Origin of the sequence: Methanofervidicoccus abyssi (assembly GCF_004310395.1) — an archaeon.
GTDB classification, from domain to species: domain Archaea; phylum AGJL01; class Methanococci; order Methanococcales; family Methanococcaceae; genus Methanofervidicoccus; species Methanofervidicoccus abyssi.
The window spans coordinates 1-115,343 of record NZ_BFAX01000002.1 but is presented as its reverse complement, the minus strand read 5'-3'; the positions used below and the strand labels follow the sequence as shown (position 1 = coordinate 115,343).

The 115,343-nt window shown below is 34.9% G+C and carries 112 protein-coding genes, 2 tRNA genes, 1 other RNA gene and 1 pseudogene (1 of these 116 running past the window's edge); 52 read left to right on the top strand and 64 right to left on the bottom strand.

All coding sequences use genetic code 11. The features are described 5' to 3' along the window. The 5 genes from pyrI to cutA all read right to left on the bottom strand — a co-directional run. Window positions 1–343 carry the 5' portion of an aspartate carbamoyltransferase regulatory subunit gene (pyrI, locus tag MHHB_RS01990; protein ID WP_131006949.1) on the bottom strand. The gene continues 104 nt to the left of window position 1, outside the view, so the window shows 343 of its 447 coding nt (coding positions 1–343); it begins with the start codon at window positions 341–343; its stop codon lies off the left edge, out of view. A 10-nt stretch (window positions 344–353) separates the two neighbouring features. After that, on the bottom strand, window positions 354–1,028 hold the full coding sequence (gene npdG / locus MHHB_RS01985; RefSeq protein WP_131006948.1) for an NADPH-dependent F420 reductase: 675 nt from the start codon (window positions 1,026–1,028) through the stop codon (window positions 354–356). Window positions 1,029–1,038: 10 nt separating this feature from the next. Next, on the bottom strand, window positions 1,039–1,869 hold the full coding sequence (locus MHHB_RS01980; RefSeq protein ID WP_131006947.1) for a sugar phosphate isomerase/epimerase family protein: 831 nt from the start codon (window positions 1,867–1,869) through the stop codon (window positions 1,039–1,041). A gap of 617 nt (window positions 1,870–2,486) precedes the next feature. Next, on the bottom strand, window positions 2,487–3,962 hold the full coding sequence (locus MHHB_RS01975; RefSeq protein ID WP_131006946.1) for a 2-isopropylmalate synthase: 1,476 nt from the start codon (window positions 3,960–3,962) through the stop codon (window positions 2,487–2,489). A 254-nt stretch (window positions 3,963–4,216) separates the two neighbouring features. Then, a complete protein-coding gene (cutA, locus tag MHHB_RS01970; protein ID WP_131006945.1) occupies window positions 4,217–4,534 on the bottom strand; it encodes a divalent-cation tolerance protein CutA in 318 nt (105 codons plus the stop codon). A 95-nt stretch (window positions 4,535–4,629) separates the two neighbouring features. Here cutA and MHHB_RS01965 point away from each other — a divergent pair, with 95 nt between their 5' ends. Continuing rightward, window positions 4,630–6,021: an aspartate kinase gene (locus MHHB_RS01965; protein WP_131006944.1), complete on the top strand. Its 1,392-nt coding sequence runs from the start codon at window positions 4,630–4,632 to the stop codon at window positions 6,019–6,021. 310 nt (window positions 6,022–6,331) lie between these two features. Here the strand turns inward: MHHB_RS01965 and tmk are convergent, their stop codons facing one another. From tmk to MHHB_RS01950, 3 genes are all read right to left on the bottom strand, one after another. Beyond that, on the bottom strand, window positions 6,332–6,928 hold the full coding sequence (tmk, locus tag MHHB_RS01960) for a dTMP kinase (protein ID WP_131006943.1): 597 nt from the start codon (window positions 6,926–6,928) through the stop codon (window positions 6,332–6,334). Window positions 6,929–6,936: 8 nt separating this feature from the next. Next, complete coding sequence (gene aroC / locus MHHB_RS01955) at window positions 6,937–8,070, bottom strand: chorismate synthase (protein WP_131006942.1); 1,134 nt, start codon at window positions 8,068–8,070, stop codon at window positions 6,937–6,939. Window positions 8,071–8,239: 169 nt separating this feature from the next. Further along, window positions 8,240–9,811 (bottom strand): dihydropteroate synthase-like protein, encoded by a 1,572-nt coding sequence (locus tag MHHB_RS01950; RefSeq protein WP_131006941.1) that lies wholly within the window; start codon window positions 9,809–9,811, stop codon window positions 8,240–8,242. Between the two features lie 198 nt (window positions 9,812–10,009). On the opposite strand from MHHB_RS01950, the gene MHHB_RS01945 reads away from it, so the two are divergent. The 8 genes from MHHB_RS01945 to MHHB_RS01910 all read left to right on the top strand — a co-directional run bounded on the left by MHHB_RS01945 (window position 10,010) and on the right by MHHB_RS01910 (window position 16,223). After that, window positions 10,010–10,480 carry a pyruvoyl-dependent arginine decarboxylase gene (locus tag MHHB_RS01945; protein WP_131007064.1) on the top strand — a complete coding sequence of 157 codons (471 nt, stop codon included), beginning with the start codon at window positions 10,010–10,012 and terminating at the stop codon, window positions 10,478–10,480. Window positions 10,481–10,583: 103 nt separating this feature from the next. Then, entirely contained in the window at window positions 10,584–10,937 is a 354-nt protein-coding gene (gene speD, locus MHHB_RS01940) for an adenosylmethionine decarboxylase (RefSeq protein ID WP_131006940.1), read from the top strand. 41 nt (window positions 10,938–10,978) lie between these two features. After that, entirely contained in the window at window positions 10,979–11,836 is an 858-nt protein-coding gene (gene speE, locus MHHB_RS01935; protein ID WP_131006939.1) for a spermidine synthase, read from the top strand. Window positions 11,837–11,942: 106 nt separating this feature from the next. Continuing rightward, window positions 11,943–12,256, top strand: an RNA gene (gene ffs, locus MHHB_RS01930) — signal recognition particle sRNA. 182 nt (window positions 12,257–12,438) lie between these two features. Next, complete coding sequence (locus MHHB_RS01925; RefSeq protein WP_131006938.1) at window positions 12,439–12,936, top strand: YfcE family phosphodiesterase; 498 nt, start codon at window positions 12,439–12,441, stop codon at window positions 12,934–12,936. Window positions 12,937–12,952: 16 nt separating this feature from the next. Next, window positions 12,953–13,954: a sn-glycerol-1-phosphate dehydrogenase gene (locus MHHB_RS01920; protein ID WP_131006937.1), complete on the top strand. Its 1,002-nt coding sequence runs from the start codon at window positions 12,953–12,955 to the stop codon at window positions 13,952–13,954. A gap of 415 nt (window positions 13,955–14,369) precedes the next feature. Next, window positions 14,370–15,602, top strand: coding sequence for a DUF2226 domain-containing protein (locus tag MHHB_RS01915; RefSeq protein ID WP_131006936.1), 1,233 nt, complete (start codon window positions 14,370–14,372; stop codon window positions 15,600–15,602). Between the two features lie 9 nt (window positions 15,603–15,611). Continuing rightward, window positions 15,612–16,223, top strand: a complete 612-nt coding sequence (locus MHHB_RS01910) for a fumarylacetoacetate hydrolase family protein (protein WP_131006935.1) — start codon at window positions 15,612–15,614, stop codon at window positions 16,221–16,223. 314 nt (window positions 16,224–16,537) lie between these two features. Here MHHB_RS01910 and MHHB_RS01905 read toward each other — a convergent pair whose 3' ends face one another. The 11 genes from MHHB_RS01905 to MHHB_RS01855 all read right to left on the bottom strand — a co-directional run bounded on the left by MHHB_RS01905 (window position 16,538) and on the right by MHHB_RS01855 (window position 24,416). Beyond that, window positions 16,538–17,104: an XTP/dITP diphosphatase gene (locus MHHB_RS01905; RefSeq protein ID WP_131006934.1), complete on the bottom strand. Its 567-nt coding sequence runs from the start codon at window positions 17,102–17,104 to the stop codon at window positions 16,538–16,540. Between the two features lie 173 nt (window positions 17,105–17,277). Then, window positions 17,278–18,033, bottom strand: coding sequence for a precorrin-3B C(17)-methyltransferase (cobJ, locus tag MHHB_RS01900; protein WP_131006933.1), 756 nt, complete (start codon window positions 18,031–18,033; stop codon window positions 17,278–17,280). Between the two features lie 8 nt (window positions 18,034–18,041). Continuing rightward, complete coding sequence (locus tag MHHB_RS01895) at window positions 18,042–18,701, bottom strand: DUF2100 domain-containing protein (protein ID WP_131006932.1); 660 nt, start codon at window positions 18,699–18,701, stop codon at window positions 18,042–18,044. Window positions 18,702–19,072: 371 nt separating this feature from the next. Next, entirely contained in the window at window positions 19,073–19,669 is a 597-nt protein-coding gene (locus MHHB_RS01890; RefSeq protein WP_131006931.1) for a class I SAM-dependent methyltransferase, read from the bottom strand. A gap of 10 nt (window positions 19,670–19,679) precedes the next feature. Beyond that, a complete protein-coding gene (locus MHHB_RS01885; RefSeq protein WP_131006930.1) occupies window positions 19,680–20,372 on the bottom strand; it encodes a glycosyltransferase family 2 protein in 693 nt (230 codons plus the stop codon). A gap of 19 nt (window positions 20,373–20,391) precedes the next feature. Further along, on the bottom strand, window positions 20,392–20,595 hold the full coding sequence (locus MHHB_RS01880; protein ID WP_131006929.1) for a FeoA family protein: 204 nt from the start codon (window positions 20,593–20,595) through the stop codon (window positions 20,392–20,394). 207 nt (window positions 20,596–20,802) lie between these two features. Beyond that, entirely contained in the window at window positions 20,803–21,282 is a 480-nt protein-coding gene (locus MHHB_RS01875) for a DUF2115 domain-containing protein (protein ID WP_131006928.1), read from the bottom strand. 7 nt (window positions 21,283–21,289) lie between these two features. Next, complete coding sequence (locus MHHB_RS01870; RefSeq protein WP_131006927.1) at window positions 21,290–21,847, bottom strand: TIGR00267 family protein; 558 nt, start codon at window positions 21,845–21,847, stop codon at window positions 21,290–21,292. Continuing rightward, window positions 21,844–22,095, bottom strand: a complete 252-nt coding sequence (locus MHHB_RS01865; RefSeq protein ID WP_229701899.1) for a KEOPS complex subunit Pcc1 — start codon at window positions 22,093–22,095, stop codon at window positions 21,844–21,846. Before MHHB_RS01865 ends, MHHB_RS01870 begins: the two co-directional genes overlap by 4 nt. After that, the gene (aksF, locus tag MHHB_RS01860) at window positions 22,092–23,114 is read right to left on the bottom strand and encodes a homoisocitrate dehydrogenase (RefSeq protein WP_131006926.1); all 1,023 of its coding nucleotides are present in this window, start codon (window positions 23,112–23,114) and stop codon (window positions 22,092–22,094) included. Before aksF ends, MHHB_RS01865 begins: the two co-directional genes overlap by 4 nt. 600 nt (window positions 23,115–23,714) lie before the next feature. Further along, window positions 23,715–24,416 carry a metal-dependent hydrolase gene (locus MHHB_RS01855; RefSeq protein ID WP_131006925.1) on the bottom strand — a complete coding sequence of 234 codons (702 nt, stop codon included), beginning with the start codon at window positions 24,414–24,416 and terminating at the stop codon, window positions 23,715–23,717. Between the two features lie 121 nt (window positions 24,417–24,537). Here MHHB_RS01855 and sucC point away from each other — a divergent pair, with 121 nt between their 5' ends. After that, window positions 24,538–25,623: an ADP-forming succinate--CoA ligase subunit beta gene (sucC, locus tag MHHB_RS01850; RefSeq protein WP_131006924.1), complete on the top strand. Its 1,086-nt coding sequence runs from the start codon at window positions 24,538–24,540 to the stop codon at window positions 25,621–25,623. Window positions 25,624–25,997: 374 nt separating this feature from the next. After that, window positions 25,998–29,309: pseudogene (carB, locus tag MHHB_RS01845) on the top strand (carbamoyl-phosphate synthase large subunit). Between the two features lie 446 nt (window positions 29,310–29,755). Here carB and MHHB_RS01840 read toward each other — a convergent pair. The 3 genes from MHHB_RS01840 to MHHB_RS01830 form a co-directional block, all read right to left on the bottom strand. Next, window positions 29,756–31,411 carry an outer membrane protein assembly factor BamB family protein gene (locus MHHB_RS01840; RefSeq protein WP_131006923.1) on the bottom strand — a complete coding sequence of 552 codons (1,656 nt, stop codon included), beginning with the start codon at window positions 31,409–31,411 and terminating at the stop codon, window positions 29,756–29,758. 259 nt (window positions 31,412–31,670) lie between these two features. Next, window positions 31,671–34,760 carry a protein kinase domain-containing protein gene (locus MHHB_RS01835; protein ID WP_131006922.1) on the bottom strand — a complete coding sequence of 1,030 codons (3,090 nt, stop codon included), beginning with the start codon at window positions 34,758–34,760 and terminating at the stop codon, window positions 31,671–31,673. 581 nt (window positions 34,761–35,341) lie between these two features. Beyond that, entirely contained in the window at window positions 35,342–35,725 is a 384-nt protein-coding gene (locus MHHB_RS01830) for a 30S ribosomal protein S8e (RefSeq protein ID WP_131006921.1), read from the bottom strand. A gap of 502 nt (window positions 35,726–36,227) precedes the next feature. On the opposite strand from MHHB_RS01830, the gene MHHB_RS01825 reads away from it, so the two are divergent. Then, window positions 36,228–37,217: a M24 family metallopeptidase gene (locus MHHB_RS01825; protein WP_131006920.1), complete on the top strand. Its 990-nt coding sequence runs from the start codon at window positions 36,228–36,230 to the stop codon at window positions 37,215–37,217. A 444-nt stretch (window positions 37,218–37,661) separates the two neighbouring features. Here MHHB_RS01825 and carA read toward each other — a convergent pair whose 3' ends face one another. After that, window positions 37,662–38,735: a glutamine-hydrolyzing carbamoyl-phosphate synthase small subunit gene (carA, locus tag MHHB_RS01820; protein WP_131006919.1), complete on the bottom strand. Its 1,074-nt coding sequence runs from the start codon at window positions 38,733–38,735 to the stop codon at window positions 37,662–37,664. Window positions 38,736–39,167: 432 nt separating this feature from the next. Here carA and MHHB_RS01815 point away from each other — a divergent pair, with 432 nt between their 5' ends. Then, window positions 39,168–39,482 (top strand): hypothetical protein, encoded by a 315-nt coding sequence (locus MHHB_RS01815; RefSeq protein WP_131006918.1) that lies wholly within the window; start codon window positions 39,168–39,170, stop codon window positions 39,480–39,482. A gap of 395 nt (window positions 39,483–39,877) precedes the next feature. Here the strand turns inward: MHHB_RS01815 and MHHB_RS01810 are convergent, their stop codons facing one another. The 12 genes from MHHB_RS01810 to MHHB_RS01755 all read right to left on the bottom strand — a co-directional run bounded on the left by MHHB_RS01810 (window position 39,878) and on the right by MHHB_RS01755 (window position 44,814). Then, entirely contained in the window at window positions 39,878–40,837 is a 960-nt protein-coding gene (locus tag MHHB_RS01810; protein WP_131006917.1) for a phosphopyruvate hydratase family protein, read from the bottom strand. Window positions 40,838–40,874: 37 nt separating this feature from the next. Next, a complete protein-coding gene (locus tag MHHB_RS01805; RefSeq protein ID WP_131006916.1) occupies window positions 40,875–41,048 on the bottom strand; it encodes a DNA-directed RNA polymerase subunit K in 174 nt (57 codons plus the stop codon). A 45-nt stretch (window positions 41,049–41,093) separates the two neighbouring features. Continuing rightward, window positions 41,094–41,171: transfer RNA gene (locus MHHB_RS01800), tRNA-Pro, on the bottom strand. Window positions 41,172–41,182: 11 nt separating this feature from the next. After that, entirely contained in the window at window positions 41,183–41,398 is a 216-nt protein-coding gene (locus MHHB_RS01795) for a DNA-directed RNA polymerase subunit N (RefSeq protein WP_131007062.1), read from the bottom strand. Between the two features lie 29 nt (window positions 41,399–41,427). Beyond that, window positions 41,428–41,832, bottom strand: a complete 405-nt coding sequence (locus MHHB_RS01790) for a 30S ribosomal protein S9 (protein WP_131006915.1) — start codon at window positions 41,830–41,832, stop codon at window positions 41,428–41,430. Between the two features lie 12 nt (window positions 41,833–41,844). Next, window positions 41,845–42,258 carry a 50S ribosomal protein L13 gene (locus tag MHHB_RS01785; RefSeq protein WP_131006914.1) on the bottom strand — a complete coding sequence of 138 codons (414 nt, stop codon included), beginning with the start codon at window positions 42,256–42,258 and terminating at the stop codon, window positions 41,845–41,847. Between the two features lie 23 nt (window positions 42,259–42,281). Continuing rightward, complete coding sequence (locus MHHB_RS01780; RefSeq protein WP_131006913.1) at window positions 42,282–42,644, bottom strand: 50S ribosomal protein L18e; 363 nt, start codon at window positions 42,642–42,644, stop codon at window positions 42,282–42,284. Window positions 42,645–42,654: 10 nt separating this feature from the next. After that, window positions 42,655–43,230, bottom strand: a complete 576-nt coding sequence (locus MHHB_RS01775) for a DNA-directed RNA polymerase subunit D (protein ID WP_131007061.1) — start codon at window positions 43,228–43,230, stop codon at window positions 42,655–42,657. A 34-nt stretch (window positions 43,231–43,264) separates the two neighbouring features. Next, entirely contained in the window at window positions 43,265–43,639 is a 375-nt protein-coding gene (locus MHHB_RS01770; RefSeq protein WP_131006912.1) for a 30S ribosomal protein S11, read from the bottom strand. A gap of 20 nt (window positions 43,640–43,659) precedes the next feature. Continuing rightward, the gene (locus MHHB_RS01765; protein ID WP_131006911.1) at window positions 43,660–44,199 is read right to left on the bottom strand and encodes a 30S ribosomal protein S4; all 540 of its coding nucleotides are present in this window, start codon (window positions 44,197–44,199) and stop codon (window positions 43,660–43,662) included. Between the two features lie 14 nt (window positions 44,200–44,213). Beyond that, entirely contained in the window at window positions 44,214–44,669 is a 456-nt protein-coding gene (locus MHHB_RS01760; RefSeq protein ID WP_192893794.1) for a 30S ribosomal protein S13, read from the bottom strand. Window positions 44,670–44,726: 57 nt separating this feature from the next. Further along, a tRNA-Ser gene (locus tag MHHB_RS01755) sits at window positions 44,727–44,814 on the bottom strand. A 318-nt stretch (window positions 44,815–45,132) separates the two neighbouring features. On the opposite strand from MHHB_RS01755, the gene mtnA reads away from it, so the two are divergent. The 4 genes from mtnA (at window position 45,133) to MHHB_RS01735 (ending at window position 50,352) form a co-directional block, all read left to right on the top strand. Beyond that, window positions 45,133–46,119, top strand: coding sequence for an S-methyl-5-thioribose-1-phosphate isomerase (gene mtnA / locus MHHB_RS01750; protein ID WP_131006909.1), 987 nt, complete (start codon window positions 45,133–45,135; stop codon window positions 46,117–46,119). Between the two features lie 236 nt (window positions 46,120–46,355). After that, the gene (locus MHHB_RS01745; protein WP_131006908.1) at window positions 46,356–47,273 is read left to right on the top strand and encodes a TIGR00269 family protein; all 918 of its coding nucleotides are present in this window, start codon (window positions 46,356–46,358) and stop codon (window positions 47,271–47,273) included. Between the two features lie 96 nt (window positions 47,274–47,369). Then, entirely contained in the window at window positions 47,370–48,608 is a 1,239-nt protein-coding gene (locus MHHB_RS01740; RefSeq protein WP_192893793.1) for an FIST signal transduction protein, read from the top strand. Window positions 48,609–48,735: 127 nt separating this feature from the next. Then, the gene (locus MHHB_RS01735; protein ID WP_131006907.1) at window positions 48,736–50,352 is read left to right on the top strand and encodes a DUF128 domain-containing protein; all 1,617 of its coding nucleotides are present in this window, start codon (window positions 48,736–48,738) and stop codon (window positions 50,350–50,352) included. A gap of 534 nt (window positions 50,353–50,886) precedes the next feature. Here MHHB_RS01735 and cbiD read toward each other — a convergent pair. Beyond that, complete coding sequence (gene cbiD / locus MHHB_RS01730) at window positions 50,887–52,002, bottom strand: cobalt-precorrin-5B (C(1))-methyltransferase CbiD (RefSeq protein ID WP_131006906.1); 1,116 nt, start codon at window positions 52,000–52,002, stop codon at window positions 50,887–50,889. Window positions 52,003–52,201: 199 nt separating this feature from the next. Here cbiD and MHHB_RS01725 point away from each other — a divergent pair, with 199 nt between their 5' ends. Next, window positions 52,202–53,545, top strand: a complete 1,344-nt coding sequence (locus MHHB_RS01725) for an AIR synthase-related protein (RefSeq protein WP_131006905.1) — start codon at window positions 52,202–52,204, stop codon at window positions 53,543–53,545. Window positions 53,546–53,893: 348 nt separating this feature from the next. Here the strand turns inward: MHHB_RS01725 and MHHB_RS01720 are convergent, their stop codons facing one another. Further along, the gene (locus MHHB_RS01720) at window positions 53,894–54,298 is read right to left on the bottom strand and encodes a nucleoside-diphosphate kinase (protein ID WP_131006904.1); all 405 of its coding nucleotides are present in this window, start codon (window positions 54,296–54,298) and stop codon (window positions 53,894–53,896) included. A gap of 295 nt (window positions 54,299–54,593) precedes the next feature. Here MHHB_RS01720 and MHHB_RS01715 point away from each other — a divergent pair, with 295 nt between their 5' ends. The 3 genes from MHHB_RS01715 to MHHB_RS01705 all read left to right on the top strand — a co-directional run bounded on the left by MHHB_RS01715 (window position 54,594) and on the right by MHHB_RS01705 (window position 60,838). After that, on the top strand, window positions 54,594–58,916 hold the full coding sequence (locus tag MHHB_RS01715; protein ID WP_131006903.1) for a DNA-directed DNA polymerase II large subunit: 4,323 nt from the start codon (window positions 54,594–54,596) through the stop codon (window positions 58,914–58,916). A gap of 267 nt (window positions 58,917–59,183) precedes the next feature. Beyond that, window positions 59,184–59,582: a CBS domain-containing protein gene (locus MHHB_RS01710; protein WP_131006902.1), complete on the top strand. Its 399-nt coding sequence runs from the start codon at window positions 59,184–59,186 to the stop codon at window positions 59,580–59,582. A gap of 8 nt (window positions 59,583–59,590) precedes the next feature. Beyond that, entirely contained in the window at window positions 59,591–60,838 is a 1,248-nt protein-coding gene (locus MHHB_RS01705; RefSeq protein WP_131006901.1) for an adenosylhomocysteinase, read from the top strand. 336 nt (window positions 60,839–61,174) lie between these two features. On the opposite strand, the gene mptN is transcribed toward MHHB_RS01705, so the two are convergent. The 8 genes from mptN to MHHB_RS01665 form a co-directional block, all read right to left on the bottom strand. Continuing rightward, window positions 61,175–62,044 (bottom strand): tetrahydromethanopterin:alpha-L-glutamate ligase, encoded by an 870-nt coding sequence (mptN, locus tag MHHB_RS01700; protein ID WP_131006900.1) that lies wholly within the window; start codon window positions 62,042–62,044, stop codon window positions 61,175–61,177. 347 nt (window positions 62,045–62,391) lie between these two features. Beyond that, a complete protein-coding gene (locus MHHB_RS01695) occupies window positions 62,392–63,351 on the bottom strand; it encodes a DUF1611 domain-containing protein (protein WP_131006899.1) in 960 nt (319 codons plus the stop codon). Window positions 63,352–63,358: 7 nt separating this feature from the next. After that, window positions 63,359–64,060: a precorrin-2 C(20)-methyltransferase gene (gene cobI, locus MHHB_RS01690; RefSeq protein ID WP_192893792.1), complete on the bottom strand. Its 702-nt coding sequence runs from the start codon at window positions 64,058–64,060 to the stop codon at window positions 63,359–63,361. A 4-nt stretch (window positions 64,061–64,064) separates the two neighbouring features. Further along, window positions 64,065–64,352 (bottom strand): EMC6-like membrane protein, encoded by a 288-nt coding sequence (locus MHHB_RS01685; protein WP_131006897.1) that lies wholly within the window; start codon window positions 64,350–64,352, stop codon window positions 64,065–64,067. Between the two features lie 22 nt (window positions 64,353–64,374). Beyond that, window positions 64,375–64,620, bottom strand: coding sequence for a hypothetical protein (locus MHHB_RS01680; protein ID WP_131006896.1), 246 nt, complete (start codon window positions 64,618–64,620; stop codon window positions 64,375–64,377). Window positions 64,621–64,628: 8 nt separating this feature from the next. Next, entirely contained in the window at window positions 64,629–65,039 is a 411-nt protein-coding gene (locus tag MHHB_RS01675) for a hypothetical protein (protein WP_131006895.1), read from the bottom strand. A 206-nt stretch (window positions 65,040–65,245) separates the two neighbouring features. Then, window positions 65,246–66,145, bottom strand: a complete 900-nt coding sequence (locus MHHB_RS01670) for a methanogenesis marker 7 protein (RefSeq protein WP_131006894.1) — start codon at window positions 66,143–66,145, stop codon at window positions 65,246–65,248. A gap of 20 nt (window positions 66,146–66,165) precedes the next feature. Next, window positions 66,166–67,122, bottom strand: a complete 957-nt coding sequence (locus MHHB_RS01665) for a CBS domain-containing protein (protein ID WP_131006893.1) — start codon at window positions 67,120–67,122, stop codon at window positions 66,166–66,168. A gap of 193 nt (window positions 67,123–67,315) precedes the next feature. Between MHHB_RS01665 and MHHB_RS01660 the strand changes: the two genes are divergently transcribed. Next, a complete protein-coding gene (locus MHHB_RS01660; RefSeq protein WP_229701898.1) occupies window positions 67,316–68,413 on the top strand; it encodes a 2-oxoacid:acceptor oxidoreductase subunit alpha in 1,098 nt (365 codons plus the stop codon). 531 nt (window positions 68,414–68,944) lie between these two features. Here MHHB_RS01660 and MHHB_RS01655 read toward each other — a convergent pair. Next, window positions 68,945–70,120: an RNA ligase gene (locus tag MHHB_RS01655; protein ID WP_131006892.1), complete on the bottom strand. Its 1,176-nt coding sequence runs from the start codon at window positions 70,118–70,120 to the stop codon at window positions 68,945–68,947. A gap of 82 nt (window positions 70,121–70,202) precedes the next feature. Between MHHB_RS01655 and MHHB_RS01650 the strand changes: the two genes are divergently transcribed. After that, window positions 70,203–70,604 (top strand): DUF126 domain-containing protein, encoded by a 402-nt coding sequence (locus tag MHHB_RS01650; protein ID WP_131006891.1) that lies wholly within the window; start codon window positions 70,203–70,205, stop codon window positions 70,602–70,604. On the opposite strand, the gene MHHB_RS01645 is transcribed toward MHHB_RS01650, so the two are convergent. The 3 genes from MHHB_RS01645 to MHHB_RS01635 are packed head-to-tail and all read right to left on the bottom strand — an operon-like array spanning window position 70,601 to window position 72,930. After that, a complete protein-coding gene (locus MHHB_RS01645) occupies window positions 70,601–71,533 on the bottom strand; it encodes a carbohydrate kinase family protein (RefSeq protein ID WP_131006890.1) in 933 nt (310 codons plus the stop codon). The two genes, MHHB_RS01650 and MHHB_RS01645, sit on opposite strands and share 4 nt — an antisense overlap. Then, the gene (hisA, locus tag MHHB_RS01640; RefSeq protein WP_131006889.1) at window positions 71,534–72,256 is read right to left on the bottom strand and encodes a 1-(5-phosphoribosyl)-5-[(5-phosphoribosylamino)methylideneamino]imidazole-4-carboxamide isomerase; all 723 of its coding nucleotides are present in this window, start codon (window positions 72,254–72,256) and stop codon (window positions 71,534–71,536) included. It lies immediately after the preceding gene. A 35-nt stretch (window positions 72,257–72,291) separates the two neighbouring features. Beyond that, entirely contained in the window at window positions 72,292–72,930 is a 639-nt protein-coding gene (locus tag MHHB_RS01635) for a MarC family protein (protein WP_131006888.1), read from the bottom strand. A gap of 321 nt (window positions 72,931–73,251) precedes the next feature. Between MHHB_RS01635 and ilvD the strand changes: the two genes are divergently transcribed. After that, window positions 73,252–74,907 carry a dihydroxy-acid dehydratase gene (gene ilvD, locus MHHB_RS01630; RefSeq protein ID WP_131006887.1) on the top strand — a complete coding sequence of 552 codons (1,656 nt, stop codon included), beginning with the start codon at window positions 73,252–73,254 and terminating at the stop codon, window positions 74,905–74,907. A gap of 205 nt (window positions 74,908–75,112) precedes the next feature. Here the strand turns inward: ilvD and MHHB_RS01625 are convergent, their stop codons facing one another. Both MHHB_RS01625 and MHHB_RS01620 read right to left on the bottom strand, forming a co-directional pair. Beyond that, a complete protein-coding gene (locus tag MHHB_RS01625) occupies window positions 75,113–75,601 on the bottom strand; it encodes a MogA/MoaB family molybdenum cofactor biosynthesis protein (RefSeq protein WP_131006886.1) in 489 nt (162 codons plus the stop codon). Between the two features lie 8 nt (window positions 75,602–75,609). After that, window positions 75,610–77,256, bottom strand: a complete 1,647-nt coding sequence (locus MHHB_RS01620; RefSeq protein ID WP_131006885.1) for a HEAT repeat domain-containing protein — start codon at window positions 77,254–77,256, stop codon at window positions 75,610–75,612. A gap of 210 nt (window positions 77,257–77,466) precedes the next feature. Here MHHB_RS01620 and MHHB_RS06670 point away from each other — a divergent pair, with 210 nt between their 5' ends. The 16 genes from MHHB_RS06670 to MHHB_RS01540 all read left to right on the top strand — a co-directional run bounded on the left by MHHB_RS06670 (window position 77,467) and on the right by MHHB_RS01540 (window position 90,038). Further along, complete coding sequence (locus MHHB_RS06670) at window positions 77,467–78,435, top strand: archaellin/type IV pilin N-terminal domain-containing protein (protein ID WP_449405556.1); 969 nt, start codon at window positions 77,467–77,469, stop codon at window positions 78,433–78,435. Between the two features lie 85 nt (window positions 78,436–78,520). Beyond that, on the top strand, window positions 78,521–79,165 hold the full coding sequence (locus MHHB_RS01610) for a flagellin (RefSeq protein ID WP_131007057.1): 645 nt from the start codon (window positions 78,521–78,523) through the stop codon (window positions 79,163–79,165). A gap of 65 nt (window positions 79,166–79,230) precedes the next feature. After that, window positions 79,231–79,869 carry a flagellin gene (locus tag MHHB_RS01605; RefSeq protein WP_131006884.1) on the top strand — a complete coding sequence of 213 codons (639 nt, stop codon included), beginning with the start codon at window positions 79,231–79,233 and terminating at the stop codon, window positions 79,867–79,869. A 65-nt stretch (window positions 79,870–79,934) separates the two neighbouring features. Continuing rightward, complete coding sequence (locus MHHB_RS01600) at window positions 79,935–80,573, top strand: flagellin (protein WP_131006884.1); 639 nt, start codon at window positions 79,935–79,937, stop codon at window positions 80,571–80,573. A 65-nt stretch (window positions 80,574–80,638) separates the two neighbouring features. Continuing rightward, window positions 80,639–81,289 carry a flagellin gene (locus MHHB_RS01595; protein ID WP_131006883.1) on the top strand — a complete coding sequence of 217 codons (651 nt, stop codon included), beginning with the start codon at window positions 80,639–80,641 and terminating at the stop codon, window positions 81,287–81,289. Window positions 81,290–81,411: 122 nt separating this feature from the next. Then, the gene (locus MHHB_RS01590; protein ID WP_131006882.1) at window positions 81,412–81,855 is read left to right on the top strand and encodes a flagella accessory protein C; all 444 of its coding nucleotides are present in this window, start codon (window positions 81,412–81,414) and stop codon (window positions 81,853–81,855) included. Next, a complete protein-coding gene (locus MHHB_RS01585) occupies window positions 81,848–82,789 on the top strand; it encodes a FlaD/FlaE family flagellar protein (protein ID WP_131006881.1) in 942 nt (313 codons plus the stop codon). The genes MHHB_RS01590 and MHHB_RS01585 overlap by 8 nt, the downstream gene beginning before the upstream one ends. Window positions 82,790–82,812: 23 nt before the next feature. Further along, complete coding sequence (locus MHHB_RS01580; RefSeq protein WP_131006880.1) at window positions 82,813–83,220, top strand: FlaD/FlaE family flagellar protein; 408 nt, start codon at window positions 82,813–82,815, stop codon at window positions 83,218–83,220. Beyond that, the gene (locus MHHB_RS01575; protein WP_131006879.1) at window positions 83,210–83,617 is read left to right on the top strand and encodes a flagellar protein F; all 408 of its coding nucleotides are present in this window, start codon (window positions 83,210–83,212) and stop codon (window positions 83,615–83,617) included. Before MHHB_RS01580 ends, MHHB_RS01575 begins: the two co-directional genes overlap by 11 nt. A 94-nt stretch (window positions 83,618–83,711) precedes the next feature. After that, window positions 83,712–84,167 (top strand): flagellar protein G, encoded by a 456-nt coding sequence (locus MHHB_RS01570; RefSeq protein ID WP_131006878.1) that lies wholly within the window; start codon window positions 83,712–83,714, stop codon window positions 84,165–84,167. A 10-nt stretch (window positions 84,168–84,177) separates the two neighbouring features. Next, on the top strand, window positions 84,178–84,870 hold the full coding sequence (locus MHHB_RS01565; protein WP_131006877.1) for an ATPase domain-containing protein: 693 nt from the start codon (window positions 84,178–84,180) through the stop codon (window positions 84,868–84,870). A gap of 16 nt (window positions 84,871–84,886) precedes the next feature. Beyond that, a complete protein-coding gene (locus MHHB_RS01560; protein WP_131006876.1) occupies window positions 84,887–86,521 on the top strand; it encodes a type II/IV secretion system ATPase subunit in 1,635 nt (544 codons plus the stop codon). Window positions 86,522–86,531: 10 nt separating this feature from the next. Then, window positions 86,532–88,211: an archaellar assembly protein FlaJ gene (gene flaJ / locus MHHB_RS01555; protein WP_131006875.1), complete on the top strand. Its 1,680-nt coding sequence runs from the start codon at window positions 86,532–86,534 to the stop codon at window positions 88,209–88,211. Between the two features lie 507 nt (window positions 88,212–88,718). Continuing rightward, the gene (locus MHHB_RS01550) at window positions 88,719–89,015 is read left to right on the top strand and encodes a 50S ribosomal protein L21e (RefSeq protein ID WP_131006874.1); all 297 of its coding nucleotides are present in this window, start codon (window positions 88,719–88,721) and stop codon (window positions 89,013–89,015) included. A 24-nt stretch (window positions 89,016–89,039) separates the two neighbouring features. Then, window positions 89,040–89,369 carry an RNA polymerase Rpb4 family protein gene (locus MHHB_RS01545; protein ID WP_131006873.1) on the top strand — a complete coding sequence of 110 codons (330 nt, stop codon included), beginning with the start codon at window positions 89,040–89,042 and terminating at the stop codon, window positions 89,367–89,369. 87 nt (window positions 89,370–89,456) lie between these two features. Beyond that, entirely contained in the window at window positions 89,457–90,038 is a 582-nt protein-coding gene (locus tag MHHB_RS01540) for a DUF655 domain-containing protein (RefSeq protein ID WP_131006872.1), read from the top strand. A 17-nt stretch (window positions 90,039–90,055) separates the two neighbouring features. Here MHHB_RS01540 and MHHB_RS01535 read toward each other — a convergent pair whose 3' ends face one another. After that, window positions 90,056–91,273, bottom strand: coding sequence for an acetylornithine transaminase (locus MHHB_RS01535; protein ID WP_131006871.1), 1,218 nt, complete (start codon window positions 91,271–91,273; stop codon window positions 90,056–90,058). Between the two features lie 537 nt (window positions 91,274–91,810). After that, complete coding sequence (locus MHHB_RS01530) at window positions 91,811–93,139, bottom strand: tRNA pseudouridine(54/55) synthase Pus10 (protein WP_131006870.1); 1,329 nt, start codon at window positions 93,137–93,139, stop codon at window positions 91,811–91,813. A 209-nt stretch (window positions 93,140–93,348) separates the two neighbouring features. Here MHHB_RS01530 and MHHB_RS01525 point away from each other — a divergent pair, with 209 nt between their 5' ends. Beyond that, window positions 93,349–93,735, top strand: coding sequence for an HTH domain-containing protein (locus MHHB_RS01525; protein ID WP_131006869.1), 387 nt, complete (start codon window positions 93,349–93,351; stop codon window positions 93,733–93,735). Here MHHB_RS01525 and MHHB_RS01520 read toward each other — a convergent pair. Continuing rightward, window positions 93,732–94,079 carry a monovalent cation/H+ antiporter subunit E gene (locus tag MHHB_RS01520; protein WP_131007056.1) on the bottom strand — a complete coding sequence of 116 codons (348 nt, stop codon included), beginning with the start codon at window positions 94,077–94,079 and terminating at the stop codon, window positions 93,732–93,734. The two genes, MHHB_RS01525 and MHHB_RS01520, sit on opposite strands and share 4 nt — an antisense overlap. Window positions 94,080–94,156: 77 nt before the next feature. On the opposite strand from MHHB_RS01520, the gene pfdA reads away from it, so the two are divergent. Then, window positions 94,157–94,585: a prefoldin subunit alpha gene (gene pfdA, locus MHHB_RS01515; protein WP_131006868.1), complete on the top strand. Its 429-nt coding sequence runs from the start codon at window positions 94,157–94,159 to the stop codon at window positions 94,583–94,585. Window positions 94,586–94,853: 268 nt separating this feature from the next. Beyond that, on the top strand, window positions 94,854–95,897 hold the full coding sequence (locus MHHB_RS01510; RefSeq protein ID WP_131006867.1) for an mRNA surveillance protein pelota: 1,044 nt from the start codon (window positions 94,854–94,856) through the stop codon (window positions 95,895–95,897). 36 nt (window positions 95,898–95,933) lie between these two features. On the opposite strand, the gene ttuA is transcribed toward MHHB_RS01510, so the two are convergent. Continuing rightward, complete coding sequence (ttuA, locus tag MHHB_RS01505; protein WP_131006866.1) at window positions 95,934–96,839, bottom strand: tRNA-5-methyluridine(54) 2-sulfurtransferase; 906 nt, start codon at window positions 96,837–96,839, stop codon at window positions 95,934–95,936. Window positions 96,840–97,278: 439 nt separating this feature from the next. Further along, window positions 97,279–99,063, bottom strand: a complete 1,785-nt coding sequence (locus MHHB_RS01500) for a bifunctional NADP phosphatase/NAD kinase (protein ID WP_229701896.1) — start codon at window positions 99,061–99,063, stop codon at window positions 97,279–97,281. Window positions 99,064–99,205: 142 nt separating this feature from the next. On the opposite strand from MHHB_RS01500, the gene MHHB_RS01495 reads away from it, so the two are divergent. The 3 genes from MHHB_RS01495 to MHHB_RS01485 all read left to right on the top strand — a co-directional run bounded on the left by MHHB_RS01495 (window position 99,206) and on the right by MHHB_RS01485 (window position 103,476). Next, the gene (locus MHHB_RS01495) at window positions 99,206–101,059 is read left to right on the top strand and encodes a S16 family serine protease (RefSeq protein ID WP_131006865.1); all 1,854 of its coding nucleotides are present in this window, start codon (window positions 99,206–99,208) and stop codon (window positions 101,057–101,059) included. A gap of 15 nt (window positions 101,060–101,074) precedes the next feature. After that, on the top strand, window positions 101,075–102,007 hold the full coding sequence (gene mptA, locus MHHB_RS01490) for a GTP cyclohydrolase MptA (RefSeq protein ID WP_131006864.1): 933 nt from the start codon (window positions 101,075–101,077) through the stop codon (window positions 102,005–102,007). Window positions 102,008–102,450: 443 nt separating this feature from the next. Further along, the gene (locus MHHB_RS01485) at window positions 102,451–103,476 is read left to right on the top strand and encodes a H(2)-dependent methylenetetrahydromethanopterin dehydrogenase-related protein (protein ID WP_131006863.1); all 1,026 of its coding nucleotides are present in this window, start codon (window positions 102,451–102,453) and stop codon (window positions 103,474–103,476) included. Window positions 103,477–103,563: 87 nt separating this feature from the next. On the opposite strand, the gene MHHB_RS01480 is transcribed toward MHHB_RS01485, so the two are convergent. Genes MHHB_RS01480 through MHHB_RS01470 form a run of 3 tightly spaced genes read right to left on the bottom strand, consistent with a single transcriptional unit; the run spans window position 103,564 to window position 104,732 of the window. Beyond that, window positions 103,564–104,010, bottom strand: coding sequence for a DUF1890 domain-containing protein (locus tag MHHB_RS01480; protein WP_131006862.1), 447 nt, complete (start codon window positions 104,008–104,010; stop codon window positions 103,564–103,566). Between the two features lie 9 nt (window positions 104,011–104,019). Then, window positions 104,020–104,331 carry a DUF1894 domain-containing protein gene (locus MHHB_RS01475; RefSeq protein ID WP_131006861.1) on the bottom strand — a complete coding sequence of 104 codons (312 nt, stop codon included), beginning with the start codon at window positions 104,329–104,331 and terminating at the stop codon, window positions 104,020–104,022. Between the two features lie 11 nt (window positions 104,332–104,342). Continuing rightward, window positions 104,343–104,732 carry a class III signal peptide-containing protein gene (locus MHHB_RS01470; RefSeq protein ID WP_131006860.1) on the bottom strand — a complete coding sequence of 130 codons (390 nt, stop codon included), beginning with the start codon at window positions 104,730–104,732 and terminating at the stop codon, window positions 104,343–104,345. Between the two features lie 333 nt (window positions 104,733–105,065). On the opposite strand from MHHB_RS01470, the gene MHHB_RS01465 reads away from it, so the two are divergent. Then, complete coding sequence (locus MHHB_RS01465; protein WP_131006859.1) at window positions 105,066–106,106, top strand: potassium channel family protein; 1,041 nt, start codon at window positions 105,066–105,068, stop codon at window positions 106,104–106,106. A gap of 120 nt (window positions 106,107–106,226) precedes the next feature. Here the strand turns inward: MHHB_RS01465 and MHHB_RS01460 are convergent, their stop codons facing one another. Then, window positions 106,227–107,225 (bottom strand): tRNA lysidine(34) synthetase, encoded by a 999-nt coding sequence (locus MHHB_RS01460; RefSeq protein ID WP_131006858.1) that lies wholly within the window; start codon window positions 107,223–107,225, stop codon window positions 106,227–106,229. A 159-nt stretch (window positions 107,226–107,384) separates the two neighbouring features. Here MHHB_RS01460 and MHHB_RS01455 point away from each other — a divergent pair, with 159 nt between their 5' ends. The 4 genes from MHHB_RS01455 (at window position 107,385) to MHHB_RS01440 (ending at window position 109,687) form a co-directional block, all read left to right on the top strand. Further along, window positions 107,385–107,660, top strand: coding sequence for a 50S ribosomal protein L34e (locus MHHB_RS01455; RefSeq protein ID WP_131006857.1), 276 nt, complete (start codon window positions 107,385–107,387; stop codon window positions 107,658–107,660). A gap of 15 nt (window positions 107,661–107,675) precedes the next feature. Further along, a complete protein-coding gene (cmk, locus tag MHHB_RS01450) occupies window positions 107,676–108,221 on the top strand; it encodes a (d)CMP kinase (protein WP_131006856.1) in 546 nt (181 codons plus the stop codon). 4 nt (window positions 108,222–108,225) lie between these two features. After that, a complete protein-coding gene (locus tag MHHB_RS01445; RefSeq protein ID WP_131006855.1) occupies window positions 108,226–108,462 on the top strand; it encodes a 50S ribosomal protein L14e in 237 nt (78 codons plus the stop codon). 343 nt (window positions 108,463–108,805) lie between these two features. Then, window positions 108,806–109,687 (top strand): radical SAM protein, encoded by an 882-nt coding sequence (locus tag MHHB_RS01440; RefSeq protein WP_131006854.1) that lies wholly within the window; start codon window positions 108,806–108,808, stop codon window positions 109,685–109,687. Here MHHB_RS01440 and MHHB_RS01435 read toward each other — a convergent pair. The 3 genes from MHHB_RS01435 to fni form a co-directional block, all read right to left on the bottom strand. Then, complete coding sequence (locus MHHB_RS01435) at window positions 109,684–110,643, bottom strand: polyprenyl synthetase family protein (protein ID WP_131006853.1); 960 nt, start codon at window positions 110,641–110,643, stop codon at window positions 109,684–109,686. The two genes, MHHB_RS01440 and MHHB_RS01435, sit on opposite strands and share 4 nt — an antisense overlap. A gap of 75 nt (window positions 110,644–110,718) precedes the next feature. After that, window positions 110,719–112,065, bottom strand: coding sequence for an RNase J family beta-CASP ribonuclease (locus tag MHHB_RS01430; protein ID WP_131006852.1), 1,347 nt, complete (start codon window positions 112,063–112,065; stop codon window positions 110,719–110,721). A gap of 339 nt (window positions 112,066–112,404) precedes the next feature. Further along, a complete protein-coding gene (fni, locus tag MHHB_RS01425; RefSeq protein ID WP_131006851.1) occupies window positions 112,405–113,475 on the bottom strand; it encodes a type 2 isopentenyl-diphosphate Delta-isomerase in 1,071 nt (356 codons plus the stop codon). An 84-nt stretch (window positions 113,476–113,559) separates the two neighbouring features. Between fni and MHHB_RS01420 the strand changes: the two genes are divergently transcribed. Then, window positions 113,560–114,219: a metallophosphoesterase gene (locus MHHB_RS01420; RefSeq protein WP_131006850.1), complete on the top strand. Its 660-nt coding sequence runs from the start codon at window positions 113,560–113,562 to the stop codon at window positions 114,217–114,219. Between the two features lie 183 nt (window positions 114,220–114,402). Here MHHB_RS01420 and MHHB_RS01415 read toward each other — a convergent pair whose 3' ends face one another. Further along, window positions 114,403–115,230, bottom strand: coding sequence for a CheR family methyltransferase (locus tag MHHB_RS01415; protein WP_229701895.1), 828 nt, complete (start codon window positions 115,228–115,230; stop codon window positions 114,403–114,405). Between the last annotated feature and the right edge of the window lie 113 nt (window positions 115,231–115,343).

The window sequence follows — 115,343 nt, the reverse complement described above, 5'->3', positions numbered from 1 at the left end:
TGTTAGTTATACAGTTTGGGTTTGTACATTTTAAAATTCCAGTTATAAAATCAGGGATCTTTACTTTAAACTTCTTTACAACATTCCTATTTTTTATTATATTGATTGTGGCATTTGGGGATATAAGTGCTATTTTATTCACATCCTCTTCTGAGAGCTCTACTCCTTCTATCTTCAGTATATCTTTCTTCCCATACTTCTTAGAGGGCACATACATGGCTATAGTTACTGTAGTCTCCTTTCCTATGTTGAGTACCCTGTAGACATTCAATGCCTTACCTTTTGTTATATGATCTATCACAGTCCCATTTTCAATAGGCCTAACTTTCAAACTCCTTTCCATACTATCCCAACTACATCCTTAATCCTGTTATCCTTATTCCACTACCCTTTAACTTATACTTTATATTCAAACCTATTAGAATAGGTGTTATCTGTTCCACATATCTGGACATCTCCAGTTCCCCGCAGTCTATTCCTTTACATCCTTCTATACTGTTTACAACCTCTATTACCTTCCTCTTCGCTTCTTCATTATCTCCACATATCAATATATCACAGTCTACAGGTTCATCTATACACTCCAACACCTTTGCAGATACATTCTGAAATGCACTGACAACCTTAGAATCCTTTAAATACTGTTGTACCATCTCAGCAACTGAGCCCTCTGGAGGTAGTATTACCCTTGTAGGTTTATCCCCAATTATACCTGCAAGCGGTACTCCTATAGATACGACGATTTTACCCTTTAACTCCTCTCTTAGATTCTTTATGGTAGAGATTGTATGCTGATAAGGTATGGAGAGTATAACTATATCCCCCTCCCGAGAAGCCTCCCTATTCTCCATACCAATAACATTCCTGTAGGAAATCTTCTTTGAGGATAGTATCTTTTTTATACGCTCTGCAGATTCCTCTGCCTTCTCTCTACTCCTTGAACCAATAATTATCTCGTAATTCTTTGCCAGTCTAAGGGCCAGTCCAAAACCTTGCTCTCCAGTACCTCCAAGTATTGCTATCTTCATATTCACCCACCTAAAGGATATTTGAAATGATCTCATTGGCTATTTCTCTACTTTTAATAGCATCCCTTAGATTCTTGGATTCGAAGGTTATAATATTACTATATCCTATATCCTTTAAAGCTTTAAATACTCTAAAGAAGTCTATACTTCCATCTCCTAATTTGAGATGTTCATCAGCCTTCCCTCTGTTGTCGTGGCAGTGGACATGTACAATACCCCTACCTACCTTATCCAAGTTGTATATGAAATCTTCCAAGGTTTTACACATAGAGACATTATTATATACTACAGTGTGAGCATGGCCTATATCAAAGGTTATACCTAGATACTTAGAGTCTATACCTTCCACCATCCCCTTTATATCTTCTAAGGTAGTCCCCAGAATCCCCATCCCTGGGTAGTGAGGCATATTCTCTAAACCTATCACAATCCTACAATCCTCTGCCACTTCCAGGATCTCCATCAGTGTGGAGTAGTTGTTATCTCTTACCTCCTCGAGATAATTTGCCCAAAGTGGGGGAACATAACCAGGATGTACTACTACAACCTTCCCATTAAGTTCAGAGGCGCCTTCTATAGCCTCCACAATACACTGGACTGTCAGCTTTCTTACCCTACTGTTCATAGAGGCAGGATTGAGATCTGAAAAGGGGGCATGTACTATAATATCCACGTCGTAACTATCTTTCAACTCCCTAAGATATGCAATATTTTCAGGTGTCAGTTGATGATGTCCCTCACATACAATCTCCCAGGCTTCAAAGTGAGCTTCTACGATCTTCTCCATGGAACTCTGAAGAGGTTCAGGTAGGAATACTAAGGAGGATACTCCAAATTTCATCTTATCTCTCGTCATTTTGTTATTGGTGATAATTATTTTATTTTTTTATTGATAATAAATATTATTCGATTGTTTTATATAATCGTTAAAATAATTATTATAAAAATGATAATAAAAAATAAAGGAGTTAAAAATAATTTTCCCATATAAGATTTTAACTTTTTAAATAATAATAATGGTGAAATCGTGAGAGTAGGTACTCCTCTATTCTCAAATGCAACCAATTATCAGGATAGTAGCTATAAAAACCATAGTTCTCATCGAGATAGTGATAAAAAAATATAAATAAAAATTATTCGAAGTTATACTCTAGGAATATAAGAATCCTATTTCTCAAGATCATAAAATGTTCTTTTTCAGATTCTACAGTCTTTAATTTTTAATAATATATTATAAAATTGATACAATAACCATAAAATTACTTTTACTCTTGACTAAATATTAAAAAATAAAAAATATTAAACTGGTAAAACATGATAAGTTCTTATTTTCTAACTACATTAATACTGAAGAAGTAGAATGGAAGTTCTATTAATCTTTCTTCTTAGGAATTTTATCTCTTTTTTATTTAATATTTTTGATCATAAATTTAAAACGTTATATCCTTGACTATTTTTTTAAATAAGAAGATTTATTCCTTCCATCACTGCATCCACTGAAGCCCTTATTATATCTTCCTGCTGGCTCTTTACTTCAACTACTTCATGCCCCCTCCTAAGTTTAACTGTTACCTCTACAAAGGCATCTGTTCCACTACCTATAGATCTAACGTGGTACTCCTCAAGGGTTATATCTGCAACGCTACTTAGAGCCTTCCTAATAGCATTTATTGCCGCATCCACCGGACCTACTCCAAATGATGTCTCTATAAGTTGTTCCTCTTTTCTATCTCCAGAGAACTTCAATCTAATGGATGCAACAGGTGTTATCTTGTTACCTGATACCACTGTAAGTTCATCTAACTGTATCTTCCTTTCAGGAGACTCCCCTCTGACCTCGTTTATTATAGTCTTAAGATCTACATCAGATATATACTTACCAAGATCTCCAAGGTTCTTTATCCTCTCATACACCTTCTCAAACTCCTCCTTACTTAAAGACACTCCCATAAGATCCAATTTATACTTAAGTGCCGCCTTACCACTGTGCTTCCCAAGTATGATTCTCCTTCTATTTCCAACCATCTCAGGAGGTATAGGTTCATAAGTCTGATTGTTCTTTATAAGTCCATCTACATGTATTCCTGCCTCATGAGCAAAGGCATTGTCTCCTACTATAGCCTTATTTGGAGGTACAGGTATTTTCATAAGTCTAGATACCACTCTTGATACCTCGTATAGTTTCTCAGTTTTTATATTGGTTTTTATATTATAAAGTATATGGAGTGCCATTACAACCTCCTCTAAGGAGGCATTTCCGGCCCTCTCCCCTATACCGTTGATAGTTAAATGACACTCTTGAGCACCTCCTCGTATTGCAGATAGAGTATTTGCAGTTGCCATACCGAAGTCGTTATGACAGTGGACAGATACAGGTACGGATATCTCCCCACATATTCTTTTAAAGAGATCGTAGGATCTCTCTGGAGTAAGTACTCCTACAGTATCACATACACAGACCCTATCTGCACCTACCTCTACACCTTTCTTGAACAACTCTATTAGAAAATCAATATCACTTCTAGTAGCGTCTTCCCCTGAGAGTTCCACAATTAGACCGTGATCCTTCGCATACTCTACAGCATCTAATGCGCATTTAAGGGTTTCCTCTCTCGTTTTTCTCAGTTTGTGCTTTATATGTATATCTGACACAGGAACTACGAGATGGACACCATCTACATTACACTCCAAGGCATAATCTATGTCCACAGTCATGGCCCTGGTAAAGGAACATATCTCAGCCTTCAATCCCTGAGAAGTTATCGCTTTTATTCCTTCCCTCTCTCCTTTAGAGGTTATAGCACTTCCAGCCTCTATTATATCTACTCCTAAGTCGTCGAGTTTTATGGCTATCTCTAACTTCTCATGGGGGTTTAGGGATACACCTGGAGTTTGCTCTCCATCTCTCAAAGTTGTATCTAAGATCTTCACCATAGAGATCACTTTTTAATAGGTTTTATAAATCACTGTTTAAGGATAACTGTAGATTGTTATATATAGTTTATCCAAAAAAATGGATTTTATAAGAATAATATTAATAATTATCTTAAACGTTAAAATAAAATAATATAAAATATTATAAAATAATGAAAAATAAAAAACAGTGTTTATGTTTTTATGTACTTACAGTTTTAAGAATTTTTTATTTTTTATAGTTATTATTATTGCATATTTAAAGTACGAAACTCTTACTCTTCTAGAGTCTCATCTATCCAGTTTAAATAGTCCGTAGAACCTAAGACAATAGGTATAGCGACGATTTCTGGTACTTCATAGGGGTGGATTTCCTTTATCTTCTTTTCCAAACTTTTGAATTTATCCTTTCTTGTTTTAATAATAAGTAGATGCTCGTTGTCGTTTTCTACATTTCCCTTCCAAAAATACACAGATTTAATCTCAGGGATTATATTTACACAGGCGGCAAGTTTCTCCTCAACAAGTGTATTTCCTATCTTCTCTCCAACTTCCAAGTTTGGGACAGTTATAAAGACAATGATATATTCCATACTATCCCTCTTTTATCAATATGGTAAAGTTTTTAAATATTTTCATAATTTTATTTTCTTACTTGACTATTTTATAATATTTTCTAGGTGATGGGATGGTTACTGTAATGAAATTTGGGGGAACATCCATAGGAGATGGTAAAAGGATGAGACACGTGGCGAAGATAGTGACTGATAAAAAAAAGAAGGATAAAGACGTAGTTGTTGTAACATCTGCAATGACCCAGATAACAAACTCCCTTATAGATATATCCAAGGAGGCATTAGATGTAAGAGATATTAAAAGGATAAACAACTTTGTAGAGGATATAAAGAAAAAACATGAAGAAGCTATTGAAGATGCCATTAAAAGTGAAAATATAAAGAGGGATGTAAGAAAAACGATATACAACCTAATAGACGAGTTGGAAAAGGTGCTCATTGGAGTTGCCTATCTTGGAGAACTTACACCAAAATCTAGGGACTATATTCTATCCTTTGGAGAGAGGTTATCTGCACCTATACTCAGTGGAGCTATAAAGGATCTTGGATACTCCTCTACCTATCTTACAGGGGGAGAGGCAGGTATAATAACTGATGAAAACTATGGCTGTGCCAGGCCTATCAGATTAGAGGTTAAAGAAAAAGTAGGACCTCTGTTGAGAGAAGGTATTATTCCAGTGATAACAGGGTTTATAGGTAGTACTGAAAAGGGAAATATTACAACCTTAGGAAGGGGAGGTAGTGATTACTCTGCAGCGTTAGTTGGTGCAGATTTAGATGCAGATATAGTAGAGATATGGACAGATGTGAGTGGAATATTGACCTCTGATCCAAGGATAGTTAAAAATGTTAAGAGGATACCGAGAATGTCCTACATAGAGGCGATGGAACTAGCATACTTTGGAGCCAAGGTTCTACATCCAAGGACTATAGAACCTCTTATGGAGAAGAATATACCCTTAAGGATCAAAAATACATTTGATCCAGAAAACGAAGGGACACTAATTACAAATAGCAAGGAGGAGAGTAACAACATAATAAAGGCTATAACTGCAATAAAGGACGTATTTCTGATAAACATATTTGGGGCAGGGATGGTAGGAGTAAGTGGGACTGCTGCTAGGATATTCTCTGCACTGGGCAGGGCAGATGCCAACGTAATACTTATAAGTCAGGGATCTTCTGAGACAAATATATCTATAGTGGTATATGGAGATGGAGAAGAAGCTGAGAGATGTTTAAAGGAGCTTAGGGGAGAGTTTAAAAATAGTAACCTTATAAGGGATATATCCATAGATATGGATATTGCTGTAGTCTCTGCAGTTGGAGCGGGGATGAAGGGATCTCGGGGAATTGCGGGGAGACTATTTACAGCAGTTGCAGAAAGTGGAGCAAATATAAAGATGATAGCCCAAGGGTCTTCAGAGGTGAATATCTCCTTTGTAATAGGGGAGAACGAGTTGCAGAGATGTCTTCAAACATTGCATGATACCTTTATAAAGTAATAGAAGATAAAAAATCTAAATTTAATAAAAATCAAGGACTAGTAAAATATAAAAAATAACAACCATATAAGGTAATTAATAAAAATTGAATAAAACTATAACAGAGAAAGGAACAGAAAAACCTCTAAGAAGAAGGATTTAACAGAAATATATTCTTTATTTATAACAGTTTAATATTTTTATTTATAATATTTTTATTTATTAATTTTTCTTTTTTATTATTTTTATCCAAGATCTTAGATAATTGTTGTTAATTTATTTTGTTACTGTAAATAATTTTTTATTATCCTTTTAAATGTTTAATACTTGTTTATCCTATCACTCCTTTCTCCTTCAGAGCTCTTACTATCTCCCTATGGGTTTCCTCAATAGACTTTTTAGTAGTATCTATAACAACGTAGCCATGTCTTGGTTTAAATATTTCATTCTCTATGATATCCCAATACCTCTTCTTTACTAATTTCAACATCTCTCTATTCTCAAATATATCCTTTCTATTTTTTCCTATTCTTCTAAGAGCCTCTTCAACATCTACATCTAAATATACAAGAACATCAGGTTTTATAGCAAATCTGTTAATACTTAGTATAAAATCTAAATCAACCCCTTGGATGGTCTGATAAACTATGGAGGAATAGATGTATCTATCTGAGACTACATACCTACACTTTAATTCCCTACTTATAGTTGATATATGTTCCCTTCTATCTGCGGCAAAGAGTAAAGCTAGTGTTTCATCACTGTAGTTCACTTCACCTCTAAGGATCTTCCTTATAAGTTTTCCAACATCCCCCTCTGTTGGCTCGTAGGTGTAGTATCCATGGATACTCTCTGAGAGTTTCTTAGACTGCACCGTCTTACCACAGCCATCTATACCTTCAAATACTATAAATTTATATTTTCCCACCTTTCCACCTACTGCAGATTAAACTCTAAGTTACAGGGATGTATAAAGCCTCCTCTTATCATAAGATCTGCCAAAACTATAGCAACTACAGACTCCAATACAGGTATTACTCTAGGTAGAATGGTAGGATCATGCCTCCCTTCTATCTTAATATCCACCTCTTCCCCAGTCTTTAAATTTACGGTCCTCTGGGGTATAGAGATAGATGGAGTAGGTTTAACTGCGACTCTTAGAACTAAGGGAGTGCCACAACTGATACCTGCAAGTACTCCTCCACAGTTGTTAGTCTTGAGATATACTTCGTTGTTGTAGAAAATATACTCGTCGTTCATCTCACTGCCGTAGAGTTCGGAAGACTGAAATCCCTTTCCTATCTCCACGCCTTTAATAGCATTCACGCTCATAATCCCTCCTGCTAACTCCCCACTTAACTTAGAAAATAGTGGATTTCCCACACCTACAGGAATATTCAATGCTACCAACTCCACCACACCTCCTACACTATCTCCTCTTTTCATAGCCTCCTTAACATACTCTACCATCTCCTGGGAATTTGAGGATGGGCATCTCAGAGGATCATTCTCTATCCTCTCAATAATTTTCTCTATCTCCTTGATATTAAACTCCTCTGGATTTGAGTAGTACGTAAAATCCCCCTCGATCTTCCCAACTTTTACAGTGTATCCAACTATCTTGATATTGTAGGTGTACTCTAAAAGTCTCTTTGCAATACTTCCCCCAATTACAAGACCCACTGTAGTTCTGCCACTTGCCCTTCCTCCTCCCCTGTAGTCGTAGTTGCCGTACTTCTTATAGTAGGTATAATCTCCATGTCCAGGCCTAGGTGTATACCTCAACTTAGTGTAATCTTTGGACCTCTGATTTCTATTGTATACTAGGGCAGATATAGGAGTGCCTGTGGTTCTACCTTCAAAAACTCCTGAGAGTATCTCTACCTTATCGGGCTCCCTTCGAAGTGTGGAGAAAATACCATAACCAGGCCTTCTCCTGTTCAGCTCCTTCTGAATATCCTCTTCTGAGAGGGGGAGGTTCGCTGGACAGCCATCTATTACAGCCCCAAGCGCCTTCCCATGACTCTCCCCCCAAGTTGTAACCCTAAAAACCTTCCCTAAGGTATTCATAATTACCACATAATCTTACGCTTTATTTTTCTAAAGAAAATATAAATAATAATTATTTAAGTTTTATAGCATATAGCATTTAGTTTTATTTTCAATATTGTAGTTAGAAGACACTCTAGAACCTTCGTCTCTTTAAAAGTCCCATTAGTTGTTATATAAATTATTTTTTTCAACTTTCCCAAAACTCATTATAAAAGAGTTCAAAATCTTGAATATACTTCTTGCCTATCCTCAAGGCTATTTCAGCTTTCTGAAGTTCTCTGCCTATATAAGCGGCATGGTCCATCATACCAATGAGATTCTTCCTTATGAGGGTATCGTATATTTCCTTAGCCTTCTTCCCTTTAACTATACATATAGGTTTTTTTCTCTTATCAAAAACAATCACTACTATATATTTATTCTCCCTGTCTAACTCTATCTTAAAACTTACTCTATCTAATACTACTTTTGGATTCTCCTTCGCAGTTATGATAGGTACATCGTAGTTTTTATATGTTACAATTTCATCGAACTTCTTATCCTTGTAGTTTATCAGGTGGAATCCTACATCCTTTGGTATTGAGTTTCTTATCTTTGCTAAGAACATCATCTTGGAGGCGATCTTCAACTCCTTTATCGAAAACCTACACTTAGAAGATGCCTCCGGAGTAAATAGTATATTGGCACCAACTTCAGATCCTATAGCTGCAAGGAGGGCATTGACCCCATTACTGTCTGCATCTAACAACTCACTTACATTGCCTACACCGAAGAACGTTGGTATCCTGTTTCTCTCCTTAAAGACTTTATAGGCTATTACACTCTCCACGAAGTTGTTGTTTATAGGCTCTAATATAAGATCTCCAACAACTTTTACACCTTCTTCTATCAATTTGCTTATATTCTTCTCCAACATCTCTACCCTCTCTGTTGCACTCCTTGGCACTATATTCAACTTGTAGTTTGTGGGGAGTATTACTGGGACGGTATTTCCATCCTTCAAATAAGGTAGTAATTCCTCTAGATTTCCTCCATCTACACTGAGTATCATGTCCACATCTAACTTTATACCCTGGATTAATTCCTTAGTGTTCATAGTGTCTATACTAACAGGTTTATCTGTAACATCCCTGACTATCTTCAGGATTCTTTCTAGATCCTTGGAGTGATCTTCGTTGGATACCATTCCCAGATCTATCATATCTGCTCCACTCTCTACATAATATATAACCCTCTTTTCCAACTCCTTATCTTTCAGCCATGGGACATGGACTATTTCCCCAAGTATCCTCATAGGGTAGTTATCTCCTACCTTTAAGGAACCTATTTTAATATCTCCTAAAGACAGAGATCTCTCTTCGTACTCCCTTATTAGATTTTCAGCTTCTTCACTTAGATACTTTAATATCTGGGTATCTGCATAGTCCTTTGTAGATAACTCTATACTCTCCAAATTATCCAAAAGTAGTGGAATATCCGAAGCCTCTCTCGTTGATTTGTAACACCTTATTCCAGTCTCTTCCTCAACTACTTTTAGATCGTGTCTAATTAATCCAGTGACCAGTACAAAATCATATATCTCTGAGAGAGACTTGTTGAAACTCCTCTCCAAGGATTTTATTTCTCTTATTATCATCCTCGGCGTTAAAAATGCAGCTATAGAGATGTTGGCCATATGCACATCTACGTAGTTGTACTTTTTTACAGCCTCCTTTACCTTTTGATAGGCCTGTTTCCCAGTAATTATAAGTATTCTCATAGTTTAAACCGTTTAAATCATTTTTTACTTTAACCGAATATTTTATATATTAGTAGGTTTTATTATTGTAGAGATATTTTAACAAAAACTATTTTTATTTATTATAAAAATATCTATTTTCATAAATAATATTTTTTATTCGTTTTTATAGCCTTAGGAGGTGTCTCTGTGGAAAAAGGGGAAGTAAATAGTGGTTTTATATTTCCTTCCTTACCAAATACTCTCTCCTTAGTTGCAGGGAATGGAGAAGGGAGTAATTCACTAAATGCCTTCGATAGAGCCCTTCTTAATGCAGGAGTAGGTAATTTAAATTTAATCAGGATCAGTAGTATTGTACCACCTAAGGTAGATGTCATTCCACTACCTAGGATACCTATGGGTTCCTTAGTGCCAATAGCCTACGGGTACTACACAAGTGATGTAAAAGGGGAGACAATAGCGGCAGCAGTGAGTGTTGCTCTTCCAAGGGACAAGGAGTTGTGTGGTCTTATAATGGAATACGAAGGTATCTGTAGTAAAAGAGAGGCTGAAAATAAAGTTGTGGAGATGGCGAAAGAAGGATTTGAGATGAGAGGGTGGGAAATTGACAAAATAATCTCTATATCTTCAGAACACACTGTAGAGAAAGTAGGATGTGCCTTTGCAGGAGCAGTTCTATGGTATAAATAAAATAAGATAAATCTTAAAAATAATAATAAAAATATTTAGTTAAAGAAATAACATAAAATTATTGATGATAAAATTTATAAAAATTTAAAAGGGGGTGGGACTATTGAAACACTTGGGAAAGCACCTGATACTGGAACTTTGGGGCTGTGATAGTAAGGCTCTCGACGATCAGAAGGGTATTGAGAAGATGTTAATAGATGCTGTAAAAGCCTGTGGAGCAACTTTGATATGTGTAAAAACCCATAAATTCTCCCCTCAAGGAGTTACGGGGGTTGCAGTTCTGGCGGAGAGTCATATATCCATTCATACTTGGCCTGAGTTGGGATACGCTGCAATAGATGTATTTACCTGTGGTGAGCATGTAAATCCAGAAGATGCCCTCCCTACAATAAAGTCCTTTCTAAAACCAAGTAACTTCGAAGTGATAGATATAAAGAGAGGTAATATAGTGGATTGACTATCAGTTATTCACAGGAATAATAATCTTGGAGGGATATCTTGCCCTGTGAATTGTGGTTTTCAGAATATCAGACAAAAGATCTCAAGATATCCGTTAAGGTAAAGGACGTTCTATTTACAGGAAGATCTAAGTATCAGGAGATACAAATCTTAGATACCGTTACATTCGGTAGAGCGCTTGTACTGGATAACACCTTTCAAACTACAGAGAAGGACGAGTTTATATACCATGAACTTATAACTCACCCTGCCATGTTTACCCATCCAGATCCTAAGAAGATACTAGTTATCGGAGGGGGGGATGGAGGTACCATAAGGGAGGTACTTAAACATGACACTGTGGAGAGGGTGGATTTTGTAGAGTTGGACGAAATGGTTGTAGAGGTATGTAAGAAGTATCTACCTACTCTTAGTTGCCAGATAGACAACGAAAAGGTAACTACCATATTCACAGACGGGATAGAGTACGTTGCTCAATGTAAGGAGAAGTATGACGTTATCATCGTAGATTGTCCAGATCCTGTAGGGCCTGCAAAGGGTCTTTTTGAGAAGGATTTCTACAAGAATGTATACAAGTGTTTAGAGGAAGATGGAGTGATGGTACAGCAAACAGAGAGTCCTATATTCAACAGAGACCTCATTCTCAATATTAAAAGATACCTGGAAGATGCAGGGTTTAACATCGTAAAACTTATGGTGTATGCCATACCAACATATCCAAGTGGGTTCTGGAGCTTCACCCTAGCTTCGAAAAAATATGATCCTTTAGAAGTATCTCCTGAGAAGATCAGAGAGAGACTTAAAAATATAGAGACTAAGTACTACGATGAAGATGTCCATAGAGGTGTATTCTTAGCAGTGCCTAAGTTTTTGAAAGAAAATATACCTGTGTTTTAAAAAAGAGTAATAAATTACACTCCTTTTTTTCTCTCATCTCTACCAGTATCCCATCTTTTTCTATATAAAAGAGTAAAATATATATACTACCTTATATTAATAACTATCTGTGGCTAGGCCGGGGGGTTAGGCGTCCCCTGTAACCCGAAATCGCCTTATGCGGGGGCCGAAAACTTGGGGGCGGCATGGATCTTTTCTATCCATCCCCAAGTCCTATAATGATATTTCGTCCTGTGGGGTAAGACGGTGGAGGGGCCTACTTCGGAGGAAGTAGGTAACCTCCTTTACCTACCGAACCCCGTCAGGCCCGGAAGGGAGCAGCGGTAGGTAGGACGTCGACGCTCACAGGGGAGCGGAATGGAGTAGGACTTGGGGGCAATGGGTAGAAGAGATCCATGTCCACCCCAAGGAAGCCACACCTTTTTTTATTGTTTTAATAAAAATTTATGTATTTATTAATAAAGAAAAAATTTATACATTTAAATGAATAGTTTTCGTTTTATTTTTAATAATTTTTTTTAATAATTTTAATAATATTTTAAATTTTAATAATAACTTTAAAAAATGATTATAACATAAAATAATAAATATAGGTGATGAAATTGATCTTAGGGGTTATCTCGGATACTCACGTATACGACAGGGCAGATAAGGTTCCTAAAAAGATATTTCAACATTTTTCAGATGTAGATCTAATCATACATTGTGGTGATATAACATCGGAGTGTGTATTAGAAGATTTAAGAGACATCAGTAAAACTGTCGCTGTAAGAGGTAATATGGATTATCTAGACCTTCCAAGGGAAATAGTGTTGAATATTGAAGGTTTTAATATTGGAATTATACATGGAGATATTATATACCCAAGGGGAAATGTATTAATGATGAAATATTACTCCCTAGAAAAAAATTTAGACGCACTGATTTCAGGACATACCCATATACCACTTATTAAAGAAATCTATATTGAGAAGTTAAATAAAAAGATCCTCCTACTAAATCCAGGGAGTCCTACAGTGCCAAGAGTATTTGAGAAGAGTATAATGAAAGTTGAAATTGAAGATAACCGTATAAATCCAACTTTAATATCTTTAAAATAACGACGATGTGGAAAAAATGATTACAATACCGAGATATATAGTGGTAGATGAGGATAGAAATGCCATATATGAAATTCTTTCAAAACTTAACCTGAAAAATCCCTTAGTTGTAGTGGGTAAAAGTACCAAAAAATATGCTCCAGATTTTGAATATATATACTACAGTGATATAAATCTCGAAGATAGTGATATTAAAAATATTACAAAAGGATACGACTCTGTGATAGGGGTAGGGGGTGGGAGATCTATAGATATAGGTAAATATATCGCATATCAAACAGGAATCCCATTTATATCCATGCCTACCACGGCATCAAACGACGGTATAGCATCACCTGTCGTATCTCTAAGACAGCCTTCTATTTTGGTAGATCCCCCAATAGCTGTAGTAGTGGATTTAAATATCATAAGAAAATCTCCTAAGAGACTACTAAGTGCAGGTTTTGGGGATATGGTATCTAACATAACAGCTGTGTTGGATTGGAAACTCGCCCATAGAGAGATAGGAGAAGGTTACAGTGAGAGTTCTGCTATCTTCTCAAAAACCATTGCAGAGGAGTTGATGGATTACGTATTAAGAGATATCCATCTATCCCACTACCCTGAAAAGCTTGTAAAGGCTCTTATAGGTAGTGGAATCACTATATCTATAGCAGGTTCTACCAGGCCTGCCTCTGGAAGTGAACATCTCTTTTCCCATGCCTTAGATTACTTAAAGAAAAAGTACGAGTTAGATGTAGATAGTCTCCATGGGGAGCAGTGTGGAGTGGGTACTATTATCTCTTCCTATCTGCACTATAAAGAAGATAATCTCAGCTATGAAGATATGGAAAATATCAGATTATCCTTGAAAAGAGTTGGAGCACCTACTACAGGGAAGAAATTAGGTTTTGAAGAGGAGATTCTCATCGAGGCACTGACAATAGCCCATGCTATTAGGAAAAGGTATACAATATTGAGGAAAGGTATCTCTAAGGAGAGAGCTGAAGAGATATTAAAGGAGTGTGAAGTTATATAATCTCATTTTTATTTAATTTTATTTTAATATCTCCCAGCACTTACCAAACTTAGTGATTAAAAAGAGATATTATTAAAAAAAATTCCAACCTTATAATAAATAAAAAATATTTAGTAAAAAAAATAAAACCATTAACTATACTGGGATAGGATAAGAAAATTCTACCATTGTATAAAGAATACCCAAAGGAATCGGTAATACCCAATACTTTCAAAAATTTATATTCGAAGTAATAAGGTTTTTTATTTTAAAATCTTTTCTTTTTCTTTATTTTTTTATTTCATAACTTTTTTAACTAATTTTACTGTTTTTTGATAGGATTGAAAAAGTTCAAAATATATAAATATTAATTACCTAAATATGAAATAATAATATATTGAATAGAACAGTCTTTCCCTTTAAATTTGGTGTTAATATGACAAAAATTGTAAGTAATATCGCTGATATTAATTTAAAAGATGTTTTAAAAGAGTTGGATAAAGGATGTATTTATTTTGTCTTCATGAATAAGAATGATGTTGATGAAGTCCATATATTTACTGTTAAGGATGGAGAGATTGTAAGTAACATATACACAGATGGAGAATTGTGGAACATCTATGGAGATACTGAGATAGCTTATGAGATACTTCAAGATATTAATAAGAAAGTACTTCTCTATATTTTAGAAGATGAGAGAATTATGGGACAGTTATTTATAAGTAGGAGTTCTATAAGGATAAAAGGTGATACTAAAGAGATTGATAAATTTCTTAATAAAAATAGAAATATACTGATAGGGTGCTGTAACGATATCTATCTTAACACTTCCCATATCAAATATATCCAAAGTGTAGATAAAAACAAAGTAAGGAATTTTGAAAGTTATTTAAAAGAAGATAAATACTATCTCGTACATATTAATATTTCTGTTCTGAATATCTATAGAAATGGATATTTGGTATATAAGGGTAGGGAACCTTTAATGGCTGCCTATGAAGATAACTATGGTATCTTATATGGAAGTATAGCATACAGGAAAATAAAAAAGTTACTAGAGAAGTACATATCTACCGTTCATATCTATGAATATAGGGAAGATTATGTAAAATCTCTATTAAACAGTTATCCAGGTATGAGGATACTTCATGAAGAAAAAACCATAGATAGAAATAATGACGACACTGCCGCTGAAGAGGATATGGAAGAGAGCATCTTTGATATTAATGATATCGATATCGATATAGAAAGTGCCACCGTAGAAGAAATACTGTCAGAAGAAGATCTCACATATTCCAGGGAGGAATTACTGAAAAAATTAGGATTAAAAGACCCGGATGAAGAGTGGGTTGAAAATATATTGAAAGAATATTATGCTCCTTCTTTTGATGAATTGTTCAGTCTAAAAAGGAGAATAGAAGAGGAGATTGTTAAAATATGTAGTAATATGAAGAGAGTTAAAAAAGTTAATGTATCACTGGAGATAAGTTGGGAGGATGGAATTTATTGGATAAGAGGATACGTAACAGTAGAGACAAAAAAACTCTTTGGTTTGAATTTAATGAATATAATCATAAACCCAGAATCAATAAAGAGGAATATAGATAACATTATAAAGAAGTATATACCTACAGAATACTCTTTAAATATATCTATAAGTATTCTATAAAGGGAAAACATGTTAAATATAAATCCAACGAAGGTTGTCTGTGTAGGTTTAAACTATAGGGATCATGCAGAGGAACTTAACATGGAAATACCAGAAGAGCCTGTTATATTTCTAAAACCTACATCTTCTATCATCTACCATGAAGAGAAGATTGTATTACCTAAGCAGTCTAAAAGGGTGGATCACGAAGTGGAATTGGCTATTGTGATAGGCAAGAAATGCAAGGATGTGAAAAAAGAGGATGCTCTCGACTACATTATGGGATACACTATACTAAACGACGTTACCGCCCGGGATATTCAAAAGAGAGACGGCCAGTGGACAAGGGCCAAATCCTTCGACACCTTCTGTCCTATAGGTCCAAAGATAGTAAAAGATATAGACCCAGGGAACTTGGATATCCAGTTGAGGGTTAACAAAGAGATTAGACAAAAATCTAACACCAAGAATATGATATTTAGTGTAGAAGAGTTGATAGAGTTTATATCAGAAGTTATGACTCTTTATCCTCATGATATCATTTCCACTGGGACTCCACCAGGGGTTGGTAGGTTGAAGAGGGGGGATGTTGTAGAGTGTGAAATCGAGGGAATAGGAATCTTGAGAAATTATGTAGTGTAATTTTATTCCTGTTTTATAAAAAATATAAAAGTTTATAGAACTTCTATTAACGACTGGATATAATTTATAACTTGTAATTTAATTATTCAATAAATTATTATAAAAAAATAAAAAAGATAAAAAATTAAAAATGAGTGCTAGGATAAATAATATAACTATGTCATATCTCAGATGTTTTTCTGGACATTAGAATACTGTGAAAAAATTTTTACTGTATGATATAGGATTATTCTATAGATAATATAGAGAAGTGGAATCTCTATCTCCTCCAATCTTCAGAAGTTAAAAGGAAGGTATCTATCTCTATAATGAGACTAAGGTAACTTTTTCTCTATGTATTCTTTAAATTTTTCTAGAGCTTTTCTCCTATGGGATATTCTACTTTTTTCCTCTCTTGTCATCTCCGCAAAGGTCCTGTTCTCCCCTTCTGGAATAAATATACTGTCGTATGCAAAACCATGCCCTTTATCCCTTATTTCATGGGATACATTTCCTCTTACAATACCTTTAAACAACTTTATGCCGTCTTCGTCACAGTAACCTACTACACTCTTAAAGTAAGCCCTCCTCTCCTCCCCTTTAAAACCCTCCATGAGTTTCAATATACCTTCATTTCCTATGGTTTCCTGGACGTACCTTGAATAGGTACCTGGAAAGCCCTTTAACACCTCTATAAAAAATCCACTGTCTTCTACAAATACAGGTTTCTTTATCTTACTGTAGAGATACTTTACACCAAATTCTGAAACCTCTTCTAAGGTACCTTGGATTTCAGGGTAAGGGAGATTTATTGCCTTTATCTTTATACCTTTCAAGTCTTTTAAGATGATCTCTGCTTCTTTTACCTTGTTGGAATTTCCAGTGGCGAAGTATATTTCCATCATATTCATCCTTTTTTAATTTTTTGGACAAATATTAACTATATTCTACTTCTTACCAACTATTACAACCTTAAACACAACGTCTTCCTATTCAAAGCTCTTATAAATTTCAGTCGTATGTCTTGTAATACTGTTAGAATATTAAATGTACAGTAGTGGAGTAATTTTTTAGATTATATTTTATATTTATCTAAATATCCCCTAGGTGTAACCATCTTATTACAGATTATTTTAGTGTTGGAATTTCCTACTATCAAAGTGGTATTCATATCTATGAATTTCATATACTCTCCTAAGTTGTCGCATATATCCCTTATGGTTGTAATTCTACACTCTTCACCTTCTCTTCCAGCATTTTTAACGATCCCTACTATATAATCCAAACCTCTCTTTTCTCTATACTCTTTTATAATATCTATAGTCCTTAAGAAAGGCTCTTTCCTAGATCTACTTAGAGGATTGTACAACACTAAAACAAAATCTCCCTCTAAGGCACACCTTACCCTTTTTAGTATCACCTCTATAGGTGTAAGTAGATCACTTAGACTAACAACTGCAAAGTCGTGATTTAGAGGGGCTCCTAAGAGCCCAGAAGATATACTGGCGGCAGTAATACCACTTACTACCTTTATAGGTACCCTACAGCCATCCTTCACTGCTAACTCATAAACCAAAGAAGCCATCCCGTATATGGTAGCATCCCCACTGGATACCAGTGCAACATCCCTTCTTTCCGCCTCCTTCAGGGCATATCTTACACGCTCTATCTCCTTTTTCATCCCAGTTGTATAGACTTCCTTCTTGAATCTTTCTATATACTTCCTATACCCCCTGTAACATACTATAAGATCTACACTCTTCAACACTTCCTCAGCCTCTCTTGTAAAGTATCTTTCCCCACCTGGGCCAATTCCTACTACATAGAGCATAATTACCCCTACAGATCGAGATCTTCTATATTTATTTTCTTGGCACCATACAACTCCTTGGCCCTTAGATACACCAACTGATCTCCTTTGTTGTTTTCATCCACTATAACTACTACCTCACGAGGTTTCAACGTATCTATCAATTTATTTATCTGATTTTTTACAATCTCACATTTTTTAGAAATTCCCTTAAGAGCCTTTTCATTTATATCAGGTCTTATCACTTTAATATCCTCTGGATGTAAGACACCATCTGTAGACACTACGTTTATCTCTGGCATCTTACTTTTTAAACTTCTCAGTAGTTTCTTGCTACTAACAATGTACAATACATCTCCCCTTAACTTAACCTCTTCCTGGAATTTAAAACCAAACTCTTCAAGTACCTTATCTAAGTGTCTTTTACACTTGAATATCAACTTACAGAACTCCTTAGCCTCACTTTCATCCAGTTTATGGTGAGGAGCTTTCCTGTAGAGGAAGTCGTCAGCTTCTATAAGGGAGTACATTGCATTTTTGAATTCCTTTACATTTATTTTACCTGATTTTGCATCTTTGTAGGATACTAAAGATTCTACTACTGGGACACTTCTACCCCCGGTATTTAGAGTGTGTATGGTAGATATAGCTTTTTTTATCAGTAACTTTGAATCTTCCATTCTATCCATAGTCTCACTAAATAGTTTTATTCAGTATTTTTCAATCTTAATATAAATTTAGTTTCTAATCATAATAATATAAGTATATGGAGAATCTCGATAAAACAATGAAAAACCAGTTACCATCAATAAGATAATAATAATTATATAAAGATAAATAAAATAAAATGTTTTTTAAAATAAAAAAAACCTCTATTCACTTCAATATATACCTCTCCTCTACTTCTGAAGATTGAAAAAAGGATTCTTATAATATCTTCTAACTACCCCACTGGAAGATTACTCTTTATACCATGACATACAGAATTTTTTTTTCATCTATCACTGTTCAGAAAACATCCTCGAGATAGAAACATAGTTAAATGGTTTTATTTTTTATTTTAATCCTCCCTCCTAGAAGTAAGTACTCTGTACCCCCCCTTCACAGTAACAGTTCTAACGTTGTCAAATGTATCTTCCATATACTTTGCAAGGGATTTTGCCCCATGCTTTCTCTGGACTACAAGCCATATACTACCTCCCTTCTCCAATAATTCTTTACCTTCTCTAACTATTCTATGAACAACTTCCTTTCCCGCCTTTATTGGGGGATTTGATACGATCTTTGTAAATCTTCTATCCTTCACCTTCTCATATAAATCGCTGTGGAGTACCTCTATGTTCCTATCTTCTAAGTTATTTATTTTTATATTCTCCTTTGCAAGTTTCACAGCTCTCCTGTTTATATCCGTCATAACTACAGTATCTACCTCATCACATACACTTATACCTATAACTCCATATCCACAACCAACATCTAACAATTTATCCTTCTTATCTAACTCCAAAGTTTCTACAAGTATCTTAGTGCCCTTATCTACTTTTTTAGGTGAAAATACACCACTGTCTGTTTTAAATATAAACTTTCTACCCCTTAAGATAGCTTCAATTAATCTCTCCTTATGGGCAGATGTTGGTTTTTCAGAGAAGTAGTGCATGATATCACTTTTATATCAACCTCTGGATTATCAACTTAATAAATATCTTGATACCTGTAACTACATTTGTACCCCTTGATATGGAGTACTCTGTATATATCGTCTTTATAGGCACTTCCTTAAATTTCAACTTCTCCCTTTTGGCTATTATTATAAACTCCGAAGAAATCTCGTATCTATTACTCTTTAAGTTAGATAATATTACCTCTGCAGCCCTCTTGGAGAACGCCCTCAAACCACTTTGACTGTCTGTAACGAGATAACCTCCAAGGAAGTATGTTATAAAATTTAGTAATATGTTTCCTATCCTCTTTACCATGGGCATGTTTTTTAACTCCTCCTTATCCATCAGCCTACTACCTACTACCATATCGTAACCTTCGTAAAGTATAGGTTTCACCACCTTCTCTATATCTTTGGGATCGTGTTGTCCATCTGCATCGAAGGTTACTATTACCTTTGGGTTATACTCCAAAGCACATCTTATACCTGTACCTAAGGCTCCTCCTAGACCCCTGTTAATAATATGCCTACAGAGAATAACTTCTTCTTCCTTAGCTATATTGTATGTGTTATCTTTACTACCGTCATCAACTACAATGATATTATGGTATCCTTCATTCTTCAACTTCCTTAAGGTATCCCTAATTACCTTCTCCTCGTTGTACGCAGGCACGACTACATAGATATCTCTTTTGTCCATAATAATCCCATTGTATCTTTTACTCCACAATTATAAATCTTGCCAAACCTCGCCCTAAGGCTATCTTACAGTTCCCAACCCTTGCTATAATTGGACCTCTGTCATTTGAGATCACAGTTATTTTTGAGCCTGGCACTATTCCCAGGTGGTAGAACTTACTACAGGGCCTGGTTATTTTTACAACAGTGTAGGTACCTGGACCTTTATCTGCGAGACTTTCCACGTTATCACCCATAGTAAAAATTTTATTTTAATAGTTATGTATAACTTCCTAAACCTAGCTAATAGCAATAGAAAATTTAAAATATAATTAAATCTCCATATTTTGTAATTTTAGTTTTTAATTCTCTTATTTTTTATTACCTTTATAAATAATTTTTATACCTATTATTTTTACAGATAAGGATAAAAATTAAGAAATAAATTTTGTTCATAATCCCTCACATACACAGAACTCACATAAAGAATATTCATTATTCTGCCTGTTTTTAATCGGGCAGTAGTATTTATCCTCTCTCTTAACTATATACAACCCCCCTGGAAACTTTGTTCCCACTGGATGTAGTGGTTTTTTGTCTATAAATACCAAATATGGTACTACGATCTTGGAGAGTTTAATAAATGAATCTTCTCCCTTAACCCCTCTTTTAAAACCCTCTATCCTCCCAAGGAGAGTCCTTAATTTTCCCTCATTTATGGGATAATCTTTGATATTACTTTCCTTCTTCTCCTTTATTTCTTTCAACGTATTTATAAAGTACATAATCTGATTTCTAAGATATTGTTCCTTATAACCTTCTGGTAGATACTTCATATCCTCTTCTAAGAATACCCTTACATTCATAAGATCCTGGATACTGAAATCCTTAGCCATCCTCTTAAGTCTCTTAAATAACTCCCTACTTCTCATACTTCCACTATAGCATATGTTCAATTACAAAACTTATCAGGGCAACTAACAAACCAGCTACAGCCATTTTAAACCCTGAGTATACAAGGTTTTCCTTGGATATTTTTCCTATAAAGACACCCAAGACAAAGAGAATAGCCGTAGTTATTCCAACTGCAAAGATAAGGGCAACTTCTTTTGGAAAGATGAAAAAGGGAGTTATAGGTATTATGGAACCGAAAGTGGTAGATAGGCCGTCCCATATGCCACTTATAGTTGTCCTGTTCAGTGCCTCTCTATAGGCTAGGGAAGATTTTAAATAACCATCCTCCTTTAGAAGTACCTTCTCCTGGGATATCCTAACGCTCTCCACTATAGCCCTCTCCGCAGTCAACGCCCCTAAGATATTGGAGATACCATTTGCCACTCCTCCACCTATACCTGCTGTAATTATAAGGGAGATATCACCTCCACTGGCTCCTATTATAACCCCAAGAGAAGAAAGAGATCCATCGATAATTCCTCTTATTATATATCTTATATCGAAGTTTTCAGTGAAATATCTACTAATATCCTTCAAATTCACTGGCTATCCCCCTTGTATCTTTCTCTAACTAACTTTAAGATCTTAAGGGACATCTCGTAGTTTTTAAAGTAATCGTTTAATACGTTCTTCAGGGAGCCTATTGAGTCGGTCTCTACGTAGAGTTCCAACATATTATATTTTTTCTGATAGGATGTCTCTATTACAAGTCCTTCATCAACATCATCTACCTTTAAACTCCTATATACTACCTCATCCCCAGGTATTCTCATTCTGTATTTAACTCTCACAGTAGCACCTCGGAGTACTTCTTTACCTCCTCTATAACCTTATCTGTAACCTCCCTGGTTTTTAAATTACCTCCTAAATCAGGTGTTGTATATCCCTTCTCAACTACAGATTTAACTGCCATCCTCAAGATCTTACTCTCCTTTTTCATCCCAAGATAGTAGAGCATCATGGCTCCACTTAGTATTGTCGCTAAGGGATTCGCTATGCCTTTCCCTGCTATATCTGGTGCAGAGCCATGTACAGGTTCAAATAGTCCATATCTATCTCCAATATTTGCAGAAGGTGCTAAGCCAAGACCCCCTATCAATCCTGACGCTTCATCGGAGAGTATATCACCAAATAGGTTAGTAGTAACTATAACGTCAAAGATCTTAGGATTTTTTACAATATACATGGCTGTAGTATCTACCAGATAATCATTAACTTCTATGTTATACTCTTTATATTCTTCACTTACCTGGTAAAATATCTTTAAAAACAGCCCGTCTGTTACCCTCAGGACATTAGCCTTATGGACGCATGTTACCTTTTTCCTATGATGTTTCAGTGCATACTCAAATGCAAATTTCACTACCCTGTAGCACCCCTTCTTGGATATAACCCTCTCTGCAACAGCTTCTTCAGTGCATGGGTTGTAGTACTCCCTACCTACATAGAGCCCCTCGGTATTCTCCCTTATTATTACAAAATCAATATCCCTAAAGTTGGATATAGGCCGAATATTTGCATAGAGATCTAACTCCCTCCTTAAGGTAAGAATAGGGCTCCTGTATACCTTACCCTCTAACTCATGAGGTTTCGGAGTAGTTACTGCCCCAAAGAGTATAGCATCACACTCCTTTGCAGTTTCTACTGTCTTACTGGGTATAGCATCACCGTATTTCTTAAAACATTCGTATCCTGCATATTCCTTTATAAATTGGAAATCTCCAAGGTTCTTAAGCACTCTAACAGTTTCAGGTATTACTTCCTTACCTACTCCATCTCCCTCTATAACGCATATCTTGTACTTCTTCATTTACTCACCAGGCAAAAAATCTATGTTATACAGTCTTTTTTACTTATATGGAGTTTTTGATAGATAAAATAATTGAAAAATAATTGCAATAAACAAAATAATATAATTAAAATTTTAAATATATTTTACTCTTAGTCCTTAATCAAACGTATCTTTGTTTAATCCCCTTTTTAATCTTCTTTCATTAAAAATCCTGATATACATAGTAATTACTATATAAGAATAAAGAATATTAAATATTAAAAATAATTTAAAAATAAATCTCCTTTAGTCTCGAATACAGCCATATATCCTGGACACTAATGGAAGCAGAGGTGAATCTTCTCCAATTTTCTGTTTAAAGATATTATATTAATCAGTAAGAAATTTCATATTTTTCAGATAAGGGTAATTTCAGGAAAGTAATAATATATGAATTTTTTTACCATTACTTTAATGAAACTGAGATTTTATTTACTATTTTTACTCCAATCATTTTTTAAATTAGTTACTTTAATTACTTTAATATTACTTTAATATTTTATAAGATTTCTGATGGAAGTTAGATAATTTTTTAACTTGTAATTTTTGAAATTTTTATGGAAATAGATACTGTCTCCCTTAATATACTCTACTTACAAAGTTATAAATAACCAGCAGTAACAGAAAGATCCATACTCCCATAAGTATTATCCCTTCTCTTCTGTAAAGTTTATAATTTAGAGGATACAGGGCGTTGCATCCAGCAGGTGTTAAAGAGTCCCCTAAAATATGGGAGAAGTAACCTATACCTACAGGCACTATATAGTGGTACACCCCGGGAAAATCTATTAGAGGATATTCCACACCTGAAAAGATTAGATAGATCACAATCCACACGAAGATACATATTGGAATTACCTTACCTAAGATCTTCTCACTACTCACTATACTCAGGGCGATTATTCCTGCAATTGTTGGAGAGAATACTGAAAGTTTATAGGTTAAAAATCCCAAGATAGTAGAGACTACAAACATACATAGGAAGGTGTGGGTTATACCCCTATGGTTGGCAAAGTACGGTATTAGGTAAAGTATTAGTACTGCAGTAGATACTATAAAGAAACCTATATTGAAGTAGGAAGGTTTAAAAAGATAGAGTAATATATTAATTAGTACTAAACTTCCTGAAAGGTATATTCCTCTATTTACAATCTCCGTCTTTACGTCATGATCTAAATCTGGATAAAGGGCACCTGCAACTAAGAGAAATACCTGTTCTGGAGAGGATATAAAAGGTAATCCCATAGCCAGTCCAAGAATTGTATGTCCCTTCCACATCATGATATTACCTTTTACTATCTCTACCTGTTTCTAAAGGTTAAAATTAATAAAAAAATAATGATTTCATAACTCTTATTATTTTTAACTAATATTTTTAACTAATTAATAATTAGGTGAAGGTATGAAGTTACACGAGTACGAGGCTAAGGAGATTTTTAAAGAGTATGGAATACCAGTTCCGAAGGGTTTTATAACTTCAGAAAAGGTTAAAGAAATAGATGGTCCAGTTGTGATTAAAGCCCAGGTTTTAGTGGGAGGTAGAGGTAAGGCTGGAGGAGTATTATTTGCCGACACCTTGGAGGAGGCAAATAAGAAAATTCAGAAGTTGCTGAATAGTAGTATAAAGGGAGAGAAGGTGGAGAAAGTACTTGTAGAGGAAAAACTGCCTATTAAGAAGGAGTGCTATCTAAGTGTAGTTATAGATAGGGAGGAGAAAAAACCCCTTATACTATTTTCCACAGAGGGAGGAGTAGATATAGAGGAAGTTGCTCAGAAAAACCCTGAAAAGATATTAAGATACTACGTAGATCCACAGGGAGAATTTCTACCCTATATGATCAGAGGGACGTTGAAGGATCTTGGTTTATCTTCTCAGGAGATACCTAAGGTCGCAGATGTTATATATAGAGTATATAAGATATTCGAGGAGAAAGATGCCACTCTTGTGGAGATAAATCCATTAGTAATCACAGAAGATGGAAAAGTTATAGCCGCAGATGGAGTGATACACCTAGACGATGATGCCTACTTCAGACAGGATTACAGTAGATTTGAGGAGTACAGAAAGAGGAAAAACCTGCCTTTTGCCTATGTGGAACTCGAAGGTGATATTGGAGTTATAGGGAACGGAGCAGGTCTAACTTTGGCAAGCATGGATATAATAAAGGAATACGGTGGCAATCCCGCATGTTTTCTAGATATTGGAGGGGGAGCCAGTGAAGATATCGTCAAAAAGGCTCTTGAGAAGGTTCTTGAGAGGGAGGATATCAGAGGGGTGTTTATAAATATAATGGCTGGGATTACTAGGTGTGATGAAGTTGCAAGAGGTATAGTGGATGTACTGAAAAAACATCCTAATGTAAAACTCTCAGTTAGGATGACAGGTACCAACGAAGAGGAAGGTAGAAAAATACTTATAGAAAATGGTATATCTATTGAAGATTCTATGGAGGAGGCTGCTAGGAAGTTGATAGAGATGTTAGATTAGGATAAAATTTAGAGAGATTAAAAGTTAATAATAAATATAATAATAAAAATCTTGGGAGAATTAAAATAAAACAGACAAAAATTCTGGACACTAAAGAGACAGAAATTTATTGTGATATTATGAAAGATTATCAGAAAATCGTCCTAAAATAGTAAAATAGTTCTTATATTTTAACCTACAATAGTTTTATGGAGAAACATAAACTTTTCTTTAATTATATTTTAAAAATCTTTTTCATCTTTTCCTAATTTTATCATTATTTATATGCCCTTATTTATTATTTTAAACTATTACTTCGGTAGAAACTAAGATTTATAAATATATTAACTATAGTGATAAATAACTTAATTACTCTATTTTTTAGAGGTGAAATTTTGAAAAGGGAGGATATTAAGCGTGTGATGATATTAGGATCTGGCCCTATTGTAATCGGTCAGGCTGCAGAGTTTGACTATTCAGGTTCTCAGGCCTGTAAATCTCTAAGAGAAGAGGGAATATATACTATTTTAGTAAATTCTAACCCTGCCTCTATTCAGACAGATAAAAGTATTGCCGATAAAGTTTATCTGGAACCCCTAGATGTGAATATTGTAGAGAAGATCATAGAGAAAGAGAGACCTGATGCAATACTTCCAACTATGGGAGGACAAACTGCCTTAAACTTGGCGATGGAACTACACAGTAGAGGTATTCTGGAGAAGTACGATGTAGAACTTCTAGGCTCAGGGATTAAAACCATAGAAACCTGTGAAGACAGGGATTTATTTAAGAAAGCGATGGATGAAATAGAAGAACCCACAACTAAATGTTATGCTATAAATTCCCTAGAGGAAGCATTGGAAGTAGTCTCTGAGTTAGGTTATCCTGTGATTGTAAGGCCTGCCTTTACCTTAGGAGGTACTGGAGGAGGAATTGCTTATAACGAAGAAGAGTTGAAGGAGATAGTGAAGAGAGGTTTGACGTACTCCCTGATAAATCAGGTGTTAATAGACGAGAGTGTTCTCGGGTGGAGGGAGTACGAGTACGAGGTTATGAGAGACAGTAAAGACAACTGTATTGTTGTATGTAATATGGAGAATATAGATCCTATGGGGATACACACAGGAGAGAGTATAGTTACTGCACCTTCCCAGACACTTAGTGATGAGATGCACCAAATACTGAGAAATGCCTCCTTGAATGTTATCAGGCATCTCTCCATAGAAGGAGGTTGTAATATACAGTTTGCAGTTAATGAAGATATGACAGAGTATAGAATTATAGAAGTTAATCCCAGGGTAAGTAGGAGTTCTGCACTGGCAAGTAAGGCAACAGGGTATCCCATTGCAAAGATAGCAGCCAAGATAGCAATAGGTATGACATTAGACGAGATTATGAACGATATAACTAAGGAGACACCTGCAGTCTTTGAGCCTACAATAGACTATGTAGTTGTAAAGATCCCAAGGTGGCCCTTTGACAAATTTAGGACCGTAGATAGAACCTTAGGAACTTCTATGAAATCTACTGGAGAAGTTATGGCGATAGGTAGGACCTTCGAGGAGGCCCTCCAGAAAGCTATCAGGAGTTTAGATATTGGAAGGGATGGTATTATTGGAGATGGGAAGGAGAAAAGATACAGCAACGAGGAGATAGAGTATCTACTAAAGAATCCAACAGATGAGAGGATTTTCGTAATTGCAGAGGCATTAGATAGAGGCTGGACAGTCTCAGAGATATCTGAATTAACCTCTATACATCCATTCTTTATAGAGAGAATAAAAAAGATCGTTGATATGAAGAAGAAGTTGGAATATCTAGCGAATCTGATATAGGTTCATTCAGGTGATATTATGGGTATAGATAAAGATTCACTTAAGGAGATACTTTTAGAGTGTAAAATGTTAGGTTTTTCAGATAAACAGATAGCCCATCTCCTGAAGAAAGATGAAATGGAGATCAGAGAATTAAGAAAGGAACTAAACATTCTCCCTGTATATAAGATGGTAGATACCTGTGCAGCAGAGTTTGAGGCTAAAACTCCTTACTTCTACTCCTGTTATGAACAGTTATTCTACGAGGAACAGAACGAAAGTATTCCATCAAAGAAGGAGAAGGTAATAATCTTAGGTTCAGGGCCTATCAGAATAGGACAGGGAGTAGAGTTTGACTACTCCACAGTTCATGCAGTATGGGCACTGAAGGAGATGGGGATTGAGGCTATAATAATAAACAACAACCCTGAGACAGTCTCCACAGATTACGATACCTCAGATAAACTCTACTTTGAACCCTTAACATTTGAAGAGGTAATGAACGTTATTGAAAATGAGAATAGGGATGGAAACCTCTTAGGTATTATAGTGCAATTTGGAGGGCAGACTGCCATAAACCTCGCTATGGAGTTGTACCGTAAAACAGATGTGAAGATACTGGGTACATCTCCTGAATCCATCCATCTAGCTGAGGACAGGGAGGAGTTCTCGAAATTTTTAAAGAGATTGGGAATACCACAACCAGAGGGTGCTACAGTATATAACGAGAAGGAGGCTATAGAAGTTGCAAGAAGGATAGGTTACCCCGTCCTTGTCAGACCTTCCTATGTATTGGGAGGTAGAGCTATGGAGATTGTGTATAGTGAGGAGGGATTGAGAGACTACATAAGAGAAGCGGTTAAGGTATCTCCTGAACATCCCATACTGATAGACAAGTTCTTAGAGGATGCTATAGAGGTAGATGTGGATGCTGTATGTGATGGGGAAGATGTATTTATAGGAGGTATAATGGAACATATAGAAGAGGCAGGGGTGCACAGTGGAGACAGTGCCTGTGTTCTACCACCTCAGAACCTCTCAGAGGATATTATAAAGAAGATAGTAAAGTATACTGTAAAGATAAGTAAGGGGTTGGGAGTAATTGGACTGATAAATATCCAATTTGCTATTAAGGATGATACCGTCTATGTGTTGGAGGCCAACCCGAGGGCAAGTAGAACTATACCTTATGTAAGTAAATCCATAGGAATACCTCTGGCTAAAATCGCCACAAGAGTTATAATGGGAGAGAAATTAAGGAGTATGGGATATGTAGGCTTTGTAAGGAGTAAGTATGTAAGTGTAAAGGAAGCGGTCTTTCCCTTCCAGAAGTTACCTGGAGTGGATCCTGTCTTAGGCCCAGAGATGAAATCCACTGGAGAGGCAATAGGAATAGATGTAGATTTTGGTAAAGCGTATTACAAAGCACAACTCTCAGCAAATATGAAACTCCCAATTTCTGGCACTGTGTTCATCAGTTTAAAGGATAAGGATAAAAAGTATGCACCACATATTGCCAGGAAATTTAAGGAGTTAGGCTTCAACATAGCGGCTACTAGAGGCACTGCAGAGGTAATTAGAAGGGAAGGGATAGAGGTAAAGGTGGTTAAGAAAATATCTGAGGGTTCTACAGCTAATATACTTCAGTTGATCCAGAAAAGAGAGATAGATCTAATTATAAATACAGCTTCTGGAGGCAAGGCTAAATCTGAGGGATACTACATAAGGAGAGCTGCAGTAGAATTCAATATACCATATATAACCACTATAAGAGGAGCACTTTCAGCTATTGAGGCTATAAAATCTGTTAAGGATGGAAGTATTGGAGTTTATTCCTTAGATGAGATAGAATGTAGTATAGAAAAAATAGAGGTTGAAGAAGATAGAGAATAGGAGTCTGTTCTCTCCATCTTCGCTAATTAGATGAATCCACAGGAAAATCCTTCCTTAAAGAAATAGAGAATTGGATTAAGTTAAACCATAAATATTTCCTTAACTTCAAGTATTATTGTTTCCTTGAATTCGTACTCTCTGTTTAAGTGGTCTTTACATTTTACTTTAATCTCGAGAGGAACCTCTCCCAGAACATTGGGCTTGAGATAGAATTCTACTATCTTTTTATTCTTTAGTTTAACTTCAATTTCTGGCAGATTTCTTACGGTAACATCCTCTGAGAATTCAAATATTATGTTCTTTGCTATGGCATTTCCTTCATTTATTTTTTGCGTTATTAATTAATTCCTTACATTTATTTAAGTACTGTGAAACATTCTCGTAGTTTCCTTCTTTGAATTCTTTTTTTGCAGATTCCAGTAGTTTATCTAAGTCAGAGATTAGTTCTACTTTTGGATTAAGTTTTCTAATTCTTCAACCTGCTTATTTATTTCTATTGCTCTTTCTTTAGCCTCTAAAGCAAGTTTCTTTGCTTTGAGGTAATCTCCCTTATTAAATGCCTCCTCAGCCTGAGATAGTAGGGAAAGTAGAGATTCAGCCTCTTTAATGTTATACTTTGATTTTATCTGTGAGATTATTTTCTTGGTATTTTCTATTATTTTTTGTATTCCTTGTAATGAAGCAAAGAGATAAACATTACCACTCCAAATATAATCACTCCCCGCAACTATATAATTCCCATCAGGAGTTATTGATACTGATTCAACATCACTACCTGTATAATACTTCCACAATAACCTCCCTTCTTTGTTGAAGAGATAAACATTCTTATCCCAACTACCTGCAACTATATAATTCCCATCAGGAGTTATTGATACTGAATAAACCCGACCACCTGTCTTATACTTCCACAATAACTTCCCTTCTCTGTTGAAGAGGTAAACATTACCACCCCAACGACCTGCAACTATATAATTCCCATCAGGAGTTATTGATACTGAAGGAACAACACTACCTGTATTATACTTCCACAATAACCTCCCTTCTTTGTTGAAGAGGTAAACACAATACCCACTCCCCGCAACTACATAATTCCCATCAGGAGTTATTGATACTGATTCAACAGCACCACGTGTCTTATACTTCCACAATAACTTCCCTTCTCTGTTGAAGAAGTAAATATTATACCCCCACCCCGCAACTACATAATTCCCATCAGGAGTTATTGATACTGATTCAACATCACTATCTGTATAATACTTCCACAATAACCTCCCTTTTCTGTTGAAGAGGTAAACATTCTTATTCTTACTACCTGCTATATTCATACTACCTACAACTATATAATTCCCATCAGGAGTTATTAATACTGAATGAACAACATTATCCTTACTCCCCGCAACTATATAATTCCCATCAGAAGTTATTGATACTGAATAAACATTACCACCTGTCTTATACTTCCACAATAACCTCCCTTCTCTGTTGAAGAGGTAAACATTATTATCCTTACTCCCCGCAACTACATAATTCCCATCAGGAGTTATTGATACTGAATAAACATGATCTCCTGTCTCATATTTCCACAATAACCTCCCTTCTCTGTTGAAGAGGTAAACATTATTATCCTTACTCCCCGCAACTATATAATTCCCATCAGGAGTTATTGATACTGAAAGAACATCATCACTTGTCTTATACTTCCACAATGTGAAATAATCTATTACACTAATGGCTTTCTCCTTAGCCTCTAAAGCAAGTTTCTTTGCTTTGAGGTAATCTCCCTTATTAAATGCCTCCTCAGCCTGAGATAGAATATCCTTAGCATCTTTAATGATATACTTTGATTTTATCTGTGAGATTATTGATTTAGCACTTTCTATAGATCTCTCAGCCTCCTCAGCCTGCTTATTTATTTCTATAGCCTTCTCCCTAATCTTTCTTACCTTAGGATCTTCCTTTATAGCCAGAGATTTATCAAAGCATTCTATTGCCTCTTTATATCTTCCCTGATTGTAGAGGGCAACTCCTTCATTGAACCATTCTTCATCTGTTTTACCATCAATTTTCTTTTTAGAGGTCCTGAGTATATTGGAAGACATATATTCATCACCCTTTAATTATATTTTTTATTCTTTTATTTTAAAATTATTTTCTATTTTATTTAAATTTATCTTTACTTAGTTATATTCTTTAATTTATCCATTTAAATCTCCATTAATAATTCTTTGATAATTCCTCATCTAAAATTTACAAAGAAAGACCCAAATAATAAAAGAGTAATACCATCTAAAGGTTAAAGCAAGATATAGGATTTTACCTCCCCTTTGAATGTAAAAGATACTCCATACATCCACTCCCTCAGAATCCCATCCTTATTTTATGGACCATGACCTCAGCCTTTTTGATAAGCTCCTCTGGGACAGTATTTATTCCATTTTCTATTCTGAACTTTAAACCCCCGCATAATTCTTGAACTTCCTGTTTAACTTCACCACTGGTATAATTCAGTAGATCTGAGGCATATTTGTAGGCTTCTATCATGTTGTTAATCTTCATATTTAATAGAAGAAGTTCGCAACAGTAGTAGACTGATCTCTTGAAGTCCTTTCTACTTACACTTAACTTTAAGGATTCTTTGTATTTAATTCCAAGATATTCAGCTAAATCCCTTTGTAGATCTATAACAGATTGATAACGCTCTTTTTTATCTTTTTCTAAACATTTCATTATTATTTTTTCAACTTCCTTTGCCTCTGGATTGATTTTTGAAGGTGGAGTTGGGTCCTTTGTGACTATAGCCATTCCTATTTCAACAAGGGTATCGCCCTTAAATGGGAGTTCTCCAGTAACAAGTTCATAGAATATTACTCCTAATTGCCATATATCTGTTCTATTGTCTGTACTTTTACCATTTATCTGTTCTGGAGAGGCATAGTAGGGTGTGAATGCCTTAGTTGTAGTTGCCGAGGAGGAATCTGCCACAACCTTACTCAATCCCCAATCACTGATCTTTGGAACTCCCTCCTTAAGTAGGATGTTTTGAGGCTTTAAATCTCGATGTATGATTTTTTGAGAATGGGCGTATTTTAATCCCTCTGCTGTATTGAATATAATCCATGCTGCCCTCTCTGGATCTAAGGGTTTCTTTAGATCTGCCAATGATTTATCACATAACTCCATTTCAAAGTAGGGAATTGGGAGGATGTTGTAGTCGTAGATCTTTACAATGTTGTTGTGGTTTAACTTAGTCCAATTCTCTATTTCTTTGAGGAAGGATTTTCCAGTGGATTCGTCTAATGAGATTGGTATTTTAACTGCAACTTCTTTTCCATCTTTACGTTTTGCCTTGAATACCCTTGCAAATCCTCCCTTTCCTATGAACTCTACTTCTATATATCTATCTGAAAGTTCTGGGGGGAATGTTTTTGGAGTTGTTGGCTTTGGAGTGAATTCTGCTGGAGATATTCCTTTTTCTGGGGTTTCTGGAGTTGGAGTTATTTCTCCAGTTATTTCCTTAACTTCAAGTGTTATTGTTTCCTTGAATTCGTACTCTCTGTTTAAGTGATCTTTACATTTTACTTTAATCTCGAGAGGAACCTCTCCCAAAACATTGGGCTTGAGATGGAATTCTACTATCTTTTTATTCTTTAGTTTAACTTCAATTTCTGGCAGATTTCTTACGGTAACATCCTCTGAGAATTCAAATATTATGTTCTTTGCTATGGCATTTCCTTCATTTATTATTTCCATCTTAACTTTATCCCATTTATTGTAAGTGAATGAAGTATTTAGAAGTTTGATTTTTAATTTTGGTTTTGCGTTATTAATTAATTCATCACATTTATTTAAGTACTGTGAAACATTCTCGTAGTTTCCTTCTTTGAATTCTTTTTTTGCAGATTCCAGTAGTTTATCTAAGTCGGAGATTAGTTCTACTTTTGAGTTAAGTTTTTTTATTATTTTTTCTAATTCTTCAGCCTGCTTATTTATTTCTATTGCTCTTTCTTTAGCATTTAAAGCAAGTTCCTTTGCTTTAAGGTAATCTCCCTTATTAAATGCCTCCTCAGCCTGAGATAGAATATCCTCAGCCTCTTTAATGTTATACTTTGATTTTATCTGTGAGATTATTGATTTAGCATCCTCTATAGATCTTTCAGCCTCAGCATGATTATTTATTTCTATTGCTCTTTCTTTAGCATTTAAAGCAAGTTCCTTTGCTTTAAGGTAATCTCCCTTATTAAATGCCTCCTCAGCCTGAGATAGTAGGGAAAGTAGGGATTCAGCCTCTTTAATGTTATACTTTGATTTTATCTGTGAGATTATTTTCTTGGTATTTTCTATTATTTTTTCTATTATTTTCGGTATTACTTCTAATGAAGCAAAGAGATAGACATTATCATCCTTACTCCCTGCAACTATATAATTCCCATCAGGAGTTATTGATACTGAAGTAACAGGGCCACCTGTCTCATACTTCCACAATAACCTCCCTTCTTTGTTGAGGAGATAAACATTACCACCACCCAAAATAAAACCATTCCCTGCAACTATATAATTCCCATCAGGAGTTATTGATACTGACCAAACAATACTACCTGTCTCATATTTCCACAATAACCTCCCTTCTTTGTTGAAGAGATAGACATTCTCATCCCAACTACCTGCCACTATATACTCTCCATCAGGAGTTATTGATACTGATTTAACATCACGACCTGTCGTATACATCCACAATAACCATCCTTCTCTGTTGAGGAGATAGACATTATCATCCTCACTCCCTGCAACTATATAATTCCCATCAGGAGTTATTGATACTGAATGAACAGCACCACGTGTCGCATACATCCACAATAACCTCCCTTCTTTGTTGAGGAGATAGACATAATACCCACTCCCTGCAACTATATAATTCCCATCAGGAGTTATTGATACTGATTTAACATCACGACCTGTCGTATACATCCACAATAACCTCCCTTCTTTGTTGAGGAGATAAACATAATGCCCACTCCCTGCAACTATATAATTCCCATCAGGAGTTATTGATACTGAAGTAACAGGGCCACCTGTCTCATACTTCCACAATAACCTCCCTTCTTTGTTGAGGAGATAAACATAATGCCCACTCCCTGCAACTATATAATTCCCATCAGAAGTTATTGATACTGAAGTAACAGGGCCACCTGTCTCATACTTCCACAATGTGAAATAATCTATCACACTAATGGCTTTCTCCTTAGCCTCTAAAGCAAGTTCCTTTGCTTTAAGGTAATCTCCCTTATTAAATGCCTCCTCAGCCTGAGATAGTAGGGAAAGTAGGGATTCAGCCTCTTTAATGTTATACTTTGATTTTATCTGTGAGATTATTGATTTAGCATCCTCTATAGATCTTTCAGCCTCAGCCTGCTTATTCTTTTTAAAGATCCTAAGGATATTGGAAAACATATATTCAACACCCTTTGATTTTATTTAACGATTTTTATTATTTTTTATTTTAAAATAATTTTAATTATATTTTTTATTTATTTTTATTTTTTAATATTATTTTATCTTGCCCTGGCAATCTCTCTAACAAATAATAATCTCCCCTATTTTTATTAAACCAGCGAAAAATTTCTCCTATCACCACAGGCTCATAGACCCTGACCAAATGTTGTATTCATTATTCTCTTTTCATACTCGCTTTATCATAGTATTTTATTGCTTCTTCATACTTTTCCAAATTATTAAGAGTATACGTTGGAGGAAGGTATTCTCTAGCTATTATTGCTAATTTAGAACTACAATATGTATAATAAATAATAAAATTCTAAACAGGGAAAATACCCTTAATTATTATTTAATTTTATGGTTATAATCTACTTTGATGGGAACTAGAGTTACAACAATTAATCAAAATTTCATGGTTAAACCTAAAATAGACTCAATATTTCTTAGTAAGAAGAAAAAAAGAGATTTTTAAAGGATTTCCAATCCCTTCATTTTAAAATAGTAGAATCTTAGTTATCTCATAAAAAAGAGATAAATTACTCTATTAGAACTGCATTAACTACACCATCCTGCCCAGGTCTTGAAGTAACCTTTGCTTTACCAATTTCAGTTTCAATAATTGCTCCCTTTGTAATGATATTTCTTCTGATATAGTGTCTGTTGGCCTCGTTTTCCACTACATTCAATATTGCTACCTTCTTACAGATACCTTTTTTAGGGTCCATTACATTGGCGTAGTTTGTTCTCAGTAGTCTTACTTTTCTATTCCCTCCTCTCGTTCTTATCATTTTTATTCTAACTTCATCTGTTAAGAGAGTTTCTGTAGGTTCTCTTCCCATTTCTCTTTTACGTTTCTTAACAACTAACTTGTACTTACCTCCTGAAGGTTTTCTTCTGCTTCTACCCTGCCATACTCCCATCGTATCACCAATTCAATACTCTCTGTGTTATTGTTTTGGACAATAATCTTAATTTTATTTATGAATACCTTACTCTAAAACAGTTAGTAAAGTTCCCTCCGTTCAGCCGACTTTTTTACGATTTCGGCCTCATGGATAGGAGTAGGGGATTCACAACTCCCTTATCCCAATTAACATACAAACCTTATCTCTATTAGGGAACGTCCCTTAAATATTGTTTAAGTAGTCGGTATTTAAATCTTTCCATTCTTAAGTTTATCTAACAAATGTAGGATAGAATAATCAATCCTTATTCCGAGAATTAACTTATCCATATTTCAGCAGATCTTAGAGATATTGAGCCAAAATATCTAAGAATTAAATTTACCGTATATATTTTTTAATATTTGCATCTTTAGCATTTATTGTTAGCAATCATTTTAAATATAAAATTTTTATTTATTGATGAATATTGAAGTTTGTAATGTTAAATACACTTATTAATAGGTTTTTTGGTGAGACTGTGGATAAGATAAAAACTTTTCTAGAGTATTTAGAGGAGAAGGGTATAAAGAGATGCATACTGTTAAGTAGGGAAAATATAAACTACTTCTTAGAGAGGTATCCACCTCACAACTCCCTTCTAACCTTCGATGTAGAAAATGAACGCACTGTACTTCATCTTTCAAAGTTAGAATATAGAAGTTTCCAGGGATTACATGGAAAGATAGAAATTTCCTTAATGAAAAGTGTAAAGGATGTAATTAAAGGATGTGATGGTGTTGAGGAGACATTTCCACTAAGGTACATCAAGTATCTCCCTGAAGACTACAAGATAGTATCTAGGAAGTTGATGGAGATGAGGAGTATAAAAACAGAGAGAGAGATAGAGTTTATCAAAAGAGCATCTAAGATTAGTAAAAGGGCGCTAGAATATGGAATAGACTGTCTAAGTAAGGAAGGTATTACAGAGATGGAGTTGGCAGGAGAGATAGAGTATATGATGAAGAAGATGGGTAGTATAAAACCTGCCTTTGACTCTATAGTACTATCAGATAGAAAAACAACACTCCCTCATGGTATGCCTTCTGAAGACGTTGTTAAAAATATAGTGTTGATAGATATTGGAGCAGTTTATAGGGGGTACTGTTCAGATATTACAAGGACGATACTACTGAAGGAAGATAGAAGATACAGGGAGATCCATCAGTTAGTCAGTGATGTAAAGGAAGAGGTGGAGGACCACCTTAGAGAGGGCACTTCAGTAAGGGAGTTGGACAGGTTGGCAAGAGAATCTATGGGGGAGTATAAGAAATACTTTATACACTCATTGGGACATGGTGTAGGTGTAAATGTCCACGAAGAGCCTTCTATAAGTTCAAAAGCAGAGAAGAACTTAATCTTGAAGAAAAATATGGTGATAACTGTTGAACCAGGTATATACCTGGAAGATTTTGGAGTTAGAATAGAGGATATGTATCTTATAAAGAAGGATGGATTTAAAAGATTATAATATCTTAGACTCTATCAGCAACCTTTAAGAAAAAAGTTCATTTCCGTTAAAGATTAAGAATTATAGTAACTTTTTTAAACTAATAACTGTAATTAATTTAAAAATAACAAAAATAACAATAAAAAGTAAAATAAAAAAAAATTAAGAAAAAGGATTTACCAGAATTTCCGTTATAGTTTTCCAGTATTAATGTAGCCTAGAGGAGGGATTATATTTGCTTTTATCTGTATATTAAATTACTGTTAAGTATTGATATTTTTAATTTCATAGACACAATTTTTAAACTAAAAGTAAAGATAAATCGGAGTTTATCAATGTTCAGAAAATCCCCTCTTCTCAAATGCACTAAAGGAAGTACTGCAGGATTTTTGCTAATCTTTTTTAAGAGTTTCTATTTTTTTATTTTATTCATTTTTTATCTACCGTTTTCATTATCATAATATATTACAAACTCTTCTCCAATCCTAACTTTATCATTTCATCAAAGAGACCCTTTGCATCATGAGGTCCTGGACCTCCTTCTGGATGGTACTGGACACAGAGGATATTCTTATCTTTGGATATCAACCCCTCTACGGTGTTGTCGTTCAGATTGATATTCCACACTGTAATATCTTTAGGTAGTGTTCCACTCCTTGTTGCATAACCATGGTTTTGAGATGTAATATATACCATATCCCTATTTAGATCCTTCACAGGTTGGTTTCCTCCCCTATGTCCAAACTTCATCTTGTAGGTCTCCCCTCCTAGAGCTAAGGTTATTATCTGATGGCCTAGGCAAATACCTGTAATAGGAACTTTTCCTATAAGAGATTTCACGGTCTTCACGGTTTCTTTAACTGCTACAGGATCCCCAGGACCGTTGGAGACCAGTACAAAGTCTGGATTGTATTTCAGTACTTTTTCTATAGGTGTGTTGTAAGGCACCTGGATAACTGTACAATCTCTCTCAAGGAGACATCTGATAATACTTTTCTTGACTCCACAGTCTATGAGAACACACCTGGCAACTTCATTCTCAGCCCTGTGGACAACAACCTTCTTTGTGGACACTATAGGTACGAGATCTATCTCCGAAAGATCCTTATGTTCTTTTGCCAGCTCTATATATCTCTTAATCTCTTTATCATCTATAGGCTCAGAGGAGGTTTTTAAGAAGGCCTTTACAACTCCCTTAGATCTGATTTTCCTAGTTATAAATCTGGTATCTACATAGTAAATACCTGGGATATCGTACTCTTTTAAAAAATCATCTAACTCTTTCCCAGTTAGATTCTTTATAACAAAACCTTCCACTTTAATACCATCTGACTCGTACCACCTTTCTTCTACTCCATAGTTTCCAATAAGGGGGTAGGTCATAGTAACAATCTGCCCCTTGTAAGAGGGATCTGTAAGTACTTCAACGTATCCTGTCATACTTGTGTTAAACACAAGTTCTCCTAAAACCTCCTTTTCAGCACCAAATCCTTTACCTTTCAATACAGTCCCATCTTCTAATACCAGCACTCCATACAAGATATCACCAAGTTAATCCGTTATTTTTTACCTGTTATTTTTTATTATATTTAATCTTAATTATAATTAAAATAATTACTCCTTCATTTTTACTATAATTATAGTTTATATTGATAATAATCTTTATTAGTAGAATATTGTCCATTTAAAAAACATTGTGATGCTTATAAAAAATGAATGGTATTGAGTATAATATTCTTGAAAGTGATGGTAATTGTAGTGATAAATAATTATTATTTTAAAATTATTTTTGTTTAGGATCATAAAGAGTGAAAATAAAAGGAGTAAAAAATGAAGTATTTTTTAAAAAAATAGTATATAATTTGATTTGAAATATTATAGGTTATGAGTGGTAATAGTAATGAAAAACATATATATAATTAGTTTTATGTAATACAAAATGAAAATTTAATAAATTTGATGATGATAAATATGGGATTTATAAAGTATACAGTGATATTCTTTGTGATTGCATGTTTGTTAGTATGGTTGATATTACATTTGCATAATCAGGTATTGATAATAATTTTGTCGATATTATTGGGTATATTAGAAATAGCATATTTGTTGTATGTATTTTATAAAATATTAGTAAGCAAATATTGTTGGATTATTATGTTTCCATTTATATTAGCAGGATTTTTAAATGATATTATTCCAGGAATAATTATGGTAATAGTCATATACGTTGCAAGAATAATAACATTAGCATCCAAAAGAGAGTTAGAAAAAAATGGTCATACATAAGGTTTTGATTTAATTAAATATTGTTTCAAAAAAGATCTGGCGATGATAAAAAGTAATGGTTATATGATGGATTTTATTAAAAGGATAATACCATTTTCAGGAAGTAATATTGATTAAAGGTGTAATGATATAAATATTTCTGAAGGATTGTGTGAAAAAGTCTATATATATTACAGTGATAAATTAATGACATATTAATGATTTAATGATTAGCAACAGTAATGTATTTAATAGTGGGATTATTGATGTGTCATTATTAAGTGATTTTAATGATTATTTAAAAAACCCCGTCCATAAAGATAGAAATCAAAAAACTAACAACTCATTCCTTCTTGCTATAGTTTAAAACCATTTAAAAGAGAACATCTGATTTTTGTCTATGAGAAGTTATTCATTTAAAATTTGTTTATATAAGGGTTATTTAGTACTCTTTCTATATCCCACAGTTCATTTAAAATATTAGAGTTTATATTACACCTTATCAGAGGTATTCTTAAACCTACTGCGATATGTGAGAATGTAGGATTGTTACCTGATATTAGAGGATCCAACCCTCTTTCAAGTATGTACTCTACATAGTAGTACAATTCACTTAATGTACTTACTGTATAGGGTTCTACCTTTGAGAAGTCTGCCACCTCATCTATACCCTCCGTAGTTAAAATACCGTCAAATTCTACAATTTTAGGACTTTCAAAATAATCTAAGTCGGATATTCTTTCGTATATCTTATCATCTTCTATATTTTCCTTTACTGAGGCACCTACCAGTATCTTAACATCTTCTTCTTCAGATACCTCAGACACTATCTCTTTAAATCTATCTATCTCCTCAAAAATATTTTTACACCTATACCTCCCTTCTATATCTATAACTGTATTTTTATATGTAAAGGAGAGGTGTTCTAATATTCTCTTGTAAATATATACCATCTCTTCTATGGATTCAGTCATAGGTATTACTATAAGGTCCCTCTCGCCGTCCGAGAGTAGAGGACAGCCTACAGGAGGTAACTGGGTAGATAGAGCACCTCCAATATATTTAAACAGTGGTAATTCGAGGGCGTTGGCTGCTGCCTGGGAGACACTTAGAGAAACTCCCATAGTTGTAGCCGTATCTTCTATTGGAGTACTACATATTATAGAGTCCACAAGATCTTGATCCGATGCAGAGTGTCCAACAAGTTCTGGTGCTATTATATTCTCGATATCAGATATGACGTAGTCAGGATTTTCCACTGGAAGTATGTGATATCCTATACCAACTGGTGTTAATGTCGTTATCTTAATTCCTATTTTGGAGTTTTTAAAAACTTTCTTTGTAGTGATCCTCTCTATTAGAATCTCTCCATCCACAGAAATCTACCTCTAAGTAGTTATATTAAAAAAAGAATTAGTTTCTCTTTTTAGGTTTTGCTACTAAGGGTATCTTTCCCTTTTCAAATTCCTCCTTTGCGATATCTAAGGAAGACTCTCTCTCTGTATCTACGGTTAAATAAGCCCCATCTGAGATCTGTAGAGATCTAGCCCCAATGAGTCTAGCTTTTTCAAACCTGGTATATCTCATAAAAAACACCAAAGATACTGCTAAACATGATAAAAAATAAAAAAATGGTGGGACTGCCGAGATTTGAACTCGGGTCGCGCGCCCCCCAGACGCGCAGGATGGACCAGGCTACCCCACAGTCCCACGTGAAAAACTTAGTAGGATTCATGTTCCATCATGTCATCAAATAATTCTCTTCCATCTTCCTCTATCCTATGGGATATAAACATCCTCCTACAACAGTACTTCTTAATCCCTAAGTCATCGAGGATGTCTTTGGGGTTCTCTCCCTTTAACAACCGTGAGCGATACTCTTCATATACCTCAGATATTACAGAACCACAGGAAAAGCATCTAATGGGAAACATCACCACAATATCACCGAAAAAATAATAGAAATTTATCTGTAAGATTTCTGTCTCTTAGCTCTTGGTCCCTTAGTAGATCTACTTGGTTTGTGTGGTTCAGTTCTCCTTGCATCACTGACTAACAACGTTCTGTCGTACTCTAAGAACTTCTTCTTTATCTCCATATCTCCTGTAAATTCTACGATAGCCTTACCTAAGGCCGTTCTTGCTGCATCTATCTGCCCAGCAACCCCTCCTCCTTTAACTGTAATGTCTATGTCCATGGTTTTGATTACATCACCTGCCAATATAACAGGTTCCATCAACTTCATATTTAAATATTTCGGTCCAAAGAGTTCGATAGGTATTTTGTTTATCCTAATTCTACCCTTTCCCTCCCTTACAGTAGCCCTTGCAATGGCAGTTTTTCTTTTACCTACAGTATGTACTATCTTCACAGGATCACCTCTTTAAAATTTAGCACCTAAGAATCTACTAATTTCTCCAATAGTTACAAACTTATGAGTATTTGGCATCTTTGTATAGGTGATATCTGGTGTTATACCTTCTGGGGTTCCTACTGTAACCTTAACCCTCTTAAATGCCTGCCTTCCTTTGGCTTTCTTGTATGGTAGCATCCCTCTTATCATTCTCCTAAGAATTTCATCAGGTCTCCTTGGATACTTTGGACCCATCCTCCTTGGATTGCTTATACTTTTCCTATGTCTTCTTTGGAGAAATTTTTTAAAAATGTAATCTCTATTTCCAGTTATTATTGCTTTCTCTGCGTTTATAATCAATACTTCTTCTCCAGAAAGAGCCAATTTTGCAGCGTAAGATGCCAACCTTCCAGCCACTGCATTTTTAGCGTCTATAACTACCATACCTTCCACCTGTGTTTCAATCTTTATGACATAATCCTTATCTGGACACCTTTAGGATTTTCTTTAACCAACTCCTCGATAGTTATACATCTCCCTCCTACTTCTTCAATAGCCCTTTTAGCACCTTCTGAGAAGGAGAGTGCAGCAACAACTACCTTATGGTCCAATCTTCCAGCACCTAACACCTTTCCTGGAACAACTACAATCTCACCCTCTTTTGTATATCTATTTATCTTACTTATATTAACTTCTGCTCTCCTCCTCGCAGGTTTTGATAGTCTCCTTGCCAAATCTTTCCAGATCTTCCTATTAGTCCTATAGGATTCAAATTTAAGTGTCTCTATCAATTTTAAGATCTTTGGGTTAGTTGCCTTAGGTTCTCTCATAGACCCCACCTTATCTTTCAAGTGTTTCCAACTCCTTTAAAAGTTTTTCAGCTTTGTTCTTTAATATCTCAATAGATGAAATTAGTATTTCCTCTGGTTCCATATTACCATGAGATTCCACTAAGAACTCGACTTCCTCTTCATCTATCTGTTTGTATATGCTGTTACAAGGTTGCCATTTTGCATGTACCTTTCCTATACCTACCACAGCTTCACATTCCAACTTTAATTTTTGCCCTTCCTTTAATTTAACAATAGGTATATTTTTAAATGCAACTTCTCCTGTTTCAGATTTTAAATCCCCCGAGTATACTGTACAGGGACCTTCCTTATTGAGGGTAAAGGTAATAACTTCATCCTCACTAAGAGGTTTTCCTTTTATTGGAATCAGTCCCAACCTATGGGCTATCAATTCGTCGTACATAGAGGATGTGTTTTCATAGACATATACGTACTCGATAGCATATGTAGGTACCTCAGATATCATTATTCTCCTTAGGGCGTTGGAGAAGGAGATAGGCCCCTTTAATTTAAATCTGAGGATATCCCCTATTCGTGTTTTTTCCTTTTGGATATCATCTATCAAGATTACCACCAAGCCACCAAGTTAAAAAAGTGTTTTACCTGTATTTCTTCTTTGGTGTGGTTCCATCGTGAGGTATTGGTGTTACATCCTCTATCCTACCGATCTGTATCCCTGCTCTTGCTAAAGCCCTAATTGCTGCCTGGGCACCAGGTCCAGGGTTCTTTGGACCACTGCCTCCAGGAGCCCTTACCTTTATATGGACCTTATCAATGCCTTTCTCCCTTATCATCTCTGCTATTTTAAATGCCGCCTGCATAGCTGCATATGGAGAAGCTTCATCCTTCTGGTTCTTTACAATCATACCTCCAGAGATCCTAGCTATTGTCTCTGCTCCTGTTATATCTGTAACGTGTATTATAGTGTTGTTGTAGGAGGCATAGATATGGACAACCCCCCATCTTCCACCCATCTTACCACCTTATCGATTTTTTAATTACTCTCCTCAGTAGTTACCACTTTCACCCTCTCAGGGTGATCCTTGGAAGCTAATGGAGAAGTTGGAGCATAGGTAATGTGATCTTCTTCGTCAACTGGTACTAAATAACTAGGTGCAGTAACCCTTCTACCTTTAATGGCGATATGTCTATGGACTATAAATTGTCTGGCTTGCTTTATAGTCCTAGCCAGTCCCTTTCTAAATACTATAGTCTGTAACCTTCTCTCCAGTATATCTTCTACGGTCAGTGAGAGGACATCATCTAACGTTGGATTTTCCTTAACTAATATTCCGTATCTTCTTAGGATGTTAAACAACTGCTTAGCTTCCTTCTCTCCCTGTTTAGAAGTATCACTTATTAACTTCCTAGCCTGTCTTCTGAACTTCCTCAACATCGTCTCCATCTTCCAAAGTTCCCTCTTATTTACAAGACCGTATTTGTTTAAAAGTTCTTTCTCCCTTTTAATCCTCTCTCCAATCCAGGGATGATTAGGGGTATCGTACTTCTTTTTCAACCTTCTAGGATCTCCCATCTTTTCACCTTACATTACTTTTTCTTCTTCCTACTAACACCAACTGTAGGACCTCTTCTAAATGTACTTCTAGTTCTCTGCCCTCTACATGGTAAACCTAACTCGTGTCTTATTCCTCTATAACATTTGATTTTCTTCATAGTAGTTATATCCTGTTGGACTGCAAGTATCCAATCACTCTCTATAAGGTGTTTATCCTCTCCTGAATAAGGGTCTCTCTTTCTGTTGAACATCCAGGATGGGATTCCGTGTTTTGCAGGATCTTTTAAAATTTCTTCTATTCTTTTAACATCTTCATCAGTTAGATAACCTGCACGCATCTGTCCATCCAATTTTGCAACTCTAACTATAGCCTTAGCCATGGCTTTACCTATACCTTTAATATCCTGTAAAGCATACTCTAAGGGAGCATTTCCATCTATGTCTGTTTTAGAGATTCTCAATCTATACCTAAATTCCCCCTGAGTCAATATAAGCACCTCCAAAAAATAGTCGTGTTTATAAAAAAGAAAAAATAAACAAAAAAATGGCGCAGAGGGGGGGATTTGAACCCCCGCGGGGCAAAGCCCCATGGGATCTCCAGTCCCACGCCTTACCGGGCTAGACTACCTCTGCACCGCAACCTACTCAATTTAGCAGTATCTATAATACACAGTATGTAGTATATATAACTTTCGATTCTGAATATCAATAAATATGAATATTCCAATGAATTGTTCCTATTGCTATTATCAACGTCTTTTTATTATGTAAAATTAAATAAATATTATTTTAATTATTAATTATTTCAAACTAAATTACATAAGTTATTAATCTTACTTTCCACCTATATATTGTATTTTTAAATCTTATCGAAGTTGTTTATTCTTTTTTCTAACAGATTTGATAGTATTTTTATATTTCTCCTTATTATAACATCAACAAAGGGATAGAATGGAAAGAGACACCTTAAAACCTATAATATGGGATGATAAAAACAGTCAATTGATATTGATAGATCAGAGAAAACTCCCCCATAAGTTGGAGTACTTTATATGCAATAACTACGAAGATGTGGCCTTTGCTATTGAAGATATGGTTGTAAGGGGTGCTCCTGCGATAGGGATAAGTGCAGCCTACGGGATGGCACTTGCAGAAATAAAAGGAGATGATATTGAAAAAGCTTATCATAGGTTAAAAAATACGAGACCTACTGCTGTAAATCTATTCTGGGCCTTAGATAGGTGTATGAAGGCTTACAATAATAATAGATCTATCCTCAGTGAAGCTAAACTTATCCATGAAGAAGATAGAGAAGCGTGTAAGAAGATAGGTGAAATAGGGGAGAGAGTTATTGAAGATGGAGATACTATATTGACTCACTGTAATGCTGGAGCCCTTGCAACTTCTATTTATGGTACTGCCCTAAGTGTTATAAGATTTGCACACTACAGGGGGAAAAATATAAAGGTTATAGTGGATGAAACAAGGCCAAGATTACAGGGGGCAAAATTAACAAGCTTTGAGTTAAAATACGAAGGCATCCCTGTAAAAATAATAACTGACAGCACAGCAGGTTTTTTGATGAAGAGAGGGATGATAGATAAGGTTATAGTTGGAGCAGATAGGGTTTTAAGGGATTATACAGTTTTCAATAAAATAGGTACCTACTCTTTAGCTGTACTCGCCAAGTATCACAATATACCTTTCTATGTAGCTTCTCCAACTTCCACCTTTGATTTCGAGAGCTCCATAGAGGATGTTATAATTGAGGAAAGGGATGAGAAGGAGGTGCTCTATATAGATGGAAGGAGGATAGCACCTGAAGGTGTGAAAGCCTACAACTACGCATTTGATATAACGCCTTTTGAGTTGATTACTGGAATTATTACAGAAAAGGGAATAATATACAACGAAAAAGATAAGAGAATAAGAACTTAATTTCCAAATAAATACTAAAAATATTCATCTTTTATTATTTTTACTTTATTTTAAAAAGAATAATAAGGATTATAAAAATAATAAAGATCCCAATTAAAGACAATCATACAAATAATGAAACTATATCCATACCTTTAGATTATTACTACTTTTATAGAAATTTCAGAGATCGTCATTATAGCATAAATAGTATTCATGACCGTTACTCTGGATAACGGAAACATTTAGGGATAAACATGGAAGTATGTAGTATCTGTAAAGAAGAGGAACCTATCTACTACCAGCGTCACTCAGGTTTAAAGTTCTGTAGGGAATGTTTTATAAAGTATATAAAAAAGAAGGTTAGGAAAACGCTAGGTAAAAAGATAATAAAGCAGAATGTTAAAATTGGTATGGGGCTAAGTGGAGGAAAAGACAGTTTAGTAATGGCCTATTTACTGAGGGAATACTACGATCCAATACCTAACTCAGAGATTATTGGGTTGATAGTAGACGAAGGTATAGAGGGGTTTAGAAAAAGAGGAATAAAAATAGCAGTAGAATTCTGTAAGAAGTATGATATACCTTACTATATCGATACCTTCGAAGACCATATAGGATATACCTTGGACCGTATAGTAGAAAGGGCTAAGGAGAAAAATATTACAGCAAATCCCTGTACTTTCTGTGGTATTATCAGAAGAAGAATATTAAACAGTATGGCTTTAGAGAGAAGTTGTAATTACTTGGCAATAGGACATAACTTAGATGATGTTGCCCAGGCAGTAATGATGAATTATATAGAAGGAGATATTAAAAAATTGGTTATACTGGGGAAGAGTATTGAGCATCCTAAATTTGTCAGAAGGATCAAACCTTTAAAGTATATTCCAGAAATTGAGGTAAAACTCTTTGCAGATCTCGTAGGTATTAAATACCACAGTGAACCCTGTCCATATTCCTCTCTATCCTATAGGAATGAGATCTCCGAGATACTAAATCTCTTAGAGAAGAAACATCCGGGGAAGAAGTACTCCATTGTTGCAGGTTTTGAGAGATTGGTGAAGTACCTACCCCTTGAAAAGGATAAAAGTATATGTAAATACTGTGGTAATCCTTCTGCATCTGGTATATGTAAGGTATGTGAAATTTTAAGAAGATTAGATATAATTTGAATATAATGATAAATCAATGTAAAATCTATAAATATTTATTTAAAATTTATAAAAGTTGTTTTATAAAAGATTACATAAAATAAAAGGGTTTTGAACATGATAACAGATAGAAGAAAAATACTGGAAGTTGGAATAGGTCAATCCACAGATCCTACCGAAGCTATTGAAGAAGCTCTAGAGGGTTGTAGAAAACCTGATTTAACCATAGTATTTGCATCCTCTGACTTAGATCCTAACTGGGTTTACAGGGAAATAAAAGAAAAAGTTGAAGATTCTCATATCATAGGAGGAACTACTGCAGGGGAGTTCTCCAGTATAGTTGAGAAACCACAGAAAGGTACTGTAGCGGTGATAACACTGAAAAGTCCTTACCTTAAAGTTGGTGTTGGTGTAAGTGAGGGGATATCTAAGAATCCCTTCGAATGTGGAAGAGAGGCAATTAGTAAAGCTTATGCCTCTTTAAAGGATAATCCTACAGCATCTGCAGTAATATCCATCGCCTTTATGAAGAAAAAGGGTTTAGATCTTTTGAAGATGAAACCTTTTATTAATATCATTATTCCAGATGGTTTGGCAAGGGTTGAAGAAGAATTTATAAAGGGAATATTATCAGCTGTTGGATATAACCACTGTATCATAGGTGGATCCACTGGTGATGACTTAAAGTTTAAAAGAACCTATCAGTTTGGAAACGGTGTATATACGGATGCTGGTGTAGTGGCTACCTTGAGTAGTGCTCTAAAGATAGGTACTGGATACGGCCATCCTTTCTACCCCACAGATGCAGGTGCTGTTGTTACCAAGTCCAATGGGAGGGTAGTTTATGAATTAGATGATAGACCTGCTTCTGAAGTTATGAGGGAATTACTTGGAGTAGATGAACTGACCCCTGAAGTATTTTCCCAGACACCTATAGGTGTTAAATCTTCAGATGTTTATGGGGAGTATATTATAAAAAGTCCTGCAAATGTAAATCCAGATGGTAGTATAACCTTTTACTCTGAAGTGCCTAAAGGGTGTTATCTAACTATCATGGATACTGACAAAGAACATATCGTCGAATCTTTTAAGAAAACTATACTTAATGCTATACAGGATGCAGGAAATCCAGAAGAGATAGGTGCAATTATTATATTTAACTGTATATTGAGATATTTACTTACTGAAAAAGAGGGAATAAACGATCTCAAGATAATAAAAGAGTTAGTAGGTGAAGTTCCAGTAATTGGATTTAACACCTATGGAGAGCAGGGAAGCACTTTAGGAGGATCTATAGGTCACTATAATCAAACTTCTACTGTCTTGCTACTTAGTAACGAAATAATCTCTAGATAAAATGTCTAGATAAAATGTATGTAAGGTATTTTTATTACTTTTTTTAATTTTTATATCAAATAATAATTTAATTAATAATTTAATTTACATTTTTTTGTTTATATATCAAAATTACAACGGTGGTAGCTTGGAAAACAATTTAGATGATAAACTTATAGAGATTCTGAATATCTTAGCCCAGTACGATAGGCCTGTAGGTGCTAAGATAATAGCAAATGAACTTAAGAAACGAGGTTATGAGTTAGGAGAAAGGGCTGTTAGGTATCACCTTCAACTATTAGATGAAAGAAATCTAACTGAAAAGATAGGATACTATGGTAGAGTTATAACGGAGAAAGGATTAGAAGAGCTAAATAAGGCAAATATATCTTATAGAGTAGGATTTGTATTTTCCAAGATGTTGGAGAAGATATACTTGTCAGACTTCCCAAGGAGTGTTATAATCAACAGGACTGTAATTGAGGGAAATTACTCGGAGGTTAAGGAGTTAGTGTTGAAAGTTGTAGATAATGGTTTCTCCATAGGTGATTTTATAAATATCAGGAGAAATAAGAGTTCTATCACAGTTGAAACCCTATGTTCCATAACCTTCGATAACTATCTTATGAAGGAAGGGATATATCCTATAATAAAATATGGAGGAATAGTTAAATTCGAAGACTACGAGCCTGTGGCATTTGAGGGGGTTATAGATTTCAGTAAGTCATCTATAGATCCCTTAGAAGCATTTATAACAAGGGGAAAGACAGATGTAATGGGGATTATAGAGAATGGAGAAGGACACCTACCTGCAAACTTCAGGATTATTCCAAAGACAACCTTAGATAGATTTGAAAACATTATAAAAGAGGATAAACTCAATGGGATACTCAGTTATGGGGAGGAGAATGTATTAGGGTTAAGTTTAAACGATGGTGAGGTAGGGATAGCCCTTGTGGGGGGGTTGTCTCCCATATGTCCCTTAGTGGAAATGGGATATCCAGTTAAGATCAGTGCAGCAAGTGATATTATAGATATTTCCAATGTAAAAACGGTAAGTAAAAAACATTTAAAGCCTGTGAAGAAGAAGGGGAAAGTTAAGATAGTATCAGTGTTCTCCAAGATGCTTTCTATGGTACATAAGGTGGATTACAGTATAGAAGATAGAAAGGGTAAGGTTTTAGTAAATAGGTGTTGTATAAATAGGAAGTATGAAGATGAAGTGTTAGAAGCGCTTGATAGATGTTATAAGATGGGGATTATGGTATCTGACAGGGTGGGTTTTGAACATAGGGGAGATAGATTAATAATGTCCACTATATGTTCTTCTACAGTGGATGGAATACTTATAAAACACGGTATTCCCGTGATTCCATATTGCGGAGGTATATTGGAACTCTCGAAGGATAGGTTTATAGAGATCATCTCCTATGATGGTACATCCTTAGATCCCCATGAGATATTTCTTAACAGGGTAGATGGTGAAAATACAGTATTATCAGGTGTTAGAAAAGCCCCAATGGTTGGTCGGGAGAAGTTAATAGAGATAGTGAAATATCTAAATTGGAAAGGTATATACAAGGTAGGAAAACCTAATAACGACGTATGTGGGGTTAAAGTTGAAAAAAATATGTTTGGATATATATGTTTTGGAGGTATGAATCCCTTCGCTATACTTAAAAGTAGGGGTATACCAGTAGAAGTTTCAGCCCTTCATGGGGTTGTAGAGTACAGTGAGTTAATTCCTGTAGAGGAGTTAGTATAGTACAGATAATTTGATATCTAATTTAAGAATGAATCCCAGCCTAATAAAAAAATAACTCTGGTTTCATTTTAGAAATAATATAAACAATTAGAGTAAAAATAACAAAAATAATAATAAAAAGAAGTAAAATAAAAAAAAATTTAAGAAAAAGGTTTTACCAGAATTTCCGTTATAGTTCTCCAGTATTAATGTAACCTAGAGGAGGATTATATTTGCTTTTATTTGTATATTAAATTACTGTTAAGTATTGATATTTTTAATTTCATAGACACAATTTTTAAACTAAAAGTAAAGATAAATCGGAGTTTATCAATTTTTAGAAAATCCCCTATTCTCAAATGCACTAAAGGAAGTACTGCAGGATTTCCGTTAATCTTTTTTAAGAGTTTCTATTTTTTTATTTTATAATTTATTTTTTTTTTAAATTTTATTTGTTTTAATTTTTATTCAATTTTTATTCAAGATCTTAGATATACTGGCTATCTATATAAATAGAAGTGCGTAAGGAAATATATGAAAAATAATAAGTGTTTTTTACTTTAACAGTGGTAAAAATCTATCTTCCATAAAACTACCTAAGATATTTCCTCTCATATCTATTATAATACAACTGAAGTTTATCTTCCTCCACCTATTCTTGGCCCTCTCAACAACTCTCCTCGCTATATCGTTAAACACATTATGAAGGACCCTTTTTCTTCTTAGGATATCTATGATCTCTTCTGTAGTATTTCCGTAAAGTATCTCTCTTAAAATATCCTTGCTCTCTATGTACAGAGAACTGTAGGCTGTTAATATTTCGTTCCTTCCATCTGCAACCTTAGAGTGGGTATTGTATATGCCTCCAGCAAGTTTCACGATCTTCCCAGCATGTCCAAATATAAGTATATCTTCAACACCTTTCTCCTCTGCCTTATCTATCATAAAATCCCAGAAGTTGGAAACTTCTACTATCTGATCTTCATCTACATTTAGGAGTTTCCTTGCATAGTTCGTCCCTATATTTCCAGGCGTATATACCAACATCTTGTGATTCTTCGCCAGGGCAATATCTATCTGTGGCACTAACGACTCTCTATAAGCCTCATTGGACATGGGCCTGACTATACCTGTAGTTCCAAGGATAGATATACCTCCTACTATACCAAGTTTAGGATTAAGTGTTTTTTTATACAACTCTTCACCTCTGGGAACGGAGATTTTCACTATAGCTCCTTCATCTCTATCGAGAAGAGGGGTTATATTTCTAATGATAAGTTCTCGAGGTTTTGGATTTATAGCCCAATCTCCTTTTTTAACCTGTAATCCCTCCTTTGTAACAACACCTACACCTTTTCCACCTACTATTTTAATTCTCTCTCCCCCTTTCCACTTTACAATCTTGGTATCAACGATAACTTCCACCCCATCTGTAATATCTATATCTTCACCTGCAAATTTCCTAACAGTAACTGTGGCACTTCTGGAGGGAATATCTCCTTCTATCTTCTCCACAGGTATTATAAGTATATCTCCCTTATCGTTCTCTATCTTCACATAATCCAACTTTACACCTTTCTTTAGATAGTAAATACCAGAATAAGCTCCTGCTGCAGCACAGGCACCTGTGGTGTATCCATACTTCTTTTCCCTTCTAAAGTCGTATATCATATTTAATCACTATTTTTGATATATTTTTAATTCTATCAAAAAAGATAAAAAATATAATGAAATTATAGAAAAAAGTATTAAAATGGAAGAGGGAATCTTAAAAAAACTAGATTTAAAATAAACAATAGTTTCTAAATTTTTTATTATTTTTCAATTACTATCTCAATTTTTTCTATCATACTAAAATATTGGTGACATCATGGATATAGAAGAATTTGTAAGAAGGTGTCTAAGGAAGAATATACCTGAGGATGTTATTATCGAAGAAGGTGTTAAAATAGTTACAGAATTTAAAAGAATAGATAGAAAAGTGGCGAGGGAATTCGTTGAGGCAGTTCTAAAGGAGGTAAAAACTGTAGAATCTTATAAAGATATTGAAGACTCAAAACTGAAGTATCTTCTGGAATACAAGAGATCTGGAGTTACTATGGGGGGGATAGGTGGAGGTAGTAGGGGAGAAGGTGATTTTTTCTTACATCAGCAGATAGGGAAGATTATCGAGAGTACAAATCAGAGGGCAGTTGTAGATAGTAGGGATCAGGATGACGGTGGAGTTGTGGAGGCAGAGGGTAGGTATATAGTGGCTACAGTGGACGGCACCCACTCCAGGTTAAGTGAATTTCCCTTCTTAGCAGGTTTTCATGTGACAAGAGCATGTCTAAGGGATGTGTATGTAATGGGTGCAGAACCTGTTGCCCTTATAAGTGATGTCCATCTGGCAGATGATGGAGATGTGTCCAAGATACTGGACTTTACAGCAGGTATATGTGCAGTATCTGAAAGTATAGGGGTGCCACTGGTTGCAGGAAGTACTCTTAGGGTAGGAGGAGATATGGTATTAGGGGAGAGGATGGTAAGTGCAGTGGGAGCTATTGGAGTTATAAAAGGTGACACTCCCACTGCAAGAAAGAGAGCCAAGGTTGGAGATTTGATACTTATGACTAAGGGAAGTGGAGGAGGCACCATAGCAACAACTGCCATATACCATGGGATGTTCTCAGTAGTTTATGAAACTCTCAATATAGATTTTTTGAAAGCATGTAAAAAGATATTTGAGAATGATCTACTGAAGTATATTCATGTTATGACAGATGTGACAAATGGAGGACTTAGAGGGGATGCCTATGAGATCTCAAGATCTGCTAACGTTTCCTTGGAGTTCTATATGGATAAAGTAATTGATGTTATAAATCCCAAGGTATTAGAGATGTTGAAAAAGTTAAATATAGATCCCTTAGGAGTCTCCATAGACAGTCTGTTGATAATAACTCCCGAGGAATATGCAGATGAGATAATGAAAAAAACTGGTGCTAAGATAGTAGGGGAAGTAAAGGAAGGAGAGGGAAGTTATGTTATAGATGGAGATAGGAAGATACCTCTTATTCCAGGGTTTAGGGAGTCTCCCTACACACCTGTAAAGAAGGTTGTGGATATGATGAAACCTGAGAAGGAAGAATTTGAACGTATGAAGAGAAAAATAGAAGAGGCCTGTAGGGAGGCTATTAAAAAGAAGGATTTTGTAAAGAATTTGTTATTACAGTAGTCAATAAAAGAGATAATAAAAATTATTGTAAAATCTGTCGTGATATAAGATTATCCTATCTTTATAGTTGGGACGTCCGGAGAGCTCTTTTTCCAATCTTCGGAAGTAGAAGGGAATATATCTATATTTTTTATTTTTATCTTATTTTATTAATTATTTTCTGGAGATTCTAAACATTAAGATAAGAGACAAATCCTCCTTAATTCTTTTCCTTAAAAGATGTATTAATTCTAAAAATCATAATATAGAACCCTACCAGTAAAGGATTTTGACTTTCTTTAAAATTATTTGAATATCGGAAAAAAGGTTGTAGAAATAAATAGTATATTATACTGCTCTAAAATAAAGTTACTTCCCAAAAAACAACTGCATCTCTCTCTTAGCACTTTCCTGAGAATCTGAAGCATGTACTAGGTTGTCTGGTGTGGAGTATCCAAAGTCCCCCCTTATTGTTCCCATCTCTGCCTCTAATGGATTAGTCTTTCCTATCATTTTTCTAACTACAGATATAGCATTTTCTCCCTCGATAACCATTACAACAACCCTACCCGATGTAATAAAATCAACTAAACTTTTAAAAAAATCTTTGTTCTTATGCTCCTCATAAAGTTTCTCTGCCAACTCCTTCGGTATTTTTAACATTTTCATCTCTACTATCTCTAATCTCTTATCCTCAAAACGCTGAATAATTCTTCCTATTAACTTCCTTCTGACAGTATCTGGTTTTAACATTACAAAGGTTCTTTCCTTCAATATATCCCCTTCTGAGATTTTATTGCAAGAAAACAGTCTTTTTTAAAGATAGATAAATGGTGATCATGACTTTTATAAACAGTTGGGCTTCTTCCTTCCCATAATATCCTGTCGGTAGAAAAATATTTAAAACTTTTTCTGTCTATAATGTTAATACTATAAACCACCAGAAAGTATAAAAAATTTTTTATCACTTAAGGAGAAAAGAGAAACACAACAAGATGGATGTTACGAACCAGTATCTAATTACATTCTTTTATCCTATTTAACCGAAATTTACACACTAAGTGGGACTATGCTCCATGTAAAGGCTTCTAAGGAGATGGAATCTTATTTTGAGAGTATCCTAAAGGAGGTAAAGAGGATATACGAGATAGCAGAAGAGTGTAGAAGAAAAGGTTACGATCCTATGGATCACGTGGAGATACCACTGGCAAGAGATATGGCGGATAGAGTAGAGGGATTGGTGGGTCCAAAGGGGGTGGCCAATAGGATCAGAGAGCTAGTAAACGAATACGGTAAGGAACCTGCAGCTCTACAGATAGCCAAGGAGATAGTAGAAGGTAAATTTGGTAAGGGTGAATCTAAGGAGAAGTTGGCAGAGCAGGCTATAAGAACTGCCTTAGCTATTCTAACAGAGGGTATAGTAGCTGCTCCTCTGGAAGGTATCGCCCATGTGAAGATAAAGAAGAATAAAGACAGTAGTGAGTACTTGGCTATATACTTCGCAGGGCCTATTAGAAGTGCAGGAGGTACTGCACAGGCGTTGGCAGTACTTGTTGGGGATTACGTTAGAAAGACCTTAGGATTAAATAGATACATCCCAACTGAAGATGAGATAGAGAGGTATGTAGAGGAGGTAGATCTCTATCAGTCTGAAGTAGGTACTTTTCAATACTCTCCAAGTGCTGAGGAGATTAGAATTGCAGTTAGAAATATACCCATAGAGATAACTGGAGAAGCTACAGATGATGTAGAGGTTAGTGGACACAGAGATCTAGAGAGGGTGGAAACAAATCAACTGAGAGGAGGTGCTCTCCTCGTACTTGTAGAGGGGGTTCTTTTAAAGGCTCCAAAGATCCTTAGACATGTGGATAAGTTAGGTATTGAGGGGTGGGAGTGGTTAAAGGAGTTGAAGGGTAAAAAAGGGGAAGAGGACAGGGAAGAAGAAAAGGAGGATAAAAAAGCAGTTAAAGATCCTAAAGGGAGGTTATACGAAGATGTGAAGATTGAAGCGATTACAAAGTATATAGGAGAAGTTATTGCAGGTAGACCAGTCTTTGCCCATCCATCTAGATCTGGAGGATTCAGGTTAAGATACGGGAGAAGTAGGAATACAGGGTTTGCAACTGACGGCTTCCATCCTGCCCTTATGTACTTAGTGGATGAATTTATAGCAGTAGGTACTCAGTTAAAGACTGAAAGGCCTGGAAAGGCAACCTGTGCAGTTCCAGTGGATAGTATAGAGGGTCCTATTGTAAAACTAAAGAATGGTGATGTGATACAGATAAACACTGTAGAGGATGCTATAAAATACAGGGATCAGGTGGAAGAGATTCTGTTCTTAGGAGATATCCTTGTAAATTATGGGGATTTTCTTGAAAACAACCATCCTATACTCCCAAGTAGTTGGTGTGAGGAGTGGTACGAGAAGATCCTTATATCTAAAGGTGTAGAATACAGTGAAGATTTCATAAAAAATCCAGATCATAAGGAGGCTGTAAAGTTTGCAATAAGGACTGGGACACCTCTACATCCAAGATTTACTTACTACTGGCATGAGGTATCCAAAGAGGATATAGTACTCCTTAGGAATTTTCTACTAAAGGGGAATGTAAAGATAAAGGAATCTAAGGATCTCTGGGTTGTATCTTATAAAGAGGGAGATAGAGGTAAAAGAATATTGGAGTTAATTGGATGTTGTCATAAAGTTGTTAGAAAGGGTGGAGAGAGATACATCGAGATAGAAGACTACTATCCTCTACTTTACTCCTTAGGATACGACATAGAGGATAAAAAGGATCTGATAGAAGATATTCAGGATCTAATGAAAAAGGCTAAGAACAGCATGCACCTTATAAACCTTCTTGCACCTTTCGAGATTAGAAGAAAGGCATACGTCTATATAGGAGCCCGTATGGGAAGGCCGGAAAAGGCTGCACCTAGGAAGATGAAACCTCCAGTAAATAGTCTCTTTCCAATAGGTAATGCGGGAGGAAATGTTAGACTAATCAACAAGGCAGTGGAGGAGAGAAATACGGATATTGTAGAGGTATCCTATGGAGAGTGTCCAAACTGTGGAAAAATAAGTCTATATAGAAAATGTCCCTTCTGTGGAACCTCTGTAGATCTTTCCGGTCCTAGGAGAATAGAGGCGCCACTGAAAGAGTACTGGAAAAAAGCTCTGGAGAATCTTAGATTGGGTAAAGTTGGAGATGTGAAGTGTATCAAGGGAATGACCTCTAAGAGAAAGATAGTTGAACCACTGGAAAAGGGAATACTCAGGGCTATAAATAAAGTGTATGTATTTAAAGATGGTACCTTAAGGTTTGACTGTACAGATGTACCATTAACCCACTTTAAACCCTATGAGATAAACGTCTCTGTGAAGAAGTTAAAGGAGTTGGGTTATGAGAAGGATATCTACGGCAATCCTTTAGAGAGGGAAGATCAGATAGTAGAGTTAAAGGTGCAGGATATAATCATCCCAAAGGCCTGTGCAGAATACTTTGTAAGTGCTGCCAAATTCATAGACGATCTACTTGAGAAATTCTACAAGGTGGAGAGATTCTACAACGTAAAAAGTAAAGAAGATCTAATAGGACACTTGGTAGTTGGAATGGCACCTCACACCTCTGCAGGTATGGTAGGTAGGATTATTGGATACTGTAATGCAAATGTAGGTTATGCACATCCTTACTTCCACGCCTCCAAGAGAAGGAACTGCTTTCCAGGAGATACTAAGGTACTGGTTAATATAGATGGTAAAGTGAAGAGGATAGATATAGAGGAGTTATTTAACCTATACGATGAGAGAGGGGAGTACTACGAGAATGGGGCTTATATTAGAAGATTCCCAAGGAATAATATCAGGATACAGGTGTATTCCTTCGATACAGTGAATAGAAGAGTAGTGCTTACAGAGATAGAGGAAGTATTAAAAATACCTTCTCCAAATTACTTAATAAGTATAAACCTCCAAGATAGAAGATCCTTTAAAACCACATCAGATCATCCTGTAATTATATACGATAAAGATAGGGATGAGTTTATAGAGAAGAAGGCAATGGAAGTTAAAGAGGGAGATCTTATATTTGTTCCGAAGTTGAATAACCTGGGGGAAGGAACACCAGAGGTTTTAAAAGATGTAGATATAGACTGTTTGATGGAGTTGTTAGGACATTTCTTAGGATCTGATGAAAATACAGTATCTCATCCTGATCAGAGTATAAAAGAATTGTTTAAAGTATTAGAAGTAGAAAAGGGTAAAGTGCCATCCTTCATGTATGGATTATCAAGGGAATACGTTAAAACGTTTATTACAACCTATATTAAAGTTTCAGGAAAGAAAAATAAGGAAGGAATACTGTTAAAGGGGGATGGAAATCTACTGGGAGATATAGATACCCTCCTAAATTCAAAGTTTGGTATCTCAGGTACATTCTTGGAGGATGGTAAAGGATTACTTTTAAAGAACGAAGATATCGAAAAGATATACAACAGTAAGGAAGGAAATAACTTCGGCTGGATACTAGAAGTTAAGAGTATAGATATCTTGAGACATGAGGGACATGTCTATTCCTTAAAGGCCAGGAAATATCACAACATCATTGTAAATTCTAACATACTAACCCATCAATGCGACGGAGATGAAGACAGTATATTCCTACTATTGGATGCTTTCCTAAACTTCTCTAAGGTCTATCTTCCTGAGAAAAGAGGAGGGCAAATGGATGCACCCTTAGTATTGACCACCATCCTGGATCCAAAGGAGGTAGATGGTGAAGTCCACAATATGGATGTTGTATGGGAGTATCCACTAGAGTTCTACGAGGGATCTCTTGATATGCCCTCTCCAAAGGAGATTAAGGATCTTATAGAAACTGTAGAAGATAGGCTTGGCACCCCTTCCCAGTACGAGGGACTTGGCTACACCCATGAGACAAGTAGGATAGACAATGGACCTTTCGTCTGTACGTATAAAACGTTGGATACTATGCTTGAAAAGACTGAAGCCCAGTTGAAAGTTGCAAAGAAGATAAGAGCTACCGATGAAAAGGATGTGGCGGAGAAGGTAATACAATCCCATTTTATTCCAGATCTAATTGGAAATCTAAAGGCATTTTCACGGCAGGGAGTGAGATGTAAATGTGGTGCAAAGTACAGAAGAATACCTTTGAGGGGAGTATGTCCTAAGTGTGGTAGTAAGTTAATATTAACAGTGTCCAAGGGAGCTGTTGAAAAGTATATGGATGTCTCCCAGAAGATGGCTCAGGATTACAACGCAAGTGACTACATAAAACAGAGATTAGAGTTAATTAGAGAAAGTATAGACAGCCTATTTAAAAATGAGAAAAAGAAACAGGTACGAATAGATCACTTCTTTGGAGATCAATAAATTCCGATAAACCTTAATTTCTAAACTATAAGCAAGGAATATATTTTTTCAAATATTTTTTTACTAATTTTTATTATTCTTAATAATATAATAATGTAATAATCATTAATATTTCTCAGGATTTTAATAGAGATTATGGTTTTAATATTTTTTATATATAGGATAAATAGTTATTAATTATAACATAGTACTACTAAGGTGATAAATTGATATCAAAGTATGTTGTTATAGTTATTAATTATAACATAGTACTACTAAGGTGATAAATTGATATCAAAGTATGTTGTTAGAGACATAATGAATAGGGGGATATATGAAGTGTTCTTAGATACTCCTCTAAGGGAGGTAATAAAAACCATGGGTGAAAACAGTATATCTTCTGTAGTAGTGACAGATAGAGAAGGTACCTACTGGGGAATTATAACAAGTTTAGATGTGCTGAAGTATTACACAAAAGATATAGATAACTTAAAGGCTGAGGACGTAATGGTCAGTAAGATCATCACAGTAAATCCTTTGACACCTTTAGAAAAGGCTGCTGCTATCATGGTGGAAAATAGAATACACCATCTCTATGTAGTATCTGAACTTAGGGAGGATAAAATAGTGGGAGTTATCAGTTCAAAGGATATTATTAAGGTACTTCACGAGGAATTGGAGAAGTAGGTGAAAGGATGAGTAAAATTAGGGATATAAATCTATATCCTGAGGGAGAGTTGAAAATAGAATGGGCCAGAAAACATATGCCAGTTTTAAACCTTATAAGAGAGGAGTTTAAGAATGAAAAACCCTTTAAGGGGATTACCATAGGGATGGCATTACATCTGGAAGCAAAAACTGCCGTACTTGCCGAAACCTTAATGGAGGGAGGAGCGGAGATAGCAATTACGGGATGTAATCCTCTATCTACCCAGGACGATGTAGCTGCTGCCTGCGTAAAGAAGGGGATGAATGTATATGCTTGGAGAGGAGAAACAAGGGAAGAATATTACGAAAACTTACATAAGGTATTAGATCATGAGCCTGATATAATTATAGACGATGGGGCGGATCTTATATTTCTACTACATAGAGAGAGACGGGAACTTCTAGATAAGATAATGGGGGGTTGTGAGGAGACTACAACTGGAGTTATAAGATTAAAGGCAATGGCTGAGGAGGGAGTATTAAAATTTCCAGTTATAAATGTAAATGATGCCTACACAAAACACTTATTTGACAACAGGTATGGAACAGGACAGAGTGTCATGGACGGTATTATAAGAACTACAAATCTACTAATCGCCGGAAAGAATGTAGTAGTTGCTGGATACGGTTGGTGCGGTAGAGGAGTTGCAATGAGGGCTGCTGGAATGGGTGCAAATGTTATAGTAACTGAGGTCAATCCTATAAGGGCCTTGGAAGCCAGGTTAGATGGTTATAGAGTCATGAAGATGGAGGAGGCTGCTAAGATAGGGGATATATTTATTACCACAACTGGATGTAAGGACGTAATTAGGGCTGAACATATGTTGGTTATGAAGGATGGAGCCATTCTTGCAAATGCAGGGCACTTTGACAACGAGATCAGTAAAGAGGATCTTAAGAGTATTTCTAAGTCTGTTAGAAAAGTTAGAAAAAACATAGAGGAGTATGACCTAGGGAATAAAAAACTCTACCTGCTTGGAGAGGGTAGGTTGGTTAATCTCGTATGTGGGGATGGACATCCCTGTGAAGTTATGGATATGAGTTTTGCAAATCAGGCTTTAAGTGCCAAGTTCCTTAAGGAAAATCATGAGAAATTGGAGAACAGAGTATATAATATACCGTATGAGCAGGACCTACGGATAGCTTCCTTAAAGTTAAGATCTATGGGTATCGAGATCGATGAATTAACTCCGGAACAGAGAAGATACCTAAGTGATTGGAGAGAAGGAACTTAATTTATGAATAAAATAAATAAAAATAATAACGATAAAAATAATGATAAAAAAATGATAAGTTAAAATAGATAATTAAAATAAAAATAAAAAGTAAAAAAAGCCCCAAAAAGTAGAATTGATAATCTCTTTTTAGTGCTCACTATAAGGTGGAAACTACGACAGGATATTCAGAGAATTCCTATTTCTTCAATGTTAAGGACAGGAAAATCATTTATTTTTATTTTTTTTATTTTTATTTTTAAAACGATTTTTTTATCATTTTTGTCATATCATTTTTTATCAGATCTTATGATAGGGATTAAGAGTTATATTAAGATTTTTGATGGGATTGAGGATTTATATAATACTTAAAATATACTCCACCAAACACCTTGTTATATCCACCTTAGAAACCTTCGAAAGAGCCTCCCAGGAAGGTGCTCCATTTACTTCCAACACCTTTAAATTTCCATTTTCATCTTCTATGATATCCACGCCACCGTAGAGTATCCCCAGAGCTTTTTTGGCTTTTAATGCTATATCTTCTATCTCGGGTGTAACTTCACATCTCTCGGCTCTCCCATTTTGGCGTATATTAGTTATCCAGTTGTCGGAGACACGATACATAGCTGCAACAACTTCATCTCCTACAACAAAAGCCCTGATATCCCTGTACTCCTCCCCAGGTGTGTTTATAAACTCTTGGAGATATATTACTCCGTATCTATTTTTATACTCGTTTAGAAGATTTAACCTGGTTATAAGAGATTTATTTTTTAACCTGTATATGCCTTCTCCACCATTTCCAAATATAGGTTTTAAAACACAGTCGTTGAATTTCTCTATCCATGTCATAGCTTTATGTATATCTTCAGTAACAACTGTCTTAGGATGAGGTACACTGTAAATATCCAAAAGTGCAGAGGTTTTAAACTTATTCCCACAGTTTTCCAAAGCCTCAGAAGGATTTATAACTGGAATATAATGTTCAATGTACTTAATAATATCGTATCTGTAGTAATTATTTATATCTCCAAGGTTTCTAACGAATATGGCATCGAGATCGAGAACATCCTTTCTTCTATATTCAAATTTTATATCCATACCTATATAGGATGTGATCCCAGAAGGCTTAATATATACAGGTGTAATGTTAAGTTCATTCATTGTTCTTTCCAATTCGTAGGTAACCCAGTCCCTACTTTCACTTAATATACCTATTTTCATAGTTTCACGTTTTCACTATATTTGATCTTACCAATGAGGAATAATTACAGATATTAAAAAGCAAGGAATTATGTAGTAGTTAGATAAATAATAATTAATAATAATTAATAGTGATTTCTATCTATTGCTTATTTTATTTTAGGATATTAGGGTAGAGATAGTAATTAATTAATAATTATATTACTTAATTTTATTTTTTAGATTATTTAAAAATCAAAAAAATTTAAAAAGTATTAACAGAATTACCGTAAAACTAACAGATTAAGTGTCCTCTCTAAAAAAGTAATATATAAGAGAATTTCTACTTTTTATATGTCCTACTCTTTTTTATGTATTTAATAATATTATTATAAAATATTACAGATATACTCATCTATAAACTCCTCTAAATATGTCCTTTTTACCACATCTACTACTGGAATATTCAACCTTTTGGAGATCTTATCCAGTATCTCTCTGTAATTTTCACCTAAGTTTTTAAATCTCCTTCCATTTATAGTAATCCCTATTACCTTCTTATTACTTAACATTTCCAAAACCTTTATATGGCGTTCTATCTCCTCTACATTTAAGGTATTAGATGCAAGTATTATATAATCCGGTTTTGAACCATAAAGAATAGATAAGCTTACAACACCTCCTCCTCTACCAGTTCCCACCTCTAAGGGATCTGAAAATATTCCAGTTTGACTGGACACCAATATAACATCTTTATCCTTTAAATCCACCTTTTTAATGGCACCGAAAATAGTAGAAGCAACATGACACAGGGGTATAACTTGTGGGATCACCATCTCCTCCATATTACAGAGTTTTGAGTGAGGCTCAGTACCTACACCACCTACCTCGAAGTATCTACCAAGTTCCCTCTTTAAAATAAGAGATGTTGTAAATTTACCACTTTTCCTTCCAGTGCCCATTACAGTTATTACCTTCCCACGTATTTTCTCCAACCCTAACTTAGCATAATATATATATCTCTGGAATGCTTGAGGGTCTGAAGAGTCGAAGTATTCGATACCGTACTCTTCTGCAGTAAATACTAATCTATGATTATCAGCTATTCTGTAGAGCCTAGCCATATTGTATATGTTTTTACCTTTCTCCATCTCTTTTAATATTGTTTCCTCCCATGTCTTTATCTCAGAAGGTTCCAATATCTCCTTAGTCCATATAAAGGTATCGTAGTCTTCTTCTAGGTATTTTTCATCTTCAAAGTGATAACCTACTATTTTAATATTGGAGAATCTCTCCAGCCCCTCTGATACTTTGTTTTTGTGAGATAGTTTTGCACTCCTTACAATCATAACATCCCTATATATCTTCCCTATCAACCCTTTTAATTATAGCCAAGGATAGATAGTGGTTGATATCTTCAAAGTCTATCTCCTCAATCTTTCCCCACTGTATATTTTCATCTTCCCAAAAACCTTTACTTACCACCCCTACTAAGTATTTATCCCTTTCCTCCTTACCTAATATTCTCTTCAGTATCTCTCCCAATCTCTTCGTCTTCATAACCACAATGGTGTCGAATAGCCCTAGATATCTCTCTAAATCTTCACCTCTCGGTAGTATAACTAACTTCTCTCTTCCTTCAACTAAAGGTATATTCAACCTCCCTGCACAGGCAAAGGGAGAAGGTATCCCATTTACAATCTCCACTGGGATGTTGTCCCTCTTTAACAGTCTCCACAGGTAGGAGAAGGTACTATATAAAGTGGGATCTCCTATAGTAATTACCGCCACCTCTCCTTGAGCACTCTTGATGTTCTCAAAAGCCCTCTCATGATATATCTTTAAACACTCCTGATTTTTTATCATTGGAAATAATAATTCCTCTACAGGTTTTCCCTCTACAATATCTTTTACAATATCGTAGGCTAAGGAAGATCTACCTTCCTTAGATACTGGAATAAATATTTTATCCACTTTTTTTAACACTTTTACCGCTTTCAACGTTAATAATTCCTTATCTCCCGGTCCTACTCCTACACCATAAACTTTTTCCACCATCACATCACCAAATCCTGGAGAATACTCCATTATACGCTAGTATCCAAAATACTATAGCGGTAAAAAAATAAGGTGTCACCCCACATCCAAGCCACTGTTTCTGATCTAAACTATCTTTACCAAGTATTAGGGCCGTAATATGTCCCACTATAAGAAGTCCAGCAGTTAGAAAGATCATGGTTACTATCCCACTGAATATACCAAGACCTAAGTTATATACATAGTTAGATAGTGTTCCAAATATCATACCACATAAGGTATGAATTATAGCAGATTTTCCCTCCACATCCATTAGAAACACCTTAAAAGTAGAATTACCTCTTAACTATCTCCACAATCTTGTATATATCTATAATTTCTTTAGGTCTCTTACTTCCTTCGGTATAGGTGTAATCAACCAACACTTCAACCTCTTCGTGCACCTGCAACCTGTCTTTTTCTCTCAATAGAACATCCCCTTCCTCAAGTAGGAAGACGAATTTCCTTCTAGTTTTCAGTGAACCTCTGTCTATCACTATACTACTTTTCTCCAACTTCAATTCAAGTATGGAGTAGTGCATAATCTCCCTTAAACGTATATATATACCTTTTTCTCACAAATCTCCAAGGTTTCACACTCTCCACTAATAGGTTTCTCTTCACATAACTCTATCCAGTTCCTATTTGCAATATCCTGGGACACTATACTTAGAATATGTCTTAACTCCTCATCCTCTGTGTATATCTTAGCTACAGTTTTGTACCTCCTACCTAACAGTGCAATATCCCTCAATACCAGTTTAACCTCTGTAAATAGTTTCAAGTATCTTTTAGCGTCCTCTATTTGCTCTGGGTATCCAGACAGGACAGGATACTCCATATTTAATACAGGATCCCTTTTTATCCTATAGTCTACACCACAGGTTTCCACAACTCTGAATATAATAGACTGTGGAATCCCAGGTGGAATAGGTATTTCTACTATATTATCCTTTTCCATAGTTATCTCCTATCGTTATGTTGGATAGATATTAAAAGATTAAAAGAACAATTAACTCCCCTTATCTATGCTCTATAAATTCAGTCTAAGTTATTATACAGAAAAACTTTATAAATTAGTTTTTATTGGATAGAATTTCATTCTGTCCTTTTTATAATAATTATATCAATTATAATAATCTATTTTTAATTGTTTCATCCTTTTTTCTATCCTACAACCTCCGATGTTGGTTTTATCTTAATCAGAATATAATTCTTCATGTAAGATCTCCTAACTTCAGTTATATCTTTAAGAAGATATTTCCCAACTTTGACGTTCTCTATCTTCTCATGATAGGTGTCATAATCTAACTTTACTCTTAAACCATCTAACTGTGTAACTATGGGCATTGGAGATAAGATACCGAATATATCTTCTACTTCCTTCTCCAATATATCCTTAAGTACAACTGGGGGGACTATTGGAGGGTCGTAAGATAGCTCTTCTCTTTTCTTGTTTATCAACTTTGTAATCTCTTCTACCATCTTCTTTAAGGCCTGTCTCTCCTCACTGTGTCTCAACCTCTGGGCCCTCCTTCCAAGATTTCCCACGTAGGGGTATGGAATATCCAGCTTTTCAGGTCCTCCAGTTACTACAACAGGAATATCTACATCAAAGAGATGTACCTTATCCTTTAAACAGCTTTCAAAGTTGCCCATAACATATACAGCAATATCATGTTCCTCAATCAATCTCTTCTCTTTCTCCTTTATACTGCTTATATTCTTGCCTGCTCCATGGGAAAGCCCTATCATATTGGATTTTGCTCCGTATCTTCTGAGATATTCTGCTATATCACAGGCTGTATGAGGGAGATGGTGTCGAGATAAACTTGGTGCAACGACTGCCACTTCGATCCCTGCCAGTGGCGTTTCAACTACCTTCCCCTTGTACTTCTTGATTTCCCTTTTGAAGTTCTCCAACTCACTTTTAGGCAGTGCTACAGTCATATATACATCCAACTGCATCACATGTTCCTGGATTATAAACCCTCCAACATCTTCAATCCACTCTTTTAATATATTATTCCTATAAACTCCTCCCTCATATCTAACGATTTCGTACATTTCTTCCACCGATAGGATTTTTAGAAGTCAGATCTAATGGTGATAGTCCCGAATGTCTTCTTACTGTCGTTGAAGAGAGTAACATCTGTAATTATCCTCTGGATTGAGGATTTCTCATCTATAAGGGTAATGTGATCAGTTAGTACTATCTCTTCAAAGGCGTACTCATCTATCTTCTTCAAAATCTCCCTTATTATATCTATCTCCAGTATATTAATCGATTTAGTGGTTATGGATATATGATCCACTGTATCTCCTGCCATCATTATCTTAACCAAGGGCTCCCAGTCCTTAGTTAATATCTCTATATAATCTTCCTTTTCAGAGATAATATAATCTTTACTTCCAAGTAACATAATAAGATCATCTACAAGTTTCTTCAACTTTTCCTTTTTATTTCTGTCGTAGAAATAAAAATTAGATATTCTAGAACACTTTTGAATCTTTGCAGAACCTTTACTGTATATCTTGTAAGTCCTTACAATATCTCCTCTACTTACTATACCTATAAGTTCTCCCTTGTCATCTAATACTAACAACCTTCCAATATCCATCTTTGCCATTATTTTCTGGGATTCTGAGGCAGAAGTTTCTGGAGATATAAACACTAATTTATCCTTTGGAGTCATTATATCCTCAATAACGTTTTTTTTACCACTTTTTTCTAGATCTCTAAAGGTAACCACTCCAACTAATTTCCCCTCGTCGTCTACCACAGGATAACCCATATGCCTGTATTTCTCTATATACTCCTTTAACTTATCGATACTATCGTTCTTGTTGATAGTTATTATATTTCTTGTCATTATATTTTTTACAGGGATCTTCTCCAAAACTCTCAAGTCGTAAAGTTTTACAAGATCTTCCTCAGCTTCCTTTACAAATAAGGTAATGTGATCAAATATATTAAATAACGAGTTCTGTTCTAATCCAATATTGTATACTCTTTCTACAGTAGATAGTTTCTTAAACAGCATATATGACACCATTTTTATATTAATTAACAGGTTATTATAGTGATATTTTTAGTAAATAATAATTAAATGATAACTATATAATATTAATGGTCAGATCTTTATAGGCAGATTTATTCGAAAATTGAATACAAAAAATTCTCATGAAAGCATCTAAAAATATTAGAGGAAAAGGATATAATAATAGGTGATATCTTTGAATGCAAAAGTTGATTTTATCCAAGGTAATATTGCATGTGCAAGGGGAGCAATCAAAGTAGGTTGTAGATTCTTCGGGGGATACCCTATAACTCCATCTACCGAGATAGCTGAGGAAATGGCAAGGTCTCTTCCAAAGGTAGGGGGGTACTACGTCCAGATGGAAGATGAAATAGGGGCAATGGCTAGTGTAATAGGTGCAAGTTGGGGGGGATTAAAGGCAATGACTGCAACTTCAGGTCCTGGACTCAGTTTAATGATAGAACAGATAGGGTACGCCTATATGACAGAGACACCCTGTGTAATAGTAGATGTGCAGAGGGGAGGGCCTTCTACAGGACAGCCCACATATGCGAGCCAGGGGGATATGATGCAGGTAAGATGGGGTGCCCATGGGGACTACGAACCTATAGCTCTCGCCCCATCTTCGGTACAGGAGATGTATGACTTCACAATTATGGCATTCAACTATGCCGAAATATACAGGATACCAGTTTTTGTTATGGCAGATGAGATAGTAGGGCATATGAGGGAGAAAGTGGTGCTCCACGATAACGTCCAAATAATGGAGAGGGCTATACCTGAGGAAAAACCCTGTAAGAAACCTTTCCCATTTGATAAAGATGTTGCAGAGATGCCTGTATTTGGAAGGGGCTACAACGTACATGTTACAGGACTTACCCACAACGAAAGGGGGTATCCAGATGTCTCACCTGAAACCCACGATAAGTTAGTTAGAAGGATATGTAATAAGATATTGAAAAATAAGGATAAGATTGTAAAGTATGAAGGAAAATACTTAGACAGTGATATAGTATTCCTCTGCTACGGCACTCCATCAAGGACTGTTAAATATACAGTTGAGATGCTGAGAAAGAACGGATACGATGTAGGATATCTGAGACTTATAACTGTGTATCCATTCCCCGATAAAATAGTAAAGAGTCTAAAGGCATCCAAGATCATAGTACCAGAGATGAATTTAGGTCAGATTGCCGAAGAGGTGATGAAGCACAGTAGAGCTGAAGTAACTTCCTGTAGTAAAATAGGTGGAGAGTTGCACAGGCCAGAGGATCTTATAGCATTTCTGGATTAGAGTTAAGAGTATACCATAATAGCCATATGTACATAAAAAGAGTTAATAATCTATGTTCAATATAATGTAGAAGATAAAACGAGATTTTACTCTTTTACTATTCTTTTACTATTATTAATTCTTTATTAACCCTATGGTATTTAACATTTTTAAGAATTTTATTATTTTTAATTTTTAGCCCTTAATACTACGTTATAGAATTGTATTATTTAACCGTTCTAGTTACCGCTCTTTTAGAACACATAAAACTAATCGTAGCTAGTAACCTTCTAGCCTTCTATCTTCATTGACTGGCTTTCGAGAGGAACGGAGACTCTCACATCTTCAGGGCAATGCAGAAACCCTGTACCCATTCAGGCTTAGCCTATCCCCACATATCGGGCACAGAGGAAGTATGAGCAGGATTAACGAAGAGAAAATATTTTAAATGTTTCGCTGTGCAATCTATAAAACAGCCTACTGCCCAGAAAACATTGTGGAAAATATTAGATGGTCCGATTTCTACCTTTTTCATTGTTTATCTCTCTGTTTTTACCACAAACTGCCATCTAAATAACTTTTTATTTTATCTTTTGTGGATGGATACACTTTACCTATAACTACTCTACAGATACCATTTTTCAATACTTCTCTCTCTTTTACAACATAGGATATATGCACCTCCCTTAGATATTTGAAAAACTCCTCTGTATCTTCTTCACTCTCGAAGTATAACTCAAAATCCTCTGTAATCAGCTTCCCTCTGGAAACCTCCCTTATAGATTCTACCATTGGATAGACTATGGATTTTCCTATGGATACAGCTCTTCTTTCCAGCTCTTCTTTCCCTTCATTAAACTCGTAAGATTGATACCCCTCTCTTATCAATCTACTAAACATGAAATGGATACCTAAGTCAAAAGTATATCTAAAGGCTACAGAAAGGTCCTGGCAATGGGTGTAGTGGGTGGTGTACTTTATAGGATCTACCATCATATTAGGATCCTTTAAGACTATTCCCTCTCTACCTTCACTGTTTAACTTCAATACAATATTTTTTATCTCTTCTACATCTTCCTTCTTGAATACACCTAAGGGTTTTACATAGGGAACGTTGTATTCCTCCAACAGTCTATTTCTATCTTCTACAGATAGGGGGGTATTCTTCTCCCTATCTTTTACGTCAAATATATAGAGGCCTAAATTTTCTTTAATAACTACATTTTCATCCTCGTAGATCTTCATATCTACTTCGGGATAATAATGGGAGACGTAAGGGTTGTTTAATCCTATCATTTCTCCACATAGCATTACCTCTGGGTGATCCTTTAGAATATCTGTATTCAACAATTTCAACACCTTTTTGGTGGTAAAGGGGCAGATTCTACCTCCTCGAGTAATTGCCAGTACTTCATCTTCTATATATACCACCCTTACGTTGTATCCGTTTAACTTTTCCTCAACTACCACCTTATCGATAAAGTACTTTTTAACTGTTGGGTCTAATACTAAAGCTCTCCTTATTTTCGGATATCCCATTACAACATCCATCTCCTTGTTTAAAAATAGAACAGTTCCTCTCTCAATATGCCTAACTTTCTTTTTAAATATAATATATCTCTTGTTCTTATATTTACAGAGAGAAATCACCTTTCTATCAATAGCATTCTTTATAACCTCTTTTTCTAGGTTTAACCTTTCAGATACTTTAGAAATATAGATATCCATAGGAATCACTAAATGATTTATGTATAAATTTTTATTATATTAGTATTATAATTATTTGTTAAAAAATAAATAATGTGATATTATGGATTACGTTGAAATTATGGGAAGATCTATATCAAAGGGCGTAGTTGAAGGTGAAGCATTGGTATCACATAAACCCATATCTTTCTTGGGAGATATAAATAAAGAAGGCATCGTAACCGATAGAGAGAGTGATATATATGGTAAAAGTATAAAAGAGAAAATATTAGTCTTTCCAACTGGTAAAGGTAGTACTGTAGGATCTTATGTTATCTACTCCCTTGGAAAAAGAGGTATATTAAAGGGAATAGTAAACAGAGAGTGTGAACCTATAGTGGCAACTGGGGCGATACTGGGTAGGATTCCCTTAGTAGATAAGATAGATATCTCCAAGATAGATACTGGAGATTGGATAGTCTTAGATGGAAACAAAGGGATAGTTAAAATATACAAAAGAAATTAACCTTTATCCTTTCCAATAGTATATCCCTTTTTTTTCAACCTCTCTATAACATCCTTCCAGGTAGGAAGGTTTGTCTGACATCCTCTTTTTTCAACTATAAAGGAAGCTACTGCAGAAGCTACAAGACCACAATCCTTGAGATTGTAGCCTTTCAGATAGGCAGTTAGAAATCCAGCCCTGTGACCATCTCCAGCTCCCGTAGGATCTTCAACCTTTGTAGGTATTGGAGGTATTTTTATCTCTTTATCCTTACTGTATATAATACTTCCCCTTTCTCCAAGAGTTACTACTAAGGTAGATACCATCTTCCTGAAATCTTCTTCATTTATCTCCAACAGTTTAAGAGTCCTCCTGTATTCATGGATATTCATAAATACAAAGTCTACATTATTTACAATATACTCCATATTTTCCTTAGAATAGAGAGGCAGATCCTGTCCAGGATCAAAGGATATCACTTTACCTTCCTTCTTCGCAGTATCGACACATCTTACATTGAAATCTGGATCACCTGTAGCTAAATGTACTATATCTCCGTCAAAGTTTGGAGGTTTTAATTCCTTGTAGTGCTTAGCCGCTCCCCATAGGAAGAAAGTTATCTGATTGTTCTTTGGATCCGTGAATATCCAGGCCTTAGGGGTTTCTTCTTCATCTGAATGATAGATATCAGAGACATCTATATTGAGACTCTTTAGATAGGAACTGTAACCAGTGTTTATAAAGTCGTATCCTACACAGGAGACTATACCAGATTGAAGTCCTAACTTAGCAACTGCCACAGCCACATTACAGGCAGCACCTCCATAGTATCTCTTAACAGAAGGTATCTGAATGGAGGTGTTTGGTTCAGGAAATCTTTCAACATTGAAGATATAGTCAAGGGCTATATGGCCAACGGTAATTATCTTTTTCTTATCTTCAGAGTTCATCTAACCACCTTTAGAGATCTCGATACACTTCTTAAGATTCAGTAAGTTTTTATATAGTGCAGATCCTATAACTATACCTTCAACTCCAATATCTTTCAGTTTAATGATATCCTCGTAGGTACTGACTCCACCGGATGCTACAACTGGAATATTTAACTCATCTACTAAGATCTTAACAGTCTCGATCTTTACCCCTCTAAGTAACCCCTCAACATCTACATCTGTAAATAGAATACTTCCTGCTCCTTTTTTCTCTAATATCTTACCAATATCTACTGGAGAGTATTCAGTCCTCTCCTTCCATCCCTTTATAACTACCTTTCCTTCTTTAGAATCTAGTGCAACCATTACTCTTTTCTTACCTACCTCCTTAGAGAGTTCCTCCACGATCTTTGGATTCTTCACTGCAGAAGTACCTAAGATGACTCTGTAAGCCCCAGCATCTATGAGATCTATTCCATCTTCTACAGATCTTATACCACCACCTACTTGCACAGGCACCTCTAAGGTACTTACTATCTCCTTAACTATATCTACGTTGGTATCTCTCTGATATATAGCTCTATCTAAATCTACTACATGGATCATCTCTGCCCCTTCATCTACCCATCTCTCTGCTACCTTTAGAGGGTCCTCTAATTCCACAAGTTTCTTCTTAGGATCTCCCTGTATAAGTTGGACACACTTTCTATCTTTAATATCTACTGCTGGAATGATGATCATCCTTTCATCACCGTCATTGATACTTTATATAAAATTTATTTTCCTATTAGCGATGAAAACATTCCTACTAAACCACTCCATATTATTTCAATAGAAATAGCCCCTAATATTAATCCCATAATTCTTACGACAGCGTTTATTCCTGAAGTTCTTAGAACCATTACTATTTTCTCGGATATATAGAGTATAAATACGGATACCCCAGTAGCTAGGAAGATAGAGATCACTATAATTAACTTATCTAATATCCCAGTGGCGTGTTCCATAAGTATAATAGTAGTCGTTATACTTCCAGGGCCTGCAAGTAGAGGAATACCTAAAGGCACTACTGCAATATCCTCTAACTGTGACATCTCTTCTTTTTCCTTCTGTGTCTGTTTAATCTTGGACATCTTGGCATGGAGCATATCCCAAGATATTTTTAATATCAATAACCCTCCAATAACCTTAAAAGAGTTTATAGTAATTCCAAAAAAATTGAATATATACTTCCCAAAGAATCCAAATATTAAGAGAGTTAGTATTACAACAACTGTGGTTCTCTTTAGTATATGTATTACCTCTTTTTCTGTGTTATTGACCGTCCATATATAAAAGAGAGGTGCTAAACCTATAGGGTTCATTATTATAAAGAGTGATGTAAAGGAGTATATAAAAAGATTAATATATCCCATAATTCCGCCCTTGATGTATGATGTTAGTTGAATTATCATTTTTCATTAACTGTTACTATATATTAAATAGAAGTCCTGTTATTTTATTGTGTTTCCATAATTCCTAATTATTTTTAATCTTTATTATAATTATAATTGAATTTTAATTTTATATTACTTTTTGATAGGACTAAAGTTTATTTTAATTATTTGTAAATTTTATTGTAAATTTTAAAGTTTTATATATTCTGGGCTATATATAAACAATATTTATAAATATTTTAAAATTCTATTTTTTAAGGACAGGATTCTTCTTGAGAGAAATTATATAATGGTGATAAGTTGATCAGCGATAGGGTAAAAATGGAGATAAATAGAGCTCCCCATAGGAGTCTGTTAAAGGCCTGTGGTTATACTGATGGAGAAATAGATAAACCATTTATTGGAGTGGTTAACAGTTATACGGAGGTTGTACCTGGACATATACACTTAAGAACTCTTGCAGAGGCTGTTAAGAAGGGTATATATGCAAATGGAGGTACTGCCTTTGAGTTTAATACCATGGCCATCTGTGACGGTATTGCCATGGGACATGAAGGGATGAGATACTCCTTACCTTCAAGGGAGATTATTGCAGACACTGTAGAGAGTATGGCTAAAGCCCATGGTTTTGATGGGTTGGTACTTATTCCTTCCTGTGATAAGATAGTGCCTGGCATGATAATGGGAGCACTGAGACTGAATATTCCCTTTATAGTCGTTACTGGAGGTCCTATGCTTCCTGGAGAGATCCGTGGAAGAAGATACGATTTAATAAGTGTATTTGAAAGTGTAGGGGCTTATAAAGCTGGGAAGATAGATGAAGAGGAGTTAAGGGAGATAGAAGATTATGCCTGTCCCGGCCCTGGAAGCTGTGCAGGGCTATTTACAGCAAACACCATGGCATGTATAACTGAGGCGTTGGGATTATCTTTACCGATGTGTGCCACAACTCACGCCGTAGATGCCCAGAAGATAAGGATATGTAAGAGGAGTGGAGAGATAGTAGTAGATCTAGTGAGGAAAAATATAAAACCCACAGATATCCTTACAAAGGAATCCTTTGAGAATGCCATACTTGTAGATCTGGCACTGGGGGGCTCCACAAATACAACGTTACATATCCCTGCAATTGCAAGTGAGATAGAGAGGGAACTTATAACCTTAAATGACTTCGACAGGTTAAGTGAGGAGGTGCCCCACATAGCTTCCATTAGGCCCAATGGAGAGCACTTTATGTTAGATCTACACAGGGCTGGAGGTATCCCCGCAGTGCTGAAGGTACTTGAGGATAAGATAAGGGATGCTAAAACTGTAAGTGGGAAGACTATAAAGGAAATCATAAGAGAGGTTAAATATATAGATCATAGAATAATAAGGCCTATAGATAAACCTGTACATAAGGAGGCAGGTTTAAGAATATTAAGGGGGAATCTAGCCCCAAGGGGTGCTGTAGTTAAGATCAGTGCAGTTGATCCAAAGATGTACAGACATGAGGGACCTGCAAGGGTATTCAACTCTGAGGAGGAAGCTTTAGAGGCGATACTTGGAGGGGAAATAGAGGAAGGAGATGTAATAGTCATAAGATACGAAGGTCCTGCAGGGGGTCCTGGAATGAAGGAGATGTTAGCTCCAACATCTGCAATATGTGGTATGGGGTTGGATGATAAAGTTGCTCTTATCACAGATGGTAGATTCAGTGGAGGTAGTAGAGGTCCCTGTATAGGTCACGTATCTCCAGAGGCCATGGCTGGAGGGCCTATTGCTGTGGTAGAAGATGGGGATATTATATCCATAGATATGATAGGTAAAAGTCTCCAGTTGAAGATACCTGAAGAAGAAATAAAAGAGAGGCTCTTAAGATGGAAGAGGCCAGAACCAAAGGTTAAAAGTGGATACTTGGCAAGGTATTCTAGATTAGTTACTTCGGCAGATGAAGGAGCAATATTGAAGTTTTAACTATTATTTTTTTACATAAAAATTTTTAAGAATAGAAATTAACATAAATCCTAATAGGCTTCTCAATATCGAGAGTAGTCCGATGACAATAATTTTGCTATTTTATCCGTATTTGCTCTTTTTATTATAACCTTTATTTATTTTATAATTATTATTTTATTGAAATTCATGGTTATTGATTTTTTAATAATCTCTTGCAAAATATTTACTCCCTAATATGCTTTAAAATATGTCCTGTCTCCTCTTTAATAATAGGTAGTGCAGTTTTACAGGCATTTAAGGATCCTGGCAGTGCGTATATTACTTTACCCCTATATATTCCTGCAGTGGTCCTCGACAGTATTGTAGCGTATTTTACCTCTTTATAACTTAGATTGTGGAATAATACAGAAAACCCGTTTAACTCCTTTTGAAACATCTCCTTCAAAATCTCTGGGGTATTATCCCTTGAGGAAACTCCAGTACCACCAGTTACAACTATACAGTCCACATCTGTGAAGTCTATGAGGTGATCTATAACTCCTTTTAACATATCTCTGTTATCTGGTATTAACACATAGTATTTGGCATTTAGTTCTTTTTTTAAAAAATTTCCGGATTTATCTTCTACAATTTCTCCAGAAATTAATTTATTAAACCTACTATCACTTACAGTTACTACTCCATAGACAATATCTTCTATCTTCTCGTGCATTCCCATCCCTATTTTTTATCTTTCTCTTCTCTGTTGTACTCCAAAAGTGTATCTTCTATAAGAGACTTTACCATAATTTCATGGACTAACTTGTACATTTCCATTTCATTTTTACTGTATTTCTCAAGAATTTCCAACAGTTCGTTAGACAGTGGAGTTTTTATACAGGTATTCTCTGGTATGATATATACCTTTTTACCATCCTCTAACTCCACCTTTACACATTCTGACTCTAACGCTACTACTACCTTAAGTACATTTTTTTCGGCCTCTTCTATTACCATATTTATATCTTGTGTATTTATTCCCTTTTTCTCATCTATTCGTTCTCTTATTATATTTAAAAGTTTGTTGAAGTTGTTGTTTTTATTCAGGTAGGGTTCCAACTTTTTTATCTCATTGTATAAGGTATCTAATAGATTTAATGGATAGTGAGTTATGACCTCTTCTAAAAATTTTACATTTTCCTCTTTCTCTAAATTACGGAATCCATGGAAGATAGTGCTAAGTATATTCCTGTCGATGTAATTTCCTTTGACTAATGCTAATACCACCTCGTGTCTTAACTTCGAAACCTTCAGTTTCTCCCGTAAGATGGTTAGATATTTATTAATGTATTTAGGATTGTATAGGGCCATGTTACCTATAATTCTTATAATCATCTTATTTGATTGAATATCTTCATCGTTGTTGAGTATATCATATAATCTGTCCATGTATGGAATTAAAAGGGTGTAGTCTAATGTTGATAGGTTGTAGAGAAGTTCTAAAAGGGGTTTTCTTATTAGTTTGTTATGGATTAAAGCGTTTATATCCAATTTTTTGAATTTTTGGGGACATATATGAGATAGTATATTTAAGGCTAATAGTGAGTAAATTATTAATTTACTGTCATTTTCTCTATTTACAATTTCTATAAGAAGTTCTATGGCATCATTGAAGTGTTCCAAGTTGTTGTTACTTAGTTTCCATATTGCATATGCACTGTATCTTTTAAGTTCTGGAGGAGGACCCCTCAGATATTTAATGATCTTCTGGGCTACTTCTCTATCAATTTTTACATCTCCAATATTTCCCAAGGTTTTAAGTACATTTATTTTTATAATTGTACTATCCTCATCGAGGAGTTTTAATATATCTTTTATGTAATTTTGTACAATATCGGGGTAGATTTCACTTATGTTTTTAATTATCTCGGTATATAGAATTTTGTTCTTTGATTTCATCTTTTTCAGTACTTTATTTATAAGTTCGTGTTTATTCTTACATTTTAGATTTATAGATATTTTAACTATTGCATAGGCTGCTGAATATACTACATCTAGATTTTTGTCATTTAATTTTTCTAGTATTCTATCTAAATACCTTTCTACCGTTTCATAACTTACAAGTCCAATATTCCCCAAGATTTCAACAGTATTTTTTCTTGTTCTCCAATCTTTGTCATCCATCAACTTTATTAGATATGGTACAATATCTTGAAGTGCCTCAGGATTTGTTACTGATATAAAAGAGATCTCGTTAAGTAGGGATAGTTTTGTTTTAATACTTCCTTTTTTAAATGTTTTTAATAGATTTTTTAGGTTTTGAGGATCTAAAGGAGTGAGGTTGTTATCATCGAGATTACTTAGAATCTTAGATGTCTTTTCCATCATGATCTCGCCATCTAATGTCGTTATAGTCAATATCCATATAAATTAATATATTAAGTTTAAAGGGTAGGTATTTGTGTAGGTTTTTTAAAATACCTACATAAAAAGATACAAAAATGTATGCAACATGGAATACAAAAAAAGTATTTATTATACTGTTATAAAATTAGTAATTGCAAATAATACAATACAACTACAATTAGGTGGTATACCATGAGATTGAAATTCTTAGAATATCTCAAAAGTAAAAGAGGAGCAATGGGTATTGGAACCCTGATAATCTTCATAGCTATGGTATTAGTAGCAGCAGTTGCAGCAAGTGTGTTAATAAATACAAGTGGATTCTTGCAGCAGAAAGCATCCTCCACAGGTAAGCAAAGTACAGAACAGGTTGCAAGTGGATTATTCTGTAGTGGAGTATCTGGCCATATATTTACCTTTGACGGTAATTATTATGATTTAGATAGAATGATAATGTACATTTCCCCTAATGCTGGAAGTGCTCCAATTGACTTAAAGGAAGCAAAATTATTCTTAACTTATGATGGTAAAAGTGTAATATTGAAATATGGCGGTACAATACCTGCTACTGCTGGATGTGATAACCTTTTTGAATTAACGAATACGGGAGAAGTGAATATTACTTCTTCAGATTACACAAGCATTACACTTGTGGATGATGGTACTAATAACAAATATATTATAATAACGACAAGCGACCACAAAATAATGGCATTATTGAAAGAATTTGATGGTAAAAATGTAAATATTAATGCTAACAATACATTAACAGATAGTTCAGCATCATTAAATATCGTATCATATAATGGCACTGAAATGGTTGTCAATATTACTACGAATGTAGCTTCTTCTGGAACTGCTAGTAGTACTTCCTTAGACTGGGCATACATTAGCAGCGATTCAGCAACTTGGGGAGGTACTGACGATAAACAGTTCTTAGTAGTTCCATTACAAGACAATGATAAGTCAGTGGTGAACAATGCAGTAATAAACAAAGGAGACTTAGTGGCAATATTGATAAACACTGAAGCAGCATTCAGCAGTGGGATACCTGAAAGAAAAGAAATAACAGGTAAATTACAGCCAGAATTTGGTGCTCCTGCAGTAATAGACATAGTAACTCCAGCGGCATATACCAGCGAAGTAATCAACTTACAATAAATATTTAGTACTAAATTAAAATTTTTAATAAATTAATTAATATTTAATAAAAAAAATAAAAAAGGTGGGGTGGTATACCATGAGATTGAAATTCTTAGAATATCTCAAAAGTAAAAGAGGAGCAATGGGTATTGGAACCCTGATAATCTTCATAGCTATGGTATTAGTAGCAGCAGTTGCAGCAAGTGTGTTAATAAATACAAGTGGATTCTTGCAGCAGAAAGCATCCTCCACAGGTAAGCAAAGTACAGAACAGGTTGCAAGTGGTATTAACATATTGGAGATTGATGGAGAGCACAATGGGACCAACATAAACAGAACTGCTATATATATCACACCAAATGCAGGAAGTGCTCCAATTGATTTGAGCCAAGCGGTTGTAATGATAAGTGATGGTGAAAAAAGATTAGTTGCAAAGTATGATCCTAACATTTATTATGATTTAAGTAATGGTGGATCATTATTTGATACCGTCAATTGGAGTGGACTAAACTCATCAAAATTTGGAATAGTAGTCATTCAAGATGCTGATGGGTCCTGTAAGCAGGATACACCAGTAATAGACAGGGGAGATATTGTAGCAATCGTATTAAATACAACAGCATTAAATATGGGACCAAGATCAACTATAACAGGAAGTGTACAACCTGAATTTGGTGCTCCAGCCATAATATCCTTTACAACACCAGCAACATATTTAAGTGATATGGAAGTAGTTCGACTTCAATAATTAACAATCTTACTTTTTAACAATCTTTCTATCTCTCCTTACAAAAATTTTTTAGGTGGATTGTTATGGAAGGGTTTATTAAAAGTAAAAGAGGAGCAATGGGTATTGGAACCCTGATAATCTTCATAGCTATGGTATTAGTAGCAGCAGTTGCAGCAAGTGTGTTAATAAATACAAGTGGATTCTTGCAGCAGAAAGCATCCTCCACAGGTAAGCAAAGTACAGAACAGGTTGCAAGTGGTATTAACATATTGGAGATTGATGGAGAGCACAATGGGACCAACATAAACAGAACTGCTATATATATCACACCAAATGCAGGAAGTGCTCCAATTGATTTGAGCCAAGCGGTTGTAATGATAAGTGATGGTGAAAAAAGATTAGTTGCAAAGTATGATCCTAACATTTATTATGATTTAAGTAATGGTGGATCATTATTTGATACCGTCAATTGGAGTGGACTAAACTCATCAAAATTTGGAATAGTAGTCATTCAAGATGCTGATGGGTCCTGTAAGCAGGATACACCAGTAATAGACAGGGGAGATATTGTAGCAATCGTATTAAATACAACAGCATTAAATATGGGACCAAGATCAACTATAACAGGAAGTGTACAACCTGAATTTGGTGCTCCAGCCATAATATCCTTTACAACACCAGCAACATATTTAAGTGATATGGAAGTAGTTCGACTTCAATAATTAACAATCTTACTTTTTAACAATCTTTCTATCTCTCCTTACAAAAATTTTTTAGGTGGATTGTTATGGAAGGGTTTATTAAAAGTAAAAGAGGAGCAATGGGTATTGGAACCCTGATAATCTTCATAGCTATGGTATTAGTAGCAGCAGTTGCAGCAAGTGTGTTAATAAATACAAGTGGATTCTTGCAGCAGAAAGCATCCTCCACAGGTAAGCAAAGTACAGAACAGGTTGCAAGTGGTATTAACATATTGGAGATTGATGGAGAGCACAATGGGACCAACATAAACAGAACTGCTATATATATCACACCAAATGCAGGAAGTGCTCCAATTGATTTGAGCCAAGCGGTTGTAATGATAAGTGATGGTGAAAAAAGATTAGTTGCAAAGTATGATCCTAACATTTATTATGATTTAAGTAATGGTGGATCATTATTTGATACCGTCAATTGGAGTGGACTAAACTCATCAAAATTTGGAATAGTAGTCATTCAAGATGCTGATGGGTCCTGTAAGCAGGATACACCAGTAATAGACAGGGGAGATATTGTAGCAATCGTATTAAATACAACAGCATTAAATATGGGACCAAGATCAACTATAACAGGAAGTGTACAACCTGAATTTGGTGCTCCAGCCATAATATCCTTTACAACACCAGCAACATATTTAAGTGATATGGAAGTAGTTCGACTTCAATAATTAACAATCTTACTTTTTAACAATCTTTCTATCTCTCCTTACAAAAATTTTTTAGGTGGATTGTTATGGAAGGGTTTATCAAAAGCAAAAAAGGAGCAATAGGTATTGGAACCCTGATAATCTTCATAGCTCTAGTACTGGTTGCAGCGGTTGCAGCAGCTGTAATAATAAACACAGCAGGACACTTGCAACAGAAGGCTTCTGCTGTTGGTAGGGAAAGCGTAAAACAGGTTGCAAGTGGGATCCAAGTTATTAAAGTTGTTGGTTATGCAAATAATACCAGTAATATTGATAAACTGGCAATAATTATTAGTCCTAACATTGGAGATAGTATAGATCTTAATTCCACTATAGTTGTGCTATCCGATGGTGACATAAAAATGTCGTTAGTATATTCAGGTTCAGGTCATATATCACACGCCGAGAAAAATGGTACATATAACATATTTGATGGAAATGCATGGATAAATGATAATGAAAGTAAGTTTGGAGTAATAGTATTACAAGATGATGATGGTTCTACCAATAATACTCAACACCCAACTATCAACTACGGAGATAAAGTAGTCCTTACTGTAAATGTAGGAGAATTATTAGGTGGAATTCCACCAAGAAAACATGTATTTGGGGAAGTTATTCCTGAATATGGGGCTTCAGGAGTAATTGATTTTATAACACCATCTACATACACTACACATGTAATAGATCTCCAGTAAAATGGTGGGACTATGCCCAATATAGCGGAGATAATTGAAGAGATAAAAAAAAAATAGCATTCGGTAAAAAGAAAGGAGAAAAGGAAGGGGAATTAGAGGGAGAATTTGTAATTGAAGAGGAAATGGTAGAAACCGGAGGCGAAGAATTGGCCGCGGCGAATGAAGAACTTCTTGCTAAAATCGAGGAGTTGGAATCCAAATTTCCAAAAATAGAGATGATGATCACCAACCTTAGAAAAGAAAACGAAACTTTACGGGAGAGCATAGATAAGATCAATGAAAATTTTCAGGATATTATGGCACTTTACGAAGTAGTTTCCAATCAAATAAATCCTTTTATTGGAATTTCAAAAATTACTGCTACTAGTATGGAAAAATTGGAAAAACTAGAGTATGAGACAAAAATTCTCAGGAAAAAAATAGATGAATTACAGAAAGATGTGGTAATCTTAGCAGATATTTATCTAAGACAGTACGATATAGACATAAACGATATTATAGAAGATATACTTGCTGAAGAAGAGATCTCCAAAATAATATCAAGAGAGGAGGATATCCATGATTAGCGAGACAGAAGTCCTCTCATCCACATCCTCTATAGAAGAGGAATACTTAACTGATGATGAACTGGAAGAATATTTAGAAAATTTAAAAACTAAAATCCCTTCATTTATAGTTGAACTTTTAAAAAATAATTTAAAAAATAGGAGATTGACTAAAAGCCAGTTAGATAGAATAGTTACCAGGATAACTGATCTATACTTAGGTAAAAGGCCTGAAGATAAAAAAACTGAAGAATTAATGGAAAGAATTAACGAATTAAGTAAAAAATTAGATGCACTGATGAAAGTTGCTGCAATTACTTCTGCAACAAAAATCTCAGAGGATATAAAAAAGGAAATATCAAAATTAGAAGAAGAAAAAGAAATTAAAAAGGAAGAAAAACAAGAAACAGAAAGTGAAGAAATAGCGCCTCAAGAAATAGAAGAAACTGTAGAGACTGGAGAAGAAGAAAGTACTTCAGAACCCTTAGAAAAACCAGCCTCCGAAACAACCTCTACTGAAATACCTCCTATCTCTGAGAAAAAAGAAGGTGGTATTAGTATGACCTCTGAAATACAGAAGATAAGTGAGAAGAAGTACAGATTAGAAGAATTACCTGAAGATACACTGTCTACAATGTTGGTGTTTAAATGGTTAGAGTTCCTGATAGGTAGGGTTGGTCTGAACAACCTAATCGACATACTTGACTACTACTACAACTTAGGATGGATATCTGAAAAAGTAGTAAACAGACTGATAAAAATATCAAAGAATATGAAATATTTAAATGAAGATCTTAGAAAGCCTGTAGATAAAATGATACCAGAAGATCACATTGTTTCACTCCTGTATATAGAAAAATTGGCAGGTAGGCCAATACCTATAGATGAACTGGAGAACATAGACAGAGAGATCAATAGAATAAGAAAATGGGCTGAAGAATTACAGTTTATTTAAAAAAATTCAAGGAGGGATCTACTATGGATACCACATCACTATCATCTATATTGCTTGAAACCCATAGACCTGCTAAGTTGGAGAAGATACCTGACGATCCTATATCCATAATATTTGCCTTTAAATGGATAGAATATCTCTCTGAAAAAGTTGGATATTCAAATATTCCAGATGTGTTGGAGTTTTACTACAATTTAGGGTGGCTCTCTGACAGAGCAGTGTTGGATCTACTGAAGTTCTTAAAGGGTATTAGACCCGGAATTGAAGAAGAAGAGGAATTACCTCCAAGATTAACTATTACCGATCATTTAGTCTCACTACTCTTCATAGAGAGATTAAACGGTAAGAAGATTTCCAGTGATATATTGGATAGAATAGAGTGGGAAATAAGAAGAATTAAAAAGGGGGTTGAAGAGTACTATGGGGTTTAGTTCCATTGTAGGAACAGTAGTAATTCTTTCAACTTTGCTGGTTTGTGCAATATATCTATACACTTCTATGGATCTGAATATAGAAAAGATATCCAAAGCCTACTCAGATTATATAGAGTTGGAGAATAAAAAGTTACGTGAAAGGTTGGAAATAATATCGGCGGTAAATTCCTCAAATATTATAAACATAACTGTTAAGAATGACGGTTCTGTGGTTCTTGAACCTTCAAAATGGACAGTATTATACAACGGGACTCCAATAAACTTCAGTGTCTATCCCAATGTAAAGTATCTCTTTCCCCTCAATACTGTGAATATCAGTATTAATGCCACTGCACCGGCAAGACTGTGTATAATATCTGAATACGGTAACAAATACTACTATAGTATTCCATAAATATTTTTAACTTTTTAAAATAATAATTATAAACATTATGAAGATTTACTAGTATTTATTTTTTATCCCTGTAGGGATATCCAAAGGTGATTTAATGGCTTCTAATATATTTTCAGAGATGATTTTATTTGTCAGTGTTTTAATAATTGCCGCCGCTGTCACTGGAATCTTAGTCACTACCACCCATGAGATTTCCCTTGGAATAAATGACAAGGGAGATCTCCTATCCTCAAGGTTATCTCAAGATTTTGAAATAATCAATGATCCAGAGAATGTTCCTAGGGATGTTTCAACAGGTACTATATTAATCTACATAAAAAACACTGGAAAATCACCGATAACCTTCAATAAGGATGTACTTACTGTAATGATAGATGGAGATGTTGTTCCTATAATATCTACAGAAGTTATTGGCAATGAAACACTAGAGGTGCTTTATCCTTCAATGGTAGGTAGTATAAACGTAAGTTACAATAATACAGGGTATCACGTGATAAAGGTTATCACTGATAGTGGTATAATTAGGTCGTTGAAGGTGTATATCCAATAAGGTGATTTTTATGAAACTTGCAAAAATTGAACTTAGTAGAGATGATATTCATAAAAGGTTGGGAGGGGGTATTCCTTATGGTAGTATAATACTTATAGAAGGGGAAGAAGCTACAGGAAAGTCAGTGGTAGCCCAGAGATTAACATACGGTTTTTTACAGAATGCTCACTCAGTTACTTATATATCAACCCAATTAACCACTTTAGAATTCGTAAAACAGATGATGTCGTTAAATTACAACATAAATAAAAAGTTGTTAAACGGTGTTTTGCTATATATACCTGTATATCCTCTCATATCTGACAACCTTCAGAGAGATAATTTTCTAAGAAAAATTATGGAAACCCGTGAATTTTATGAAAAGGATGTAATTGTATATGACAGTTTATCCTCCCTTATAATAAATGATGTAAGTGAAGTGAAGGTGAATGATTTAGTTGCTTTTTTTAAAAGAATCGCGGCGATGAACAAAATCATAATTTACACTGTAAATCCAAAGGAGTTACCTGGGTCTATTTTAACTATGCTTAGAACAGCTGCGACAATAGTGATGAAGACGGAGATCTACACCTTTGGTGGAAATATTAAAAATATTTTGAAGATAGAAAAGTACAACCTAGCAAAGGGACCATACCAAAAAACTATGGTATTCAGAGTTGAGCCTAAGTTAGGTATTGCAGTTGAGATATCCTCGATAGCATAATTTACATGGTGGTATCATGGTGGATGAATTTAAAAATAGTATGAGGAGGAATCCACATTTACGTAGGTACGTCGAAAATTTTAAAAAAACTTACTTAAAAATACCTGAATTTATGATATCCCTTTCTCGAGAACTAAAAGAGCTGAAATACCCCAATATTATATATCCAATTGGTGACCCCATCTTTATCCACATATTTGGTTCTCCTGAGGTAAAAACTAAATATATCGTTATAGAGCCTAGGTTAGAAACCCATGAAGAGAAATTACTGTATAAAAAGATAATGGATAAGCTGTTGGAGTATGCTCCTTACGAAGATTCTCCAGAAGACGACGAGGAATTTGAGAGGGTACTGACAAACATGTTCAACAGGGTTACAAAAGTAGTGGAGAATAAAAAAAAGAAGAGTATACTATCTAGGTTATTCAGCACTGGAAAAATAGAACTTACAAAATATGAGAGAGATAAATTTTTATACTTACTAAAAAGAGACTTGATAGGATTAGGAGTACTTGAACCTATTAAGAGAGATCCCTATATAGAAGATATACATGTAATAGGTGCCCATGCCTGCCATATAGTTCATAAGATATTTGACATGCTTCCAACCAATATCGCATGGGACGATGATAGAGAACTTGCCGACTATCTAAAAAACCTATGTGAAAGGATAGGAAGACCTGTGTCTGATGCAAACCCTATTGTCGATGGATCCCTTCCCGATGGCTCAAGGATAAACATAATTTACTCCACAGACGTATCTCTAAAAGGACCATCATTTACCATTAGGAAATTTACAGAGGTTCCAATTAGTATTACCCAGATCATCAGTTGGGGGACCATGTCTGCTCAAACTGCAGCCTATCTATGGCTCTGTTTGGAATATGGAATGAGTATATTCATCTGTGGAGAGACTGCTTCTGGTAAAACTACAACATTAAATGCTATCCTACCCTTTATTAAACCAAAATCTAAGATATTCTCATGTGAAGATACTGCAGAAGTAAAGGCCCCCCATCCTGTATGGCAACAGTTACTAACAAGGGAGAGAGGCCCTGAGGAGAGTAGAGTTACACTTTTCGACCTGTTAAGAGCAGCGTTGAGATCTAGGCCTAATTATATCATTGTTGGAGAGATAAGAAGTGTAGAAGGTGCCGTAGCATTCCAGGCTATGCAAACTGGACACCCTGTTCTTTCAACATTCCACGCTGCAAATATCAAGAAGATGATTCAGAGATTAAATGGAGAACCAATCAATATTCCATTAACTTTCATGGATAACCTAAACGTGGCCTTATTCCAACTTGCGGTATACACCAGAGGTAAATTGTTGAGGAGAGTAGTTGGTGTTGAAGAGATTGAAGGCTACTATAAGGAAGTAGATGGTGTAATTACAAGGAGGGTTTTTGAATGGGACCCCCGCGAAGATACACATGTCTTTACTGGGCTTAATAACAGTTACATACTGGAAGATAAAATTGCAAAAGTGGCAGGTTACGAAGACGTGAGAGAGATATACAATGAGTTGGAATTAAGAACTAGGATACTTGAAGAGATGATAGCAAGAAAAATCTTTGGATACTATGAAGTTCTGGATATTATTTGGAATTTCTATGAAAAAGGATTAGAAGGACTCCCATTCCAAATTTAAAGGTGAAAATATGTTTTTGGATATTTTGTATAGAGTAGGGCTTACTCCCAAGGAATACCTTTTAAAATATGTACTACCTGCACTTGTAATTTCAACAGTTCTTATTGTAATAGGTCTAACGTACTTTACAGGATATGCAAAGATACTAATGTTACTTATCCCAGTGTTAATATTAATCAGTGCTATAGGATACCCTCTCATAGAGCTAGATTCCCAAAAAAACAAGATAAATGAAAAGTTACATATATTTATTACAAAATTTGGAGTGCTCTCCATTACAGATCTTGATAGAAAAGAACTTATTAAAATGTTGGCGTCTGAAAAGGAAGAACTTGGACAGTTAGCAGAAGAATCTAGAAAAATTTATGTCTTAATAAAAAGATGGAATCAATCCCTTGCAGAAGCCTGTAGATTTTTAGCTCAAAAAACTCCAAGTAGTGTATTTGCAGATTTTTTAGATAGGATGGCTTACTCCTTAGATAGTGGTGAAGATCTCAAGGAGTTTTTAATGAAGGAACAGAGTATAGTGATGAACGATTACGCTGCATTTTATAAAAGGGCTCTTTATAACTTAGATATATTTAAAGAGATGTATATTAGTGGTATTACATCCTTGGCATTCTTTGTAACCTTTGCAGTGATAGCTCCCTTTATAATCAACTATAATTTTGTAACTTCAGTGACCTTAGCTATTTTTGGATCTATAGTATTTGAGATATGTTTAGTATACATCATAAAACATAAAATGCCATCAGATAGGTTATGGCATACCGCAAATACACTCACTGCAGTAGATAGAAAACTTAGGAAGTATCTAATAATCTCCATAATTTTAACTCTGTTATTCATGGGAGTGTTATTAGGAGGTAAGTATATAGCAAATATTCCTGAACTTCAGAAAATCCCCTATCAAATACTGGTCGCATTGGGATTCACACCCCTTTTTATCGCTGGATATGTAGCTAAAAAAGAAGAAAATTTAGTTATAAGAAAAGAATTTCATTTCCCAGGATTTTTAAGATCCCTGGGAGAGTCTGTTAGTGCAAAGGGAGGTGGAATGACAGAATCCTTAAAATATCTATCGTCCCATGATTTTGGTCCCCTTACAAAGGATTTAGAAAGGCTGTATAAGAGAGTAGCTGTAAGGATAGATAATCAGAAGGCCTGGAAACTCTTCGGTGTAGAGACCTGTAGTTATCTTATACAGCTGTTTTCAGAGATGTTTGAGAGATGTGTTTTCTTAGGAGGGGATGCTGGAAAGGCTTCAGAGATTATCGGTGATAACTTCCGTAAAATAATAAACTTAAGAAAATCTAAATATCAAAGTGTTGAACAGTTTACCTCCATAGTTTATGGACTTGCAGGAGGACTTGCCCTAGCACTCTTTGCATCCTATGGAGTGGCATATATGGTAAATAAACTTTACAACACTCTCGAAATTCCTGAGGCCATGGCGACTATTATAAATATCATGACACCAGGTGATCTCACCCTTATTTCTTATCTCATGTACGGATGTTTATTAATCTACTCCTTAATTTCAGCATACTTAATTAAAGTAGTAGACGGGGGTCATCCTCAAGTTTTACTTTATCACTTTGTAATAATGGTATGGATATCTTCCTTGGTGTCATTCGGTACAGAACTGCTTATAAACAAGATGCTTGGTGCAAATATACCTATTTATTAAAGATGATGATAGATATATACATAATTTATATAGATAAAAAGTGTAAAATCTCATGAAGAAAAGGATAACTGAAAACCTAACCTGTTTCTCAGTGCCCAGTGCAGTGTAAGAATAAGGAGTATCTTGCTTTTTATATCTTTATTTGGGTTGTAGATACTTAAAAAGCATTTTTAAGAAATAGAATATAACAATTATTATAGCAATTATAGTTCTGAACAGAACCTTTTAAAATTAATAGACCCCCTCTAATAAAAAAATAAAAATTCCTAAATATCAAATCTTATCTCCTGAACAGTCCTTATGTACTGGAAAACAGAGTAGGATTTCTGTTAATTTATCTTCTTTGAAGAGTTTTTTTTCATTTTTTAACTCTCGTTATTATTTTATATAATGTGATATTTTATAGTCAATATTTTACTAACTTTTGATACTACTATACAATAATCTTTTTATAGTTGATTATAAAATTATAATTTTTATCGTTATTAAAAAGAAGGAGGAGTGAGTATGGTACAGAGGAGTAAAGGTTTCAGGAGTAAAACAAGACATAAACTTAGAAAACATCCAAGGGAGAAGGGAATGTATCCTGTTACAAGGGCATTGAAAGAGTTTAAAGTTGGAGATATCGTCCACATCGTAATAGATCCTTCAGTACATAAAGGCATGCCTCATCCAAAGTTCCATGGGAAAACTGGTATCGTAATTGGACAGAGAGGTAGGGCCTTTATCGTCAGAGTTAGAGATGGAGGAAAATACAAGGATGTTATAGTTAGACCACAACATCTAAGGGAATATAAGAAGTAATTAAAAAATTAAATTTGGATTGTTATGATAGGGAAAAAGTTAATCTCTGAAAGATACGTTACCATAGCCTGGTCAAAGGAGATGGTTAACAACAACAGAGAAAACTACGAGGAAATACCTTACGAACTCAACTGTGCACTGAGTTACTTAGAAAAATTTGCAAAATTGAGTGTTGAAGAGGCTGAAGAATTACTCAGTGAACTGAAGAGTTTAGGTTTAGATGAGAAGACCAGTGTTAAGATAGTGGATTTACTTCCTAAGGACGAAGAGGATTTAAAGGTAATATTCTACAAGTCTGATCTTCCAGAGAATGCAGAGGAAATACTAAATACAGTTCGTAAATACATTAAGTAATTTATTTTTTCTATGCTATATTGTTCTTTTATTTTAAATCCACTTATTTTTTATTTTTTTATTCTTAAATTTCAGAGGGTGTATTGTATGAAAAAACACAGAAGTAAGAAGAGAGTCTTTGAGAACTACGCTTATGTGTTAGATTTTTTACCATATGGGTATCCCGAGGAGAACATTCCTATTCATCAGAGAAAACCTGTTGCCCAAGGATTTGGCGAAAAACAGTTTGTACTTATGGAGATGATTATAAAGAAGGATCAAAGCGTGGATTTGGCTGAGAGAGTATATATTGGAAGAGGTAAAAGGGATAAAGTGGAGTATATTTCAAGAACCCTAAAATATGAGGATTTAACACCTACTGCAAAAACTGAATTACTTTACGTTATAATGGAAGCTGTTAAACGGAATGAAAAAAGGTTTGTGGATTTTATCAATAAATGTCAACCTATAACAACGAGATTACATACGCTTCAACTTCTGCCCGGAGTTGGTAAAACACTTATGTGGAAGATATTGGAGGAAAGAGAGATAAAACCCTTTGAAAGTTTTGAAGATATAGAGAAAAGAATCCATAGAAACCTCCTAAATGCCATAGCAAAGAGGATAGAGAAGGAGTTAAAAGAGCCCCAGAGATACTACCTATTTGTCAAGTGGAGGGAGAGAAAATAGTATTCTGTACTTCTATCTTAAACTTCTACCTCTGAAAATACCTCATCCAGGGTATCTACAAGGACGTCTATATGCTCCTTCTCTACAATAAGGGGAGGGAGGAATCTCAACACATTTTCCGCTGTACAGTTTATCAGATAACCCTTTTCAAGCATCTTTTTGACCACATCTTTTCCCTGGAAGGACAACTCCATGCCTATCATAAGACCAATACCTCTAACCTCTTTTATAAATGAGTATTTACTCTGTAGATTCCTCAACTTTCTCATAAAGTACTCCCCCATTTCCTCTACATGTGTTAAAAGATCTTCTACAATACTCAGAGTAACGTAGGCACTTACACAGGCCAGAGGGTTGCCACCGAAGGTAGATCCATGACTTCCAGGTGTGAAAACGTGGGCAACCTCTTCCTTAGATATGGTGGCCCCTATGGGGATCCCACCACCTAGAGCCTTTGCCAATGTTAGTATATCAGGTTTAATATCGTAGTGTTGATAGGCGAACATCTTTCCAGTCCTTCCAATACCACACTGTACCTCGTCGAATATAAGGAGAATACCTTTATCGTCACATATATCCCTAACACCTTTTAGGTATTCCTTATCTGCAACATGTATTCCCCCCTCTCCTTGAATAGGCTCTATCATTATACCTGTAGTTTTATTAGATATACTCTCCATCAGTTTATCCAAGTCGTTAAAGGGCACGTATTTGAATCCCTTTGGAAGGGGTTCAAAACCTTTTTGATACTCTACCTTTGAAGTTGCAGTTAGAGTTGCCAATGTTCTCCCATGGAATCCTCTTTCCATAGTTATTATCTCCCCTTCTCCTACTCCCATCTTTTTACCGTATTTCCTTGCAAGTTTTATGGCTCCTTCGTTTGCTTCTGCACCACTATTTGAGAAAAAGACCTTATCTAAACCTGAAAGATGTGCAAGTTTTTTTGCCAACTTCACCTGAGGAATAGTGTAATATAAGTTAGATACATGGATGAGAATCTCAAGCTGTTTCTTTACGTTTTCTATTAACTTGGGATTACAGTGTCCTATACTGTTTACACCAATCCCAGAAATAAAGTCTAAGTATCTTTTTCCTTTTACATCTTCTACATAGACACCGTTACCTCTAATAAGGACTACAGGGAGCCTTCCGTAAGTGTTCATTATATATTTTTTCTCCTCTTTAATTATAACACTCTCATCTATATCTCTGTATATCTCATTGAAGATATCCATGGGTTTTCACCGATAATAAAAATATTTAAGAATATCTATAAGGATAACTCAGAGTTTGTTATTTAAATTATTTATCTTCTCGGTAGATGCTAAAATATAAAAACTTTATGTCAATTAATTTAAAAATAAAATAATATTATTTTCAAAGATGTCTATAATATCATCCTGTTATAAAGAGATTTAAAAGTGTAAAAAACTCTTAAAAAAAGATTTGAGAGAATTTTACCTTACTTCTCCAATATTTGATGTGGTCCGGGAAATAATAGATATACTTGCCTTTATCCATAATGTATTACTTTATTTAGGTGTTTTAATATTTTTTTATTTTTTTAATTTTTGATTATAATTATTATCATTTTTTATCATTTTTATTGAGATTTTGATAGTTGTTATTAATTTAAATAGTTTTGTTTATTGCTAGAATTTTGATATATGGACATTGTCGTCCTCCTTTTTAAATACTATTTTGAGTATTGGGGAAGAAATCTCACTATCCCCACCCTTTAAAGAACGTATGTTTATAATATGTTTGTAATATTACTCATCATGGACTTTTAACACGTCTAACTCTTTACATACACATCTTTTATTTAGAATCTTAGAAACTGATGGAGAAGTTCTTCCATCATCTCCACTTATCAACTCTTTTATGTATAATCCCCCATCACAATACACCTTAAGTTTAAACCTCTTGGGATCTATCCTCTCTGTCCATGCTTTGTATACTTTACGGATTCTTACCAGATCTGCCCTTCTATGAGATACCCTTTGAGGAGTTCTCTGATACACAGTTAAATTTTCTAATTTCTTCTCTAACTCCGAAAGTTCTTTATCGGAAACCTCCTCCTCACATTCCACAAGTGCCAGATAAGTCTTTTTATGAGGTTTATTTTTAAAGGATATTATATCTTTTCTAGTACCATACTCCAAGTTAAGCACTTCGACCATTCCACTTTTGTTTATCTTTTCTCCTATCTCTTCCAGATTTACTTTCCTAACCTTAGGTTCCTTTATTTCAAGGACAAAGGGCCTTCCATCTCCAAGCATTCTTACATCGATATCTTCTCTTCCAGCACCGTGAAAGGCCTCACTTTTACCTTTAAAGGCCTCCATGAAAGGTCCTGCAATTATCTCCTCCACCGAGGTGGTGTATTTTTTTCCAGTGAAGTTACACTTTTCACATCCCTTACCTTTACAGTAGCCACAAGGCCATCTAGTCTGGGGAATACCTCTTACTAACTTTCTATACCTTCCTTTTATATATACCGGTGTAATTTGTAATTTTACCTTCTTCTTATAAGGGTTTATAAGAATGACTATATCAGGATTCTCCCTTTCGACAGTTTTAGATGTTTTTTCTATTAGTAGTTTCCCCATTGTTCTGTTGAACTCTTGTTTTATACTCTCCATGTAAGGTGTTTTTATCCTCTCCTCAAATTTTTTTATAGATTTAGGAAGTAAAGTACCAACTAAAAAGGTATCATATTCGTACTCACTTAGTAACTTTAAAGTTTTCTCCAAGATTTTTTCCAGGTTTTTTTCCTGAAATATACCTTTACACCAAGGACATTTACTGCTATCTACTTCTAAACCTTCGATAGCTCTTATCTCCGTCAATCCACTTCTGTATAGGTAGGATAGTTCTTCCTTTATTTTTTTTATCTCTTCTTCTACATCTCCCCACTTTAACCTCTCTACACCTCCAGATCTCTCTTTTAGATCGTACAACTTGGATTCCAACTCAATAGCCTTTGTCATCTTTATAGACCTTCCTCTTTCGTAGTTTGATGTATGAAGTAACTTGGCGTACAACCTTCCAAAACACCTATGACACAATGGATAACTTTTAAGTATCTCTATATCCATGATGATCCCTTTATATTGTTGTGATGGAAATTAGAAGTACCTTTTTACTACAATATAGAATTAATATAAAAATTTAATAAAAATTATAAACGATAATAATTAAAATTTTCTATCTATGGTAAAATAAGGAAATTATCATCTCTGTTTGAAATTCGTGCACATCTGTATATATTACCTGTTTATTTTAACATTCCTATTTTGGAGATACTATGGAGATCCGATACGAAGATATAAAGTTAGATTTCTGGTCCTTTCTAAGAGAAGCTTATAAAAAAAATATAAAGTTGGATCTCGGGCACTTTATTATACTAATAAAGTTGCTAGAGATAAACAAAGAGTATAACAATCTCATTAAAATACATGGGAAAAGAAATGCCAGAAAAATACTAGAAGATAAAGGAATATTTTCAAAGAATTCAGAGTATGTATCTGGAGAGTATTTAAAGAAATGTATATCTCGAAACAGTAGAGGAGCGGTGTATTCGAGAATTAAGGATTTACAATCCTTAGGATTTGAGATAAAAACCAAACCTGGAGCTTTAGGAGGATATAAATTATTAAAAACCCCTCAATGGTTCAGGTTGTTAGATTCTTAGTCCCTATCAAAAATCTTTTTTATGTAGGGCTCAAAAGGTACAATATCTTCCCTCTTTATAGGGACGATTGTGGCAACCTTTAATACTCTTCTCCTCGGATCCAGTCCTATGGTCAATGTTCCTGGAGTGAGGGTTATACTACACGCTAAGAGTACCTGTCCTATTAGACTGTTTATCTCAGTTTCTATATCTACTATCTGGGGATTTATATCACCACTTATACTTCTCTTTACTACATCCAGCCATGCCTCACTTAAGGCCTTTGTCAGTATAAACAGGTACTCTAAAACGTCAAGGAGTAGCATAACATACACCAATTTTGTAATTAATTTATAATAAAAAATAATTATAATTATCAATAATTACAAATAAGTATATATATCTTGCGATCTATACGAAATATAAAAAACAAGGTGGTATTGTGAAAAACGAAGAAGTTCAGAAACAGCTGTATCAAATAGAGATCTACAAACAACAGATAAATAGATTACAGGAAGAATTAGGTAAGATAGAAATTTTGAAGTTGGAAATTTTAAAATCTATAGAGTCTATGGAAGGATTAAAGCAATCTAAGGAGATACTTATACCTTTAGGTGGTGGAGTATTTACAAGAGTTAAAGTTCAAGACTGTGAAAATGTTATAGTTAATGTAGGTGCTGATGTCTTTGTTGAAAAATCCATCGAGGAAACCATCAGGGAGTTTAAAGAGTCGTCTAAAGAGTTAAGTAATGCCGAAAATAAAATTAAAGAACAGATATCAAAAACATTAGCAGCCATAGAAAAACTCCAAAAAGAGTTAGAGAGTAAGATAGCTCTAATGGAAAAGGGTCAAGTCCCCGAGAGTAATTAACATTACACATAATAAAAAATAATAATTAGAGTAAAAATAACAAAAAATTAATAAAAACACTTCAAAGAAGGATTAACAGAAACTTCTCTTTCTCTGGCAGTCTGAATATAAAGATTGTTTTTGCTTTTCACCTGTATTTAATCTTTTATTTAGGTCTAACAGTTTTATTTATTTTATTTTTTGATTTTAATATAATCATAATTTGAATTTTCTATTATATTATGTGTTTTATAAATATTCGTTCAACAAAATAAAAAAGGTAATACCTATGAAAATCTTAGAGGCTTCAGAGAAGGATACACTTAAAATTATACCTGAGAATTTAGATGATCTGTGGCATCTATACAACATTATAGAGAAGGGTAACATAGTATGGGCATTGACAGAGAGAAGGGTAGAAGATAAAGGAGATAAGTTGAGGGCAGATAGAGGTGCTAAGAGAAAGGTATACTTAGGAATAAAAGTAGAGAAAGTCTTCTTCCATGAGGATACAAATAGGTTGAGGGTAAGTGGCAGGATAATACATGGACCTGACGATATACCTCTTGGAGCATACCACACGATAGATATAGAGCCTTTAACAGAGGTTAGTATTCGAAAGGATTGGAAAAGATGGGATTTAGAGAGACTAAAAAGTGCGGAGGAATCTACAAAAAAACCGAAGATAGTAGTTGTTATTATGGATGACAGCGAGTGTAATGTATATCTTATAAGGGAGTACGGTGTTAAAGAGTTGGCACATATAAAATCTAATATATCTAAGAAGTTAGATCCAAAGAGGTTGGAGCAGGAGAGACATAATTACTACAGGGAAATTGTAGAGATTCTAAAACCTTACGAGGGAAAAATCCTTGTAGCAGGACCTGGATTTGGTAAGAACAATTTCCAGAAGTATCTTGCTGAAAGGTATAGTGATATCCACAGGAGAACAGTATTTGAGTCTATAAACCATACTGGAAGGTTGGGGCTTAATGAGGTTTTAAAATCTGGAATGGTAGATAGAATATACGGACAGGCAAGGTTAAGTGAAGAAACTCAATTGGTCGAAAGGCTCTTAGAGGAGATATCAAAAGAAGAGCTTGCTGTCTATGGTTTGGAGGAGGTTAAAAAGGCTATAAACTACTCTGCAGTAGATACTCTACTTATATCTGATGAGTTTCTAAGGAAAAACAGAGATCTAGCTGAAAAACTGATAAATTCCACAGAATCTATCGGAGGAAAATCTGTAATTATATCTACAGAGCACGATGCAGGAAAACAGCTGAAGGCCTTAGGTGGTATTGGGGCGATACTGAGGTTTCCTATTGAATAGTAATAAGTAAAAAATGTTTAGTATTTGTCCATATTCTTATTTTATACTCAGATCAACAGCTTCCCTAAGATCCCAAATACGGCAGAATGAACACACTTTCCCACCTGACGGCATACCACAGACTTTACACTCATTAATCTTCCCCTTTTCAATTTCTCCTTCAAAGAGATGCCTCTTCTTTAAAAACCCTCTCACAAATTTTATCTTTGTCCCAGGTCTGATTTTTTCCAACTGATTAATAATCTCCTTATACCTTAATGTAATGGCTCCCTTTGAATAGGGACATTTGTCAGTTACATAGTCTATTCCAACTGCTGAAGCATATGCAACAATTTCTCTCTCTGTAACTTCATAGAGTGGCTTAACCTTTTTTACGAATTTACCTTCACCTGGGAGTATAGGGCCCTGCTTAGCTAGATACTGGGTATTCCAATTAAGTACGTTGCCAAAAATAAAGGATGCTTCGTCATCTATGTTATGCCCCGTAACAACAACGTCAAAGTTGTTGTCATAGGCAAACTTGTTGGAAATATATCTCTTTGTAGTTCCACAGTAGGAGCATGTAGGACGGGTAGTTCTAAGTTCACCAATTCCAGATCCTAAAAGTTCTCTGATCTTAACTATATGGAGAGGAGTATCTATCATTTTACACTGCTTTTTGACGTACTCTTCACATTTATCAGAGTATCCTCTAACCCCAAGGTTGATATAGAGACACTGAATATCGTAGTTAAACTTTTTAAGTATGTAGGAAACTACTGCAGAATCCTTTCCACCACTTATAGCAACTAAGATTCTTTCATCCTTTTTAAAAAGTTTGTATCTCTCAATAGTTCTCCTAACCTTTCTCTCAAAATACTCTATAAAGTGTTCTCTGCAGAGGGGTATTTTTGGATGGTAAAGTTTAATGTATGCCTCCTTTTCGCAGAATTTACATTTCATCTTCCCACCGTAGAGAAGTGATGAAAGAAGTTAAAAAATCATTCAAATTATACTTTTCATCAAAAAGTTAATTAAAAAAAATGAATGTAATTGTATAATTATGAATTAAATTGATAAAACAGTGAAAAAATAATGTAGTAATAAACTTATATCCTAGAATCTTTTTTCTGAACACTTAAGGTAAAGAATTAAGGGACATTACAGAGATCATCTTCTATCAATGTTCAGGAGTAGTAATCCATTTACATTTTTTATTTTTTAATAACTTTCCCATTATATTTTTTTACCTTTATTATTATTTTATAATAATAATTTTAATAATTTTTTTGTTTATTACATGCTGAGAAACAAATTTTAGTAATGGGGTCGTCCTTTTTTATTGTTTTTATAATCATTTATTTATTATCCCTTAATAAGAACTGGATTATTTTTCTCCCAATTATACTTGAGAGGGTATAAGTTTTTTATTATAATCTTCCAATTTTTTTAATTTACCGTAGAATTTTCTACCTTTGACAAAATAAGTGTAGGAATCTGATTTTCTAAGTATAACTTCATCTCCTTTTTTTAAAGTCTCTTCCACAGTTCCGTCTATAACTACTAGTACAGATTTTTTTAATATTCTTATCACGATCTCAGAATTTCCATCTACCACAATAGGACGAGAAAAGAGTTTGAAGGGACAGATAGGGACGACTACAAAGGCATCCATTGAAGGTTCCAATATCGGGCCTCCAGCACTTAACGAGTAAGCAGTTGATCCTGTTGGAGTTGATACTATGAGTCCATCCGCCCTAACTTCTTCTACAAACTCCCCATTTATATATACCTCAAAGTATACCATCTTTGCAGGGTTTTTCGTTATTAGAACTACCTCATTTAGGGCATCTGGAAGCATCTTCTGATGGTAATTACTCTTATTTCTACATCCTTCTTCATTGAATATCTTAACTATACAGGCACATTTGGTCCTTTTTTCAATTTCGTAGTTCCCCTTTATAACCATATCTATAGCCTTAAATACTCCATCCCTACTGAATTCTGTGAGAAAACCTACTGTACCCATATCTATACTAATTATAGGTATTTCATTTCCACCAATCAATCTTGATGTCCTTAATACTGTTCCATCGCCACCTATGGATAACATATGGGATACATCCTTAAGATCCTCCATTACTTTACCCTTATATTTCCTAATATCTACTTTGTCCTTTAAAGTGTTGTAGAGTTCTCTCTCCAGAAGGTAATCTATACCCCTAGATTCCAGATAGTTTATAACTTGAATAACCAGGTTTAAAGCTTCTTCCTTATCTAGCCGGGATATTATACCAAATCTTGTTGGTTTTAACATCCACTTGTTGCCGAATATACCCACCAACTTTTGATGGAGGGCCGTATTTGAACATATCAGTGATGTCCTCTCGTGAATATCCAACTTCATGCTTATAGGTTTTCCATCCCTATCTGTTATTACTCCTCCAGCCTCCTTGAGTATAACATAACCACCTGCAATATCACAGAGTCTTGTAGTCTTGTTTACATTTATAAATGCATCTAAAGCCCCTCTAGCTACATAGCACATCTCTAAGGCGACAGAACCAAATATCCTTATCCTCCTTACTTTCCTATCTTTTATAAAATTTAGAGTATTAGTAGTTAAACCGTAGGCAAAAACTCCTAACGAAGCGTCCTTTAAATTCTTGGTGTCAGATACCTTTATCTTTTTCCACTCTCTCTCATTTTTTTCTAAGATATAAGCCCCACTGTTAACTATTCCATAATATATATCACCTGTAGCTATGTTTTTTACCATTCCCAACTTCAGATCTTCTATATTCATGCTTCTTACTATATGTAGAATATCTTTACTATCTCCAATCTCCTGTGGAATTTCTCCCATAGCGATAGAAACGGAGTAGATAGGAAGATTATTCAACGCATTGTATGTACCATCTATAGGATCCAATACAATAAGATACTCTGGTGGTTCTTCACCTATTTTTTTAACACCTATTTCTTCACTTATAAGTATGGCATTACAATACCTCTCAATGGAGTTTACTGCAATGTTCTCAGCTATTACATCTATCCTCTTGGTAGGAGTACCATCTGCTCCAATTTTTATTACTTCACCAGATCTTTCCCATCCAATTAGGGGTTTTATTCCCTTCTCAATACTATCTACTACCCTTCTGGCAATATGGAACATATTTTTATTCATAATTTCACCGTATGATAAAGAAATTTTATAGAGATATTAGAGATATTGTTAAAAAGAAAAAGATTAATATTATTAGTCAGTATTATTATTTTTCCTAATTATTATTAGATATGAATCAAAAAAATGAAAGTAAGGTAAAATTATGAAAAAGTATCTATTTCTCCTCTTAACACTAACTTTCCTAAATATAACTTTTGCAGATATAACTGTAACAGTCCCCGCAGTTTTCGAAACAGACTATGGGTATGTAGGAACTACTATCAATATCGATGTAAAGGTGTCTAATGGAAGTGGCCACGTTTTTATAGACACTCTACCAGTAACAGGGATGGATATGCAGAGTTCAGCAAGAATAGCTGCAAAGGTGGCATTTGATGTATGTAACAGAGACCAGGAGAACTACGACGTGTACTACATAGTAAGATCAAAAGTACCTATAGTTGGAGGACCTTCGGCCGGAGGTGCCCTATGTGTAGCTACCATTGCGGCATTGAACAACTGGAGTATCAACAGGGATGTTGTGATGACAGGGATGATATACCCAGATGGAGGTATTGGTCCAGTAGGTGGAATATTAGAAAAGTTAAAGGCTGCCAAAATAGCAGGTGCCAAGTATTTCTTAATACCCTACGGAGAACGATACATTACTGTAGAAGATCCATATAGTAAAAATAACAATATTACTGTAGATGTTGTAGAGTATGGCAAAAAATTAGGAGTAAAAGTTATTGAGATTAAGAGTATATACGATGCTATCTACTACTTTACAAATCATATGTTAGTTGAGGGTAACTACTCTCCTAATCCTGTACTTGGAGATATATACAAAGAAAAGATGAAAAATCTCGCAGATGAAGTACTGAAACTTACTAAGGAGAATTATAACTACGTAAATAATAGATTAAATAACGATTCCAGCGTTATGTTGAACTATCAGATGGAGATAAACCTTAAGAAGAGATTGGAAGAATCTAAGAAAGATTTGGACGTGGCACAGAGACTATACTCTCAAGGTTATTACTACGCTGCCACTTCAAAGGCTTTTGGAGTCATGATAAACCTAGAAGTTATAAACACCACCTTAAACTACATGGAGAGTACCGACAAAAGAGGTTATCTAAAGGATTACCTAATAAATATTCAGAAAGATATTGATGATAAAAAGGAAATAATTAAAAATAAAAGTTTGACGAAAAGTAACTTCGAGTATATTTTAGCTTCTAAGAGTAGGATCTATGAAGGAGAGGATTTAATGGATAAAGCCTGGAAGGAGTACTATAACGGCAATTTTTTATCTGCCATAGAGTACGCCTCTTACGGAAAATGGAGAGGAAAGAGTGCTATCTGGTGGTTAAAACTAGCAGATAAAGATGTCCCTTCGGATGAAGAACTTATAGATGAAAGCCAATTTATACCTCTTGCCCAGAAGTACCTTGATAATGCTGAGATTGTAGTTTTCTATAGTTCATTGGTACTACCTGATACAGGATTGATAGACGATGCCGAGGATAAATTAGATAAAGCTAGAGAATACTACGAGAAAGGGGAATATCTTCTCTCTATAGCAGAAAGTATAGATGCTTACGTATATGCTACAACAAGCCTTAATTACAATAATACAGATATGAAGTATCTAAAAGATATGGCGGAAAAGAAAATATACAAGGTAATGGATAATTATGGATATCTCCCTGTAAGTGCTATGGGGTATTACGAATATGCTAACTCCCTCAATGATACTTTCTCCAAGGTTCTCTACTATGAATACAGTGCTGCTTATTCTCAGATGGATATAGACATCCTAAAGGAAATTGGCCACAAATATAGAAGAGAAAGTAATACATTTATTCTTCAGAATTTAAACTCTTCTACAGGAAGAATTTATTCTGAAGATCATCATGTTCTCTATGCCGTCGCTGTAAATATTATATATTTATTTATAGGCCTATTCTGTGGGGTTTTGGTAGGATATTTTATCAGGAAGGATAACAATTAATATTAGGTGTCTACTATGTTGTGTGATATTCAGGCTACAGAACCTGAGATTAAAATACCTCTCACGAGAGTAGGAGTTATTAATTTAAAAAAACTCGTAAAGATATATAGAAAAAATAAGAGGCCTATAATATTACTTCCAACCTTTGAAGTCTTTGTAGATTTACCAAGCTCCCAGAAAGGCATACACATGTCCAGGAGTCCAGAAGTTATTGAGGAAGTTATAGAGAATTTAGTAGTTAAGGAGATCTACGGGATAGAGGAGTTGTCAGTAAATATTGTAAAAAAACTCTTTGAAAAACATGAATACGCAACAAGGACTGAAGTTTTAATGTACGGAGATTACATTATAGAGGAGAAGTCTCCAATAACAAATAAACCTTCCCAGGGATTATGTAAAATTATAGGTAGAGCTTATGGTGTAAAGGACAGTGAAGGAAACATCCATATTAAGAAAATGGTTGGTGCGGAAGTCGTAGGTATTACAGCCTGTCCATGTGCCCAGCATCTTCTAAAGGAGAAAACGATTCAAAATTTAAAAAAGAAAGGATTTTCAAATGAAGATATAGAGAAGATATTGGATGCAGTAGTTGTTGCGACTCATAACCAGAGAGGTATAGGGACGATAATGATAGAAGTTCCAGAGGGCTATAACGTGAGTATTGGGAAGATAATAGACATTATAAAAAAGTCTATGAGTGGAGAAGTTTATGAACTACTCAAAAGGGTTGATGAAGCATACGTGGTAGAGATGGCCCATAGAAATCCAAAATTCGTTGAGGATTGTGCAAGGGAGATGATAAAGAGAATCGTAGAAGAGTTTAGATATCTACCAGATGATACCCAGGTGGTGGTAAGGCAGATTAATAAGGAAAGCATCCATAGACATGACGCCTTTGCAGAGAGACGTTCTACTATGGGAGAGTTGAGGAAGGAGTTGAATATGTAATGCTTCCTGTACACCCAACCTGTTAATTCTTAATAAAGTGTTTGGCCCTACAATCTACGGATAGGACTTTACCAAGGAGAGGGTCTCTTCTTTTTTTCAAATGTTTAAGAATATATATAGGAACTCCATCTTGTAAAAAATTATTTATAAAAATATGTTTATTTATTATAAACAATTATAAAAAATTAAGAAAAAATTAAGGATAATGTTCAAAATAAAAAAACTCCTATCTACCCAAAAAACAGATGTATCTTTTCCTACTCTCAAATATTAAAGAAGGAAATTCTCAGGTATATCTTAATCACAATCTGTAGAATCCCCTTATATAATGAGAAATTTCTTGTCTTCCCCGTGTGTCCAAGAAAGATCCTAAGATATAAATATAGCCATGTTTAGAACTTATCTTTAACTAAAAATCTTCCAAAAATTTTTTGGTGAAGCCCATGAAGATTTCAGTCTACGGAGCAGGAAATCAGGATCTGTATGTCAACAAACTTAAACTTCCACAACTCTTTGGAGGAGAACCACCATACGGTGGAAGTAGGATGGCTATGGAGTTTGCAGAAGTAGGGCATGATGTTGTGCTTGCAGAACCTAATAGAGATGTACTTAGTGAGGATATGTGGAAGAAAGTTGAAGATTCTGGAGTAAAAGTTACCAATAACGACATGGAAGCTGCAAAACATGGAGAACTACATATACTGTTTACACCCTTTGGGTGTTATACTGGAAATATTGCTAAAAGTATCATTCCCTATTTACCAAGGGATGCAGTGATTCTAACTACCTGTACTACTACTCCTGTTGTTTTATATTCCTGTCTCAGATACGAACTAAGAGAGAGAAAGGATATAGGTATTACTTCAATGCACCCTGCTGCAGTTCCAGGCACACCTCAACATGATCACTACGTAATAGGTGGAACTTCCTTAGATGGAAAGGATTATCTAACAGAAGAGCAGTTGAGGAAGTGTATTCAGTTAGTAGAGAGTGTTAATAAGAAAGCCTACGTAGTCCCTATAGATGTAGTACCTACAGTTTCAGATATGGGGGCACTTGTGACTGCTATAGCGCTGGCAGGTATTTTGGAGTACTATACTGTAGGTAGAAGAGTCATAAATGCTCCTAAAAAGATGATTGAACAGCAGATAGTTAGAACACTCCATACTTTAGCATCTCTTGTAGAAACTTCAGGTGTTTATGGTCTATTAAAGGCCCTTAATTTGGAGTTAGTTATAAAGAGTGCTTCCTCCATGCACCTTTTGAAGGAGCAGAAAGGATTGGAGTCAGCTTTAGATATACTAAAGAATTTAGATGAAGAAATAATAGAAAAATCTAAAAATGCTGAAATAAATCCAACAACACTTGTAGCTTCCCAGGCACTTGTAAAAGAACTTAAAGCTTTAATTGGAGGAAAGGCAGCAGAAGGAGCTATAGAGAGATGTATGAAAAAACTCTTTATGGAGTAGTGAAACTCTGTCCCAAATGCATGAGAGAGTAAAGCACTCAAAGAGATTATATTATACTTAAATCTGGTATGGAAGTAAGAACAGATCCTAAATCAGCTCTTCTATTAACTCCTTCAATTTAACTATTATAGGTACAGGGTTGTGGAATGCCCGAGCAGAGTATGTCACTATTCCTTCATCCTTCAAGTCTTCTATATATTCACCTTTCACTTTTCTACCAAATACTATAGCATAGGTTTTTGCACTATACACCGATTTATAGGATATGATATAATTTACCGCAGCATCGTTATGGACAAATCCTACTATAACATCTACTTCTAATCTATTTTTCAGTCCTTTCTCTATATCCTGGAACCCTACACCTCTCAGATAGTATCTCTCTGGATCCGCTGTTTCAAGAAGCTTCAATGCTGCAGGGTTTGCAGAAAGAATGATCACACATCCACGATTTTTCAACATATTTAAAAGGTATAGAGTAGACGGAATTAAAACAGGAGGCTCGGGACATCCTATTATAACAAGTACTCTCAAAGACACCACCTACCAGAACTTCAGCATGGATAAGATACCACCTTTTTTATTTTTATTATCATTCTCACTTCGAGAGGATTCACTGAGAGGCACCTTTAAAACAAAGGTCCCGTAGCATGGTTTTGTATAAGGAAATATAACAAAATCCTCATAAGAAGCTACCGGTATTGGAGGTTTTCCTATTAGAAGAACTCCCTTTATAACCTCTTCTCCTGGTTTCAAGTATCTTATATTCTTAAAATTCTTTGTGATGTAGTTGGAACACTCTTTGAATGTTCCTTTAAATAGAATCTCGTAGTTGTAGTTATCTATACAAGACATAGTTTCACTTTTTAATTCACTATAACTACAGTTATATTGTATACATTGGGATCTACATGTGACCTATCGTATATCAGTCTCCTTATAAGATTTAAAGTTGAGTCATCTAAAGGGCTCTGATTTTTTATATATATGGAGATATCTGTTTTATCTGGATCGTAGGACATACCAAGATATAGTATAGGATACTCAACATTACTCCCGTTATATCCTGAATTTACAAGAGATATGGCAGTTTTAGCCCCAATATCTATATTATCTAGATCTCTATCCCTATTATTTAAATTGTTGTTCATAAAATGATAGATGGAAGCAATAGAGAGAACAAGTATAACAAGTAATAATACAGAAAACTCAAAGGATAGTTGGCCTCTTTTTTTAATTAAGGTTTTTACAATCATACTTTTCACTAATTATAGTTTTATTTTTATAGTGATCCATTTATGATATAAATTATAAATTATATACTATATAATAGTAAAATAATAGTAAAAAAACTATTAAGACTTATTATTACTCTTTTAGGAAGTTCCATTTAAGAACAAACAAAATGGGATTTTACTGTTATTTATTTTTATTTTTATTTTAATAACGATTATTATTTTTAAAATTAACATTTCTACTGTTTTTCAATTTAATTATTTAATCTTACTTTAAATATAAACCAGAGAGTTTTAAATACTTGCAATAATTATTTTTGATTTAATATTATAACAATCTCTACAGGGTCCTAAATGGAAGTTGTTAACAGGATAAAATTAAGTATATTAACAATGATCTTACTAATTTTAATTTACGCTCTTATAATGATGCACATGGAGGGTTTATCTTTTATAAATGCTCTATATTTCTCCATAGTAACTATATCTACAGTTGGGTATGGAGATATTACACCTACAACAGAACTCGGGAAGATAATTTCCTCTATCTATATTCTATGTGGTGTTGGTATAGGATTGTATGCCTTAGGTAACATTGCTGAATTTTTTGTAAGTGGATACTTTAAAAAAACAGATAGGATGAGAAAGATGGAAAATAGGATAAAAAAGTTGAAAGATCATTATATTATCTGTGGGTATGGTAAGTGTGGTAAAGTTATAACTAAAAAACTTGAGAAGTCTGGAGTAAATTATGTGGTTATAGATATTAACGAAAAGATTTTAGAGAAAGAATTAGAGAACGATCCTAATTTTAACTACATAGTAGGAGACGCTACTCATGATGAAGTATTGATAAAAGCTGGAATTGATAGGGCTAAAGGACTAATATCTGCTGTATCTAGAGATTCTGATAACGTATATATAACTCTCTCTGCTAAAAGACTGAATCCCAATATCTTCGTTGTAGCAAAGGCTGAAGAAAAGGTATCTATGGATAAGTTGCTGATCGCTGGCGCTGACAGGGTAGTCTCTCCCTATATTATAGGAGGACTTAGAATGGCTGCACTTGCCCTGAAAGTTGACATACTTGATTTTGTATCTACTTTTATGTCTATAGCAAGATACGAATACGATGAAGATTTGGAGATAAGAAAGATAGAGGTTAAAAGTAACTCCCCTCTAGTAGATAAAAAGTTATATGAATCCAGGATTCGGGAAAAATTTGGGGCGAATATTATAGGTATAAAGAAGAGAGATAAACTGGTAATAAACCCATCTGCAGATACCGAAATATCCTCTGGAGATATTATCTATGCCTTTGGTACAGGAGAACAGTTGGATAATCTTGAGAGGGTTGCAAGAGGTCTTTTTAACAATAGTAATGATCAGATATAACATTTCAGATTTGTAAATAAATATTAATAATATATTTAAAAGATAGTAAAAATTCCTCCTATGCATTACCTTTTTTCAGAGGATATTTTTCAACACCTGGAAAAAGACGAGATTCTATCGTTAACTGGAGTCATTACTATAATACTCTATGGATTTCAATACTGATGAAACTACCATCTCTCTTATATTTTTAACATCCTTTTCAAGATTCTCCAGGATCTCATGACATCTCTTCCTTATACTATCTCCCCTATCTCTACTGTAGGGGCATATCTCTTTATCTCTGTAGTATTGAATACCACATTCATTTAGGGCCTTTAAGATGTCTTTCTCTGAAACACTTAGTAGAGGTCTTGCTATGGTACATCTCTGTAGTTTAAGTTTGAATTCTTTAAAGTCAAAAATAGCCTCCTCGAAATCTTTAATAGGCTCTAGAACTCTTATGATATCTCCCTTAAAGATATTTGCCAATACTGTATCTGAGTTGTCCTCCAAGGTATGTCCCAAACATATCTTTATCTTGTCTCTTTTAACGCCTCCTTCCTTTACTAACTCCATAGCAAAATTGGTTAAAACATACCTCCTAACTATGGAGCAGGAAAAACAGGGGGAGTATACAATACCTGTAGAGTTATCGGAGAGTAACTGGGACATTTTAACTACATCTTCATGGAAAGATATTATTCTATAGGGAATATCCAGAGCCTCGCAGTGTTCAGCTATCTTTTTCACATTACTGTTTTCAGGATGCCATGGTCTAATACCTCCTACATTTACATCTACAGTAACTGCGTATATCTCTACTCCAAATCTACGCCTATAGGATTCCAAAAGGTGAAGTAATGCTAAACTATCCTTTCCCCCACTTAAACCTACTATCAACCTATCTTTTGGTGTTATTATACCATGTTTAGATACATATCTCCCCATCTTCTGGGATATCAACTCGTAACTTTTGGAGTATATTACAGGTATTTTAAATTTCCTCTCTATTTTCTCTTTTTTTGCTTTAGACAATCCAGCCAATCTTCTACTGTTTGCAATGATCCTGTCCTTTCTGATAGTTAGATAGGATGGGTTACAATACTTCTTTAACTCTTTTATATCTATCTCCTTCAATATCCCCCTCTATTCTATTGTAGAGAAAGATTTAAATAATAGGAGGATATACTCTTTTTAAAGCGAGAATATTTTTTAATTAAGTAAAAGATATATACCACTACTATTTTTTACTATAATTTTTTATATATTTTTTACAACATTTAGGAGGTTATCTATATGCCTGCTCCAAGATATAGATCGAGATCTCTGAAGAAGATCTTCAAAAGAGGACCTGGTAATAGGACCTTAATACACTACAGAAGGAGAAAGCCCTCTAAGGCAAAATGTGCCCAATGTGGAGCTGTTCTAAACGGCGTCCCAAGAGGTAGACCATCTGAGATTAGAAAACTATCTAAAACAGAGAAGAGACCTGAGAGACCATACGGTGGCTACCTCTGTCCAAGATGTTTAAGGAGATTGATGATAGAGAAGGCAAGGAACTTACAACTGTAAAGATCAGGTGTTGAGATGATAATAACCGTTGGAGGACCTCCTGGTAGTGGAACTACAACGATATCTAAATTAATAGCTAAAAGGTATGGATTGAAACATGTATGTGCAGGGTTTATATTCAGGGAGATGGCTAAGAAAATGAACATGGATCTCTCAGAATTCAGCAAATATGCAGAGGAACACCCAGAGGTAGACAGGGAAATAGATGCTATGCAGGTTGAAATTGCAAAAGAGGGGAATGTAGTACTAGAGGGACGACTTGCTGCATGGATACTAAAGAGACATAACATAGAACCTACACTCTCCATATGGTTAAAGGCACCTCCAATGGTTAGGTGTAAGAGGGTAAGTGAGAGGGAAAATAAAGATATAGAAACATCTCTATCTGAAATGATAGAAAGGGAAAAAAGTGAAAAAAAACGTTATAAGGAGATATACAATATAGATCTGGAAGATCTCTCCATATATCACATAGTTATAGACACATCCCGCTGGGATGTAGATGGTGTGCTCAACATCATCTCTACATGTATAGACAGTCTAAAAAAAGAGAATGGGTGAAAAAATGGCAGCAATTGAAGTGGGAAGAGTTTGTATCAAAACAATGGGAAGAGAGGCAGGAAAAATCTGCGTTATAGTAGATGTAATAGATAAAAACTTTGTCCTAATAGATGGAAATGTTAAAAGAAGGAGATGTAATATAAAGCATATAGAACCAACTGAGAAGAAAGTTGATATTAAAAAGGGGGCCTCAACTGAGGAGGTTAAATTGGCACTGGACGCAGCAGGGTTGTTGAAGTAATTGTTTTTTACATGTAAAAAATTCTTTTAATGAAGAAAAATTAACGGAATCTTATCCTCCTTTCTTAATACATGGTATATACCAGGAGATAACATATATCTTACTTTTTCCTCTCTTTTTAAATTATTTTTAATAAAATCAACAATCGCCTTTATAATTATAATAATTATAATTATAATAATTTTAAAATAAACCTCTGCTATCTTAAATAGAAAGTATAGACATATATTTCTCTTCTCTCCCCACAAATAAGGTTAATAATTTCGAGATTATCTATTTTTACATGATTATTTTTATTGAGATCCCTCGACGGTTATAACTACAAATAAACAAAGGTGAAACTATCAAGATAGTCCTAAGAAACGAGATCTGTGATAAATTAGAAAATATTGTAAAGAATCTAAAGGTTTCAAGACACTGTATAGGTTGTCAAGGTTTAGATATAAACAATCCAAATCCCCATCATCATCCTTCTATCGAGATCACCCAGAGGTGTCAACATAACTGTATATTCTGCTACTCCAGGTTAGTTAAGGTAAAGGAAGGTATATACGGTATAGATCCTAAAAACCAAGATACTGAAAACTGTACCGCCATAACTATAAGTCAATACGGAGAACCTCTACTCTATTCAGAGAAAGTTAAAAAGGCTATTGAATTTACAAAGTCGCTTAACTTAAGGTGTGATCTTCAAACGAACGGTGTAAATCTAAATGAAGAGTTAATAAGAGAGTTTAAAGATTTAGGGTTAGATATTATCATGGTAAGTCTAAGTGCCTCTACTCCAGAGACCCATGAAAAGATAACTGGATCTAAAACCTTTGAAAAGGTGCTCGAGAATATTAAACTCGCTTCTAAATACATCTATACTATAGTGAGATGTGTATATATTCCAGGCTTCAACAGAGAGGAGTTGATAGAACTCTCGGAGATATTAAGTAGGGAAAGTGAAGTTAAAGAGATAATGGTCCATCATTTGATAGTCCATAATGAGAATAAGAATGTATTGGAGAGTATCTACGATATTAAAAGTGTTGGAAAAGTTAAGGATCTCTTACTCCTCGTAGATGAGATGGGAAAGAAGGCTCCTGATATCAAGGTAACTATCAAGGGATGCCTTCTCGTTAATCTAAGGGGTATAGATGGATACCTACTAAACTCTATAACCTTGGACTGTTTCTCAGAGGTACCTGTGATAAAGAGAAAGTATCATCCTTTCTTTTAATAAACTCTCTCCATTATAAAATCTGCTATATCCTCCAATTTTTTTCTCCTTTTTTTATCAAATATCTTTAAATACTCCTTGGATTCTGTAATATATTTCTTTACCATCTCCTTAGCGAACTCTATGGAGTCCTTCAATATTTCAATAGCTTCTTTTATTTCTTCATCTTCGGCATCCCTCTTTCCAAGAATATCCAATAGCCTCTTCTTCTTATCCTCTGGTAGATGTTGAAGGGCATGTATAACTATGAGAGTTTTCTTACCCTCCCTTATATCACTACCTATAGGTTTTCCTATCTTATTCTTATTACCTACCAGATCTAAGATATCATCCTGGATCTGAAACGCTAAACCTATTCTCTTGGCGTATTCCCTCAAAGCCTCCCTCTCTTCAGAGGAACACTCCCCCATTATAGCACCAATCTCTACAGAAGTTACAAGTAGAGCACCAGTTTTCTTGGAGATCATCTCTAAGTACTCCTCCATTGTAATGTCTTCTCTTTTCTCAAACTCCATATCCATGGCCTGTCCAACACATACATCTACACAGGATTTAGAGAGGACCTTTAAAACCTCATGAGCCTTTTCAGGATCTCTTATATCTGATACTGCAACAAATGCCTTTGCATAGAGAAGATCTCCTGCAAGGATTGCCATAGGTTTTCCATAAACAATATGAACTGTAGGTATTCCTCTTCTCCTGTCATCGTTATCCATTATGTCGTCATGAATAAGAGTATAATTATGTATCAACTCAACTGCAAGGGCTGCAGGGAGTACTTCTTCTATATCGTCTCTCTTTAGCATGTATGTAAGTATTGTTAAATAGGGTCTTATCCTCTTACCTCCTGCCAGTAGGAGATGTCTAGAAGCTTTGTATATAGTACCTTCTCCTTCTAAGTATCTGTTTAATTCTTTATCTATTAGGAACAAGATATTTTTATCAAAGAGTTCCATCTTTTTCACCTACTTGTTATTAAAATAATTATAAATTTTCTGATTATTTTTGCGATATCCTCTATTTTTGGATTTTTATATAATCCTCTCGAACTTCAAACTTTGGCCGTTTCTAAGTAGATGCACATCTTCTCCTAGCCTATATCCCTCTTCCTCTGTCAATTTAGCATAGGCAGTTGTAAGGTTAAAATCACCATGGGAAGGGATAATATGCTCAGGGTTAACCCACCTTATCATGTCCCTGTGATCCTCCTTTGAGGCATGGCCAGATACATGGGCTCCCTTGAATATTCTCACTCCCAGTCTCTTTAAACGAGCCTCTAACATATACCTCTGGGCGGCGTTCATAGGATTTGGAATTACATCTGCAGAGAATACAACCTGGTCATACTTCTCAAATTTAAAAGGTGTCTTATCAGTTACCATCCGAGATAGTACAGCACCATCTTCTCCCTGATGTCCAGTTACTATAAGTAAGTAGTTCTCCTTACCTTCCTTCATTATCTGGCGGAATATTCTATCTACAGCAGAAGGATCCCCCGTCATTCTTGTATTTTCTGGAAACTTGACGATGCCAATGTCCTCTGCTATACCACAGTATTTCACCATCGATCTACCTATAAGTAGGGGAATCCTACCCATCTTCTCTGCGATCTCTGTTGCAGACTTTATTCTGGCTATATGGGAAGAGAAGGTTGTAACTATTACCGCATTTGACTGGTTATCTGCACCTAACAGATCATTTTTTAAAAGATCTGAGGCCACCTTTTCAGAAGGTGTCTTTCCCTCAAAATCAACCCTTGTACTCTCTGATATCATACATAGTACTCCCTGTTTACCTAACTTTTTTATAGCTCTGTAATCTGGTCTCTCTCCTACAACAGGAAAGTTGTCAAATTTAAAGTCGTTTCCATAGACTATAGCACCGTAAGGTGTATGTAGAACTGGAAGAACTGAATCTGGGATACTGTGGGTTATATTTATAAACTCCAAGGTTAGATTAGGTGTTAAATCTATAGATTCCTTTGCATTTAGTGTAACTAAGGGATTTCTTACATCGAACTTTTTTTCACTTAGTATCTCTCTCTTAATAAGTTCTATGGTGTAAGGTGTTCCTATAATTGGGGCGTTGTATCTATGGGCCAATTTCGTTATTGCCCCTATGTGATCCAGGTGTCCATGAGAGACTACTATAGCCTTAACCTCTCCTTCAATATTCTTCATAACGGTATCATCTGGAATTACACCCATCTCAATTAAATTCAAACTGTGCATCTTAGATATATCTGTATCTTCATGTATCAACACCCTGTCTAGCTTTAGGCCCATGTCGAATATTATTATTTCACCATCTACGTTAACGGCTGTCATATTTCTTCCAACTTCCTCGTATCCTCCAATAGCAACTACTTCCAACTGCAAATCCACCACTTCCTTGTATTTTTTAAAATAAAAAATAAATCAACAATACTAACAGTATCAGTACCGATAAGACTATTTAATCAATTCTGTTTTACCGATATTATATTAAAAAAATATTACTTTGTAAGTACATATCGATATATACTTGGACTAACAACAATATAAACCACAGTTTATTACCCCCCATTAAAGTAAATATAAGGTACCTTGTATATTGATAGAGAGATGAAATCTATTAATAACAGTGGTGTATTTTTTAATAATTGTTATATATATTATAATTACAATAATTATAATAATAAAGTATTATTTTTTAAACCTAACAATATTATACATCCTTTAATCTTTTATATTCAACCATTCTCTTAACTCACTCTTTATTATATATTTAGTCTTTCTAAGTTCCTCTATATTTTCACAACCTACTAAAAATAGGGTTGTTTTCAGCTCCTTTATCATCCTCTCAAGGACTTTTACCACTTCTCTGGCATCTTTGAGGGCAGCCTTCAACACAGGTAGTGCAACTCCACAACAGTGGGCACCTATGGCGATAGATTTTGCCATATCTACTCCAGATCTTATACCACCACTTGCAATAATAATACCTGGGAAAACATTCTTAACAAGGAGTAGAGAAGCTGCAGTAGGTATGCCCCACTCTAAGAATCTCCCCGAGAATTCCCTAAACTCTCTTTCCTTTATCCTGTAGTACTCTACCATGGCCCAGGAAGTGCCACCACTCCCAGCTACATCTATTGCATCAAAACCTATTTCCTTTAAGATTATTGCATCCTCCTTAGAGAACCCCTCCCCTACCTGCTTAGCTATAAATGGTATATTCCTGTACATCTTCTTATACTTGGATATAACATCCTTGAGTATATGTATATCTTTAAAGTTAGTATCTCCCTCTGGTTGAATAGCCTCCTGAAGTGGGTTGAAATGTATAGCCATGGCATCTGCATCGATCATCTCAACAGCACTCTCTACAGTCTCTTCATCCCAGCGATCCACTATAAAGTTGACAGCTCCTAAATTACCTATAACAAGGGGAATATCGTAATCCCTTACTACTGCATAGGTATCTACCACACTACTATCTAATATACCTGCCCTTTGAGAACCTACGCCCATCCCCAAGTTAAGTTCTTCCACAGCCTTTGCTATATTCCTGTTTATCTCTTTGGCCTTGGGATGGCCCCCAGTTATTGCAGTTACAATGAGAGGAGCATTTAACTTTTTTCCAAATAAATCTATTGTAATGTCTATATCCTTTAAATTACAGTTGGATACGCCCCTATGTATTAACTCTATAGCGTTAAAGAGGGTACTTTTTCTATACTCCACATCACAGTGATTACAGATCAACAGATGTTCCAACTTCCGTAAATGAATATCTCTATCATCCATTGAATCACCTTTTTTATAGGGAATTGTAAATATTATTTATATTAATTATTAATTATTACAAATTAAGAAATATTAAGGGATACTATGAGAATAGTGGGAATAACTGACCTACATGGTAGATATCGCCATCTCAACAAAGTACTTCTATATAAACCAGATGTATTGGTTATCTCAGGAGATATTACCCACTTTGGTAGAGATTTAAAGGTAATAGATTACTTAAAGTACCTACAGGAGAAAGAAGGTGTGAAAATATTGGCGGTTCCTGGAAACTGTGATACTTTAGAAGTTATAGATAAAATCAATGAAATAGGGATAAACTTGGATGGAAGATGTGTAAATGTTGAGAATATTTACTATGTAGGTATAGGGGGGAGTAACAGGACACCTTTTAACACTCCCAACGAGTACTCTGAAGAGGAGTTATACTTTAGATTTATAAACACAGTTAAAAATATTGAAAAGGATATAAAAGGTAGGTTTATACTGGTATCCCATGCACCACCTGTTAATACCATGGCCGATAGGACTGTTGATAGTAACGTAGGTAGCACATCCATTAGGAAAATTATTGAAGAGTACAGTCCTGTATTGGTAGCATGTGGTCATATACATGAAAGTAGATGTATAGATAAGTTAGGAAGTACTTATATTATAAATCCTTCTCCAAGATCATTCTTTGTATCTGATATACATATAGGTGATAAAATAACTGTTAAGAGTATAGAGTTGGTAGATTTCTAGAAAATGAAATTTATTAGTATATATTTTTATTAAGTGGATATATTATGTTCTGAATATTAGAAAAAACTTTGGTCCAGAGAAGTCTCTGATACTTCAACTACCTCCACAGATAAAAAGATATATCATATAATAATAGAAAGGAATTAATGAATCTTTCAAGGAAACTCTCGTCTTTTGAAGGTTTTAGGGTTTTTGATATATCCTTTCCCGATGGTTCACTGTTTTAAAGAGTTCTCTCGCCTTTCCACGTAAAATCTCTGTTTTTCCAAGTACTAAATATCCTCCACTTACTAACCCCTCGTAAAACTTTAGGAATATCTTTTCCTGTATATCTTTATCAAAGTATATAATAACATTTCTACAGAGTATCATATCCATGTTTTTTAGAGGTGGATCTTTAATCAGATCGTGCAATCTAAATTGGACATATCTTTTTATAATTGGTTTGATCTGGTATTCGTATTCACTTATTTTGTTGAAATACTTAGATATTAAAGGTGGATCTATGTTTTTAAGTTGTTTATCCAAGTATATTCCTTTTCTAGCCTTTTCCAGGACATTTCTATCTATGTCAGTACCGATAATAGTAACCTTTAAAAATTTTCTCTTATGTTTTTCTATTAGGTTGTCTATAATTATTGCTATTCCATAGGGCTCTTCACCAGAGGAACAGCCAGCACTCCATATTTTAATAGACTTTCTGGATTTATCTAAGACCATCTTTTCAAGGATTTTTGTAATTTCCTTATAGACTGTTATATCCCTCCAAAACTCTGTAACATTAACTGTTAAAACATTCTCCAATTCTTTGTACTCTTCAGGATGTTTTAAGAGATACTCGTAGTATTCTTTATAGGTCCGACATTTACATGCTCTCATTCTAACAGCTAATCTTCTCTTAATATAACTCTCTTTGTATTGATCAATATTTATTTTCAATTTTACCTTAATATCTCTTCTAATTTTGTTGAAGTAAATATCTTCTTCATTATTAGTAGTTCTAATAGTCACTATTTCACCATCCTATAGTAATACATTAATTATAGGAAGTTTCCCTCGGCATTATACTCTAAATTTACTTACACTATGTGAGACCTCTTCAGATATCTTGGCAAGTTCATCAA

Bases quoted from the DNA above. Each gene is read 5' to 3' on its own strand.
- npdG (WP_131006948.1), bottom strand. From the start codon at position 1,028: ATGAAGATAGCAATACTTGGAGGTACTGGAGAGCAAGGTTTTGGACTG.
- MHHB_RS01980 (WP_131006947.1), bottom strand. From the start codon at position 1,869: ATGAAATTTGGAGTATCCTCCTTAGTATTCCTACCTGAACCTCTTCAG.
- MHHB_RS01975 (WP_131006946.1), bottom strand. From the start codon at position 3,962: ATGGTGAAGATCTTAGATACAACTTTGAGAGATGGAGAGCAAACTCCA.
- cutA (WP_131006945.1), bottom strand. From the start codon at position 4,534: ATGGAATATATCATTGTCTTTATAACTGTCCCAAACTTGGAAGTTGGA.
- MHHB_RS01965 (WP_131006944.1), top strand. From the start codon at position 4,630: ATGGTTACTGTAATGAAATTTGGGGGAACATCCATAGGAGATGGTAAA.
- aroC (WP_131006942.1), bottom strand. From the start codon at position 8,070: ATGAATACCTTAGGGAAGGTTTTTAGGGTTACAACTTGGGGGGAGAGT.
- MHHB_RS01950 (WP_131006941.1), bottom strand. From the start codon at position 9,811: ATGAGAATACTTATAATTACTGGGAAACAGGCCTATCAAAAGGTAAAG.
- MHHB_RS01920 (WP_131006937.1), top strand. From the start codon at position 12,953: ATGATTACAATACCGAGATATATAGTGGTAGATGAGGATAGAAATGCC.
- MHHB_RS01915 (WP_131006936.1), top strand. From the start codon at position 14,370: ATGACAAAAATTGTAAGTAATATCGCTGATATTAATTTAAAAGATGTT.
- MHHB_RS01910 (WP_131006935.1), top strand. From the start codon at position 15,612: ATGTTAAATATAAATCCAACGAAGGTTGTCTGTGTAGGTTTAAACTAT.
- MHHB_RS01905 (WP_131006934.1), bottom strand. From the start codon at position 17,104: ATGGAAATATACTTCGCCACTGGAAATTCCAACAAGGTAAAAGAAGCA.
- cobJ (WP_131006933.1), bottom strand. From the start codon at position 18,033: ATGCTCTATGTAGTAGGAATTGGCCCAGGTGGGGAAAGATACTTTACA.
- MHHB_RS01895 (WP_131006932.1), bottom strand. From the start codon at position 18,701: ATGGATAGAATGGAAGATTCAAAGTTACTGATAAAAAAAGCTATATCT.
- MHHB_RS01890 (WP_131006931.1), bottom strand. From the start codon at position 19,669: ATGCACTACTTCTCTGAAAAACCAACATCTGCCCATAAGGAGAGATTA.
- MHHB_RS01885 (WP_131006930.1), bottom strand. From the start codon at position 20,372: ATGGACAAAAGAGATATCTATGTAGTCGTGCCTGCGTACAACGAGGAG.
- MHHB_RS01875 (WP_131006928.1), bottom strand. From the start codon at position 21,282: ATGAGAAGTAGGGAGTTATTTAAGAGACTTAAGAGGATGGCTAAGGAT.
- aksF (WP_131006926.1), bottom strand. From the start codon at position 23,114: ATGAAGAAGTACAAGATATGCGTTATAGAGGGAGATGGAGTAGGTAAG.
- MHHB_RS01855 (WP_131006925.1), bottom strand. From the start codon at position 24,416: ATGATGTGGAAGGGACATACAATTCTTGGACTGGCTATGGGATTACCT.
- sucC (WP_131006924.1), top strand. From the start codon at position 24,538: ATGAAGTTACACGAGTACGAGGCTAAGGAGATTTTTAAAGAGTATGGA.
- MHHB_RS01840 (WP_131006923.1), bottom strand. From the start codon at position 31,411: ATGTCTTCCAATATACTCAGGACCTCTAAAAAGAAAATTGATGGTAAA.
- MHHB_RS01835 (WP_131006922.1), bottom strand. From the start codon at position 34,760: ATGTTTTCCAATATCCTTAGGATCTTTAAAAAGAATAAGCAGGCTGAG.
- MHHB_RS01830 (WP_131006921.1), bottom strand. From the start codon at position 35,725: ATGGGAGTATGGCAGGGTAGAAGCAGAAGAAAACCTTCAGGAGGTAAG.
- MHHB_RS01815 (WP_131006918.1), top strand. From the start codon at position 39,168: ATGGGATTTATAAAGTATACAGTGATATTCTTTGTGATTGCATGTTTG.
- MHHB_RS01805 (WP_131006916.1), bottom strand. From the start codon at position 41,048: ATGAGATATACCAGGTTTGAAAAAGCTAGACTCATTGGGGCTAGATCT.
- MHHB_RS01785 (WP_131006914.1), bottom strand. From the start codon at position 42,258: ATGGTAGTTATAGACGCTAAAAATGCAGTGGCTGGAAGGTTGGCATCT.
- MHHB_RS01780 (WP_131006913.1), bottom strand. From the start codon at position 42,644: ATGAGAGAACCTAAGGCAACTAACCCAAAGATCTTAAAATTGATAGAG.
- MHHB_RS01770 (WP_131006912.1), bottom strand. From the start codon at position 43,639: ATGGGTGGAAGATGGGGGGTTGTCCATATCTATGCCTCCTACAACAAC.
- MHHB_RS01765 (WP_131006911.1), bottom strand. From the start codon at position 44,199: ATGGGAGATCCTAGAAGGTTGAAAAAGAAGTACGATACCCCTAATCAT.
- mtnA (WP_131006909.1), top strand. From the start codon at position 45,133: ATGGAAAGAGACACCTTAAAACCTATAATATGGGATGATAAAAACAGT.
- MHHB_RS01745 (WP_131006908.1), top strand. From the start codon at position 46,356: ATGGAAGTATGTAGTATCTGTAAAGAAGAGGAACCTATCTACTACCAG.
- MHHB_RS01740 (WP_192893793.1), top strand. From the start codon at position 47,370: ATGATAACAGATAGAAGAAAAATACTGGAAGTTGGAATAGGTCAATCC.
- cbiD (WP_131006906.1), bottom strand. From the start codon at position 52,002: ATGATATACGACTTTAGAAGGGAAAAGAAGTATGGATACACCACAGGT.
- MHHB_RS01725 (WP_131006905.1), top strand. From the start codon at position 52,202: ATGGATATAGAAGAATTTGTAAGAAGGTGTCTAAGGAAGAATATACCT.
- MHHB_RS01715 (WP_131006903.1), top strand. From the start codon at position 54,594: ATGCTCCATGTAAAGGCTTCTAAGGAGATGGAATCTTATTTTGAGAGT.
- MHHB_RS01705 (WP_131006901.1), top strand. From the start codon at position 59,591: ATGAGTAAAATTAGGGATATAAATCTATATCCTGAGGGAGAGTTGAAA.
- mptN (WP_131006900.1), bottom strand. From the start codon at position 62,044: ATGAAAATAGGTATATTAAGTGAAAGTAGGGACTGGGTTACCTACGAA.
- MHHB_RS01695 (WP_131006899.1), bottom strand. From the start codon at position 63,351: ATGATTGTAAGGAGTGCAAAACTATCTCACAAAAACAAAGTATCAGAG.
- cobI (WP_192893792.1), bottom strand. From the start codon at position 64,060: ATGGTGGAAAAAGTTTATGGTGTAGGAGTAGGACCGGGAGATAAGGAA.
- MHHB_RS01685 (WP_131006897.1), bottom strand. From the start codon at position 64,352: ATGGATGTGGAGGGAAAATCTGCTATAATTCATACCTTATGTGGTATG.
- MHHB_RS01680 (WP_131006896.1), bottom strand. From the start codon at position 64,620: ATGCACTACTCCATACTTGAATTGAAGTTGGAGAAAAGTAGTATAGTG.
- MHHB_RS01675 (WP_131006895.1), bottom strand. From the start codon at position 65,039: ATGGAAAAGGATAATATAGTAGAAATACCTATTCCACCTGGGATTCCA.
- MHHB_RS01670 (WP_131006894.1), bottom strand. From the start codon at position 66,145: ATGTACGAAATCGTTAGATATGAGGGAGGAGTTTATAGGAATAATATA.
- MHHB_RS01665 (WP_131006893.1), bottom strand. From the start codon at position 67,122: ATGCTGTTTAAGAAACTATCTACTGTAGAAAGAGTATACAATATTGGA.
- MHHB_RS01655 (WP_131006892.1), bottom strand. From the start codon at position 70,120: ATGGATATCTATATTTCTAAAGTATCTGAAAGGTTAAACCTAGAAAAA.
- MHHB_RS01650 (WP_131006891.1), top strand. From the start codon at position 70,203: ATGGATTACGTTGAAATTATGGGAAGATCTATATCAAAGGGCGTAGTT.
- MHHB_RS01645 (WP_131006890.1), bottom strand. From the start codon at position 71,533: ATGAACTCTGAAGATAAGAAAAAGATAATTACCGTTGGCCATATAGCC.
- hisA (WP_131006889.1), bottom strand. From the start codon at position 72,256: ATGATCATCATTCCAGCAGTAGATATTAAAGATAGAAAGTGTGTCCAA.
- MHHB_RS01635 (WP_131006888.1), bottom strand. From the start codon at position 72,930: ATGGGATATATTAATCTTTTTATATACTCCTTTACATCACTCTTTATA.
- MHHB_RS01625 (WP_131006886.1), bottom strand. From the start codon at position 75,601: ATGCACGAGAAGATAGAAGATATTGTCTATGGAGTAGTAACTGTAAGT.
- MHHB_RS01620 (WP_131006885.1), bottom strand. From the start codon at position 77,256: ATGATGGAAAAGACATCTAAGATTCTAAGTAATCTCGATGATAACAAC.
- MHHB_RS06670 (WP_449405556.1), top strand. From the start codon at position 77,467: ATGAGATTGAAATTCTTAGAATATCTCAAAAGTAAAAGAGGAGCAATG.
- MHHB_RS01605 (WP_131006884.1), top strand. From the start codon at position 79,231: ATGGAAGGGTTTATTAAAAGTAAAAGAGGAGCAATGGGTATTGGAACC.
- MHHB_RS01600 (WP_131006884.1), top strand. From the start codon at position 79,935: ATGGAAGGGTTTATTAAAAGTAAAAGAGGAGCAATGGGTATTGGAACC.
- MHHB_RS01595 (WP_131006883.1), top strand. From the start codon at position 80,639: ATGGAAGGGTTTATCAAAAGCAAAAAAGGAGCAATAGGTATTGGAACC.
- MHHB_RS01590 (WP_131006882.1), top strand. From the start codon at position 81,412: ATGGTAGAAACCGGAGGCGAAGAATTGGCCGCGGCGAATGAAGAACTT.
- MHHB_RS01585 (WP_131006881.1), top strand. From the start codon at position 81,848: ATGATTAGCGAGACAGAAGTCCTCTCATCCACATCCTCTATAGAAGAG.
- MHHB_RS01580 (WP_131006880.1), top strand. From the start codon at position 82,813: ATGGATACCACATCACTATCATCTATATTGCTTGAAACCCATAGACCT.
- MHHB_RS01575 (WP_131006879.1), top strand. From the start codon at position 83,210: ATGGGGTTTAGTTCCATTGTAGGAACAGTAGTAATTCTTTCAACTTTG.
- MHHB_RS01570 (WP_131006878.1), top strand. From the start codon at position 83,712: ATGGCTTCTAATATATTTTCAGAGATGATTTTATTTGTCAGTGTTTTA.
- MHHB_RS01565 (WP_131006877.1), top strand. From the start codon at position 84,178: ATGAAACTTGCAAAAATTGAACTTAGTAGAGATGATATTCATAAAAGG.
- MHHB_RS01560 (WP_131006876.1), top strand. From the start codon at position 84,887: ATGGTGGATGAATTTAAAAATAGTATGAGGAGGAATCCACATTTACGT.
- flaJ (WP_131006875.1), top strand. From the start codon at position 86,532: ATGTTTTTGGATATTTTGTATAGAGTAGGGCTTACTCCCAAGGAATAC.
- MHHB_RS01550 (WP_131006874.1), top strand. From the start codon at position 88,719: ATGGTACAGAGGAGTAAAGGTTTCAGGAGTAAAACAAGACATAAACTT.
- MHHB_RS01545 (WP_131006873.1), top strand. From the start codon at position 89,040: ATGATAGGGAAAAAGTTAATCTCTGAAAGATACGTTACCATAGCCTGG.
- MHHB_RS01540 (WP_131006872.1), top strand. From the start codon at position 89,457: ATGAAAAAACACAGAAGTAAGAAGAGAGTCTTTGAGAACTACGCTTAT.
- MHHB_RS01535 (WP_131006871.1), bottom strand. From the start codon at position 91,273: ATGGATATCTTCAATGAGATATACAGAGATATAGATGAGAGTGTTATA.
- MHHB_RS01530 (WP_131006870.1), bottom strand. From the start codon at position 93,139: ATGGATATAGAGATACTTAAAAGTTATCCATTGTGTCATAGGTGTTTT.
- MHHB_RS01525 (WP_131006869.1), top strand. From the start codon at position 93,349: ATGGAGATCCGATACGAAGATATAAAGTTAGATTTCTGGTCCTTTCTA.
- MHHB_RS01510 (WP_131006867.1), top strand. From the start codon at position 94,854: ATGAAAATCTTAGAGGCTTCAGAGAAGGATACACTTAAAATTATACCT.
- ttuA (WP_131006866.1), bottom strand. From the start codon at position 96,839: ATGAAATGTAAATTCTGCGAAAAGGAGGCATACATTAAACTTTACCAT.
- MHHB_RS01500 (WP_229701896.1), bottom strand. From the start codon at position 99,063: ATGAATAAAAATATGTTCCATATTGCCAGAAGGGTAGTAGATAGTATT.
- MHHB_RS01495 (WP_131006865.1), top strand. From the start codon at position 99,206: ATGAAAAAGTATCTATTTCTCCTCTTAACACTAACTTTCCTAAATATA.
- mptA (WP_131006864.1), top strand. From the start codon at position 101,075: ATGTTGTGTGATATTCAGGCTACAGAACCTGAGATTAAAATACCTCTC.
- MHHB_RS01485 (WP_131006863.1), top strand. From the start codon at position 102,451: ATGAAGATTTCAGTCTACGGAGCAGGAAATCAGGATCTGTATGTCAAC.
- MHHB_RS01475 (WP_131006861.1), bottom strand. From the start codon at position 104,331: ATGTCTTGTATAGATAACTACAACTACGAGATTCTATTTAAAGGAACA.
- MHHB_RS01470 (WP_131006860.1), bottom strand. From the start codon at position 104,732: ATGATTGTAAAAACCTTAATTAAAAAAAGAGGCCAACTATCCTTTGAG.
- MHHB_RS01465 (WP_131006859.1), top strand. From the start codon at position 105,066: ATGGAAGTTGTTAACAGGATAAAATTAAGTATATTAACAATGATCTTA.
- MHHB_RS01455 (WP_131006857.1), top strand. From the start codon at position 107,385: ATGCCTGCTCCAAGATATAGATCGAGATCTCTGAAGAAGATCTTCAAA.
- cmk (WP_131006856.1), top strand. From the start codon at position 107,676: ATGATAATAACCGTTGGAGGACCTCCTGGTAGTGGAACTACAACGATA.
- MHHB_RS01445 (WP_131006855.1), top strand. From the start codon at position 108,226: ATGGCAGCAATTGAAGTGGGAAGAGTTTGTATCAAAACAATGGGAAGA.
- MHHB_RS01435 (WP_131006853.1), bottom strand. From the start codon at position 110,643: ATGGAACTCTTTGATAAAAATATCTTGTTCCTAATAGATAAAGAATTA.
- fni (WP_131006851.1), bottom strand. From the start codon at position 113,475: ATGGATGATAGAGATATTCATTTACGGAAGTTGGAACATCTGTTGATC.
- MHHB_RS01420 (WP_131006850.1), top strand. From the start codon at position 113,560: ATGAGAATAGTGGGAATAACTGACCTACATGGTAGATATCGCCATCTC.